This window comes from Spirosoma panaciterrae DSM 21099, assembly GCF_000374025.1.
Classification (GTDB): domain Bacteria; phylum Bacteroidota; class Bacteroidia; order Cytophagales; family Spirosomataceae; genus Spirosoma; species Spirosoma panaciterrae.
The window spans coordinates 230,687-346,029 of sequence record NZ_KB893195.1; the positions used below are offsets into that span (position 1 = coordinate 230,687).

Genomic DNA, 115,343 nt, shown 5'->3' on the forward strand with positions numbered 1-115,343 from the left:
TGCAACTGGTGAGCCACCCGAAAAGCCCCCTGCTCCTGCCGAAGTTGGGCGAGTTGTTGACCAGCATATTTTTCGAAGATCGTTGCCATTTTCTGCTCCGTCGTCTGGAGGTCGGCCGTAGGCATGTCGGGCTTCAGCAACAGAAAGGTATTCAGAAACCCCTCCGACCAGTCACTTTGTGCCCAGGCTTTCTGATCGGGCGAGAGCGACGCTACAAAAGGTCTTAGCAAATCAAAACGGAGGCTCGAATTGGTTGGGGGCGTTTTCACAACGCCCGTAATCCGATAGTTCTCAAAATTTCCGCCAGCATCAATTGCCAGTAGTTTGTTCAGCACATCCGTTGTGCCGAAATACGTGCGGGCCATATCGTCCGTGATGACTACACTTCCCGGATCGTTCAGCAGGGTCCTGGGGTTACCCGCTAGCAGCTTAAAGCTAAACAGGTCGAAAAAAGACGTATCAACGTACATAACCTGGTGATACTCGACATCCTGGTTCTGACGGACCAGCATTTCATACCCTTTTACCCGGCAAAACGCTGTCACCTCTGGCATCCCAGCGGCAAACGCTGGCCCCTGTGGCAGGCCCGTCGCTCCGTTGGCGATTTCGTTACCCTCAGGACTTGTTCCATTCAGTACCACCCGGTACAACCGATCTCCATGCGCATGGAAGCGATCGTACGACACTTCGTCCTGTACGAACAACAGTATGAACATAACCGCTGCAAGACCAATGCTTAGGCCAACGATATTGATGGTGCTGAGGCCGGGGCTACGAAGCAAATTGCGCCAGGCAATTTTGAAATAGTTACGAAACATGGCTGTATGGGTTGGTCCTGGAAAATCGAGTACTGTTTGTCGTTTGATCAGTGATGGTCGCATTAGGCTCACTACATCCCGTATATATCGCCAACGAGCTTTTCTCAACCCTACCTCCCGGACGCGCTGCTGAAACAGTTCATCCAGATCCCCTTCCAGTTCTTCAGCCCGATGGGCAGCAAGGAACCAGTGAAGCAGATAGGTAGCGAAACGGGGTGGTGTAGGTGATGGCATGGGGCAAGGGGTTGAGAGCAAAGGGTTGAGGGCGGGGGCTGGATACTCTTACCCTATGCCCTCAACCCCATGCCCTATGCTATTCCGATCGCAACGATTTCACCGGGTTCATCAACGCGGCTTTGATACTTTGAAAACTTACCGTTAGCAATGTAACCGTCAACACACTTACGCCTGACAAGGCAAACACCCACCACGACAACTCAGTACGATACTGATAGCTCTGAAGCCAGTTCGACAGTAGGTAATACGCCAGCGGAGTAGCCAGGCAAAACGCGAGAACGACTAATATGACGAACTCTTTCGAGAGCAGTTGCCAGACGTTGAATACCGATGCGCCCAGCACTTTGCGGATACCGATTTCTTTGGTACGCTGTTCGGCCATAAACGAGGCTAACCCAAACAGCCCCAGGCAACTGATCAGAATGGCCAGAATGGTAAATCCGCCCGCTAACCGGCCAATGCGTTGTTCAGCCCCAAATTTTCGGTCATATTGCTCATCAGCAAATTTGTAGTCGAATGGAGAATCGGGGCTATAGCGTTTAAAGACCTGTTCTACTTTCGCTAGTGCTTCAGGCGTCGATAGCTGTGGGGCCAGCCGGATATTGATGGTATTGACATTCCCGTATTCGACAACGAAAAATGATGGACTGACCGGCCGAAAGGGATCTTCCTTGATCATGTCCCTAATGACGCCAACAACCTTAAATTGGCGATTAGGCGAGCCCCGACGAACGAATTCTCCAATTGGATTCTTGAATCCCATCAGCCTGACAGCCGCTTCGTTCAGGATGATTGATGCCGTATCGGTTGAATACGCCCTCGAGAAATCCCGTCCTTCCTTGATCTGCCAGCCAACTGTTTTCCCATAATCGTGCGTCACGTAATTCGTCATGACCAGCGGCTTGCTACCGGGCTTTTTTCCCCGCCACGAAATATCCGTGGTGCCACCCGCTTGAAATGTGATCGGGTTCGACGATTCCGACATATCTGCCACGGCACCTGTATTGAGCAGATCGTTACGCAAAGCCGTATAATGCCTATACAGCTCAGGCGCATTCATCCCGATTTCGATCAATCCACTGCGGCTATACCCTACCGGGCGGTCTTTAGCATGTTCGATCTGCCGGAATACGATGATGGTGCCAATAATGAGCGTGACCGAAACAGTGAACTGAAAGCCTACCAGCACCCGACGCGGAATAGTGGCCGAACGGCTGGTCCGCATAATACCTTTGAGTACTTTGACAGGCTGAAACGAAGACAGATACAGCGCCGGATAGCTCCCTGCAATCAGGCCAGTCAGCAAACTAAAACCCAGTCCAGCCAGCCAGAAAATTGGATTCTGCCACAAAATGACCATCTGTTTCTCGGCCACCTGATTAAAGAAAGGAAGCGTAAACTGTACGAACAGAATGGAAACCGCAAACGCCAGAAACGCCATGAGTAGTGATTCGCTGAAAAACTGCGAAATCAACTGGCTCCGTAATGACCCAATGGCTTTCCGAATGCCGACTTCCTTGGCGCGTTTCTCGCTGCGGGCCGTGCTCAGATTCATGAAATTGATGCAGGCCAGCAGCAGCACAATAACGCCAATGCTACCAAACAACCAGACAAACGTGATGAGTCCACCCGTGTTGACACCATCTTTAAAATCAGAATACAGGTGCCATTGGCTCATCGGATGCAGGTAAAATTCGGGTTTATAACCTGGCGGATTATCCCGCTTCATCCGAATATCCTTTATCTTGGCAGAAACAGCCCCAAAATCGGCATCGGGTTTGATCTGGACGAAAATCTGATACGAATTGGAGTCCCACTGATCCCGATCAAGTTTAGCATTTTCATCGTTAGCCGCATAGAATTTCCAGGGAACCAGAAACATAACATCATCGAACGTACTATTGGCTGGGAAATCGGCATAAACACCCGCCACTTTCACCGTCTGTTTATTGTCCAGTTTTATTAGCTTATTGAGTGGGTTCTGGCCGTCGAAAAGAGCTTGCGCCAGCGACTTCGACAGCAGAATCGTATTGACGTCGTTTTTTCCAAACTGCGTTCCCGATACGACGTTCAACGATAGCATATCCATAAACTCGGGCTCAACGTAATTGCCAGTTTTCAGCAGCTTTCGTTCGCCAGCGGCTACAATAACATCCCGCGACTTCGACAGGGCAACCAACTCGAAATCGGGGTAGTTACTTCGAAGTTCCTGTGCCAGCGGAATCGGCATCACATCGTAGGCCGTCTTCTCTACGTCGAATTTCACAAACTGCCAGAGCATAGCCAGCCGATCATGCTTTTTAAACTGGCGGTTGAACGACAGTTCGTCGTACAGCCAAAGGCCAATCAGCATGGCGACGGCCATACCCGACGCCAGTCCAAAAATGTTGATGAAGGAATAGACCTGATTCTTAGCCAGATTCCGAAAAGCGATTTTGAGATAGTTGCGTAACATGGCTGTATGTTTTGGTCTTGCGTATCGATTTGTTTGTCGTTTGATCAGTGATGGTCGCATTAGACTCACTACATCCCGTATATATCGCCAACGGGCTTTTCTCAACCCTACCTCCCGGACGCGCTGCTGAAACAGTTCATCCAGATCCCCTTCCAGTTCTTCGGCCCGGTGCGGGGCCAGGAACCAGCGGAGCAAATGCGTAATGATGCGCGAGAGCTCAGTGTGTTTCATGACCAGGCGGTTTTAGGAATAGCATCCCACATTTGGTTGCGCAGTTGCCGAATTTCTTCTAATGCCCGTTGCCCGTAGGCGGTCACTTTATAAAGTCGTTTCCGTCGTCCACCCCGCTCCGCCGTCATCCCTCCCATTTCGGAGCTAACCAATCCCTTTTCCTGCAAGCGATTCAAAGCTGAATGCACCGCTCCCAGATTGACTGAACGACCCATTTGCTGCTCAATCTCATTGACTACAGCCGCACCATAGGCATCGCCCGCCCGGATGGCGACCGCCAACAACACAACTTCTTCAAATTCGCCTAGATAAGTCCCTTTCATAGCAAAGGATTAGTTGTGTAAATGTATAACAAATGCCTTGCCACATCGTAAAACAGGCCAATTCAGCGCGAATTGGCCTGTTTTACGATAAATCATCCGCATCGAAATGTCCGTTTATGGACAGTTTCTGTACGGACATGGACATACCGAAAAGTGTAAAAAATTTGAGAATCAGCAATAAACCGAAAAATTATTACACAATTTTTCAAGTCGCTTAACAAATCGTCCTCCTCCAGGGTTATATAGCCATGAATCGCTGATAGACGGGGATGCTGTGAAAGGCACCTAATTTTTAATAGTAACCGTCCTACTAAGCGAACCAAAAGCCAGGTGACTTCGCGTCGTCTGGCTTTCTTTTTATCACTTCTGCTGCAAACACGGTATCGACGCTACTCACAACCCACTAATGATGCGGGCGTATACATTGTTTCCCGGATTAATGTCATAAAGCCTGCCCTGATCGTCGGTCACATTCACTGTAATGTTCGACACACTACCCGAGTTGGCCGTTGTACGCGTCAAAGTAAAACCCAATACGCGCTGGCTACCCGCTTCAATGACCTGACCCGAATTGAGCATGATGGTCAATTGCTGTCCCGACAGATCGTTACTGACAGACCAGTTGGCATTATCTACAGGTACCGGATTGCTACTGCCACCCGATACGTTGATCGTAGGCAACGTAGCAGAAAAGGAAAGCATATAACCTGTAGGAACCGAAACCGTAATGGCGATGGGCGTGGGCGCAGTAGGCAGCCAGCCTACTTCCTGCACACTCACGATAAACTGCTTTTGGGCATTACCCACTGGAAAATTAGAATTAGGCAAAATGATGACTGGCGTCAGGTCGGGACCGTTGATGGCCGTTACGCTTACTACTTTGGTCTGACGGCAATCGCCATCACTAACCACTATCGTAAATGATTGCGGGCCGGGTACTGCCAGACTGGCCGACACTATGGCCGAGGTAGCAGGTCCTGTAAAGGAGACACCCGACGGTGCTTTCCAGAGGAAGGACGTACCACCCGTTGCACTTAAACTCAGGACTTGGCCCACATTAATCGTTGTTGCGCTGGGTTGAGCCGTCACCGTCAGGTCGCAGGGTGCCGCATTTACCGTGATGGTAAATCCGGTTGACGCTGTCAATCCTTGCGGATCGGTTGCTGTAATAAGCACCGTACTGATGCCCGTTGTCTGAGGTGTGCCCGCAATGGCCCGGGTCTTCGGATCGAAGGAGAAGCCGTTAGCAGGATTGATACTTGCCGAGTACGATAGCGCCCCTGGGGTTTCGGCATCCGTAAAGGCACTGACCGAATAGTCGAATGGCTGGTTCACGATGGCTATCTGCCCGGCGTTGGTGGCCGAAACAGGAGCGGTATTGGTAAACGAACAGGCCCCCGCACTCGTTGCACAGAATGCACTAAAGTCTCCACCACCCGGCAAACCGACATTTCCACCCAGCTTAACCGAGCCATTACGCGCACAAAAATCCAGAAAGCTGATGGGTATACAGCCGCTTAACTGATTATTATCCAGATACAGGTATTTAAGCTTCGGCAGGCTCGAATAGGATGCAGGAATAGAGCCATTAAGTTGGTTATTTGAGAGATCAACCTGTTCAAGAACAGACGAGCTGAAGTGAGTAGGCAACGTCCCCGTGAACTGATTATAGGATAAACCCAGGTAGATCAGGTTAGAAAAGTTCGATAAACTCGATGGCAAGGGGCCCTTAAGCTGATTGCCGTCGAGTAGTATGACGGATAGCTTGTTCAGCGCCGAGAAGCTGGCTGGCAGCGTTCCGACCATTTGGTTACCCTGCAACAGGATCGATGTGACCCGGTTTTCGCCATCACAATAAACGCCCGCCCATCCACAAGGATTACAGCCCTGCAACCAGCCCGTTTTGTATTTCCAGCCAGGGCCATTCGTTGCAGTATAGAGATCGACCAGCGCATTATAAACGGCCACATCCTGATTAGTCTCAATGGCCACGTTCACCGTTCCGGAAGAAGGTAAGCAATCGGCCCCGAAACTGGCCGTTACGGAATACACCCCACTCTGCTCAAGACTAGTAGACGCAAAACTGGGCGACCGCTCGGTAGAAGTAAAGCCAAGCGGTCCTTTCCATTGAAACGAAGTGCCCCCCGTAGCACTCAGATTGACAGGATTTCCCAAACAGATTAGGGCGGAATTCACGCGAGCAAGGTAAGGATTACTAGCGCAGAACTGACTTAGATCACCATTCAATGGCAAATCTGGATTGCCTCCGAAACCGGCCCGGCCACACAAAATACTATAGCTAGTGGGAAAGCAACCGCTTAGTGTATTGTTAAAAAAGTAAGCTGATTTAAGTTGGGTAAGCGAAGTTAGGCTGGTAGGTAGGGTACCACTCAGTCGATTGCTTGACATATTAATCGCTGTCAGGCTCAGTGGTAAATCAGGAATGCTACCCGTCAGGAAATTATTGTTTAAAAGGAGTGTTGACAGTTGTGGAAGCTTACTAAACCAGTCGGGAATTGGCCCTGTGAAGCGGCTATTGCTCAGATTAAGGGTTTTCAATCCGGTTAAGACCGATAAACCGCTGGGTATTGTAGCCTCTAGCTGGTTATCCGATAAGTCCAGCACCTCTAAGTTGGTGAGTGCCGAAAAGCTTTCGGGAATGACAATCACCGTTTGCGGCCCGTCCATATTACCGAAAATAGTGTTGCTTGTCAGTCGAATACCCGAAACCCGTCCATTGGCGTTGCAGGTGATCCCATCCCACGTGCATAGATCACAGCTTTTAAACCAGGAGTCAATGACTTTCGTGACATTATTGGCTCTGGCAAAATCGTATAGCGCCTGATAGTCAGGATGTGAGCAACCCGCACTAACGGTTATTAAAAAACTAGTCGAGACCGAGGTTCCTTCTGTATTGCTCCCCGTCACAACGACAGTTAAAACCCCTGGGCTAGTGGGTATACCCATAATTGCTCGGCCATAGTTATTATAGACGAGCCCATTGGCAGGTGTTATGGTAACGCTGTAATTTACCTGATTGTACGGAGCAGGATTAGCAAATGCCTTAACTATATACTGAAAATAAATACCCACCGTGGCCGTCTGGTCGGTATTGGGTACGGCTTGGGGAGCCACACAAATACCCGTCCGATTCGTACAGAAGCTAGTAAAATCGCCCCCACCCGGCAACCCTGAATTACCCGAAAAGTCGATAACACGCCCTCCGCCACACAACGCCGTCAGGCTGGCTGGCCAGCAGCCACTCAGCAAGTTTTGACTCATGTTCAGGGTCTGTAGATTGGTCAGCTTGCCTAGTGCTGCCGGCGGGTTTCCACTAACTCCGGTGGCGAACATGTTCAGATTTTTCAGGTTGACTAATTGGCTGATTTCGTCTGGAATACTCGGGATATACGCGTACGATAGATTTAAGCTTTCAAGCGTCGTCAACGATAGTACACCCGTAGGAAACCCATCCTGACCCGTATTCGTCAGATCCAGCACCTTCAGGTTGCGGAGCGTTGACAAACTGGCAATCAAATCACTGTTCACCGATATACTCTCCAATTTCAGCTCGGTCAGGTTGGGCAGGGCCCGAATCAGTTCGGGCGTAGGAGCCGTTACATTGTTTAATGTTAGGTCAAGTACCTGTAGATTGGTCAGTGCGGAAAGGCTAGCGGGGAGGGTTCCGTTGAGCCTATTACGGGGAAAAGACAGTCCCGTAACACGGCCGTTGGTATTACAGGTTACCCCATACCAGCCACAGGGGCTACAACCTGTAAGCCACCCTGTTTTATTTGTCCAGTTTGTCCCACCGGTAGCCGTATACAGATCGACAAGAGCAGGGTAGTCAGGGCTCGACGTTGCAGCCGTTAAAGAAAGGGTTGCCGTAGTGGCAGGACATGCCGTGATGCCGGTCGTTACGGTCACTGAATAAACCCCTGCCTGATCGGCTGCGAATGGCGAGATACCTGGATTCTGGGCGGTCGATGTGAAATTTTTCGGTCCTTTCCATTGATAAGAAGTTCCTTCCTGAACTGTCAGTGTAACAAATTGGCCAATACAAACCGGATTGACACTCGGCGATATAACGTAGGCTGTACAGGCAGCCATGGAAAAGCTCGTACTGGCCGACTGCCCACTCGGATCGGTAGCCGTAATCGTGACACTACTCACTCCCTGTGTTGTTGGCGTACCGGAAATAACGCGAGTCGATGGATTAAAACTTAGCCCATTGGCCGGATTGATCGTTGCGGTGTAGGTCAGGTTATTCGGATTCAGATCATCGCCAAACGCATTCACCGTGTACGAAAAGGGGACCCCGACCGTAGCGATCTGATTGGCATTGGCGCTGGCAACTGGTGGCGCTTCACAGCCTCCCAACACGACCGATGCCGTACCGTTGGCATGGGTCGCCACAATATCGAGCCAGCCGTACGAATTCACATCGGCCGTTGCAAACGCTATAGCCGCCGACCCCATCGTAAACTCGGTTGCTCCTCTCGGATCAAATTCAGCGACCTGATTCCCCAGCCGAACAATGCCTTTCCCCGACGCTGTGCGAACCAGCAGGTCCATCCATTTATTATTATCCAGATCGGCCATACCAGCCAGGGTTCCATTGAGCGTTACAGACGATAATTTCGTAAAACCACCGGCTCCATTGCCACGCCAGATATCCGCCATACCCGTATTAATCACCGTTCCATAGCCTACAGCCACATCCAGTTTTCCATCGCTGTACATATCACCCAGGTAGATCGACCCCGGAAAATCAGGAATAGCCAGATCAGCACCTGCCGTAAACGCTCCCGACGCGCTGCCCATTCGAACGTAGACAAACTGTTGAGACGACGAATTCTGAACCGAAACCGCCAGAAAGTCGAGATAACCATCGTTATTAATATCACCAACCGCTATGTCTTTGGTTGGATTTGCCAGAGTTGGAATCGTCGCATTCTGGCGGCTGACAAAGCCCCCCGCACCCGTTCCGAATAGTAGGGACACGGTTCCGCCCGTACCCGAATTAGCCGTTATTACGTCTAGCTTTCCATCCTGATCCATATCGGCCAGCGCAATTGCTCTTGGGGCAGCCCCCACCGCCACATCGAACCGGGCACTGGTTACGCTGCCCGTTCCGGTCCCTATCCGAACCGACACCGTATTTGCCCCCTGGTTAGCAGTCAATATATCCAGTTTCCCATCGCTGTTCACATCGCCCAGCACTACATCCTGTGGCGACGTGCCAACGGGCACTGAAATTGAGCCCGAGTAGCCTCCATACCCATTCCCCAGCCGGACCGACACCGTATTTTCCGACGCATTGACGGCTACAATATCCAGTTTCCCATCATTATTCATGTCGCCCATGGCTACAGCCGCCGGACTATTTCCTACACTGACTGACGAAGATTCTGTGTAGCCAATGTAAGGCTTGCCCGTACAACCCGCGCCGGTACTAACCGTGAGCGAGAAGGTTTTCTGGATGGTGCTCAACCCAACAATTCCTTTCACCGTAACGGTATAAACCCCAACAGGTTGTGCATTACTTATCCGAACAACACCTGTTGCGGGGTCGGCTGTCAGAACCCCTTTGAAATTAGGCGAAGCAGTTGCTATTAGACCACTCACTCCCACAGGCACGTCGTTAGGTGTAATGGCCAATACACCACCCTGTAGCATGCTTGTGCTGGGATAATCGCCCAGGCTCTGCGCCAGCGTAGGTTCAGCGACTGCCAATAAGAAACTGAGCATTAGAACGAAAGAAAACGTAAATGTGTGTTTCATAAGGTTGATTGATCGATTGGTCAGGAAGGTTTATGGGGTACCGACAGTGAATCGGGCAGTTGCTGAAGCTGCTGGTCGAGCTGCTCCACCTGCTTCGCGTAATAGAGCCATACGCTACCCATCAGCATACAGGCAATCAGCACTAAAATCGCCAGCGAGAGCCACCAGCGACGTTGGGGAGCGGTCGTAAATAGAGAATAGGAAAAGGGCATCGGAAGGCCTGTCGGGGATAGAAACAGACCGATGCAAAACAGGAAGAAACGGGAAGAAATGGCTAATTTTAGCCGTGGACAAAGCGTGGACAAGCTGCGGGACAGGCCGTAGACAGTACCCCCAAACAACTCATTTCCTGTAGATTAACAAAGCACCCTATAACGTTCTGATTAAGCTCTCCAGCGTGGTATCGGGGTCGAGCTGCTCCAATTTTTTGCGGAGTCGGTAACGGGCTTTGCGCACACTCTCCTGCGCCATCCCCAGCATAAAGGCCATGTCTTTGCTGGGTATTCCCAACTTCGACAAAGCCAGAAGCCGGATTTCGGCCGGGGTCAGGTCGGTATAACGGTCCTGCAGGTTTTGAAAAAAATCAGGGTACACCTGCTCAAACAGATGCTTAAACTGCTGCCAGTCGGCCTCGGTCAGAATCACCTGTTGAAGCATACTTTCTATGGGTGCCGGACTGACCACTGTAGCTGGCGGATGCCCTGAGTCAGTTGCCTGATTTAATTCGGCCGACAATTTCTCGATAAGTTCATTTTTTTCTTTCAAATGACTCATGTACTGATCCAGTTGAACGGTTGCATGCGCCAGCAGGTCATCGGCTCGTTTTTGTTGTTCGGCCTGAACCTGTCGTTCGCGCTGGCGTTTGAGCCGATTCTGATTGAGCGCGTAAATCCCCGCCATGGTGAGCAGCACAAGCCCTATGATGATGACATTCCGAATCAGAATTGCATTGGCCTTTTCAGCTTCCAGTTGCTCAAGTCGGCTCACATACCGTTCGGCATTCAGCTTAATGGTCGAATTGGTAACGACCTTACTGCTAAAAACCGCCCGTAGCGAATCTTTCAATACCTGAGTTGAGTCCAGATACAAGGTTGCTTTGGGATAGTTACCTGTTTTTTTGAAGTATTGCGCCTGAACCTGGTAGTACGTAAGCGGGTAATTGGCCCAGTGTTTATTACGGGTTACAATCCGAGCCGACAGGTCGATATACGTTTTTGCTTTTGCCGTACTATCCAGCGCCAGAAGAGCCTCTGCTACGTATAAGGCCGTAACCGCCGATAACTCCGACGCTTCTTTCAGGCAAAGCCTATAGCCGGGATATAAATACGGTAAAGCCTGCTTAGGTTCGTTCTGCACTAATAAGTTATGCCCTAATCCACTGGCAGCGATGCCCACATAGGTTGAATCGCCATAGGTTCTGGCCAGCTTAATGACCTTACGAAACAGTGCATCGGCTTTGGCATAGGCTTTTTGCCGCTGATACACCATCGCTGTGTTATTGTACGTAGCCACTTCATCCCGTCGGGTCAGAAACGGGTAGTGGAAGGCCAATTCCATATACCGAAGAAATGTATCGTAATCTTCGAAAGCATAATAGCGACTGCCAAAATTGGTCAGGTATTTATTGATCTCGGGAATATGCTGATAGCCAATCCGCTCAAATTCATGCTGTGCCCTCAGCAACCACCGAAATCCTTTATCAAATTCACGCTCACCGAAATAATACATGCCCCGCATATGCCAGTACGACGCTTTAACTACCGGAACCGGGCACTGATCCATGTGCGCTTCGGCCTCGTCGAGCACCGTAGAGAATTGGTCCGTAACGTCGACCAGATTATGACGAAACAGGATTTTGTGCAGATCAGCATACCAGTACAGCCGTTCGTCGTCCTGCTCGCTGGCAAATTCCTGAAGCTTATCGAGTTGGGCAAATAGGCGGGTAGTATCCCTGGCTGTATAGTGGGGGCCTTCCCAGATATCTTTCCAGATAGGATGTTGCCAAAGCTTGAAAATCCGCTGGTCGGGGCTGTAGCGAAAAAGCGTATCGACCTGCGCCCGTACCGACACAGCCAGGATAAAAAGTCCACTCAGAAGCAGCAACCGCTTGCTCCACTGAGTTTTCAAGGTTTTCATACGTTGTTTTTCTGAAGGCTACCCAAATCCCCTGTCATCTAGAAGGACACTCAGGCCCACGTATTTATTAGCCTTAGCCTATCGTCTAAATGTCTATGGCAAGATAATGGGAATTCAGGAACAGACACCTGACAGTAAGTACTATTTTCTATTCGGCTTAGACTTCTCATACACAAGGCTTTTCGCGCTCGCCATCCACCAAACGGCGGTACCTCTGGCTTGAAATAGGCCAGAGATACCGCCGTTATTTTTCGTTATTTCTCTTCTACGCTATCTGTTTACTTCCACGTAAGTCAATGTAGGCTGGTGCAGGTATTGTCAGATCGTTTGGGGCCATCACGGTTTCGGGATTTTAAAAATACCAGCCTTCAGTGCATAGCCTTCAGACTGTGGCAATGGATTCAAGTAGTCGGCGGGTAAGCCGTTGGTTTTTACCTCGCTCAGTACAATACTCCCGGATTTTTTCACATTCTGTTCGACCTGATTATTCTCCGTGGCTTCTACAGCCCCTTTGGGGCCAAAAAATCCCATGTAATGTGCATTCCCCGTAATGACCGAATTCCGAAAGGTATATTTGGGCGCGGTGTTTTCGGGGCGAAGCCATACGTATTCACAGTTGGTAATCAGGTTATTACTAAACTGAAAATCTGGATCATTCTGTCCGAACCACACTGCGGCTTCGTAAGAACCGGACACAATCGAGTTCGTTAGCGAAAAATCCTTGATGGCTTTGAACAGCAACAGAGCGTTTTTACAGCCGTAGAAAATGGTGTGATCTACGTGCGTACCGCCCCCATGCGCCCAGATCGCTCCCTGAATGGGTGATGAATTTTTCTCACCAATAAAATAACACTGCGACACAGTCAGTCCAGTCAGACTTTCGTTTTTTCGGGAAATGGGATAGTAATACTTCACAGCCGGATTGGCATTCCCCAAAAACTTGAGCCCTTTGAAGCTCACGTTATTCTGATCTACCAGAAAACCAACGGTATGCGGAAACTGAACCGTTGAATTGTTGGCCGACACGCTTTGGATGACTGGCATTTTGGTAGGTTGCCAGTCGGCGTCATCGGGCAGGGTGATGGCTTCCAGCGTGTATGAACCTGCTTTATCGGGCTGTTGCTTTGTTCTGAGTTCGGCCAGGCTCTGAAGCGTATATAAGCCCGGAGCTAGTTTAATGGTTACGGGTTCGTTTCCCGAAAAATCGTGCGCCAGCGCTACGGCTTTTTCGATACTGGCAACGGGTGAAGTCTGCGCGCCAGACGCGTTGTCTTTGCCATTGACGGCATCGACATACAACGTCTGGGCCTTGAGCTGCGACAGGCTAAAAGCGCTGAGAATAAAAGCATTTCGGACAATCTTATTCATAGTAAGTAGTTTAGAAAGAATCAATCAGATTAGTTTTTGTCATGCTTCCTGCGTCAGCAGGACAAAACCACTCCATTTTCCGGCTAATAAGAAAGTTTAAACAGGTTCAGTTGAATACCCCTGTTCGTCTGCATTTATTTCATCGTCTGAATGCCGACGGTATCATCCAGGCGGGCGATAATGCCCCAGCCGTAGAAATAATTGGCCAGCCCGATCAGGATTTCGTTATTACCCTCTATCAGGGGCAGTCGGATGGTTGTATTGTCAATCGTACAGCGGCCAGCCGGATATTTCTGCTGCGGAGTTCCGAAGTAATTTTTGTCGGCATACAGGAATTGACCGTTCACAAACACCCATACTTCGTCGCTGAAGCCCAGATTTAGCAGCCGTTCCTGGGCTTTACTGGATTGAATGCTAGTTTTGAGCCAGGCCATCAGACGTACTTCACCATCTTTATGGGCATACCGTCCGCTCAGGTTGACCATATTCCGGCTTCCGGCGCTGATGGGCGACCAGCGCGTGGTGCTATCGGGTAGCTCGGCCCGGCTGGTTTTTCCGTAGGTGCTCTGAACGCCAATAACCGGCTCTTTGCCAAACGGAAGTTGGATAGGTTCACTGACCAGCCAGTTTCGCAGGTAGCGCGTATCGTGCGTAACGAGGTTATACCCTGCTTCCGGATTGAGCCCTTCTGTTACATCAGGTTTGATAACCAGATTGGCATAATTGACCGTACCGCTCAGCGATATACCTCCCGACTTTTCGGGGCTTTCCAGTTCAGGCACAATCAGCGCCGGTTTACTCATGTCATTCACATACGCTTTTAGCTGCCGACCCGAAACCACCAGTTTTACATGATTCCAACCCGTCTCGACTAGGGTAGCACCCGTCTGGTATTCGTCTGTCAGATCCCACATGCTCATTCCCTTAATGATCGGTGCATATTGCAGCGTGGTCCGAACGTCGGGGGTTACTTTCCCGAACGAACGGATATAGAAGTTTTCGCCGTTCTGCTGGTCGGCATCCATTCGAAAATTGATCCCGGGAAATCCAGGCCCCGTGAGTTCGACGTCATATTCAATAGTGCCATTGCCGAAGGTTACGTCTTTCAGGACGATGCTTTTGGGGCCTTTGATTATTTTCATAATACCAGCCTCTTTTCCGGGCAGAAACTCAACCTGCCCCGGTGCATAGCTCCACCGTTCGGCGTTCATAGGGATGTGTAGTTCCTGCGGTTTACGAACGGGGGGTTTCTGGGCGTACATTGGCCGCGCCAGCACCAGAAGAAACATCAGCAGAAAAGGGAGTCGATACATACGGAGTGTGATTAAAGGGTTCGGACGGACGAAAACACAGCAAGGGATCGTTTGAAAGGCAATGGGAGGCATCGGAAATGATCGTAAAAACATGTAAACTCGTGCATTGATTAAGAATGTGCCAGCAAACGTACCGAGAAAGTACACCGGCGTATAATCATTTCGAATTCAAGTTTTTTCAAGTTTTATCACACTGACTAACAATGGTTTCTGACTCTACTGATTTGCTACGGTGCAAACAATTGATCGAACAGAAACTCGATTGGGGAGCCGTCGAAACCTGGACCAGCGCTGATTTTGAGAACTTACAGCAACGCATTCTGGACGAAACAGGTGTTTCGCTGAGTGCGAGTACGCTGCGACGCATCTGGGGGCGGGTCGATTACCAGCATTTGCCCAGTGGCACCACGTTGAATACACTGGCTCAGTTTGCGGGTTTTGCCGACTGGCGGCAGTTTGTTCGGTCGCAGGAAGTTCCGGCCGAATCGGTCCCCCAACCTGATCAACCGGATTCATCCCTACTGGCCATCCCCATGAAACCGTCCATCAACTGGCGTCGGGTAGGCTGGATGTCAGGCATAACGCTTGGAATTGTCCTGCTTGTCATAGTGGCGTTTGAACAGAAACACCCGCAGGTCGATTCGACTCAGTACAGCTTTAGCAGCAAACCACTCACCCGCACCCTTCCCAACTCCGTCATTTTCACCTACAATGCGTCGAACTCGCCAACCGATTCGGTCTATATTCAGCAATCCTGGGATCAGACCCGACGCGAGGTGGTGGCTAAAGATGGGCAGACCCATACGTCTATCTATTACGAACCGGGGTTTTACCGGGCCAAGCTGGTTGTGGGGCATGAGATTGTGAAGGAGCATTCATTACTGATTCCTACCAACGGCTGGTTAGGTACCATTACGACCAAATCCATTCCGGTCTATCTGAAACCGACCGAATTTCTGACGTCGGGCATGATGCGATTGCCCATTGCGACCATTCAGCAGAAAAATGTAGCCCTACAACCCGAAGCGCCTTTAATAAAATACTTCAACGTCGGTAATTTCGAACCCGTGCCCATTACGGATTTCGCGTTCGACTGTCGGGTAAAAAATGAATACAGCGAAGGTTCCGCCACTTGCCAGGTATCCTGGATTGTGCTGATGACCAACGACATGCCTATTTCGATACCGCTCTGTACGAAAGGCTGTGTTTCTGATCTGATGCTGATGGATGGAGCCCGAAGTGTATCCGGCAAAAACACGAATCTATCCGGTCTGGGCGTCGATTTTTCGGATTGGGTGCCTGTAGCCTGCCATAGCGATGGGCAGAAAGTCTATTACACGGTCAATGGCAAAGTCGCCTACTCAGCCGCCTTGCCGACGTCGAAAGTAGAAATTGTCGGGATCGTATATGGTTTTCGGGGAACGGGGGCCGTGAAAGATATAACCTTACAGACTGGTGGCAAAACCGTCTTTCAGGCATTTAATCCGCGCTGATCTCATGACGGAGATTTTCGACAACATCCGAAAACTGTACCGATTCTATCTTCCGCAACATGAACTGAAGGCGTACATTGAGTTTGTATGGAGTTAGCTTATAAATCAGTTTCTTTCTCTTTTTGTTGACGTTTAAGTAGGCAATAAGTACATCTGAACACAACTGATGTGACAGTCTGATCTTGTCGCAAATTATTGCTAAATTTACGACGAAACGTATATGTAAAAATGCTAGAAAACACTGAAATACAAATACTTGAAGAAGTATCACGTTCCCGAAGGGGCACAGTGTTTTTTGTTGATAATTTTTTACGTATTGCCACTGCCAAAACGGTAGCCAAAGCCCTGGAGCGATTGGTGCAGGACGGGAAGCTATACCGCGCTGCCACCGGCATGTATGTCAGGCCCGTTGAAGATGAGGTCATTGGCCCGATTCTACCAGACATTGAAACCATTGCGGCTGCCATTGCCAAACGCGATAAAGCCCGGATAGTACCCACCGGCAGTTATGCCCTCTATAAATTAGGTCTTACAACGCAGGTTCCCTTAAACATCGTTTATTATACCGATGCATCTCCGCGCAAGGTAACAGTAGGCAAACAGACAATTACGTTTAAAAAGGCCAGTGCCCGAAGTCTGGCCGCTACCGGCGAAATCAGTAAGCTGGTTATTCAGGCATTGCGTACCCTTGGCAAAGACAAGGTAACGGCCGATGAACTACGACTTATTGGGGAGCGGCTTAAAGACGAAAAACCGTATCATCTCCAGCACGACATTAACGTAGCCCCTGAGTGGATAAGGCAACTTTTGCGCCCACTCATCAATACACGCATGCATGATTGATAAAGTACGTTTGCAAACCTGGTTGCAATTGCCCGGTGCAACCCGGTTGAATATTTTTAATGAAACAGCCCGACGCATGGGGCTACCCGCCGTGGCTATTGAGAAAGATTGGTGGGTGGTGCATACGCTGGCGCTGGTGTTTTCGATGGAATGCGCCCCTGCGCTGATCTTCAAAGGCGGCACATCCTTAAGCAAAGGCTGGGGGTTGATTCAGCGGTTTTCCGAAGATATTGACCTGGCTATCGACCGGGATTACCTTGGCTATCCGGGTGATCTGGACCGGCAAACGATTAAAAAGCTTCGTAAAGCGTCTTACCAGTTCATGACGCAAACGTTTCTGCCAGAACTCAACGCCAAATTCAACGAAGCTGGTTTTACGGGGGTAAACGTAAGCTATCAACATACCGGGCAGTCGGATCAGGACCCGCTTATTGTTGAGATTTATTACCCAAGCCTAACCGAGCAGGAGACATACGTGCAGCCCCGTGTGCTGGTTGAGGTGGGTTGCCGGTCGTTGAGAGAACCCACCACCCACCGCACCTTTACGACGCTGGTTGCGGAGCAGTTTAGCGAACGTCCCTTTGCCGACGCGCCGATAACCATCCCGGTGGTCAATCCCGAACGAACATTTCTGGAAAAAATATTCCTGTTGCATGAAGAATTTCAGAAACCCGCCGACAAAATCCGGGTCGACCGCCTGAGCCGCCACCTGTACGACATTGAAAAGCTAAGCCAATCTGCCTTTGCTGACCTTGCCTTAAAAGACGCCGATTTATACCAAACCATTGTGGACCACCGCAAACGGTTCACGTCTATTACCGGGATCGATTACGCCAACCATAGCCGCGACAAACTGGCCTTTGTGCCACCCACACATTTACTAGCCGACTGGGAGGCCGACTACCGCCAAATGCAGGAAAACATGATTTACGGCGAAACCTGGCCTTTTGTGGAGCTTATTGAAAAATTAACGACCTTACAAAAGTGTATCAACGGCATTACATGGTAGTGGAGCAGAAACATACAGTATTTAAACAACGTAAAATTGGCAAGCTACCGGGAGATTGATGATTTTGAAATAGAATTAATGCAGTTGTTGTACCACTTATTACTAATCGATGACGGAAATTTTCGACAATATCCGAAAGCTGTACCGATTCTATCTTCCGCAAAATGAGCTGAAGGAGTTCATTGAGTTCATTTCCGAATCGTCGGCCGAAGACACCTTTCGGCAGGTAGCCAATAATCCGTTTACCGTCAGGATGTTTCCTAGCTGGACACCGACCTGCTACATCAATCTGGGAGAACCCTACCAGCTAACCGTAGGGGCAAACGTATACCAGATTCAGAAGCAGACCGATGTACTCATTCTGAGAAATACCATCGTGGAGCGTCATAATCTGCCAACCGATCACATTGTTACAGTTAAGTTTTTTCCGGGTGGGCTGGAAGCGATTCTGGGCATCAATCAGGTGCAGTTCAGCGATCAGGTAGTGCCGCTGGAAACCATTTTACCTTCGACGCTCATTCAGCGTGTTAAACAGTCCACCGATTTTGACGAGCGCATCAATCTGCTTGAGTCGTTCCTCCTGAGTCGGTTGAACGGCCGGAATAAACCTGACCATTACCGGACAATCGTGAGCAATACCATTGGCACGTTTGGGAAGAACGGTATGGAACTGCACACGGGTCAACTCGCCGACCGCCTGTTTCTGACCTCCAAAACAATCAATCGCTATTTTCATCGGGTTATTGGCACCCCGCCCAAGCAGTACCTGTCCACCATGCGCACCCGAGCAGCCCTTTCGAATTACGTGGCGCATAAAGATCACTTCTCCCCCTACGACTACGGCTATTACGACATGAGCCATTTCTACAAGGATGTCGTCAAGTTTACGGGTAAAAAATTAAGCGCAGGCAGACGATAAAAACGCCCGTTTTGTACGGCAGCTTAACCCGTCTACCCGTCGCTTTGACGAGAATTAACCCATCCATTCTGTTCAGGAGCGGACATAAACTGTACGCTTTCGGACAGCTAATTGCATTCAACCCCAACACAAAAACCTGATTATCTGTACATTACATATATGGCACTTCATTTGTTTAGCAAATAGTAAGAAAATGGCTTAACTAACAAAATCGTGGCTATGGGCAGAACCTATCTGGGTGAATTTGAAGAACTTGTCCTCCTGACAGTGGCCATTCTGAATGGATCGGCCTACGGACTCAATATTGCGGAAGAGTTAAAGCAACGAACTCATCGCTCCATTAACCTCAGCGGGGTGCATATTGCCCTGTATCGGCTGGAAGAGAAAGGGTTTGTTCAATCGGAGTTGGGCGGGGCAACGGCCGCCCGGGGTGGACGCCGAAAACGACTTTTCTCGATCACGGCCTACGGCAAACGGACGCTGGATGAGTTACGGCAGGTTCGTAATGACCTGTGGGAAGCTATACCCAACCTATCCTTTTTATAAGCCATGCCGCAGCCACCACATCCATTGTTACCACCCGCCTGGGCCGATCGGTTGCTGAAGCTCTTCTGCCCGGAAGCGTTGCAGGAAGAGTTACTGGGCGACCTGCATGAACAATTTGAGCAGCAGGTCGCCGAACTGGGCGAGTCGACTGCCCGACGTTTGTATATCGGGCAGGTCATTCGGTTTTGCCGCCCTTATTTCATCGCCCGCCGACTCCGAACCACGTCTGGAAGCCCTTATTCATCCCCTTTTTTTCTCGCTCCGCTTATGATTCGCAATTACCTCAAGATTGCCCTGCGGATAGTCCGCAAAGACAACACATTCACGCTCATCAATCTGGTGGGTCTGGCAACTGGCCTGGCCGTTGCATTGCTCATTGTCCAGTACGTGCGCTTTGAACTGAGTTATGAGAAGGCCAATCCACTAGCGGATCGGATTGTACGGCTCACCATGGACTATCTGAATGGGGGAACAGTGAATGCTCAGGATGCCGAAACCTATAACCCGATTGGCCCCAAAGCAAAGCGGGAAATGAATGAAGTGGTGAACTACACACGGGCCAAACCCTTCAGTAAACGACTAACCATTCAGCAAGGCGATACCTATTCTGTCGTGGATAAAGCATTGGCCGCCGATTCTTCCTTTTTCTCCATGTTCAGCTACCCGCTTATCCGGGGCACCCGAAATCATATCTTCACCAAACCCAGGCAGGTTGTGCTGACCAAAACAATGGCGTTGACCTATTTCAAAACGCTGGATGTACTTGGCAAAACCCTGAAAATTTTCCGGCCCGAAAACAGCATCCTGCTGGAGGTCGTGGGTGTAATGCCCGATAGCCCGATCAACACGCATCTGAAATTTGATATGGTTTTCTCCTATCCGACACTCCTATCGGATTTTAACCAAAAAGAAGACGACTGGAACGGCAACAATCTGTACACCTATCTGCAACTAGCAGACGGTGTCGACTATGAGAAATTCACTAAATCACTGTCAGCCTTTAGTGATCGATTGCTACAGGAAAAGAAGATAACCAACGAGCGCGTGATCGGCCAGAAAATCGGCGACATCCATCTGTATTCTCACAAAACCTATGAAATTGAACCCAATGGCGAAGCGCAGTCTGTCTACTTCCTGCTGGGCGTAGCGTTTCTGGTACTGCTAAACGCCTTTGTCAACTACGTGAATCTGACCACTGCCAAAGCCCTCGACCGGGCAAAGGAAGTTGGTATGAGAAAGGTGATTGGTTCTACATTAGCCCAGATCAGAACCCAGGTTTTTCTGGAAACGGTTTTGATCAATGGTATCGCCGGGATTCTGGCTGTAGGATTGGTGGCGGCTCTGCAATCGGTGTTCGTCCAGGTAGCGGGTTTGCCCGAAGGGTTTACCGTGTTTGGGGACGTTTTTTTCTGGGAAAGTCTGGTGGCCTTTTTAGTAGTGAGTAGCTGCGTGTCGGGCATTTATCCGGCTTTTGTGTTGTCCTCATTCGAGCCAATTACAGTCCTCAAAGGCAATTTTTCTCGCTCCGCCAAAGGTACGTTTCTGCGCAAGTCGTTAGTTATTTTCCAACTGACCATTACCCTTATTCTACTGGTCCAGACGTTTACGGTGTATCGGCAAGTAGCTTTTCTGCGGAAACAAAACTTAGGTCTTCGCATGGATCATACGCTGGTGGTCAAAGCGCCGATTGGCAACAACAGCAAACAGGCTTATGATGCATTTCGGCAAATGTTACTCAGTCAATCGCAGGTCAAATCGATCGCGTATTCAGGCACCGTACCAGGGCTGGAGTCGTCGCAAATGGGCACAAGCACGGGCGTCAATCTGTCCGACGCCATCAAAAAAACGTACTACAACTACTACCTGACACCAATCGACACCTCGTTTATCGACCTGATGGGTATCCGGCTCCTGGCGGGCAAAAACTTCGATGCTACCACCCGACCGGTCGATTCGGACACCACCGACCGCCAACTCATTGTGAACGAAGAAACGCTGCGACTGTGGGAGATTCCAACACCCCAGGAAGCCATCGGCCGACGAGTCGATTTGTGGGGGCGTCAGGCAACGATTCGGGGCGTTGTCAAAAACTATCACTACGAATCGCCCAAATCCGCTTTTATTCCCATTATCCTGCTGTACTCTCCCCACTTCAGTTCATTTGCCAGTGTGAAGTTTACCGGCGGCAATGCGGAGGAGCATCTGGCTACGCTGAAGCGCGTTTACGAAGCCAATTTCCCCCATTCGCCGTTCAGGTATTTCTTTCTGGATAGTGAGTACGACAAACAATATAAGGCCGATGATCGCTTTCAGCAGGTCTTTGGTGGCCTGACCGTATTTGCCATTTTGATCGCCTGTTTGGGGCTGTTCGGCTTAGCGACGTTTACAGTTTCCAAACGAACCAAGGAAATCGGGATTCGTAAAGTGATCGGAGCCAGTACGACGAACCTGCTCGTTCTACTCTCGAAAGATTTTATACGAACCGTATTGGTATCCATTCTGATCGGCTTGCCGGTTACGTATTTTCTGGTCAACAACTGGCTGGCTAATTATGCTACCCGCATCGAACTGAGCTGGTGGCTTTTTGCAGGTCCTGCGCTACTGGTCTTCTTACTGGTTTTGCTATCCATTGGCGGTAAAACGATTGCCAGCGCGCTGACGAACCCAATAAATTCCTTACGAAGCGAATAAAATGAGTGTTCTGTCAGTAACCAGCGCGGTAATCGGAAGTTTCCAGCTTGCCGCGCTGGAACAAACATGGAATAGAGGTTTTAATCGGTTGTGGGGATTGAGATTGTCCGTTTTTTACTAAAATCTGCGCGAGCAATCCGATTTTTTTGCCGAAAAAAGCAGATACCAATGAACCGATTCTTAACACTTCCCCTACTCATTTCCCTCTTCATTTCATTCTTCACGCCAGCTCGAAGCCAGCCGGGTGTTGTTCGTCAACTGGAAACCTGCCCTTGTCAGGTCAAAATAGACAGCACATTTCGAACCCGTTGTGCCTACCTGATTGTACCCGAAAACCGGAAAAAGAAGAATGGAAAAACCATTAAACTGCCTTTTATTCTCGTAGAAAGTAAAAACCCAGCCAAAAAGAAAGACCCTATCCTATTCACGGGTGGCGGTCCCGGTGCCAGTTCACTGGGGTGGGTGCAGGGAGCGGCTTCGTCGCTCGTTATAAACGACCGCGATTGCATTGCCTTTGAACAACGGGGCACCTATTATGCCGTCCCGAACCTGGATGGCCCTGAGCTAGGGCAGGCCATTCAGGAAGCTTACCGCAAAAACCTGAACAAAGACAGCATGGAAGTGGTCGGGGTGAAACGGTACAAAAAAGCACTGGAAGCCAAAGGGATCGACCTGGCGGGCTATAACACCGACGAAACCGTGTCCGACATGCATGATCTGCTGGCTACGCTCAAGATCGATTCGGTTAACCTGCTGGGTATTTCGTATAGCGGTGGCTTGATGTCGGCTGTTCTTCAGCGCGATCCTACGCGCATCCGGTCGTTAATCCTGGATTCTCCGCTGCCCATCTTTGTACCGATCGACGAAGATGAACCGGCCAATTTTGCCGAAGCCCTCAACATCCTGTTCGATCATGTTGAACGGGACTCGACCGACAAAGCCCGGTATGGCAACTTAAAGGCTCACTTCGAACACTACTTCAACAGCATCGAAGGCAAAACATTTACGTTCCCGTACCTGGAAAAAGGCGCAAAAGACACCCTGCGAGTGCAGTACACGCGGAATGAATTACTCGACTATCTGGTCAATGTGATGTATAATGCCTCCAGAATCAAGCACATTCCCTATATCATTACAGAGATGATACAAGGCAATCACCACTATGTTAAAGAGGTTTTAGACAGCAAATTAAGTGGTTACAGTGGTCCTTCGGGCATGCGCCTTTCCGTCTATTGTGCCGATCAGACAGCCTATCACAGCGAACAGGTAAAACAGCAACTCTACGATGCCTATCCGTACCTGCGTGGGTATCACATCAATGATGTTTACCAACCCCTGTGCGACTGCTGGAAGGTGCCGCCGATTAATCCGAATACCAAAAGGCCTTTTTACTCCAACAAACCCGCCTTGCTGGTCGATGGCGAACTGGACAACGCCTGTCGGCCACTTTACATTGATCGAATCCATCATTACATGCCCAATAGCCAGCGAGTCCTGTTCAAACTCCGCTCGCATGGCGTCGGCGGCCCCGACTGGGCTCGTCTGTTTCAGGCGTTCCTGACCAACCCGTATCAGAAACTAAAGTCGGACAAACCGGAGATTGTGGTGTATTGATTGGCGTAGGGCATGGGGGTAAGGGCAAAGGTAGGAAACCCTAAGCCCTACGCCCTACACCCTCTGCCCTTACCCCTCTGCCCGGCGCTATCCTATTTTCACAAATTCAACCCGTCGATTTTCGGTTTTGCCTTCCGCTGTTTTGTTATCGCCAATGGGCCTGGTTTCGCCGTACCCTTTGGTCATCAATCGACTGGCATCAATCCCCATCGATACCAATTGAGTCTTCACGGCATTGGCCCGCGCTTCCGATAGTTTTAGGTTGCTGGCATCATCGCCATCCGAATCGGTATGACCACCGATTTCCATTTTCAGGGCCGGATTCTGTTTCAGAATGTTGGCTATGGCATTGATTTCGCCCATCGAAGCCGGTTTGATTACCGCCTTGTTCACATCGAAGTTGATACCGTGTGAGATGTATTTGCCATCGGTAAAGGCTTTGCCAATCAGGTTTTGATCACCACCTGCCGCCAGTTTAAAGTTCTTAAAGGCAATCGCCTTTCCCTCGCTGGCATCACCACTGACCAATAACGTTGTGGCCTTAAACGTTACTTCCGGTACGCTTAGCACCCGATACTGGTTGACGTACACTTTTAGCTGGTTACCTTTTACAGCAATCGCATAGTGAATCCATTTGTTGAAATAATTCTCCGCCCGGACCTCTTCGGGATTGTCGCTGTTTAGTTTGCCTTCGGGGCCAAAAAAAGTAGTGTAGTCACGATTTGTCTCAATCGTAATGGGTGCGTCCTCACCATTCATCAATTTAATCCGAATGCCCGGATTCGAATCGTAACTGGCATCCAGGTAAGCGTCAAACTCGATGGTAAAATCTTTAGGCAAATAGGCGGGTGTTTTTACGCGGGGAGCCAGACTGGTGTAGTACTTCGTAATAAAAAAAGCTTTCTCGTCGCCCGATTTATTCACAACAGCCTGCCCTTCTTTCAGTTTCCAATGGGTTCCAAATTCACCCACCTGACTATCCTGAAAATCATCGCTAAAAATGATTTTGTCGCCCGCTACAAAATCATAATTCTGGTAGGCTTTCATGTCCTGAGCCATCAGTGTCTTGCCCGCGAACAGCACAATCCCCAACAAAAAGTATTTCTTCATAATTTGTTTTTACGTGTTTGTGAATGGTTAATAAGTTAGAATCGATCGGCCTTCCGGCGTACTTTGAATCGGCCCGTAATGTGGGCGTTAGGGCGCTTTCGAAGCCGCTGCCCATACACGGGCCTATAAGTGCCAACGTATATAAGTAGGCTGGCCAGCACTAGTTTCATAGTCAGTAGTGAAAGGATTGGGGAACGGGTCAAAAGTAAGGCGTTGGCAGTTGTTTCATTTCCCCTAAAAGGGGGAATTTTTATTGCTGAAAAAGTACTTTTTTTGGATTTCCATTCCGACACTTACTTTCAAACCATGAAGCTGATTGCCAGAAGCTTGCTTATCGCTTTGTTTACATGGACCGTCTGTGGCTATTGTACGGAGATTCTGGCACAAACGGGCGAATTGGCGGCTTTGCAGAAAAAACTGTCGGCATCGCAACCGGATACCAATCGGGTTAAGTTACTGAACAAAATTGGCGACGAGTATGCGTATAACGACATCAAAACCGCCCGACGTTACTACCACGATGGCCATGTACTGAGCCAGCAACTGGGGTTTGTACGGGGCATCATCCGATACTATTCGAGCGAAGGTGAGCTACTGAATCTGGAAGGTAAATACGACCAGTGTATGACCCTACTCCGGCAGGGCGTGGCGCTGAGTCGGGCCCGGAAAGACCCCATGCGCGAAGGCATCATGTACGAAAACATGGGCAATACCTTTGGGCTGATGCAGCGGCTCGACTCGGCCACAGTATATTACTTCAAATCATTGCCCATTTTCGAGTCGTTTCAGGATAGCGTCAAACTGGCCAATGTCTACAACAACCTGAGTTCGGTGTTTATGCAAACCGACAAGCCCGAAACCGCCCTGACCTACATCGACCAGGCCATTGCTATCAGCCGGGCATCTGAGGATGGGTTTTACTTAAGCCATCTGGTCAATAAAGAAGCCATTCTCTGGAAGCTGCGCCGACGCACTGAAGCCAACCAAACAAATCAGCAGATCATTACGCTTGCCCGAAAGCTGAACGATACCGTAGCCCTGGCCGATGCCCTGCAAAACGAGTGTCAGCATGATCTGGAAACAGGCCATTTTCAAACCATTCTCGCCCACGCACAGGCATTGAACCAGTTGAGTCCGGGGCTGCAATCGCCCGACCGAACGGCCTGGGGACACTATTGGCTTTCGGTAGGGTATTACTACCAAAACCAGTTTACCCCTGCCCTATTCCATATCGAAAAGGCCTTATCTGAATCCCGTGGGTTGGGCAACAGCCAACATTTACAAGCCTATTATTCCCAGTATGCCCGCCTTTTACTGGCCGCTAAAAACGACCTACAGCAAGCTGCTCACTACGAACAACTAGCCGACTCGTTGCGGGATGTGAGACTAAACAACACCATCGTAAAAACCACCCGTGAACTGGCCACGAAGTACGAAACCGAGAAGAAAGAAACGGCTATCCAGCAACTCTCGCTCGAAAATCAGAATCGCAAACGGCTGGTGAGCCTGCTGGTTTTTTCGGTGATTGTGCTGGCGGGGGCGCTACTCTTTTTTGGACTCTGGATGCGAAACAGGGCGCGGGTTCAGCAGCAGGAAAAAGCCTTATACGAACAGACCCTCAGGCAACTGGAAAATGAAAAGCAGTTACTGGCCAGCCATGCGCTTGTAAAAGGGCAGGAAGACGAACGGAGCCGCCTGGCCAAAGACCTGCACGACGGACTCGGTGGCATTTTGTCCAGTGTTAAATATTCCTTTCAAGCCATGAAACAAACCTTCGTACTGTCGGAAGAAAACGCGCTGGCGTTCGAGAAAAGCATGAATCTGCTGGATGCTTCGCTGGCCGAACTACGCCGGGTGTCGCACAATATGATGCCCGAAGCCTTGGTCAGGCTCAGTCTCGAAGAAGCCCTCCGCGATTACATCCAGACCTTAACCGATAACACTGACCTTAATTTTACCTACCAAACCTTCGGGCTGGACACCGTTGACCTCGACAACCTCTACAAAACCACCATTTACCGGGTGGTGCAGGAGCTAACGACCAATATTGTCCGTCATGCCCAAGCAACCGAAGTGCTGATACAGATCATGGCCAAAGCAGGTCAAATTAACCTGACCATTGAAGATAACGGTAAAGGGTTTGACCCAAAGCAGGTAAATAAAAGCCGAAGCATGGGCATTCAGAATCTATACCACCGGATTACCTATCTTAAGGGCACCATCGACCTCCAGACCGAACCTGGCAAGGGGTGTTCGTACTACATCGAAATCCCGCTAAACCATGATTAACCTATTGGTTGTAGAAGATCATCCCCTGGTGTCGGAAGGTCTGAAAGCCATATTCGAGCGAGAACCGGCTCTAAATTGTCTGGGAATTATGGCTACGGGCAAAGACCTTCTGATGAAGCTTCAGCATCAGCACCCGGACGTGATCGTGATGGACATCAACCTTCCCGACACCAATGGCCTGGACTTGTGCAAGCAGGTCAAAGACCTATACCCGACCATTCACATTCTGGCCCTTAGCATCAACAACGAAAAAGCGATTATCAAAAAGATCATCGAAAACGGGGCCAGTGGCTATATCCTTAAAGATGCCGCTCAGTATGAAATTGTTGACGCCATCAAGACGGTTGTCCAGCACAAACCCTATTACAGCCTGTCGGCGTCCCTAACCCTCAACAAACCAGACCCAATGAGCTTACCGGTACTGACCCGCCGGGAGCGCGAGATTCTGGTTAAAATAGCCGACGGCCTTACCAATCAGCAAATTGCCGACCAGTTGTTTGTGGATGTCAGTACCGTCAACAGCCACCGAAAAAACATGCTGGCCAAATACGACGTACAGAACACCGCCCAGTTGATTAAGCTAGCGATAACGAATAAGCTAATCTAAAGAGTGAAAGAGCGCAAGAGTGAAAGCCTGCCGGATGGATCACTCTTTCACTCTTTAATCATTCCGACCGCAACGATTTGGCGGGGTTCATCAACGCGGCTTTTACACTCTGGAAACTAACCGTCAATAGCGCCACAGTCACCGACAGCAGGCCCGCCAGGGCAAACATCCACCATTCGATATCGACCCGGTAAGCGAAATCCTGAAGCCAGCGGTTCATGGCGTACCAGGCCATTGGACAGGCTAAAACGATAGCCACGAAGACCAGTTTCAGAAAGTCCTTACTAAGCAGCGTTACAATACTGGCTACACTGGCCCCCAGCACTTTCCGAACCCCAATCTCTTTGGTGCGTTGCTCGGCCGTGAAAGCCGCCAGCCCAAACAAACCCAGGCAGGAAACGAATATCGACAGGATCGAAAAATACAGGATGATGCGCCCAGTGCGTTGCTCGACTCGATACTGGGCATCCAGATCCTGATCGACAAAGCCGTACTGGAATGAACTAACAGGCTCGAACTTTTTGTAAGCAACCGACAAACCAGCAATCACTCGCTCGGACGAAGCGCCCGGTGCGGTTTTCACCAACATATTGAAATACGGATTGTCGGGACGAAATCGGAACAGAAAAGGTTCGATGGAAACACGCAGGGGCCGGAAATGAAAATCTTTCAGTACGCCCACTACCCGGCCCAACGGGCCCCAGAATCGAATACGTTTACCGATAGCCTGTTCGGGCGTCCAGCCCATGCGTTTAGCGGCCGTTTCGTTAATTAAAAATGCGCCCATCGTTGCCGACGTATCCGACGGGATTCGCCAGGAAAAATTGCGGCCAGCCGCCAGTTGCATACCCGTTGTTGATACAAAATCGGCATCGACGTTCATATTCGTGATCAGAAAGGCATCGTTCGGTTGTTGACCTTCCCACTCAATATTGGATGAGTTGGTGATGTCGACCAGATCACTTGTTGTAGCCGATACGCGGGCTACGCCAGGAAGCTTTTCGACCTCGCGCTTGAGCCGTAAAGCGTTGAATCGTAGGTCACCTTTCATCCGAACATACAGCAGCTTCGACTGATCGAAACCCAGCTTCTTATCCTGAATAAAGGCTAGTTGCCGATAAATCACGACGCTACCAATAGCCAGTGCAATAGCCAGCGAGAACTGCCCCACCACCAGCGACTGCCGGAATCGGCGACCCGATTTCACCGATAACCCCAGCGAGTTCACGGTGCCTTTCAACACCTGCACAGGCCGAAACGACGACAGGAAGAAGGCCGGGTAAAGTCCCGTCAGTAAACTAACCACCAAGGTAAGTCCGAACAGAGCCAGCCAGAACATGGGCTCATGAAGAGGCAGTTCCAGGCTTTTGCCCGACAGGTCGTTGAAAAGTGGCATGCTGGTCTGTAACAGCACGAGAGAAATCGCAACGGCCAGACTTGTCATCAGCAGCGATTCGCCCAGGAACTGAATGACAATTCCTGACCGTTTCGCCCCGACTGTTTTCCGCACGCCCACCTCTCGTGCACGCTGTGAAGCCCGCGCCGTCGCTAGATTTATGAAGTTGACAATAGCGATCAACAGCACAATAAAGCCCACTGCCAGAAATATGCGCACGTAGAGAATGTCGCTTCGCTGGCCCCAATCGGTCTGGAAATCAAAAACCGACCGGAGGTAAATGTCGCGCAACGGCTGCAAATACAATGTATTCTCGGTGTCGCTCTGGTAGTGTTTGAGCTGTCCGCTCAGTTTAGCCTCAAAACGAGCCAGGTCTGCTGACGCATCGGCTAGAGCAGGTTTTAGCAGAATATAGGTATGGTAGCTGTTGCTGTTCCATTTCTGACTCCATTCGTCAGTTTTCTCCAGCCATTTGTAGGGCAACAACACATCGAACTGAAGGTGCGAACGTACAGGCGGATTCTTCGCTACGCCCGCCAACGTGAAATGGTCGTCTTTCGTAAAATCAATGGATTGGCCAATAATAGGCTGCTGCGCCCAGTTTGGGCCAAACAGCCGCTCGGCCATCCTCTCGCTAATGACTATCTCATTAGGGCTCGACAGCGCTTTTTGGGCATTACCAGCCACCAGCGAAAAATCGAACACCCGAAAAAATGAAGGATCGACAATCAACATTTCGGTCGCTTCGGCAACGGTCTGTTTATAACCAACTGTCCCCGACCAGCGGCCAATCCGGACGGTCTGTTCCACCTCCGGGAAATCGTTAGTGAGCGTAGGAGCCAACGGACCGGGAGTCACCGCCACATTGTGCATCCCATCAGCTTGCTTCTGGTGCTCAACTACCCGATAGATTCGGTTGAAGTTGGCATGAAAACGGTCATACTGCCATTCGTCGAAGACATACAGACCAATGGCCATACAGCAGGCGATACCCAGCGCCAGTCCGATGCTATTAATCGCCGAATAGCCCTTGTTTTTCAGTAGCGTCCGAAACGCAATGGTTAGATAACTCCGTAACATACTTGTCATTGCAGGATTAGCGTATTCAGAAGGTTTTCGTTTAATAAACTCAGGTCGTACATAGGCCAGTACGTCCAGCCAATAGCGCCCGTTCGCCCTGGTTTCGCCCAGTCGTTTGACACGGAGGGCGTATCGTTCGTGTAAATCGCCCAGTACGTCTTCACGCAGGTGCGGAGCGCAGAACCAGGTTAGTAGGCGGTCGGCGAGACGGGGTGGTATATGAGGCATAGGGCATGGGGTTAGGGCATGGGGAGGAGCAGGAACCCTATGCCCCTAACCCCATACCCTATGCTATTCATTCAGATCGCAACGATTTTACGGGATTCACCAAGGCGGCTCTAATGCTCTGGAAACTGACGGTCAGGAGCGTGATGAACAGGGCTCCGGCACCCGAAACAGCAAATATCCACCACGAGGCTTCGGTTCGGTAGGTGTATTTCTGAAGCCAGTTGCTCAGAAAATACCAGGCGATGGGTGTGGCAATCACAAAGGCAATGGCAACCAGCATCACAAACTCTTTGGATAACAATCCCCAAAGGTTGAGCACAGTAGCGCCAAGCACTTTGCGTACACCAAGCTCTTTGGTACGCTGTTCGGCCATAAACGAAGCTAGTCCAAACAGCCCTAAGCAGGAGATAAAAATGGCCAGTATGGTAAATACAAAGGCCAGTTTCCCAACACGCTCTTCGGCAGCAAATTTTAGGGCGTACTCCTGATCGGCAAATTTATATTCGAAGGGAGCCGAAGGAATTATCTTTTTAAAGACGGCTTCGATCTTCGGCAGCGCTTCGCTCACGCTAACGTTCGGCTTGATTTTAATGTGCATCCAGTTAGGGAGGCCATGTGCTCGAATCATAAAAACCGTTGGAACGATTGGCTCATAAGGCGATTCCATCACCACATCTTTAATAACCCCTAAAATTCTGAAATTCAGAATGGGCTGATCCTGAAATTTCCAGCTAACCCGTTCGCCAATCGGCTGTTTCAATCCCATGTACTTAACAGCCGCTTCGTTGATAACGATACCCGACGAATCGGCTTTAAATTCTCTGGAAAAATCGCGTCCCTTTACAAGCTGCCAGCCCACCGTTTTACCATACTCCGGCGTTACGACCAGTGTTCCAAAACTATCGTCCAATGACGGATTTTTACCTTTCCAGTTAAATCCACCATTGCCCGACCAAACCTCGGTAACTTTCCCCATCGATTCAGCCATTTCCTCAACGGCACCTGTACGCTGAAGCTCGGCCCGGAGCAGTTCATGTTTGCCATAAAAATCGCCCGATTTCATTTCTACCATCAACAGCCCATCACGGGTGTAGCCCACCGGCCGATTCTTGGCAAACTGAATCTGACGAAACACGATGATCGTACCGATAATCAACGTGACTGATACCGTAAACTGTGTTACGACCAGCACTTTGCGGGGTATGGATGCAAAACGGCCTACCCGGAAGGTTCCCTTTAGTACTTTAACAGGCTGGAACGAAGACAGATACAAGGCAGGATAGCTACCCGCCACGAAGCCTGTAAAGCAAATGAAGAGTAGACTTGCGATCCAAAACCATTGATTTGCCCAGGGAATGGTCATTTGTTTGGCCGCTACGTCGTTGAAGGAGGGCAGAGAAACCGAAGTCAGTAAAAGGGCCAGCCCAAAAGCCAGGCCAACCACTAAAAACGACTCGCTAAAAAATTGATTCACCAACTGCTTTCGTACCGAACCAACGGCTTTCCGAATACCCACTTCTTTAGCTCGTTTTTCGGAACGGGCCGTTGACAGATTCATGAAATTGATACAGGCCAGCAGCAAAACAAAGGCTCCGATAATGCTGATAAGCCATACCATTTGCATTGGCCCCTCGTCGATAACACCACGTTTGTAATTGTGTAGACGCCAGTCACGCATAGGCAGCAGAAAAACCTCTGGAGACAGTTTGGCCTGTTCCGGAAAATTGGCCAGATTTTTTATTTCAGCCTTTTTGATAGCTGCTGAGACGGTTTCGAAATCGGTATTTGGGTTGATTTCAGCATAAACCTTCAGAAAATGGTTCTGCCAGTCGGTCATGGCCTTCTCTTTGATCCAGGCATTATCGGATACCCACAAGTCGAATGGGGCCAGAAATTTCACTTCATTAAACTGCGTGTTCAGCGGCAAATCTTCATATACCCCCGTCACTTTTACGTCAAGCTTGTTGTTGATTTTCATCAATTGATTCACGGGGTCAACATCGCCAAATAATGCCCTGGCCGTAGACTCGGAAAGTAAAATGGAATGCGGATCGTTCAGGCCAGCCCTAGAACCATAAATCATCTTGAGCGTGAGCATTTCAGGGGCTGCGGGTTCCATAAAAAGCCCTTTTCGGGAGACTTTCGTGTCTCCCGCCGACAGCACATTGTCGACATTCCACGATGCCATAACAAGGTGCTTAAAATAGGCTTTGTAATTGGTTTTGAGCTCCGTTCCCAACGGATACTGTACCGAGTTGTTCGTGCCTACACCCTGTTCACCATATTCACGGCTCTGCACCTGAGCAATTCGGTCGTAATGTTCGTGGTAGGTGTTGAAGGAAAATTCATCATAGACCCAAAGGCCGATGAGCATAGCCACGGCCATACCAACGGCCAGCCCACCAATGTTGATGGCCGACGAAACCTTATTGCGAGCCAGGTTTCGAAACGCAATTTTCAGATAATTCCGTAGCATAGTTGTATTGGTTGGTTGAGGGTATTGTTCAGGTTGTCTTCGAATAAATTCCGGCCGTACATAGGCCAGCACATCCAGCCAGTAACGCCTGTTCGCGCTGACTTCTCCCCGTCGTTTGACGCGTAAGGCGTAGCGTTCGTGCAAATCGCCCAGTACTTCTTCGTGCAGGTGAGGGGCACAGAACCAGGTCAAAAGGCGGTCAGCGAAGCGGGGTGGGTGGTTTGGCATTGGGCATAGGGGTTGGGGCATAAGGGTTAGGGACGGGGGGCGGCTACTTTCACCCTATGCCCTTACCCCTATGCCCTAAGCTACTCGGATCGCAACGATTTTACGGGATTCATCAACGCGGCTTTGATGGCCTGAAAACTGACGGTTAGGGTTACAATTAGAATGGCCGATGCCAGGGTTACCAGAAATATACCCCCACCAATCCCTATTCGATAGCTATAGTCCTGTAGCCACTTCTCCATGAGATACCAGCCGATGGGGGCTCCAATGACAAATGCCATTCCGATTAACTGAATGAATTCTTTGGTAAGAAGCCCCACGATGCTGGTTACCGTGGCTCCCAGTACTTTACGGACACCAATTTCTTTCGTACGTTGCTGAGCGGTGTAAGCCGCTAGTCCAAATAGCCCCAGGCAGGCGATGATAATGGTTAAGCCCATAAACAGACTGATCAGTGAACCCGTCCGCTGTTCGTCGGCAAACTTCGCCTTGTACGACTCATCGGCAAAGATGTATTCGAATGGGTAGCCCGGATTATATTTCTTGGCGAGTGTTTCAGCCATCGCCAGATTTTGGGCAGTGGTATTGGCAGGATTCAGCCGAACACTAACCCAGGAAAGCGGTAGTGAACCAGCAGGTCCATGAACAACGACGGGGTTAATCGGATCGTACGGTGAGGCAAAGATGAAATCCTTCACAATCCCAACAACATGCCAATCGTGCGAATCGAAGTGGATAGTCGTTCCGATCGGGTTTTCCAGATGCATGGTTTTTACGGCCGTTTCGTTCAGCAAAACAGCCGTTGAATCTGTTGGATAGTTCTGAACGTCGATATCCCGTCCTGCAATCAATTTGGTACCAGTGGTTTTAAGGAAATCTTTATCAGCCCCAAATCGATCAAACTCCACATCTTTGTCAGCTTTCGTACTGCCCGGCCACGAAAGCCCCCATTGTCGGGAGTTAAGATTCGTAATCGAACCGATTGATTTACCCACCGATACAGCCGCGCCAGCCTGAATCAGCTCCTGCTGAAATGAACCATAGTGATTTGCCAAATCTCCTCGCATGTAGATAAACAGGAGGTTGTTTTGGTCATAGCCATTGTCCCGACTTTGTGCGTATTGGATTTGGTCTTTAATAACCAACGTCCCTATAATCAGCACAATAGCAAAGCTAAACTGGGCAATGACCAAGCCTTTTCGTAACGAGAAAACCGAATTTACTGAATGCCGCACACCCTTCATCACCTTGCCCGGCTGAAAATTAGCCAGAACAAAAGCCGGATAACTACCCGCCAGCAAGCCCGTAAACAGAACGAACGCCAGAGCAGCCAGCCAGAAACCAATCGACCCCAATGCTAAAGACAGTTGCTTATCGATCAGGTCGTTGAACGTCGGAATAAACAGGACTACGATGAGCAAAGCCAGCAATCCCGCCAAAAAAGCAAGCAGTAACGATTCGCTGATAAATTGAAAAACTAATGACTGTTTCTGAGCACCTACCACTTTGCGGATGCCGACTTCTTTAGCCCGTTTTTCGCTTCGGGCAGTCGTTAAATTAATAAAGTTGACAGCCGCAACCAGCAGAATTAAACCCGCAACAAGGCCAAATAAGCGTACATTGACGATCTTTCCATCAACCAGTTGGCCATTCTCTTCTCTAGAATACAAATGCCATTTACTGGCTGGATGCAGGAAAATCTGTCGGTGCGATACATCATCAATCACGCCTTTAAGCTTTTCTGCCGTAACGTGTTTGATCTTCTCATTAACGGCGATCGAATTCACTTTCTCTTTCAGCAGAACATACGTATAATTATTGTTCGAACCCCACCCATCGGAGTCCCAGCCCGGTGGCACAAAATAGGTCCAGGGAAGCAGAAAGGATAGCTTGTTAAACTGGGTATTGTCCGGCAGATCATCCAGAACCCCCGATACAGAAAAGCTATCCTTATGGTCAATCTGAAGGGTTTTGCCAACGGCATCACTGGTTCCAAACAGCTTTTCGGCTAAGGACTTTGTGATGACGATTCCATTGGCCCCAGCGAGTACCTTTTCCCGATTACCCGAAAGGAGAGCGAAATCAAATATATTCAGAAAGGTGGGGTCGGCATAAGCACCATCCACATTGAGCTTCCTATCGTCGGCGGTCAGCAGCAGGGTGGTGGGGCGATACCGGATAGCCTCTTCTACATCGGGGTAATTTTGTTTTAAGGTGGGGGCTAACGGCAAGGGCGTCGTTCCCCAAACGGCTGGATTCCCGCCAAACACATCCTGATTGTACACCTGAAACAGTCGATCTGTTTTGCTGTAAAAGCGATCGAAGGTAAGCTCGCTTTGAATCCAGAGAAAAATAAGCGTAGAAGCTGCCATACCCACCGCCAGTCCGGCCATGTTGAGCGATGCATAGCCCTTTTCTCGGATCAGGTTTCGCCAGGCGATTTTCAAGTAATTCCGTAGCATAGTCGTATTTGTTGGTTTAGGGTACTCTTGGGGTTGTCGTCGAATAAATTCAGGTCGTATATAGGCCAGCACGTCCAGCCAGTAGTGTCGTCGGGCACGAACTTCCCCCCGTTGCTGCACCCTCAGTATGTAGCGCTCATGTAAATCGCCCAGCACCTCTTCCCGCAAATGCGGAGCGCAGAACCAGGTCAGCAGCCGGTCGGCGAGGGGCGGAGGGTTGTTTGGCATAGGGTTAGGGGGTTGGGGCATAGGGTTAGGGGCGGGCTGTAGGTACTATTACCCTACGCCCTTCCTCCCATGCCCTATGCTACTTATTCGGATCGTAATGATTTTATGGGGTTCACCAACGCGGCTTTGATGCTCTGAAAACTGACCGTCAGCAAGGCAATGGTGAGAGCAAACAGACCCGAAAGGGCAAACATCCACCACTCGACCTCGATGCGATAGGCAAAATCCTGCAACCAGTGATGCATGGCATACCAGGCAATCGGTGAGGCAATCACAACCGAAATCAGCACCAGTTGGACAAAATCTTTGACCAGCAATTGCACAATACCCGGCACCGACGCCCCCATTACTTTCCGGATGCCGATTTCTTTGGTACGCTGCTCGATCACAAACGCCGACAGGGCAAACAATCCAAGACTGGCGATGATAACAGCCAGCAGCGCAAAAGCCGAAAACAACTGCTGGGTGCGCTGCTCACTAGCGTAGAAGGTGGCGAACTGATCATCCAGAAAATGATATTCCAGTGGCCCATTGGGGTTGAAGGATTCCCATTGCTGCTTCAGATCATCCAGAAAACCAGCCACATCCGTCGTTTTGATTTTCAGCACGATACCGCCCGCATTTCGGCCCATCAACAGCATGAGGGGGGCCACTTTCTGCTTGACCGACACGTAGTTGAAATCTTTAACCACACCAATAACTTTAAATTCGTGATTGCCGGATCGAACGATAGACCGACCGATCGGGTTGGTGCCTTTCCAGCCTAGCTCATGAACGGCGGATTCGTTGATGAGCACCCCCGAAATGGAATCAGTCGGAAAGTCGCGGGAGAAATTGCGGCCTTGCACCACCTGTATCCCTAACGTGCGCAGGTAATCATAATCGATGTGAAAAATATTGGTGTGAATCTCGGCTCCGTTCCCGGTTTCATTTTTTGGATAAATCTGCGTCCCATCCATCATGATTCCTCCGGGTGTATATCTCGACAGGCTGGCTGCAACGACGTGCGCGTTCTGCGCCAGTTGCTCTTTAAAGGCGAGTTGTTTGTCGCCCAGTAAACGGGTATCGGGCAGGGCGATCACCTGATCTTTATCGTAACCCAGCTTTTTAGTCTGCATATACTGTAGCTGCTTATACACCACGATGGTGGCAATCAGCAGGATGGTCGAAATAGAAAACTGGAACACAATCAACCCACTGTGCAGGGATTTCTTCTGTGAGCTTTTCCCAAAAAACGCCCCTTTCAAGGTCCTGATGATGCTGAACGACGACAGGAAAAAAGCCGGGTAAGCCCCCGCCAACATACCCGATAAGAGGCTCACCAGAAAGAGGGTTAGAATAGCCTGGTAGTTCAGGAAAAAGGAATAGCTGATCTGTTTGTTGGCCACCTGATTGAAGTAGGGCAAGAGCAGGAATAGCAGACCGTAGGCACAGACCATCGCCAGAAGAGTCAGCAAAACCGATTCCGTCAGAAACTGGAATACGATCTGTTTTTTTATTGACCCCATCACCTTCCGAATGCCTACTTCCCGGGATCGTTTTGCGGCCTGGGCTGTCGATAAATTGGTGAAGTTGATACAAGCCAGTAACAGAATAAACAGAGCTAAGGCCGAGAAGATATAGACGTACTTAATGTCGCCATTCGGTTCCAGTTCATACTTAGTGTTCGAGTACAAATGGATGTCGGTGAGCGGCTGCAATGAAAAACGAAATGTTTCGACCGACTTCTGGGCTTCGGCCAGACTAACCCCCATATCGCGCTGCACTTCCGGCACCACATACTTTGCCACCAGTTGCGGAAATTTCGCTTCCAGTTTTTTCGGATCGGCTTTGTCGGCTAATTCCAGATAGGTATACGTACCGACGTTGCTCCAGGTCGGATGCTCTATATGATGGGTCGATAAACTTAAAAACGCATCGGTATGAAAGTGCGAATTGTCGGGTACTTTATCGATAATGCCCGTTACGGTAAACGCTGACCGTTGCGTACCCACCGCCAGCGCTTTGCCGATTGGGTCTTCATCCCCAAAATATTTCCGGGCAAACTCCTTAGATATCACAATGCTGTTGGGTGCTATTAGTGCTGTAGCCGCATTGCCTTTGATGAAAGGAATTGAAAACAGTTGCAGGAAATTAGAATCAGCAAAAGCCAGGTGCGCTTCCTTAAACTGATTGGCTTTATACTGAATATAATCGCTGACGGGCCTAAACCGTGTCGACGCTTTCACTTCAGGAAACGTCCGTTGAATGCCCTCGCCCACCGCCACATCGACGTTCGGATAAACGGCCACATCGCCATTGCCAGCCACGGAAAGTTGAACCCGGTAGATGTTTTTAGCCTTGGTGGGGTATTGATCGTAACTCAGTTCGTTGAATACGAACACGGCAATGAGCATAAAACTAGTCAGTCCAATGGCTAGCCCCAGCATATTGATGGCAGTAAATGCTTTATTCAGCATCAAATTCCGCCAGGCAATTTTGACATAGTTCCGTAGCATATCAGTAATTTTTGGATTTGAATAGGGTTGAGGTTGTCGTTTAATAAATTCAGGTCGTATATAGGCTACCACATCCAGCCAGTAGCGTTGTCGGGCGCGAGCCTCCCCTACCCGCTTTGCTCGGATGGCGTACCGTTCATGCAAATCGCCCAGTACCTCCTCCCGCAAGTGCGGAGCGCAGAACCAGGTCAGCAGCCGGTCGGCAAAGCGCGGGCCGACGGGTTGGGGTGGTGTGTTTGGCATAGAGCAAGGGGGTTGGGGCATAAGGTCAAGGGCGGGTTGCGGGCACTATTATCCTATGTCCCTAACCCCATACCCCATGCTTTTTATTCTAACTCCATTCCAATCGAATATTTGGAATAATGCGGTCCCATAGGCGATTTCGAACCGCACGTACCTCGCTCAGCACCCGTCCGCCGAGGGCTGTAACGGTGAACAGCCGTTTACGTCGTCCCCCCCGTTCGGCGGTTGCCTCACCCAGTTCTGAACGTAAGTAGCCTTTTTGCTCCAGCCGTTGTAGGGCCGCATGAACGGCACCTGTACTGACCGAGTTGCCCGTTTCACGTTCAAGTTCTTCCGCAATTAGCACGGAGTAGGCTCCCGGCGACAGGGCGGCTACTGCCAGCAGCACTACCTCTTCGAACTCGCCTAAATCACTTCGTCGCATATCGTAATGGTTAATCTCCCGACAGAGTCCTATTTCATCTATTTCTGTATGTCAAATGCTGGACCAAATAAAAAAAAAGCCCTCATCTGTTCGAAATGGGCTTTTTATTCGTAAACCATGAAGATTGATTGTCCGTTTTTGGACAGCTATTGTACGCTTATGGACAGGCTGGGGTTAAAAAGCGGATTAAAATGGAATAATTTATGTTGATACATGAGTAAGAAGAAGCCTTCCAGGGCCTTTAACAAAAAAGCATAGCAGAACCTCTGCTATGCTTTCCAAACCAACCTAATCTGAACTACGGCGTCTCCCTTCCCATTGGGAGGGGGGTTAGCCGGTTCAAGTTCTTTCCGATCCCAATTTCTTCTTTCTGGCATCGGCGCTGTTTGTAGCGTGTATTCGTAAGGTTTTGTACAGAGTTTAGTAATAGTCAGGCAATCACTGCGCCAATATAGCTATTAATCAAATCTATACAAGAAAAATCCAATATTATTAATAATTTGATGACAATTCGTTTACATCTGGCCGCATTGCTCATTAGCCTTATTGCTAAAAACGTGCCTTACATTTAATTATTCTTTACATTTTTATCAGAAGTATGGCATCAAACAAAGTCGTTCTAATTTTGTCTTACTGAAAGGCCGCTCAAACAACGGCTCAATACGTGTTTTATTAACCACTTAACATCAAGTCAGTATGCCCATTAAACGGAATGCTTCTGCACACTGGGAAGGCTCAGGCAAAGAAGGCAAAGGCACGGTATCAACCGCCAGCACTGTACTCAACCAAACTCAATATTCATTCAACACGCGCTTTGCCGATGGTGTAGGTACAAATCCTGAAGAATTGGTGGCCGCTGCTCACGCAAGCTGCTTCTCCATGAAGTTAGCCTTTAATCTTCAGGAAGCCGGCTTCACGGCCGATTCCATTGATACCCAATGCACCATAACGCTTGATCCGGCAGTTGGCGGTATCACCGAATCCCACCTGGTTGTAAAAGCCAGTGTGCCCGGCATCGACAGTGAGAAGTTTCAGGCGGCTATTGACGATGCCGAGAAGAATTGCCCGATTTCTAAACTATTCAATACCAAAATTACGGTTGATGCATCATTGGCCTAAGTTCGTCGCCAATCATCCGTGTATTCTTAACTTCCCGAAAGCTTTGATCTTTCGGGAAGTTCCGTTTTTAATCAGGCTGAAATTTCCGCTTTTTTGCTGTTAACGCACTTTGACCATGCCCACAGGATACTTACTCCCCGGCGCAAAACCTGGCTTCCGGCGGTTCATCTACTCTTTTTGGGGAGGTATTTTAGTTCGTGAATGCACGTGTTCTTCACCAAGTATTTCCATATTCTGGCAAAAAATTCGTTTTGAGAACGTTCCCGGCAACGATTGTATAAAAAAAGCACTCGTATTACTTTCTCACAACCTGTTTACCTTCAATTTTAACGCTGTCTTTGGGGAATTCAACCTAGTTTTCATACCGACAACATTTTTAGCGATCCATCCTGAGGCCAGGTAAAAAGACAATTTCCTACCATCTCCGTCGACACGCGCGTATCAACCCGTAGCTCACGCACGTTATTCAACCTATATGGCCCAACGTTCATCAAATCATGACCCGACCTTATCTCTTTAGCCTGTGCCTCTGGTTTCTGTTCTTGTTCTCCACCCCATCCAGTACCTGGGCACAAACGTCGTTTTCCAAAGCACTTGCCTTTCCGGGAGCAGAAGGATTCGGACGCTATACAACGGGCGGACGAGGAGGTAAGGTGCTGATTGTTCGCAATCTGAACGACAGCGGGCCCGGTAGCCTGCGTGAAGCCATCGAAACCCGAGGGCCACGCATCATTGTCTTTGCCGTATCGGGTACCATCGCGCTCCAATCCAAATTGCTCATTCGACAGGGCAATCTGACCCTTGCAGGACAATCGGCACCGGGCGACGGCATCTGTCTGAAAAATTATAACCTGAGCATCGAAGCCAATAACGTGATCATTCGCTATATGCGCTTCCGGCTGGGCGACGAAGCTCGCCAACAGGACGACGCCCTAACGGGACTTCGGCAAAAAAAGATTATAATTGATCACTGTTCCATGAGTTGGGCCACTGACGAATGTGCCTCCTTTTACGACAATGAAAATTTTACGATGCAGTGGTGCATCCTATCCGAAAGCCTGAACCATTCAGTGCATGAGAAAGGTGAGCATGGCTACGGCGGAATCTGGGGTGGGTTAGGCGCTTCGTTTCATCACAATCTGCTCGCTCATCAGCACAGCCGAAACCCCCGTTTTTGCGGTGCCCGGTACCATAATCAGCCATCGCGGGAGATTGTCGATTTTCGCAACAACGTGATTTACAACTGGGGGATCAACAGTGCTTATGGTGGCGAACGCGGTAATCATAACCTGGTCAATAACTATTATAAGCCTGGTCCGGCCACACCCGATAAACTCCGCAATCGAATTATCAATCCCTCGAAGCCCTACGGCAAATTTTACGTAACGGGCAATATCGTAGCTGGCGATGAGGCACTTAGCTTAAACAACCTCGCTGGGGGCGTACAATGCGACCAGCCTGATTCAGCCATCGCACCCCAACCATTCCTGGTCGAAAGTATTGCCGAACAAAGCGCCCGGCAGGCGTATGAACAGGTGTTGGCCAAAGCAGGGGCCAGTTTGCACCGCGACGCTGTAGACACCCGGATCGTTGCCGATGTGCGTAAGGGAACAGCTTCAGCCGGTAAAGACAAAAAAGGAATCATCGACTCTCAAACCGATGTGGGTGGCTGGCCTATCTTAACGTCTACCCTCCCTCCCGTCGATACCGACGCCGATGGTATGCCCGATAGCTGGGAGGCAGCTACGGGGCTGAACCCCAAAGATCCAGCCGATGCCAGCCAGTTTAAGCTAAGCGATCAGTATACCAATATCGAAGTGTATCTTAACCTACTCGTTCCCTAACCGTCAACCAGGCAATCACTTATACCGCGCTGGACCCTAGTTCTGCTTCTAGGCATGAGCTTTACAGAGGCAACTATCGGCCGAGGAAGCAGCCGCCTACAAACCGGATAGCCTTCTGGCGGGCAGCGATCATTGGGAGCCCGGCAGAGCGGACTAAAGTGGTCCTCTTGCGGCTGAGGGCCACTTTTCCTGAAAACCTATTTTGCTTAGTTTCGCGGCCGATTACCTTTCACCTGATTGAGTAAGCGTCAGCCCACTGGCGCTTTTAATCCAGGATTGCCTGACCATTAACCGCCCATGATTCACTATACCCACCCAAATCGCATCCTGGTTGCCCTGGACTGTATCATCTTCGGCTTCGATGGGGAAGAGATTAAATTGCTGCTGATTAAACGCAATTTCGAGCCAGAACAGGGTAAATGGTCACTCATGGGAGGGTTCCTGAACGAAGGCGAAGACCTCGAAGTAGCCGCCAATCGGATTCTGTATACGCTTACCGGGCTAACCAACAATTATCTTGAACAATTACAGACCTTTGGGGCCGTTAACCGCGATCCCGTAGAGCGAACCATATCGGTCGTGTATTACGCTCTGGTAACCATTCAGGATCAGGACGTGGCCGCTATCCGGGCGCATAATGCCTCATGGATCGGCCTGAATGTAAAGCCGAAATTGATTTTCGACCATGATAAGATGGTGGAACAGGCACTCCGTCAGCTTCGGTATAAAGCCGCTTTACACGCCATCGGCTTTGAGCTACTGCCCGAAAAGTTTACGATTCCACAGCTTCAGAAACTGTACGAAGCCATCTATAACCGCCAGCTCGACCGCCGAAACTTCAGCCGGAAAATTCTATCAACGGATTTATTAGTAGCTACCGGAGAGAAAGATACAACCTCTGCAACCAAAAAAGGGCAATTGTTTCGCTTAAATACCGAGAAGTATCAGCAATACCTGACCGATTACGTTAGCTTTTTCCCGGAATTGACTTTATCGTAAAGTTCATCCCGTCAGAACGTAACGGAAAAATAATTTCTATTTTTCATGGAAATAACACAAAGGCGTTCTAATATTGTGTCACATATACACGATTCAAAAAGAGGTCCTCTTTTTCGGTATATACAGCTATTTTCTTTATGACGAATCAATACGTTATCGGAGTCGATTTTGGTAGCGATTCCGTACGGGCGTTAGTGGTTAACGCGCACTCGGGGCAGGCCGTTGGCACCCACGTTCATGAATACACGCGCTGGAAACAGGGGCTCTACTGTGACCCCGCCACTTCCCAGTTCCGCCAGCATCCGCTCGACTATCTTGAAGGACTGGAAATCACGATCAACGAAGCCCTGGCCCAGGCCCCTGCCGATGTTCGGCAGCAAGTTGTTGGTATTTCAATTGATACCACGGGGTCAACGCCCTGCGCAGTAGATGAAACGGGGCTTCCCCTGGCCTTGCGCCCCGACTTTGCCGAGAATCCCAACGGGATGTTTATTCTCTGGAAAGATCATACCGCCAATGCCGAAGCCGACGAAATCAACGACCTGGCTCACCATTGGGATATTGACTATACCAAATACGTCGGTGGTATTTATTCGTCCGAATGGTTCTGGGCCAAGCTATTACGAACCCTTCGGGTCGATGAAGCCGTCCGGCAACACGCCTTTTCGTGGATCGAACATTGTGACTGGATGTCGGCTGTTCTGACGGGCAACACCAATCCACTCACCCTAAAGCGGTCACGCTGCGCAGCCGGCCACAAAGCGCTCTGGCACAGCGAATTTCATGGCCTCCCCTCCGACGAGTTCCTGACCAAACTCGATCCCCTGCTGAGTGGCCTCCGTGATCGACTTTTCACCGACACCTACACCGCCGATCAGTCGATGGGTACACTCTCTGCCGAATGGGCGGAGAAACTGGGCTTATCGACCGATGTAGTCATTGGCGTGGGCGCGTTCGACGCCCATATGGGAGCCATTGGAGCCGAGATTGAGCCGTATGCCTTTGTCCGCATTATTGGCACCTCTACCTGCGATATTCTCATGGCACCCAATGAAGAGATCGGCCATCGGCTCATCCGGGGTATTTGCGGGCAGGTCGATGGGTCGGTAGCGCCGGGAATGCTCGGTCTGGAAGCGGGCCAGTCGGCCTTTGGGGATGTGTATGCCTGGTTTGCCCGCTTAATTACAACACCAGTGCGTGAATTACTGGGCGATGAAGCCGCTGATATGCTGGGCCGTAAACTGATTCCGCATCTGTCTGAACAAGCGGCCAAACTGCCCGTCACCGAATCGGACGTAGTGGCGCTGGACTGGATCAACGGACGCCGGACACCCGACGCCAACCATACGTTGAAAGCCGCCCTATCGGGTCTGAATCTGGGCACCGATGCCGCCAAGGTATTCAAATCTCTAGTCGAAGCCACGGCCTTTGGCTCCCGAAGTATTGTTGAGCGATTTATTCAGGAAGGAGTACCCATCCGGAAAGTCATCGCCATTGGTGGAGTAGCTAAAAAATCGCCTTTCGTGATGCAAACGCTGGCCGATGTACTCAACAAACCGATTCAGGTAGCCAGTGCCGATCAGGCTTGTGCCTTAGGGGCCGCTATGTGTGCGGCTGTAGCTGCTGGTGTTCATCCGACAATGGAAGCGGCCCAACACGCGATGGGCTCCGGCTTCGATGCTGAATATCAGCCACGCCCGCAACTCGTTCCAGTTTACGAAAAACTGTATCAGAAATACCTCAAACTCGGTGCGTTTATCGAAGGTCGGTAAAAACAGATTTTCATCGCCAGGGCGCTAGGTCGCAGAGAACCAGATGCTCCTATATTCTCCTGTTCTTCGTGCCCTCGCGGTGACATTTTAACTACTAATACAATGCTGAATTTAAAGCAATTTGAAGTCTGGTTCATTACGGGTAGCCAGCACCTTTACGGAGAAGAAACCCTCAAACAGGTTGACGAGCACTCGCAGATCATTGCCGACTTTCTGAATCAGGCATCGCCCATTCCGGTGCGGGTGATCTTTAAACCCGTCGTGAAAACGCCCGACGAAATTTACGCCATCTGCCAGGAAGCCAATGTAGCGCCTAACTGTGTTGGCATTATTAGTTGGATGCACACGTTTTCGCCCGCCAAAATGTGGATTCGGGGGCTGACGGTCCTGAAAAAACCGATGCTTCACCTGCATACGCAATTCAACCGGGATATTCCCTGGGGCAGCATCGACATGGACTTTATGAACCTTAACCAGTCGGCTCACGGCGACCGCGAATTTGGATTCATTATGTCAAGAATGCGGTTGAACCGGAAGGTAGTGGTTGGGTTCTGGCAGGATCAGGCGGTAATCGACAAAATTGCGGCCTGGACGCGCGTAGCCGTAGCCGCTTACGAGCTAAAAACCATGAAAGTCGTTCGTTTTGGCGACAACATGCGTCAGGTAGCCGTAACGGATGGCGATAAAGTAGCCGCCGAAATGACCTTTGGCATGTCGGTCAATACACACGGCATTGGCGATCTGGTAGCGGTTATCAATCAAATCTCGGATGCCGAAGTTGACCGGCTCGTAACTGAATACGCCGATAGCTACACATTGATGGAGTCGCTGTTGAAAGGTGGTTCACAACATAGCTCATTGCGCGACGCAGCTAAAATTGAACTGGGGCTTCGGGCATTCCTGAAAGACGGCAATTTCTCGGCCTATACCGATACATTTGAAGACCTGCATGGCATGACCCAACTGCCGGGTATTGCCTCTCAGCGCCTGATGGCCGATGGCTACGGGTTTGGGGGCGAAGGCGACTGGAAAACCTCGGCTATGGTACGAACGCTGAAAGTGATGGCGGCCGGATTGCCCGGTGGGAACTCGTTCATGGAAGATTACACCTACCATTTCGACCCGTCAAACCCGTTGGTTCTCGGTTCGCACATGCTCGAAATCTGCCCTTCGATTGCCGCCGGAAAACCTACCTGCGAAATTCATCCCTTGGGCATTGGGGGTAAAGCCGACCCGGTTCGTCTGGTATTCAACGCGCCCGCTGGCCCCGCCATCAACGTGTCACTCATCGACATGGGCAATCGGTTCCGGCTGCTGGTCAACGAAGTCGAAGCGGTCGAAGTACCCGAAGCTTTGCCCAAACTGCCCGTTGCCCGCGCCATCTGGAAGCCCATGCCCGACATGCAAACGGGTTGTGCCGCCTGGATTCTGGCCGGTGGAGCGCACCACACCGTCTACAGCCAAAACCTGACCACCGAACACATCGACGATTTTGCCGACATGTTTGGTGTCGAACTGGTTGTCATCGACCGCAATACCAACCTGCGACAACTCAAAAACGAACTTCGCTGGAGCGAAGCCGTCTATCGACAATTTTAAAGAGCGAAAGAGTGAAAGAGCGATTTTCTCCACTCATTCACTCTTTCGCTCTTTCGCTCATTAAAAATTGTAAACCCCTATGAAAAAACAATTCCTAACCTTTCTGTTTGCCGGAAACAGCCTGCTGGCTTTTTCTCAGGCCAGTGTGACCATCAATGGCAGCGAAGGCAAACACATCATCAGCCGTCATATCTATGGCCATTTTGCCGAACATCTTGGACGCAGTATCTACGACGGTTTTTACGTCGGTGAATCCAACACAAAAATTCCGAACAAGGCCGGGGTTCGATTGGATGTGGTCGATGCGCTGAAAAAATTAAAGATTCCGAATCTACGCTGGCCGGGTGGTTGCTTTGCCGATACCTATCACTGGAAAGATGGTATTGGCCCCAAAGCCAAACGTCCGAAAATTGTCAATACATGGTGGGGGGGCGTAACCGAAGACAACAGCTTTGGTACGCACGACTTCCTGAACATGTGCGAGTTGATCGGCACTGAGCCCTATCTGGCGGGCAACGTGGGCAGTGGCACCGTACAGGAGCTATCTGACTGGGTGCAGTACGTCAATTTCGAGAAAAACAGCCCCATGTCGAACCTGCGGCAGCAAAATGGCCGCCAGGCTCCCTGGAATGTACGCTATTGGGGCGTTGCCAACGAAGCCTGGGGTTGCGGTGGCAACATGAAGCCCGATTATTATGCCAACCTGTACCGGCAGTATAGCACCTTCATGAACACCCGAGTGGGCAATGGCAAGATTTTTCGCATTGCCTCAGGAGCCAGCGATAACGATTACAACTGGACTGAAACGCTCATGAAGAATATTCCGGGTTCGCTGATGGAAGGCATCGCCATGCACCACTACTCGGTATTGTCGTGGGGGGAGGGCAAGAAAAGTTCGGCCACTGAGTTTACCGATCAGGAGTATTTCAAAACGATGCAACAGGCGTTGTTGATGGACGAACTGATCGAAAAGCATTCGGCCGTCATGGACAAGTACGATCCGGAGAAGAAAATTGCGCTGATCGTGGATGAATGGGGAGGCTGGTACAATGTGGAGCCAGGTACGAATCCGGGCTTCCTCTATCAGCAAAACACCATGCGCGATGCCGTACTGGCCGGAGCTACGCTCAACATTTTTCATAAACACTGCGAGCGCGTTCGGATGGCCAATCTGGCGCAGGCCATCAACGTCCTGCAATCCGTTATCCTGACCAAAGGCGACAAGATCATTCTGACGCCAACGTATCACGTCCTGGAAATGTACAACGTTCACCAGGATGCCACCATGCTTCCTATCGACATCAAAACGGCTGATTTTTCGACCAGCGAGGGTAAGCTCCCCGCCGTATCGGTATCGGCCTCCCGCGATAAAGCGGGTAAAGTGCATATCTCTCTGGTCAACATCGACCTGGGTAAAGCGCAGGAAATTTCTGTGGACCTGAAAGGCATCAGCGGCACTAACGTTTCTGGGCGTATCCTGCATTCGGCCAGTGTTCGCGACCATAACACCTTCGAGAATTTAACCAAAATCAAACCGGCTGCTTTCACCGGCGCCAAACTGTCTGGCGATAAACTAACCGTCACCCTGCCGCCCGTTTCGGTGGTGGTCCTCGAAATTTAATGATTGAATGATTGAATTGTTGAATGATTGAATTAAAGCCATTCACCAATTCAATCATTCAACAATTCAATCATTAACCATGTATACATCCTTAAAAGAAGAATGCTATGAGGCCAATATGCAGCTTCCAAAACTGGGGCTGGTGTTGTTCACATTCGGCAATGTAAGTGCCGTCGATCGCGACCGGGCGGTGTTTGCCATCAAGCCCAGTGGCGTTGCGTATGACGAACTGACACCTTACGACATCGTCATCTGCGATTACGAAGGCAATGTGGTTGAAGGTACCATGCGCCCCTCATCAGATACCAAAACGCATGCGCTGCTCTACAAAACCTGGGATAAAATCGGGGGCATTTCACATACGCATAGCACCCATGCAGTAGCCTGGGCACAGGCGGGTATGGACATTCCTATTTTTGGTACTACCCACGCCGACCATACGCACCAGGACATCCCCTGTGCTCCGGCTCTGACCGATGAGATGATCCAGGGGGATTACGAACACGAAACGGGCAACCAGATTTTCGACGTATTCGCTCAAAAGGGGCTGTCGTACAGCGAAATGGAAATGGTACTCCTGCAAAATCATGGGCCGTTTACCTGGGGTAAAACAGCCGCTAAAGCCGTATACAACTCAGCCGTACTGGAAGAAGTGGCGCGGATGGCGTACCTAACCTTACAAATCAACCCCAACACCCCCCGCATTAAAGACACGCTCCGGCTCAAGCATTATGAGCGGAAGCACGGTAAAAATGCATACTACGGACAAGGTTGTTAAAGGGATAAAAACCGATCTATTCTCCTTTAAAGGTCACCGCAAAGACGCGAAGGCGCAAGGAAGACAAACGATTTTATTCGTTGCGCCCTCGCGCCCTTGCGGTGAAAAACAAATGACAGAAGAATAGAATCAGCGCCCAAATCGCTTTACTCACTAATCGGTTTAACTCACCTTATCAATTCATGAAATTATTCACTCAATTCCTATCCCTGGCTCTCGTAACGGGCTTAATGACTATGAATGCGTGCACGTCTAAAAAAGAAAAAGAAGCCGACGAGCAAAAACCAGGCATTGAAAAAACAACGTACGGCCAACTGCCCAACGGACAAACCGCCGATCTCTATACGCTGCACAATGCGTCGGGCATGACAGCTAAGATTACTACCTATGGTGGTATTGTCGTGGGCTTAACGGCTCCCGACAAAGAGGGTAAGTTTGAAGACGTTACCCTCGGTTTCGATTCGCTCTCTTCCTACGTTAAAAACAACCCATTTTTTGGGGCGCTGGTGGGTCGGTACGGCAACCGCATTGCCAAAGGGAAATTTACCCTCGATGGTAAAAACTACACGCTGGTAACCAACAACTTCGGCAATCACCTGCATGGCGGCACCGTTGGCTTCGATAAAGTTCTCTGGACAGCGACACCCGTTGAAGGTGACGAGCCAGCCCTGAAGCTGACCTACACCTCGAAAGATGGCGAAGAAGGCTATCCTGGCAATCTGTCGGTTGAGGTGACGTACACGCTCCAGAAAGATAACGCCCTCAAAATTGATTATCAGGCAACTACCGATAAACCGACGGTCGTTAACCTGACGAATCACACCTATTTTAATCTGACGGGTGGCGCCAAACGTGATGTTATGGATCATGAACTTACCCTGAATGCCGACCGCTTTTTACCCGTCGACAAAACCCTGATTCCGACTGGCGTCTTACAGCCTGTAGCCGGTACACCGTTCGACTTCACTAAGGCTACCGTCATTGGCAAACGGATCAACGATTCAAGTGATGTACAGATCAAATACGGTCTGGGTTACGACCATGCCTGGATACTCAATGGTTCGGGCGATTCGCTGAAACTGGCGGCTACGGTATACGAGCCAACCAGCGGCCGGGTGATGGAAGTACGCACCACCGAACCCGCTATCCAGTTTTATACCGGCAATTTCCTCGATGGCTCCGTAACGGGTCGGGAAGGGTTCCCATACAAAAAACGCTTTGCGCTCTGTCTGGAAACCGAACATTATCCCGATTCGCCAAACCATCCGGCCTTCCCAAGTACTGTGCTGCGTCCGGGCCAAACGTATAAAACCACCACGATTTACCAGTTTTCGACAAAGTAGAGACGTGACACCTCGCGTCTCTTGACCGGATGATCCTTATACCGGATGATTCCTGGTTAGAACATCGTAGAGACAGGGCAGGCCCTGTCTCTACATTTATAATAATCCCATCCAATGGCCGAACAACCCCTCTCTAATCGGGCTACAATGCCCAAAGCGTATAATCCGGTACTGGAACGACGAACGGTTGAAAACGCCAACCGGAATCTGTTGAAATACCTGAAACCGGGGTTATCGGTACTGGATATGGGGTGTGGTTCAGGAGCTATAACCCGAAGCATTGCCGAGAAGACCGGGCCAACCGGCCGTGTTTTAGGTATCGACCCGAGTGAAACCCTGATCGCGCAGGCTCGTCAGAACGTCGGCGATTTACCCGGAATTACGTTTGAGCAGGGCGATGTGTACACTTTTGAAACAACCGAACGTTTCGATCTGGTCACCTGCGCCCGTACGTTGCAATGGCTTGCCCAGCCCGAAACAGCGCTGGCCAATATGCAGCGGCTTGTTAAGCCCGGCGGCCACCTGGCAATTCTGGATTATAATCACGAAAAAATCCTTTGGGAACCCGCACCACCAGCCTCCATGCAGACCTTCTACAATGCTTTCCTACAATGGCGGCAGGATGCTGGTTTCGATAATGCGATTGCCGATCACCTGAGTGGCCTGATGCACCAACTGGGATTTTCCGACGTACGCATCGAACCTCGATTTGAACTTTCCAAACGAAGTGACACGGATTTTGCCCAAACGAGTCGGCTCTGGTCGGAAGTAGCCGAATTACGGGGTCCACAACTCGTTCAGGCAGGCTATATCACCGAAGATCAACGCCTGGAAGCCATTGCTGACTACGACAACTGGATTGCCACCGTCGGCGAATCTATGACGGTTTATCTGCTGGCTGTCGAAGGTCAGCAGCTTTAATAGCACACAGATTTTTAGGATGATTATGATTAATTAAGATCTGTGTAAATCATAACGATCCTAAAAATCTGCGTGCTATTTAATTCCAAATCCTGCGCAGAAATCGCAACCAATTGCCGTGCATTACCTTGGTTATATCTTCTTCTGCATAGCCACGCTGGCGCAATAAATCAGGGATTTTTTGCAGATCGGCAATGGTTTCAAGATCGTAAGGGCACTGTTCTTTTCCGAAAGCACCGTCCAGATCTGAACCGATGCCGATATGGTTGGCGTTTCCGGCGAGCTGACAGATGTGGTCCAGGTGGTCGATCATCTTAGCCAGATTGCAGTTCGTTCCTTCAGGCGTTGACTGGCCACGTACCCAACCCGGCACCATCATCCAGGCATCCAGTGCTCCCCCAATGACGGCATCGCGGGCGATGAGTTCCTTGATCTGTTCATCACTAAACTGTCGATTATGATTCACCAGCGCCCGACAGTTGTTGTGACTCGCCCAAACCGGGCCTTCGAAATAATCGAGGGCCTCCCAAAAGCTATCGTCGCAGAGGTGAGTAGCATCCAGAATGATGTTGAACCGTTGCATCTCGCGGAGTAGTTCACGTCCGGCAAGGCCGATGAAGCCCGTGGCATCCGTTCCCTGCGCATACCGCCCCGGGCCATAGTGGGCCGGTCCGATGGCACGAAGTCCATATTGATACGCTCGCTCTACATAGGCTGGTGTAATGATGGAATCGGCCCCTTCCAGGCTCAGGATATACCCAACTGGTTTCTTATCATTGGGCGTACCGTCATGCCAGAGCGCAAGATGGGTTTCCAGACCAGCCAGATCTTTAATTTGCACCATCTCGCCCGCTTCTTCCATCGTTTTGTACCAGATCTGCTGCGCCTGGGTTTGCGCCCAGGCCTGTTCGGGCGATTGCCATCCGGGCAATGGATTACCGGGAGCCACAAATCGGGCAATTTGCGTGGCAACCACCAAGCCAATATTCCCCTGACGAAGTGCAGGCAGCGAAACCGTAGCTTTCCCCCGATCCGGCTTATCGGTCATTCCGGTTTCGCGTTCGCGGAGCCGCTCCACCGATTGGCGAAGATCACGGTTCCACTCCATCGCATTCATACTCAGATCAAGGTGGGCATCTATGGTAAACATGTAGCTTGTTTCAGGTTTGACACGGGAGACTATTTTATACAGCAATCGTACGATCTCGGGCAATGGTCCGCCATTCGCCGGTAATCGTACCGTCTTCGATGGTGTAGGCTCGTTCGTATAAGGCCACGGTTGGGCAGATGTGGTTAGGAAGACCATAGAGCACGTCGCCCACCTTATAAGAATGGCCTTCGCCTGCTTCCAATACCAGATGTTCTTCACTTTGACCCGCGGCTTTCAATTCGGGGGCATTCAGGAACGTTACCCGTTGAACTAAATCCCCTTCGGCCGCTACGGACTTGTGCCCCAGATCGACGCAAATTCTGGAGGATGTTGGCAAAGAGATGACCCGGGCAACGACCAGAGCGGCTGGCAGGAATGCCTGTTCTGGCAGAATAGTCTGGTAGCCTTTATCCCAGTAGATAAATGTACCCGGACTACATTCTACCTCCGGACGTTTGGCATGAATCGGGAACGACGGGCTCCCTCCGGCCACAATGATTGGTTTTCCATGCCCTTTGGCGGCCAGCGTTTCGCTCAACAACTGCACCGGCCAGAAACCAGCATCACACTCGGCCGTTCGGGCAGCAATGTCGGGGTTTCGCAATTGACCATCGTAGGCGTGTAAGCCAACGGGCTGCACACCCGGCCATTTTTCCAGCTCGGCATAAAGGGTCAATACAGCCTCTCCGGGAGCAATACCCGTACGGTTCATCCCTACATTCAGATCGATATATACCGGCACGACCAACCCAGCCGCCACCGCCTGGTCCGATAGGGCTTGCGCTGTATCCTGATTATCGACCAGACACGAAAAACGAGTTTCCGGGTAGGTTTTAATCAGGTCGATCAGTCGGTGAATCTTGGTGGTATTGGGCTGATAGGCCAGCAACACATCGGGCGCACCAATCATCGCCAGCATTTCGGCTTCGGCAATCGTGGCACATTTAAATTTCTGAATTCCCGCTTCGAGCAACAGGTGGGCAGCTTCCCGCGATTTGCTCGTTTTTACATGTGGCCGCAATCGGCTAATATCGCCGACGGTGCTGATGAGCCGGGCAATGTTCTGTTTTACCCGATCTGGGTACACCACCAACGCGGGCGTGTCCAGACGCGATAGGTCGTCAATAGAATACCAGGGTACCTGCTCCATGGCTAAACCAGTTCAAATAAAACTTCTACCTCAACCGGAATATTATCGGGCAACGAACCCATACCCACTGCCGAGCGTACACCAATACCATTTTCGGTGCCCCAGACGGATGCAAACAGTTCGCTACACCCATTGATTACATACGGATGACGACCGAAATCGGCAGTGCAGTTGACCATGCCCAGCACCTTAATGACTCGCTTCACCCGGTCAAGGCTACCCAGGTGAGTTCGGATGGTCGATAAGATAGTCAGACCAACCTGACGAGCGGCCAGCTTACCCTGTTCGATGTCCATATCTTCGCCAATGCGGCCGATAATCAGGCTTTTATCGTCCTGAACGGGGCCATGACCCGACACATAGAGGTACTTGCCGTCGATTAAATAAGGTTTATACACCCCCAATGGCTGAGGGGCTGGCGGTAGAGAAAGACCCGTTTGGGCAAAGGCTGCTTCAGGAGATAAGATTTCCGCTTGCATGAGGCTGGTTTAGAGTTTTTAGTTCCTGCAAACTTAATCGAAAGCGGGCGTCTGGTTGCTATCTTGCCGCATATTTCAAAAACTATGAAGCAACGAATCGCTCACATTGCTCTGGTTGTCGATGAGTATGATGAGGCCATCCAGTTCTACACCGAAAAACTGGCGTTTACCCTCCTTGAAGATACCCCACTCGGCGACGACAAACGGTGGGTACTGGTGGCGCCACCCGGAGCCAACGAATGCAGTTTACTGTTAGCTAAAGCCACGAATGCCGATCAGCGAAGCCGAGTCGGAAACCAGACGGGCGGGCGCGTTTTTCTATTTCTGTTTACCGACGATTTCTGGCGGGATTATCACCGCATGCTTGCCAAGGGGGTCCAGTTTGTTCGTGAGCCCGTTGACGAAGCCTATGGTACGGTAGCCGTCTTTGCCGATCTATATGGTAATCTGTGGGACCTGCTTCAGCCCAACGAAACCAACAAGGGCTGATTGACGAGAAAACCGCTGGTTTCCTTTTTTGGGTTATCAACAGAAAATGAGCATATGCGATTAATTGCTTAACTCTGTAGTACTTAGTAGTCCCTATTTCACAAATTCATTTAAATTTGCCTATCGACCGTTCCTCTCCCGAACAACACTCCATGCGCTGGTCCACACTCGTTCTTATTGCGTCCTTATTGCTCTCCACCAACCTGTCTGGGCAATCCGTCAAGGCAGATAGCGTATTCATCCAAAGTGCCAAAAATCAAGCTATTCGTCTATACGAACGCGCTATTTATCGGCAGGAGCACGTATACGAAGGCAACGAGTATATTCCGCACGATCACCGGATCAAAATTCACCCCTTCTACCCTGTCGATACCCTACAGCGTGGAACGATCGCGTATAACGGTACCGATTACCACAATGTGCCGATGCTTTACGACATTGTGCGGGATGAATTGTCTATCCAGCCTCCCGAAGGCGGCTACCGGATTCGGCTTCACACCAATAAGGTCAGCGCCTTTTCGATGGGCCCGTATCGCTTTGTAAAGATCCTGGGCGACAGCGCGTTGGGGGTACGTACTGGTTTTTACCAACTGCTGCATAATGGCGCGGTGAAGGTGCTGGTTCAGCGGGTAAAAACCATTCACGAGGATATTTCGAGTGGTACCTATAAAGCCGATTACATTCCTCAGGACCGATTCTTTATCCTGAAAGATGGGGTTTACCATTCGGTCAAAACCAAAGGCTCGGTGCTGAACGTGTTCGCCGATAAAAGTAAGGAGTTGAAAAAATTCATCCGGTCTAACCAACTCAAATTCAAAGACCTTCAGCGGGAAGAAACGATCAGCCGGGTGACCCAGCAGTATGAAGAACTAACGCACCAATTATGACCCCTCTTTACCGGATTACACTTCTGTGGCTGCTACTGATCGGGTCTGGCGGAGCGGCCCTATCCCAGACCTTAGCCGACAAACCCATTAGCGGTGATTTTTCAAACCTCCGCTTCGACACGTTTGTGGAGCGCATCGAAGCACAGACCCCCTATCGGTTTTTCTACAATCCTGCCGAAGTCGACAGCTTCCTGGTGGATATGCGTGTTGAGAATAAGCCGGTTCGGACGGTGTTGCAGCAGTTGTTCAATGGCTCCAAATACAACTACGCCATCGACGCGCAGCAACGGGTCTACATCACGGCCAACCGGGTTATTCGTACCGATTTACCCATTGGTTTTTTTCGGGGTGGAGCACCGTCCGGGCCCGACACCACACTGAACGCCTATCTGACGCAGGGTAGCCGAAAAGTACAGGCAGAGCCAGAAGCCAAAACCTACGAAATTGGCAAACGAACCAATCCGATCCGGCCGGGCCGTTCGACACTGGCGGGTTTTGTCCGCAATGTAGCTTCCGGTGAGCCCGTCGTAGGCGCGGCTGTTTATATCGAAAATCCCCGTCAGGGCACCGTCAGCGATCAGTTTGGCTACTACTCCATCACCCTGCCCCGTGGGCGGCACGATCTCAAAATCCGCAGCATTGGTATGAAAGATACCCGACGACGGATTATCCTGTACAGTGATGGGAAGCTCGATATTGACATGGAAGATGACGTGATAGCCCTGAAAGAAGTGGTCATCGAAGCCGAAAAGGACAAGAATATTTCGGGGCTTCAGATGGGACAGGAACGGATCGATATCAAGAGCATCAAGCAGGTACCAACGGCTTTGGGCGAAGCGGATCTGTTGCGGGTGATTCAGACCCTGCCAGGGGTAAAAACCGTTGGCGAAAGTTCTACGGGCCTCAACGTACGCGGTGGGGCCACCGACCAGAACCTGATTCTGTATAACGACGCTACGATTTACAACTCATCGCACCTGTTCGGTTTCTTCTCGGCTTTCAACCCCGACATGATCAAAAGTGCGGAATTGTATAAAAGTGCGATTCCATCCCGATTTGGTGGGCGGCTGGCGTCGGTGCTGGATGTGCAAACCCGCGATGGCAACAAAAAGAAATTTGTCGGCTCGGGCGGGATTGGTTTGTTAACGGGTCGGCTAACGCTGGAGGGACCTATTTTTAAAGACAAAACCTCGTTTATTGCCGGGGTGCGCTCTACCTACTCCGACTGGCTGCTGCGTCAATTACAAAGTGCTTCGTTTCAGAACAGCAAAGCTTCGTTTTACGACCTGAACCTGCACGTCACGCATGAGGCCAACGAAAAAAACACGGTGTATTTCACGGGCTATCTGAGCAATGATAAGTTCCGGCTCAACAGCGATACGTCGTACCAGTATCAGAACAAAACAGCCACGCTGAAATGGAAACACATTTTCAATAATAAGCTCTACAGTGTTTTCACGGGCAGTTACAGCGGCTACACCTACCATGTGTCGAGCGATAAAAATCCCGTCAATGCCTACGATCTGACCTTCGGCATCAACCAATCGCAGGTAAAGGCCGATTTTAACTTTTTCCCGACCAATCAGCATACCGTCGATTTTGGCATTAGCAGTACGTACTACAAACTCTCGCCCGGTAATTTCCAACCTAAGGGCGAAAAGTCGCTGATTGTACCGGACGTGGTACCCGATGAACAGGGACTCGAAAGTGCGATTTATCTGGGTGATCGCTTCGATATTAGCCCCAAGCTGTCGATCAGTGCCGGACTGCGGTATTCGTTCTACAACTACCTGGGCCCTCATGCCGTATACCAATATGCACCAGGCGTACCCAAATCCGAAAACACCATCCTCGATACGCTGAACTACGGCTCCGGCAAATCGATCACCAGTTATCATGGCCCCGAATACCGGATTGCGCTTCGGTATGGACTGTCGTCGACGGCTTCGATCAAACTGAGCTTCAACCGGACCCGCCAGTACATTCAGATGCTGTCGAACACGACCGTCATTTCACCTACCGACATCTGGAAACTGAGTGATCCACATATCAAGCCGCAGGTAGGCGATCAGTATGCCATCGGCCTGTATAAAAACAACCGGATCAATACCATCGAAATGTCGGTAGAAGCCTATTACAAAACCATGCAGAACCGACTGGACTACCGAAGTGGGGCCGAACTGATTCTGAATCACCATATTGAAACCGACGTGGTCAATGCGGAAGGGAAAGCCTACGGTATTGAATTTCTGGTCAAAAAACTGACGGGGAAACTGAACGGCTGGCTGAGCTACACCTATGCCCGTACCCTGCTGCGGACTGCCGACGCTACCAACAATGAAATTATCAACAAAGGAAGCTGGTATCCAAGCAATTACGACAAACCGCACGATGTAACCCTGGTGGGGAATTATAAAATCAACCGTCGGTTCAGCCTATCGCTCAACTTTACCTACAGCACAGGCCGTCCGATAACCTTACCCGTTTCGAAGTATGTGCTCGATGGTGTACCGCGTCTGCTCTATTCCGAACGGAATCAGTACCGCATCCCTGATTATTACCGCACCGATTTTGCCATGAATATTGAAGGGAATCACAAGGTTAAAAAACTGGCGCATAGCTCCTGGACCATTGCAGTCTATAACCTGCTGGGCCGACATAATCCCTACTCGGTTTACTTCAAAACAGAAGGTTACCGGATCAATGGGTATCAGCTATCCATTTTCGGGCAACCCATTCCGTCTGTCACTTATAATTTCCGGTTTTGATATGACAAGCCGATTCTATACAAAACTGGTTGGCTGGGCGCTCCTTTTACTGGTTAGTAGCTGTATTGACCCCTATCGACCGCCCGAAATTACCTCACCCGATAGCTATCTGGTGGTGAGTGGTTTTTTTAACAGTGCTCCCGGCACCACCACAACCATTCAATTGTCGCGTACACAAAACCTGTCCGACAACAAAGCCCCTACGGCCGAAGCAAAGGCGTTGGTCACCATCGAAAGCCAGAGCAAAGCGGTCTATACGCTCAGGGAAAGTACCGCCGGGTCGTATACCCTTACCGGCGTAACCCCACAGGTGGGCGAAACCTACCGACTGCACATCAAGACAGCCAAAGGTACCGACTACTACTCCGATTACGTACCTGTTGTGACAACGCCCCCCATCGATAGTGTAAGCTGGCGGGTCGAAAACGATGGGGTACAAATCAGTGCGAATACCCACGATCCGAAAAATAATACCCACTACTACCGCTGGGAATACGATGCAACCTGGGAGTATTATTCATCCTATACCTCTACGCATGAGATAAAAAATAACCAGATTGTTCCGCGTCAGGAGGATGTGTATACGTGCTGGGGAAGCGAAAGCTCCACCAACATCATGACCTTCTCCACCGTCCGGCTCAGTCAGGACGTGGTCAGCCGGTTTCCGCTCACCTTCATTCCGGGTACATCGTTAAAGATCGGTGTCCGCTATAGTATGCTGGTCAGGCAGTTTGCCCTGACGCAGGAAGCATTCACGTATTACGACCAGTTGGGCAAAATCACGCAGAATATTGGCTCCATTTTCGATCCGCAACCTACCCAGCTTGTTGGTAATATCCATTCGCTGACCAATTCCAGCGATCTGGTGATGGGCTTCTTCCGGGTCGGCACGATAGAAAGCAAACGGATTTTCATTTCGAAATCACAGCTTCCCAACTGGTACACAAACAACGGATTGGGAAGCTGTGATACGGATACGTTAAGTACGGCCGACGTCCGAATGAATCAACCCGGTATCGTTAGTCCCTACACAAGTGCCAGTTATATAACCACTAGCCAACCCTGCGTCGATTGCCGATTACGGGGTGGTGTTATTCAACGACCGAGTTTTTGGTAAATGAGGGTTTTCATATGCGCAACACCCCACATACATACTGGCTTAGCTGGGCTTTGCTCCTGCTTGTAAGCGGGTGTATTGATCCCTATCGGCCACCGGAGGTTGCTGCGCCCGCCAGTTATCTGGTTGTCAATGGGTTTTTCGATAGCGCACCGGGGGCTACGACCACCATCCAACTTTCGCACACCCAGAACCTGACGGATACGAAATCGCCAACGGCCGAAACAAAGGCGCTGGTCACGATCGAAAGCCAGAATAAGGCGGTCTATACACTCAAAGAAGGAACCAGTGGTGCCTATTCGCTATCGGGCGTTACACCATTGGCTGGAGAAACCTATCGGCTGCATATCAAAACCAGCAAAGGGACCGACTACTACTCAGACTATGTACCTGTGCTTACTACGCCCGCTATCGACAGCGTTAGCTGGCATACCGAAGCCAACAACGTTCTGTTCAGCGTAAACACCCACGATCCCAAAAATAACACCCATTACTACCGTTGGGAATTTGAAGAAACCTGGGAGTTTACGGCACCCTATTACTCCCAACTGGAGATCAGGAACAATACGATTGTCGACCGATCAGAAAACATCAACCGCTGCTGGAATACCACCTACTCGACCAATATTATGCTCACGTCGACCGAGCGGCTGAGCCAGGATATTGTCAGTCAGTTTCCGCTAACCTCAGTGCCGGGTACGTCGGGTAAACTGGGCATCAAATACAGTATGCTGGTGAAATCTTACGCGCTGACCCAGGCAGGGTTTGCCTACTACGATCAACTGGCTAAGATCACCCAAAACCTCGGCTCTATTTTCGACCCGCAACCTTCCCAGATTACCGGAAACATGCGAGCCAGTAACAATCCGGGCGATCTGGTGCTGGGCTTTTTCCGGGTCGGCACGGTGGCAGCCAAACGTATTTTTATCCGGCGCGATCAGCTACCGAATATCAACACCTATGCGGGCGATCCGGGCTGTGTGGTCGATACGTTTTCAGTATCGAAAGTATTAAAGGAACAACCAGCCATTATCAGCCTTTTTGGCGAAAATCAATATTTAGTAACCTCGTTTCCCTGTGTCGATTGTCGGTACAAAGGGGTAAATAAACGGCCATCATTCTGGGAATAAGACATCACATGAACCACCTGACCTTAGCTCAAATCCTCACCCTCCCGAAGCGAACGACCCGTTTGTCCGTCTTCTCGCTCCTGTTCATGAGTTGGCTGGCCTTCAGTGCATTACCGGGCTTTGGGCAGCCCTCCGGCTCGACTGCCTCGCTGACCCAATCATTTGACCAGTATCGGCAACAGGCGCTCCAGGAGAAGATTTTCGTACATACCGATCAGGGCTTTTACCTGACGGGCGAGACGATGTGGTTCAAGATTTATTACGTCGATGGCAGCTTTCACAAACCACTGGATCTGAGCAAGGTAGCCTACGTTGAGCTACTGGACAAAGAGCAGAAATCAGTACTCCAAACCAAAATAGCCCTTGCCACCAACGGCGGAGACGGTACACTATTCCTGCCTTCGTCGCTCAATTCGGGGACGTATCTGATGCGGGCCTATACCAACTGGATGAAAAACTTCCCGGCCAGCTACTTCTTCGAAAAGGCGATTACGATTGTCAATCCGTTCAAGCCGATGACTCTCTCTCCAACGGCCGGTGTAGCCGATCTGGACATTCAGTTTTTTCCAGAAGGGGGGAACCTCGTGGATGGCCTTTCCAGTAAGGTCGCGTTTCGGGCGGTCAATGCGTCAGGAACGGGGCAGGCAGTTCGGGGCTGGGTACTCAACAACCGAAACGATACGCTAACTACCTTTTCGTCGCATAAATTTGGCCTCGGCACCTTTACATTTACCCCAGCCAGCCCCACTACCTACCGGGTACTTCTCCGCGATGAAACAGGGCGGCAGTTTACCCGTTCCCTACCGACGATTCAGCCACAGGGCTATGTGATGACACTGGATGATAGTAACCCCAATCGGCTTACGGTCACTGTTGCAACCAACGTGGGTAGTCCTTCGACGGTCTATCTGTTCGCCCATACCCGACAGGCCATCAAACTGGCCGAGGCCCATCCCATTGACCGACAAACCACGTTTCAGATCGACAAAAAAGCCCTGGGTGATGGCATTTCGCACCTGACGCTATTCGATGCCCAGCAAAAACCCGTTTGTGAACGATTGTATTTCAAACGTCCGGATCAACCACTCCATATCGCCCTCAAAACAGACCAGTCTCAGTATGCATCCCGCAGCAAAGTAACCCTGGAAGCCTCCGTTCAGGCGCTGGCTTCTCAGGCAACGCAAACGGCTTTGTCAGTGGCGGTGTACCGGCTCGATTCCCTGAGTGCGCCCGCTACCGACAACATTCTGAGCTATTTACTAATGACCTCTGATTTGCAGGGCGGCATTGAATCGCCAGAATATTATAGCCAACCCGAAACCCCGGAAATAGCCCAGGCCACGGACAACCTGATGCTGACCCACGGCTGGCGACGTTTCCGCTGGAGCGATGTGTTACGTCCTGCGGCACGCGCTTCGTTTCCGTTCATTCCTGAATACAGTGGCCCAACCGTCAGTGGAACGCTTACCGACCCGGCAACCGGAAAGCCCGTACCAAGAAAGCTAACCTATCTGTCAACCCTCGGAAAGCCCATTCGTCTGTATGTCTCGCTAAGCGATACGGCCGGGCGGGTTCTGTATGAAGTGCAGGATTTTTATGGGCCGAAAAGCCTGATTGCCCAGACCAGTCCGCAGGATAGCCTCGCCAAACTGACAATTAACAGTCCGTTTAGCGAAATGCCATCGACATACAAATGGGCCGATCAACTTCCCAACGAATCCCAGGCAGCTTCGCTGACCAGTCGAAGCGTAGCTATGCAGGTGCAATCGACCTACTGGGGCGACCGATCTATTCAATACAAATACCCCGCTGTCGACAGTGCCGCGTTTTATGCAAAGCCGAAAGAGTCGTACCTGCTCGATGCCTACACCCGTTTTCCGCGCATGGAGGAAGTGTTGCGTGAATATGTACTGGGTGTGATGCCCCGCAAACGTCAGGGGCATTTTGTTCTGAACGTACTCAACGAACCTTACCGGGCCATCTTCGAGAATCCGGCGTTGGTCCTGATCGATGGAATACCCGTGTTCGATATGGACAAAGTGATTGAGTTCAGCCCCTTAAAAGTGAAGCAGTTGGACGTTGTTACCAACTTCTACCTGATGAGTCCGGCTATATTCAGCGGCATCATCAGCTTTATGACCTACAAAGGCGATCTGGCCGGATTCCCGCTCGATAACCGGCTGGTACGACTCGACTACGACGGTCTTCAACTGCAACGGGAGTTTTTCGCCCCCCGCTACGACCGCCCTGCCAGTGCCTCCGCCAAACAACTGTCCGGTCGGCTACCAGACGGACGAACGCTACTCTACTGGAATCCAAACTGGAAAGTCAACGCTCAGGGCAAAGCCCAGGCTGACTTTTACACCTCCGACCAAACCGGCACTTATCTGGTTGACGTGAATGGCCTAACCCGAGAAGGTCAGGCCGGTTTTCAACGATTTACGTTCGACGTAAAAAATAATCCGAAGTAGATTTTGCCTCGCTCAGGGGGAACATGAACGCGAAACTAGGTGAGTACAGTACGGTAACCCGGCTTCTGTTTAGTACTTTGTCAGTTCAGATTCTGACCTTTCATGAAAAACGTATGTATAGCCCTAACGGCTCTTTTGCTGTGGGCCCGGTTTACCCCTGCCTTCGCCCAGCCATCCTCCCCCAAAAAACCACAGATAGCAATCGGCAACACAACGAAGCCATGGACCTATTGGTGGTGGATGGGCAATGCCGTCAACGAATCCGACATCACCACCCAACTCAAACAGTTTGCCGAAGCCGGGCTGGGTGGGGTTCACATCATCCCGATTTATGGAGTTAAAGGGTTTGAAAAGCAGTTTATCCCTTTCCTGAGCGACCGCTGGCTGGCGGTGTTCGCCCATACCGTTCGGGAAGGGAAACGGCTGGGCATCGGAGTCGACCTGACAACCGGAACAGGCTGGCCATTCGGTGGGCCAGGCGTATCGAACGATATAGCCGCCAAAGAATGGAAACTGACGAATGAAAAGCTGATTGCCGTACCGACCAAACAACAGGTAAAACGCCCGGCTCCTGGTGGTCAGGGACTGGTCATCGACTATTTCAATTCGGCGGCTGTTCAGTACTACCTCAAACGATTCGACTCCACACTTACCCGTTTGCCCGAACGACCGCGAGCCGTCTATAACGACTCCTACGAAGTATTTGGGGCCAACTGGACCGATCGTTTCCTGACCGAATTTAAAGCCCGTCGTGGGTACGATCTGCACACACAGCTCGCGGCTTTTCTGGATACCACCCAATCGGAAGCCAGTATTCTCGTTCATCAGGATTATCACCAGACCCTATCCGAACTGTTGCTCGATGGTTTTGCCAAGCCCTGGGGAGGCTGGGCAACGAAGGCAGGGTATTTATCCCGCAATCAGGCTCATGGTTCCCCCGGCAATCTGATCGATCTGTACGCCAGAGCCGACATTCCCGAAACGGAGTCGTTCGGGTCGAGCCGATTTCCAATTCCGGGCCTGCGCGTCGATGCCAACTATGAGGTAGATCGGTTCGGAACCCCGAATCCGCTGGCGATGAAATTTGCCTCGTCGGCGGCTCATCTGCTGGGCAAACCGCTGGTCAGCTCCGAAACGACGACCTGGCTCGCCAATCATTTTCAGGTGTCGCTGTCGCAGATCAAACCGCAGGTCGATGAACTGCTGGCGGCTGGCATTAACCATATTTTTTATCACGGCACTCCTTATTCGCCCCCATCGGAAGGCTGGCCCCAGGTGGATTCGCCCGGCTGGCTGTTTTATGCGTCGACCAACTACGGCCCAAGCTCCCATTTCTGGCCTCATTTGCCCCTGCTCAATCGCTATATCGAACGCTGCCAGACCCGTCTGCAAGCGAGTAAGCCCGATAATGATCTATTGATTTATTTCCCGATTCATGATCTGTGGAGCACGCGGGCAAAATCGGCAGGTGGTATCCATCAACTGGAAGTGCACCATGTGGAGCGATGGCTGCTTCCTCAGCCCTTCGGTCGCTTGTGCGAACAGTTGAGCCAGCGCGGCTACGCGTTCGATTACCTATCCGACGAACTCCTAAAAAGCCTGACGATCAACAAACAGGGTATTCATACGCCCGGTGGGGCAACTTATCAGGCCATCCTGATTCCCCGCACAACGTACCTGCCCGAATCCTCGCTCCGACTGCTTGACCGCCTGGCTCGGCAGGGTGCCCGGATTCTTTTTGATAGCCAGTTGCCCCAGCAGGCCCCGGGCTTTTATAACCACCAGAGCCGATCAGCCGAGGTTCAGCAAATCGGCAAGGCGCTGCGCCAGCAAAAGACCGTCACAATAAGTCAGGATATTTTCAAAACGCTGACCCAGACAGGCATACGGGTCGAATCGTGGGCGGCAGAAGGGCTTTCATTCATCCGCAAACACCGGGGCGACACCACCCAGTATTTTATCACCAATCTTGGCAACCAGTTCCGCCAGAATTGGGTAAAATTTTCAGCACAGGGACGTGTCTTTCGCTACGACCCACTGACCGACCAAACCCAGACGTTGCCAGCTCGTAAAGAATCAAATGGCCGAACCGAGGTATTTCTGGCCCTGGAACCGGGTCAGTCTTGCTTTATCAACGTGGTTCCTGGTCATCCCACCCTGATGAGTTCAGCCGAGCAAAACCAAGTAGTTAACCGCGCATCGACAAAGCCTATTCCGCTCTCCAATCCCTGGCAGGTGCAGTTTCTCAAAGGTCGCCCCGCCCTTACCCTTGAAGCCGCCTTACCTGCTCTGACTTCCTGGACAACCCTTTCCGACTCGGCCGGTTATTTCTGGGGTACAGCCCGATACACCACCACCTTCGATTTGCCCACAAATGCCAACGCGTCGACCTATCAACTTGACCTGGGCGATGTGCGGGAAGTAGCCGATGTGCGGCTGAACGGGCAGCCAGTTGGTACGGCCTGGTGTATTCCGTTCCGCCTAACGTTTCCCGCATCACTCCTGAAACCGACTGGCAACAAACTGGAAATCGACGTAACGAACTTATCAGCCAACTACATGCGACGCTACGACCGGCTGAATCCGGGCTGGAAGAAGTTCTACGACATCAACATCGTCGACATTCGTTACCGTCCTTTCGATGCTACCCGGTGGGATGCCCAACCGTCTGGCTTGCTGGGGCCAATAATGCTAACCCCCATTGGTTCGTTATGAATTGGGATTCGGTTTTCCGTAAACACCAAAATAACTATGATGACTCGACGAAATTTTCTGACCGGATTAACTATCCTCCCATTCACGCAGGCCGTTGCGGATGAATTGGGATTATGGGCTTTCGATGATAATCGCGCCGACTTCAATAAGCATCTCAAACCCGTTGGTCGAACACTGGAATCGCCTGACTGGTATGCATCGGCCAATAGCCCAATCTATGGTCCCAACGGTAGTGTCCACCTGTTCTACTCTCGCTGGCCTGCCGACCAAAAAGCAGACGGCTGGATCAACGGTTCAGAAATAGCCCATGCCGTTGCCAAAACGCCCGAATCGCCATTTGAATATGTCGAAACCATCCTGGCACCTCGTCCGGGCCATTGGGATGCCACAGCCTGTCACACCCCTCATATTCAACATGTCGATGGCAAATATTGCCTGTTTTATACGGGCAATGCCAACGGCCAGACAGACACCCAACGCATTGGTGTAGCCACGGCCAAATCCCTGAAAGGCCCCTGGAAACGGGCCGACACCCCGTTGCTTAGCCCTGGCCCTACGGGTGCCTGGGATGACCATTGCACCACGAATCCGGCCTTCATCCAACATCCTAATGGCCAATATTGGCTCTATTACCAGTCGTGGAAAACGGCTAGCTCTGCCAGCTCTGGAAATCAGATGTATGGGCTGGCCACTGCCGATTCGCTCCTGGGCCCCTACCGACGCTATAGAAAAAAGCCCATTATCGACTTTTCGGCCAAGGGCAAAAACGCACAGACTGAAGATGTTTTCATCTGGTTGCAGCGGGGTCGATTCAATATGCTTACCTGCGACAGGGGCGTTCATCGTACCGATGCAGGGCTCTATCTGGATTCGCAGGATGGTATTCACTGGGAGGAACCCAGCGTTGCGTTCGGACCCGTCAGCGACTACGTAAAAGAGGCTGCCGCGCCTAATCAGGGAAGTCAACACGGGCGGCTGGAGCACCCCCAACTGCTTTTGCAGCATGGTCGGCCACGTTATCTGTTTGCCGCAGCCAAGGGCGGTAAATACATGACCTCATCGCCTTTTATCTTCAAAATGATATAATGGCGAAATCGGACCGCCGAAGCGGAGCGAAAGAGTGAATGAGCGAAAAAAAGCTTGCGTCAGCATTTTCACTCTTTCGCTCCGCTTCGGCGGTCCGATTTCGCCATTCTCTGCCTATGAAACGTATTTACCTTCCGCTCACTTTTGCAGCGATTACTGTATTCGGAGTAGCCGCCTTACGATCCTCGGTTGAGCCACCCAGTTCTGGGGATGACTGGGCGGAGTATCTGGGGGGGCCTGACCGCAGCCATTATTCAACCCTTACTCAGATTGACACCAGTAATGTGAGCCAACTAAAGATGGTCTGGCAATATCATACACTGGATTCGGGGCAGGTTCAGTGCAATCCGATTGTCAAGAATGGGGTTTTGTATGGCATGACCGCCACCACACAGCCGTTTGCCATTGATGCCGCTACAGGCGAAAAACGCTGGACCTGGCAGGATACCACCGGACTGAAAGGTTCTGTCCGTTCGCAGAGTACTAGTCGAGGGGTTGTTTATTGGGAAAGTGGATCGGATCGACGGATTCTGTTCACACGGGGTTCCTGGCTGTATGCCATTGACGCTACTACGGGCAAACCGGTTTTATCCTTTGGGGAGCAGGGGCGAACAAGCCTGAAAGCAGGACTGGGCCCAACGGCAGCCGATAAATTTGTTATCTCCAACACGCCTGGCACCGTTTATGGTGATCTGATCATTATGCCGATGCGCCTGTCGGAAGGAGCCGATGCCGCTTTAGGGAATATCCAGGCGTTTAATATTCGGACGGGTCAGTTGACCTGGGTATTTCATACGATTCCGCATCCGGGCGAATTTGGATACGACACCTGGCCGAAAGATACCTACAAAAATACCGACGTAGGGGCCGCCAACAACTGGTCGGGTATGGCGATCGACCGACAACGGGGGATTGTCTTTGTGCCCACGGGCTCGGCTGCGTTTGACTTTTACGGAGGTAACCGACTCGGCCAGAATTTATTTGCCAACTGTCTGCTTGCGCTCGAGGCCAAAACGGGCAAACGACTCTGGCATTTTCAGTTTGTTCACCACGACATTCTCGACCGCGATGCCCCTGCCCCGCCCAACCTCTTGACAGTCACTCACAACGGGAAGAAAATTGATGCCGTAGCACAGGCCACCAAGCAGGGATATATTTTTCTGTTTGACCGGGTAACGGGCAAGCCGCTGTTTCCTATCAACGAAGTACCCGTACCAGCTTCGGATGTTGAGGGCGAAAAAGCCTGGCCAACCCAGCCCATTCCAACCAAACCAGCCCCGTATGCCCGACAAACCTTCTCCGAAACCGATGTTAACCCGCTAGCCACCAATCGGCAGGAGTTGGTCGAAAGCCTCCGCCGAAGCCGGAACGAAGGGCCCTTCACTCCCCTCAGCAAGCGGGGCACCATCATTTACCCTGGGCTCGATGGTGGAGCAGAGTATGGCGGAGCCGGTGTAGATCCTGACGGCATTATGTACCTCAACAGCAACGAGATGGCCTGGTTGATTTCGCTCGACAAAAAGATGTCGAACGACCAGCTTGCGCAGTTGAGTCCGGGCCAGCGGGTATATACAACGACCTGTGCGTCCTGTCATGGTGCCGAACGAAAAGGCAATCCAGCCAGTGGGTTCCCTTCACTGGTCGACATTCATAAACGACGGAGCCGGGCCTATGTTGATAATATCGTATCAACGGGTAAAGGCATGATGCCTGCCTTTGCCGGTTTGTCGAATATGCAAAAGCAGGCACTGCTGGCCTTTTTGTTTGGCGAAGAAAAGCAGGAAGTCGGCATGACGAATTCGTCGGAATCCAGAAAAGCAGCTGAAACGCAACCGAAAGCATCGTACCAGATTTCGGGGTACAGTAAGTTTCTGGACAAGAACGGCTACCCGGCCATGAAACAACCCTGGGGAACCCTGAATGCCATCAATCTGAATACGGGCGAATACGTCTGGAAAACCGTATTAGGCAACTACCCCGAACTCAATACGAAAGAACCAACCGGATCGGAAAGTTACGGTGGCCCGGTTGTTACCGCCGGTGGGCTGGTGATTATTGCCGGAACCAAAGATACCATGCTGCGGGTTTTTGCCCGGAAAACCGGGAAGCTCCTTTGGCAAACGAAGCTCCCGGCTGCCTCGTTTGCTACGCCCTGTACCTACTCGGTCAACGGAAAACAGTATATTGCCCTGGCTTGTGGCGGCACCAAACTCGGTGCGCCCAAAGGCGACAGTTACGTAGCGTTTGCTCTTCCTTAATTTGTGTCTATGAACCAATCGATTGGTATTGATCTGGGCGGTACGCGCATCAAAGGTGTGCTGATGGATAGGCATACGGGCGAGGTGCTGGAGCGACGCATTGTACCCACCAATGATAGTGAAACAGGGAGTTGGAAGGCCGTTGTTCAGCAGATTGTGCAGGAATTAAAAGCGGCAACGCCCCACCCAGTTCAGGGAGTTGGGCTGGCAGCACCCGGCTTACCCACCGTCGATAATTCGGCCATTGCGTGTATGCCTGGCCGATTGCCGGGTCTGGAAGGTTTCAACTGGGGAAGTTTTCTCCACGAACGGGTGCGGGTACTCAATGATGCTCATGCCGCCATAATGGCCGAAGCGCGTTTTGGGGCCGCCCGAAACATCACCAATGCCGCGCTCATTACCCTCGGTACGGGTGTGGGCGGTGGCCTTCTGGTTGGCGGGCAGTTGTATCAGGGCTTTTATCAGATGGCCGGGCACATTGGCCACATAACCGTAGATGCCGACAGCGACGCTCTGGATGTCACTCAGCTACCTGGTAGTCTGGAAGAAGCGATTGGCAACGCAACCGTCAGCCGTCGTTCGTATGGTCGCTATCAGACGACGCATGAACTGGTAGCGGGGTACGCTGCCCGTGAACCGCTGGCAACGCTCGTCTGGCTCACCTCGGTCCGTCGGCTAGCGGTCGCTCTTGCCTCCATCGCTAATCTGTTTTCGCCCGAAGTAGTCATTTTAGGCGGGGGAATCACCCAGGCCAATGAGGCTTTATTCACTCCGTTGGAAACGTTTATGGAGCTATTCGAATGGCGACCCGCCGGGAAGAAAACCACTATTTGCAAAGCTCATTTCGAAGATTGGGCCGGAGCCATCGGCGCTGCGGCTTGCTTTAATTAGCATGGAGCAGAGGGGATGGGGCATAGGGTTTCTATTCTCCTCTTCCCTCCACCCCATGCCCTTACCCCTTACCCCTTATGTCTCTCACCTCCCAATACATTCAAAAAGCCAGAGCTATTCTGGATGTTGCCGAACAACAGACCGAAGCCATTCAGCAGGCGGCACAGTGGTTTAGCCAAACGATTCTGGCGGGCCGGATGGTGCATCTGTTTGGCAGTGGGCATAGTCGTATTATGGTCGAAGAGATGTGGCCCCGATACGGATCATTTCCGGGCTTCAACCCAATCGTCGAACTATCACTTTCGTTTCATAACCTGGTTGTGGGGGCCAACGGGCAACGGCAGGCCATGTTTCTCGAAAATGTACCGGGCCTGGCCGACCGTATTCTTCGCAACTATGATCTATCCGAACAGGATTCGGCCCTGGTTATCTCGTCAAGCGGTTGCAATGTGGTGCCTATCGAGATGGCCGAAATCTTTCAGCAACGGGGTGTAAAGGTCGTAGCACTGATTACCCGACAACATGCTGAAAAAAGTACCAGCAAACGACAGGATGGCAAAAAACTGACCGACTTTGCGGATCTGGTGCTGGATACCGGCGCTCCTGTAGGCGATGCCATGATTGACGTTCCCGACCTCGATACGCCCGTTTCGCCCGGCTCGACTGTGGGGGGAGCCGTGATTGTCAACTGCATAAAAGCCGAGGTAGCCGGATTGCTCACGCAGGCAGGTCATCCACCCAGGGTCTTATCGGCCGCCAATGTCGTCGGAACCGACCGAGCCGTAACCCTATTCGAAAGCGCCTATGACGAGCACGCGCACCGACTGGCTAAACTCTATGAACACGTGGGTTTTCCATCGTACGTTAGTGAACGAACAGATTGGTAAGTGATCTCATTTTAGTGAAAGGCAAGATTACTCCTGATAAGGTACAGCCTTAATTAACCGAAGGTTATTCAACTCAGGAATAGATAGTATATTCTCTTGCGGAATAACTCCTCTTCGAATCCAATTGCTGATCACCATAGTCGTTTTCAGGTTAAATCGCTTTACGTATTCAGTGGGTGTAATCCATTCATCAAGTGAATACGTTTGGCCATTTTTCTGAATAATCAATCGTTCTGCCTGGGCAATTAATTCGTTACCTTTGGCTAACAGTTGATTAATTTCTTCGGATACAGTTTTGATTTGAGTTTCCATTCGTTCAAGAGGAATTTAGGTCTTTTTCTCAAGTTCAGTAAGCAGACTGGTAAGTTTAATGATTTGATCAAGAATTAGATTTTTTTCTTCTTCTGTCATTTCGGATGATCTATCTCGAAGCAATTGCCTTAAAGCTGCTAGTTGCATTCGAATATTAAAAATTAACTGCTCTTTCACAACAGTCAGCGGGCGTACAAGTTCACAAATAAAACTTAAATATATATATTGTTATATTACAAAACAAGAATAGCTTACTGATTTTATCTAAGCCATTCTTCCTATACTGTCAATTAATTTTTACCGACAACACACAAAAGAGTGGCGATCATATGTCCCATAGAATAGAACCAAAGGAAGAATATATTTCAATTAATGGATTATTAGAAATATTATTTGCCCCTGACAGTATTCCATAAAATACTATAAGTTAAATTGAACTCAGATTTTTTCTATTTCTCATCACCACTCCACGGATTGTATTACCTGCTACCTGGCAACTTCTAAACTACGTATACATAACCCAATCAATTCCTCAACAAATGCGTTCTTCTTTTTACTTAGTACTTGTACTGCTAACCGCTGGTTTACGCACAGCCTTAGCCCAAGCCCTCCCTTCGCCCAAAGAGCATTTTGGCTTTAACATCGGCGACGATTACCAACTGGCTACCTATACCCAAACCGAAGCCTATGTAAAAAAACTGGCGGCTGGTTCGGATCGGACAAAGTTGGTCGACATTGGCCTCACCGAAGAAGGCCGTCATCAGTTTATGCTCATCGTTTCGTCGCCCGAAAACCTTAAAAAGCTGGATCGCTACAAGGAGATTTCGACGAAAATGGCTCGTGCCGAGGGCATTTCCGATGAGCAAGCCCGTGCCTTAGCCAATGAGGGCAAAGCCGTTGTCTGGATCGATGGGGGTCTGCACGCTACGGAGGTAGTCGGTACACACCAGTTGATCGAAACCATCTGGCAACTGGTGAGCCGCAAAGACCCCGAAACACTGCGGATTCTGGACAATTGCATTATCCTGCTCACCCACGCCAATCCCGACGGGCAGGAACTGGTGACGAACTGGTACATGCGTGATCCCAAACCCGAAAAACGGTCGCTGGAAAACCTGCCCCGCCTGTACGAAAAATACGCCGGTCACGACAACAACCGGGATTTCTTCATGCTCAACCTGAAAGAAACCCAAAATATTGGCCGTCAGCTATTTATTGAGTGGCTTCCTCAGATCATGTACAATCACCACCAGCGCGGTCCGGCCGGATCGGTACTGGCAGGCCCACCCTACCGTGATCCATTCAACTACGTGTTCGATCCATTGATGGTGACGGGTATCGATGCCCTGGGCGCTGCGATGATCAACCGACTCAATACGGAAAACAAACCAGGGTATACGCGCCTGGGCGGTTCGGTTTTCTCGACCTGGTATAATGGCGGTTTGCGGACAACGACCCACTTCCACAACATGATTGGCCTGCTGACCGAAATCATCGGTGGCCCAACACCCGAAGATGTGCCCCTCGTACCGAGCCGACTGATTCCAAATGGCAACACCCCCCTGCCCGTTCGGCCACAGAAATGGCATTTCAAACAATCCATCGATTACTCGGTATCGCTGAACTATGCCGTACTGGATTACGCTACCCGCCACCGCGATGAGTTGCTGTTCAACATCTACCGGATGGGCAAAAACTCCATCGAGCGGGGGAATCAGGATACCTGGAGTTTATCGCCCAAGAAGATCGACGCCATCAATGCCGCTTTTCAGGCTGACCCCAAAAAGCCAGCCACGACATCGGCGAATCAATATGGTTTGATGCCACGCGGAGGGGGTATGCCGATGAAGTACTACGATACCATCATGACCAACCAGACGCTCCGTGATCCGCGTGGGTTTATCATTCCGGCCAACCAGCCTGATTTTTCAACCGCTGTTAAGTTCGTCAACGCCCTGATTCGGACGGGCATTCAGATTCAGCAGGCTACGGCCGACTTTACAGTGGCCGGTAAGAAATACCCTGCCGGTTCGTATGTAGTGAAGGCCGATCAGTCGTTCCGTCCACACCTGCTGGATATGTTTGAACCCCAGGATCACCCCAACGATTTCCAGTATCCTGGTGGCCCTCCGGTTCGCCCTTACGATGCCGCTGGCTGGACACCCGCTTACCTGATGAACGTAAAGTTCGACCGGATTCTGGATAGTTTCGATGGTCCTTTCAAAAAACTGCCTTATGGTGAATTGCAGTCGCCCGAAGGCCACGTTGCCGGAGGAGGCAGTGCAGGTTATTTGCTGAGTGCCAAAACGAACAATTCGTTCATTGCGGTCAACGACCTATTGGCGTCGGGTATCGATGTGTATCGCCTGCCCAATGGTACAGGTGGCAAACCTACCGTAGAGGCTGGTACGTTCTTCGTTCCTGCATCGGCAAAGGCGAAATCGATCATCGACAAATCGGCTAAAGAACTGAGCCTCGACGTAACGGGTGTGAGCAAAAAACCAACGGCTTCGATGATCAAAGTGTCGCCTATGCGGATTGCGCTCTGGGATACATATGGTGGCTCGATGCCCTCGGGCTGGATTCGCTGGATGATGGAACAGTACCACTTCCCAATGAAAGTGATCTACCCGCAGGACATTGATGCGGGCGATCTACGCAAGAAATTTGATGTGATCGTTTTCGTAACGCGGGCAATTCCAGCCCTTCGTGGTGGCGAAAATGACCCATTCAGTGGGTTCGAGCGTGAGCCGAAAGAAGAGAATACCCCGGCTGAATATCGTCCGTGGCTGGGTAAAATTACGGCGACTAAATCCATCCCTCAGCTCAAAGCGTTTCTGGAAGCAGGCGGCAACATCGTTACTATCGGATCAAGTACCAATCTGGCTTATCACCTCGGCCTCCCCGTCAAAAACGCCCTGACGGAAATGACAACCTCAGGTCAGGAACGGCCCCTTCCCGGTGAAAAATACTACATTCCCGGTAGTGTGCTGCAAGTAACGGTCGATTCTACCCAGCAGGCGACCTATGGCTTATCGACGCTGACCGATGTGTATTTCGATGCCAGTCCTGTTTTCAAGCTGGCTCCTGAAGCCATTGCCAAAGGGACGGTAACCCCTCTGGCCTGGTTTGCTACCAACAAGCCTTTACGCAGTGGCTGGGCGTGGGGTCAGGCGTATCTGCAGGACGGGGTAGCCGCTTTCATGGCTCCTGTGGGTGCTGGTAAACTCTACGCGTTCGGTCCTGAAATTACCTTCCGGGCACAGTCGCATGGCACCTTCAAACTACTGTTCAACCAACTGTACGGCTCTGGCAAAAGCGGCTCACAGAGCAGCGATGTCGTCAGTGAACATTAACCTCAAACTGTTCTAGTCAGTCAATAGAACGCGGATGGTTATGATCGTTATGATTTAGTGTAATCTATGCAAATCATAATAATCATAACCATCCGTGTTCTATTTAATACCTTATCTATGAATCGATTGATAAAAGTTGCTTTCATTTCCACCCTGTTGATGGGTGGCACCACCCATTATCTCTTTGCTCAGGAAGAAGCGGATGATGAAGAATCGAAGAAGGTGGTACCCATCGATAAGAAGTACGAAACCGAAGTCAGTACCCTCGCAAAGAAATCGGCCGTCCAATCAGCATTCAAACTGTTCACCGAGTGGGAACCGCAAACCAAAAAAACGCTGGTTACCCTGACCGAAATTCCATCGCCCCCTTTCAAGGAAACGGAACGAGCGAAAGCCTTTGCCGCTCTGATGAAAGAAGCGGGGGCCGATTCGGTATGGATCGATGAGGTCGGCAATGTGCTGGCCACCCGCAAAGGGCGGTCAGGCAAGAAAACGGTCGTCGTAGAAGCCCATCTGGACACCGTTTTTCCGGCTGGAACGGATGTGAAGGTGAAACAAAAAGGCGATACACTCTACGCACCCGGTGTAGGCGATGATACGCGGGGCCTCACCGCCGTCATAACTGTTTTAAAAGCCCTCAAACAGACGAATATCCAGACAGATGCCAATATTCTGTTTGTCGGAGCCGTTGGCGAAGAAGGTCTGGGCGATCTGCGGGGCGTAAAGCACCTGCTCCGACCTGGCGGTCCAAAAATCGACGCCTATATTGCCGTTGATGGTGACGGCTACACAAACATCACCCACCGGGGGTTAGGCTCACACCGCTACCGGATCACCTTCAAAGGACCAGGCGGCCATTCATACGGTGCTTTCGGAATTGTTAATCCACACGGTGCCTTGGGCAAAGCCATTTACCACTTCACCACCGAAGCCGACAAGTTCACCAAAGAAGGGGTAAAAACGACCTACAGCGTAAGCGTCATTGGCGGAGGAACTTCGGTGAATGCCATTCCGTATGAATCATGGATGGAAGTCGATATGCGTTCTGAAAGCCCGGAGAAACTGAAAGGTATCGATGCACTGCTCCAGGACGCTGTTCAACGAGCCCTCAAAGAAGAAAATGCCATGAAACGCCGGGGGCCTGATCTCACGGTCGATGTTAAGCTGGTTGGCGACCGTCCATCGGGTCGTACCGAACCAACCATGCCCATCGTACAACGGGCTATGGCTGCGTCAAAATACCTTCAGGGCGAGCCCAGGCTAAGTGCCAGTTCGACCAACGCCAACGGCCCATTTTCGAAAGGAATTCCAGCCATTACGATCGGCAGTGGGGGTACAGGTAATGGAGCACACTCGCTGAACGAGTGGTGGTTGAACGATAAGGGCGTATTAGGTCTGCAACGAATCTTACTGGTTTTGCTGGCCGAAGCGGGTATAGCGAATTAGGTATACGGTAATGTAATGGTAAATACTGAGCCTTCTCCCTCTTTAGAGTCTACTTCCAGTATCCCGCCATGCCCCTTCGTCACAATATCATAGCTCAATGACAGCCCCAACCCAGTTCCCTGCCCTGTGGGTTTGGTGGTAAAAAACGGTTGAAAGACTTTTGTGCGTATGGCTTCTGGGATACCCGTCCCATTGTCAGTCACTCGAATAATCGATGCGTTATCCATCTTCTGCGTCTTGATACAGACTGTCGGTTCATAATCCATTCCGACGGTCTGTTTTTGTTTCTGCTGAACGGCATAAAACGCGTTATTCAGGACATTCAATACCACTCGGCCGATATCCTGAGAAATCAGATTGATCTTTCTAATGTTCGAATCAAAATCGGTCTGGATCGTAACGTTGAACGATTGGTCTTTGGCACGTAAGCCATGATAACTGAGTCGGATGTATTCGTTGATCAGGACATTGATGTCAGTGGGTTCCTTACGACCACTACTGATCCGACTGTGCTGCAACATACCTTTCACAATGGAATCAGCCCGTTTGCCATGGTGGTTTATTTTGCCCAGGTTTTGCTTAATATCCTCCACAATGGCTTTTACTTCCTCATAATTGCCCATAGCCATTTCCTGGTTGAGTTCATCCAACATTTCTATGCTTACCTCCGAGAAGTTATTGACGAAGTTGAGCGGATTCTGAATTTCGTGGGCAATACCAGCTGTCAACTCCCCCAAACTGGCCATTTTTTCAGCCTGGATAAGTTGTTTTTGTGTAGATTTCAATTCGGTCAGCGCGTCTTCCGCTCGTTTTTTGGCTGTTTTCAAAGCAATCAGGTCAAGCTCCGCCTGAACAGCATGGGCTTCTGCTAGTTGCAGGTCATTGAAGCGCGTATAGGTAAGATTAAAAACGGCAGCAAACCGTTCGAGCAACGCCAAAGTCGATGCCGGTTGTTCGTCCGGAGCTGCTATACCAATTAACCCCTGGCCAAAATAGGCAATGTATTGTACCCGGCGTTTCTGTTGCAATCCCCCTTTAAACGGCACCCGAAGCACCTCACCCAGGTAATGCAGGTAGTCCTCCAGTTCTTTCCCCTGCATGTCGATGATTATGGATTTTTTCTGTTGCTGCCAACCTGCATACATTTTCTGTACGGAGCTGTTTCTCGACACCTTCAGCACAAACGATGTCTCCACTTTGCTGCCATCTTCGTTGGTTGCCCAGGCTTCCATATCGCCACTTTCGCCGTTTATAATGCCTATAAACAGCCGGTTAGGAGCAATGCCTAGGTCGATCAATTGCTTAAAAAGTACGGCAGCCGTTTCGGCCAGCTCCGTACTTTTTTGCATGGCCAGCGTGCGACTTCGTACCCGCTCCAAAGCCGCTTCAATCTGCGCTTCCCGCGCTTGGGCTTCGGCTTGTTTCAAATCATTGAAACGTGTATACGTAAGGTCGAAAACGTTAGCGAATCGTTCAAAAATGGGATGAAAAGCAGGGCAAGGCTCCTCCGTGATGAACAGCAAATACCCGCTTGAAAAAAAAGCTATGTTGTGTACCTGTCGTTCCGGCGTTTTGATGCCGGCTGCTTCTGATTTCCGAAAGGCTTCGTCCAGGAGGGGAAACGACCATAAAAATTGATAATGTTTCTTAAGTGCTTCGCCTGTCAGGTCATCTTCGAGAAAAGATTTTTTGGATGCCCAGGCTTCATAAATACGTTGGTGCTGTTCGTACGTATGGATAGGCTTTTCAAAAGGAGGGTTAATTTCCCCAGTTGGGTTACACATGAATGAGACCACATGCTGATGGTCTTTATCCCATATATTAAAGCCACTCGCATAGGTCAGCACGCCTAACTGTTTTATTTGCTCAAACAAGAGCACGGCCACTCCTCCAAATTCATCACTACTGTGCATAGCCATCGTTCGGGCCCGTACACGCTCCAATGCCGCTTCAATCGTTGCCTCTCTGGCCTGCGCTTCGGCTAAGGCAATATCCAGATACCGCCGATACGTCAATTGAAATACATTCCTGAACCGTTTTATCAAACCAATTTCCTGCTCACTCAGCGGGTTATACGTCGAAATACCCAGTGCAACCGGCCCCAAGGAATACCAGTAGTAGTTTAATGAAGAGGCTTCGGCAAGGTAGGTGTCGACAAACTGGTTCGTTGTTTTCTGATGCTCAAACCAGTCTTTCAGTTCATTTCCTGTCAGGCTGCGAAAAAAAAACTCCTCCGGACCACCCAGCATCTGCGTCACAAATGCCTTTGTCATGGGATGGAGTCGGTAATCGACTTCGGTAATTAACGTCTTGTCATGCTTCGTATAAAATTCGTAGTTTACATACGTTCCTTTATTTTCATAGATGATCGCTGTCTGCACATTCCGAATATCCTGTAGGTTCAGTAAGGCTAATTGCGCCGAAATGGTCCGGCATACTGTCAGCATATCCTCAGCCTTACTGATCGCCATAGCCACGGTTCTGACCCGCTCCAGAGCGGCCTCAATTTCCAGCTCCCGATTTTTAGCAACCAGATCGGCAGTTCGTTCGACCACCAGTTTTTCCAGCTCGTTGGCTTTTTGCTTCCATTCCTCAATGCCAAACGTATCGACATCACTTTGCACGTTTTCGGGCTTTGAAGCGTGCCAGTGTATTGCTTTCCATTGCCCGGCACTCCATGCGTAGGTAATCGTAAACCGCAACAATAAGGGCACCACCATATCGCCAACGGTCAGCGTCAACTGTAAATCATCTGCATAAGCAGCCGCCTTGCCATCGGCAAAAACCCGACGTAACACAGGTATATAAGAGTACGACAACTGCATACCAGCGGACTGTTCCTGTTGCCGGGCAATGAGTTCACGTAATCCATTGAGGGAGGTTATCTTTTCATCAATTGTAGTCCCGTAGCCCATGATGTCGGGTACGGCGACTTCATCGATCAATTCGGGAGACTCCACACCCAGCCCCATGGCGAGAAATCGCTGGTGGATTTCATTCAAACGTTCTTCCCGGTTCATGGTAATTTATTGGCCGAAATAGACATATGCTAACTGCTCCGTAAGTTATAAAAAACGAAGGATTTCGACCAACGTTTGTACCCCACGAAGCCGCCTGAATTTCAACACCTTAGGCTTAAGGACAACTACCGCTGGTTTGTTGTTCACATTAGCTACTATCGAACGGCAAACCTCAAACCGAAAGCTTATTTTCGCAACGACGATCCCCGTACCATAAGCTGGGTTTCCATAACTTTGGTTTCTTTCGGCACATTCTCATCAACCGCATCAAGCTCGCGGAGCAGCAGCCGCACGGTCTCGGTTCCCATCTCCTGAATAGGCTGGTTTACACTAGTTAAAGTCGGTGAAAACAGGGCCGATACAGGTTCGTTGTTGAAACTCACAATCGCCACATCGTCGGGAATGCGAATGCCCTTTTGGTTCATGGCATACATGGCCGAAAAAGCCATCCGGTCACTGATAATGACTACACCATCGGGAGGATGAGGAAGGCTCATCATGGCCAGTGTTTGCATGATCGCACTTTCGGTTGTGTAATCGCAGTGAAATACATACGTATCGCCAACCTGCAGATCATGCTTTTCCAGGGCAGCCTTATAACCTGCTATCCGCTGATTACTCAGAACCAGTTGCGTAGGTCCGGCCAGAAAGCCAATCCGACGGCACCCATTCTCGATCAGGTGTTCGGTTGCTTTGAAGGCCGCAGCATGATTATCGACAATCACTTTCGAGACATTGATACTTTCGGCATAACGATCAAACAATACCAGCGGAATGTTCTTCCGAACCAGCCGCTCTACATGCTCATAATTGTCGGTATCGCGGGATAGCGAAATAATAAACCCTTCGACCTGACTTCGCATCAGGTTCTGAATATTGGTGATTTCGCGCAGATACGATTCGTTGGTCTGACAGACCAGTACGCTATACCCCGCCTGCAAAGCCGCTTCTTCGATGCTGTTCAGCATGGCCGAGAAGTAATAATAGCTCAGGTTCGGGACAATCACGCCAATCGTTTTGGTTCGGCTTTTTGCCAGATTTTTGGCTAATTGATTGGGTTGATAATCCAACTCTTCGGCCAGTTTCAAGACCGCGTTTCGCGTGTCGGGATGGATTTCGGGCATACCACGCAACGCCCGCGAAACGGTCGAAATCGAGATATTCAGCGAACGGGCAATATCTTTTATCGTGACAGGGGTGTTTTTCATGCCGACCAGAAACCAATTACCAATTATAACTTTTAGAAGAAAGTCTTCCCAAGATACTTCAAACCGACTAAAATGCCAGTAAAACTCATGTGCAATTTAGTTTAAAAAAATTTAAACATTTCAAGTCAGTGTTATTTTATGCAAACGTTTGCGGTAGCGTTTGCGGAATCGATTGCATAAAACAAAGTGATTTCAGGCGCCAAAACGCCTTGACAAGTTGTACTAAGAAAGTATATTAGTATATAATACCCAGAAAAACAGCCATACGTATCCTTTATCAGGCTTGGAACTGATCTGGCCCCTTAAAGCCAGGAATTGTACTTTACCCTGAAAAGACATCAACTGTATTTTCGCCATATAGTTGCTGCGCTGGCGTAACCTGTTTGACACGGTATGACTTGTATACTCTTTTCCTGACATACGATTATGGCTAGGTTAGCCTTGGTTCCTACTGATGAAGTCCTACTTGCTCAACTCTGGCTACGGTTCAAAGCGGGCGATGGGCAGGCGTTTAATCAATTAATCCAGAAACGTTACCGGGTACTGTTTACCTATGCTACTCGTTTTACCCAAGACCGCGAATTAATCAAAGACTGCCTTCAGGAACTGTTTCTGGAGCTTTGGTATCGACGAACGAACCTGGTCGACACATCCTACGTGACCATTTACCTCATCAAAGCCCTGCGAAACAACCTGTTTCGGCTCCTTAAAAAAGAAACAGGCCGGGAAATGCTGCTCGATGACTGGGAGGCAACTGGCGCCTTTCTGACCGATGGCCGGACTCACGAAAATGATTTGATCATTGACGAATTCTGTTCGGAAAAGGAAGTCCGCCTGCGGCAGCTCATCGACCAGCTTCCAGCGCGGCAACAGGAGGTCATCTTCCTCAAATTTTACAAAGGTCTGTCGAACGAAACCATCGCCCAGATGATGGATGTGGAGCGCCAGACCGTCGCCAATTTTCTGTACCGAGCCCTGGGAACCATGAAATCAACCCTACGAACTCAGGCGTTTGCATAAATTATTGAGTGATTGAGCGATTGAATGGTTGAGTGAAGGAAGACGCACCACTCAACCATTCAATCATTCAATCATTCAATCATTCATTCACTCAACAACTCATTCGCTCAATCATCCACGTCGGATTTGTGTAAAACAACCTCTTATTTGTGCATTTATCTTCGCTGAATAAAATCCTATTTTTGCTCTCGATTAGTCAATATAATAGTCGGTAACTACCTGCAGCTTTTGACCGTTATTTCGCGGATTGGCTGCCGATAGCTACTTAGTCGGGAGCCTATGCAACGAATATCGCGCTTATCGTTTATCCATCCCTACCCCTTACTGCTGGCCAGCCTGATCGGTTTTTGCGCTGTCGGTTTCCTGCAAAGCTGTAGTCATGTCGACAAGCCCGTCGCTATTTTGCAGTTGGCCGATAAGCTTCCCGAAACCGTCGATTACAACCTGCATGTCAAACCCATTCTTTCCGACAAATGCTTTTTCTGCCACGGTCCCGACAAGAACAGCCAGAAAGCTGGCCTGGAACTGGCCACTCGTGAAGGCGCCCTGGCCGCGCTAAAAAAAGCGAAAGGCAAACACGCCATCGTTCCCGGCGATCTGGCGAATAGTGAAGTCTACCACCGAATCGTCACCACCGACGAGCAGGAGATGATGCCTCCCAAAGCTTCCAACCGGGTTTTGTCGGATTATGAAAAAGCGATTCTCGTAAAATGGATTGAACAGGGAGCCGAATACAAACCCCACTGGGCACTCATCAAACCTCAGCAATCGGAGCTACCAGGCGTGTCCAACACAGGCTGGGTCAAAAACCCAATCGATCAGTTCATCCTGCACAAACTGGACGAAAAAGGGCTAAAACCGTCGCCCGAGGCCGATCGGGAAACGTTGCTTCGCCGGGTAAGCCTCGACCTGACCGGACTGCCTCCTACCCTCAGCGAAATTGACGCATTCCTGGCCGACAACTCCCCCAATGCCTACGAAAAAGTAGTGGATCGGTTGCTGCAATCGCCCCACTATGGCGAGAAAATGGCCGTCGACTGGCTGGATCTGGCCCGCTATGCCGATACACATGGCTACACCGTCGACCGCTACCGACCCATGTGGCCCTGGCGCGACTGGGTTATTCAGGCATTCAATCGAAATCAGCCATTCAGCCAATTCCTTACCTGGCAACTGGCCGGAGATTTACTTCCCCGCCGTACCGGCGACCCGGCCACCCGCGAACAACGGCTGGCAACGGCCTTCAACCGGAACCATTCGCAGAACATGGAAGGAGGCATTATCAATGAAGAGTTTCGGGTCGAATACGTTGCCGACCGTACCAACACGCTGGGTACGGCCATGCTGGGTCTTACTGTAGAATGTGCCCGTTGCCACGACCATAAGTTCGATCCCATTTCGCAGAAAGATTATTACAGTCTTTTCGCCTTTTTCAACAATGTGGACGAAATCGGGCAAATCTCCTGGGACGATGCCATGCCCGTTCCGACCATGCTCCTCTCCGACAAAAAACAGGATAGCCTGCTGACCTTCATCGACACCCATATCAAAACCGATGAACAGGCACTAGCGAAAACCATATCCGCTGAACAACAGAACTTTACTCAGTGGAAAACCAATACCCATAACACCATCACCTTCGACCCAAAGAAGGGGTTACAGGCTCGGTTTACCTTCGACAAGCTAGTCAATGGCCAGTTTATCAGCGAGGTATCCCCTGCCGATAAAGGCACCGTTGTTGATCCGGTACTAACAAAAGGGAAGTTCGGGCAGGCGTTCCAATCCAATGGCGATGATATTTTGAGTTTAGGCCAGGTTGGTATCTTTCACCGGGCGCAACCCTTTTCCATCGGCGTCTGGGTCAACATCCCGAATGGGCTAAACAAAGGGGTGATTCTGCACAAAGGGCAGGGTGATATTCTCTATAATTTCCGGGGGTATTTCCTGAACATCCGCGATGGGAAAGCCGAACTTCGGATGGCGCATACCTGGCCGTATAACAGCCTCAATCGGGTGAGTCAGCAACCGCTTCCCAAACAAAAATGGATTCACCTGACCATGACCTACGACGGCTCCAGCAAAGCCAGCGGCTTAAAGCTGTACCTGGATGGTCGGGAAATGGCCATGACGACGGAACGGGACAATCTGTACAAAGACATTATTTTCTCCCGATCTCTGAGCAAAGATCAACCGGGCTTGCAGGTAGGTGCCGACATGCGGGGAACAGGTATCAAAAACGGATTGGTCGATGAGCTGGTCGTCTATAACCGGGAACTGACGGCTCCTGAAGTCACTTTACTGGCGCAATCGTCGGGAAGCACCGCGCCCTTATCGACTACGCTAGCTGACCCCAACGCGTTGCTGACATACTATCTGGCGAATGTATCGGTTCCGTATCAGCGCCAGCGTGCCGCCCTTCAACAGCTTCGTACCGATCGCAACTGCGAGGCCGAAGCGATTCCTGAATTGATGGTGATGGAGGAAATGAAGACCCCACGCCCGACCTACATCCTTAAACGGGGGGTGTACGATGCCCACGGCGAGCGCGTTCGACCCGATGTTCCGGCCAGTATTCTGCCCTTTCCGGCCAGCTTTCCGCGCAATCGGCTTGGGCTGGCTCAGTGGTTGCTGCACCCCGACAACCCCCTGACGGCCCGTGTGGTGGTCAATCGCTATTGGCAAACGTATTTTGGGACAGGTATTCAAAAATCGTCCAACAATTTTGGTAATCAGGGCGGGCTTCCCTCCCATCCCGAACTTCTCGACTGGCTGGCGATTCATTTCCGGGAGTCCAAATGGAATATGAAGGCCATGCAAAAGCTGATTGTCATGTCGGCCACCTACCGGCAGTCGTCACGCGCCACAAAGGAAAGCCTACATCAAGATCCGGAAAATAGCTGGTTGTCGCGAGGCCCCATGTCGCGTCTGACAGCCGAGATGGTCCGGGATAACGCCTTAGCCGCCAGCGGTCTGCTTTCCGGAAAAATTGGTGGCCCCAGCGTAAAACCCTACCAGCCCGAAGGTTTATGGGCGGTCAACAACACGACGTATGAGCAGGACAAAGGCGAAAATCTGTACCGACGGAGTTTATACACGTTCTGGCGTCGGACCAATCCGCCCCCGTCGATGAACACCTTCGATGCGCCTTCGCGTAGCTATTGCGTGGTACAGCGGCAGAAAACCAGTACACCCCTGCAAGCGCTGGTGTTGCTCAACGACCCACAGTTTGTCGAAGCCGCCAAAGTGATCTCCGAGCGATCACTGGCGCGTTACCCAACCCGTTCTGAGCAGCTTACCAATCTGTTCCGGCTATTGACGAGCCGTAAACCGATCCCGAAAGAAATGGCGATCCTGACCCGGTTGTATGAACAGGAATACCAGAAATTCAGGACCAATCCAGCCAAAATGAACGGCTGGCTACAGGCTGGTGACTATAAACTGCCAACCGGAATCGATAAACCCGCTCTGGCGGCCGGAGCTGTTGTGGCCAGTACGGTTATGAATTCAGAAGCATTTATTACCAAACATTAATGACATTGTCATGGATGGTCATGAATGACTACGAATGACAAACAATGACCCCGACAGGACCATGAAGGACAAAATCACACAAAGTCTGGCCGATACTTTTAACCGACGGTCGTTTCTGACTAAGGCTACGGTTGGCCTGGGTTCGCTGGCATTAGGGTCTTTACTACCCGGAAATCTGTTTTCGACCCCATCGCCAACGTCGGCAACTCCGCTTGTTCCGCACCGGGCACCCAAAGCCAAACGAATTGTGTATCTGTGTCAAAGCGGTGGCCCATCCCAGCTCGAACTGTTCGATTACAAACCCTTTCTGGAAAAGATGCACGGCAAAGATCTGCCCGAATCCGTCCGAAAAGGACAGCGGCTGACGAGTATGAGCGCCCAGCAGGCTTCATTACCGCTGGTTCGTTCGCCCTATGCCTTTGCCCAGCACGGCCAAAGTGGAGCCTGGATAAGTGAGTTGATGCCTCACACCAGCCGGGTAGCCGACGACCTGTGTTTCGTCAAGTCGATGTTTACCGAGCAGATCAACCACGACCCGGCACTGACATTCTTCCAGACGGGCAATCAACTGGCGGGCCGGCCCAGTATCGGGTCATGGATCAGTTATGGACTGGGGTCAGCGAATGAAAACCTGCCCGCGTTCATCGTGCTGGTATCGAAAAACGCCCCTCAGGACCAACCCCTGTATGCCCGACTCTGGGGAAATGGCTTTTTGCCGTCCAAACACCAGGGCGTACAATTCCGATCCGGTGCCGACCCCGTGCTGTATCTGAACAATCCGTCGGGTTATACCACCGCCGACCGACGCTATATGCTCGACGCGCTCAAAGACCTGAATCAGGTTCAGGAAGAGCTGTATGGCGACCCGGAAGTAGCCAACCACATTGCCCAGTACGAAATGGCGTTCCGAATGCAAACATCTGTTCCCGAAGTAAACGACCTGTCTGACGAGCCCGACTGGGTGTTCGATCTGTACGGCCCTGAAGCCCGGAATCCGGGAACGTTTGCCGCTAACTGCCTCATGGCCCGTCGGTTGCTGGAACGCGATGTCAAGTTTGTGCAACTGTATCACCAGGGCTGGGATCAACACGGAGACTTGCCCAAAGGCATTAGCCGTCAGTGTCAGGCAACCGACCAGCCTTCAGCCGCATTGGTTCAGGATTTGAAACAACGGGGGCTGCTCGATGATACCATCGTCATTTGGGGTGGTGAATTTGGTCGCACCAACTACTCACAGGGGAAACTGACGAAAGATAATTACGGTCGCGATCACCATCCCCGCTGTTTTACGATCTGGATGGCGGGCGGTGGTGTAAAGCCGGGAATCACCTATGGCGAAACCGATGAATTCGGCTACAACGTTGCCCACAACCCCGTGCATGTGCATGATTTTCAAGCCACATTGCTCTATCTGATGGGTATCGACCACGAAAAGCTAACGTATGAATTTCAGGGCCGACGCTTCCGGCTGACGGATGTGGAAGGTAAAGTCGTAAAAGGAATTTTAGCCTAATCAATCAGTAACCTTACCCGTATTTTGACCAATGAATCAGCCCCAAACCCGCCGAACCTTTCTTAAACAGTCAACAGCCGCTGTGGCCAGTTCGCTGGCCGTTAACCTCATTGGCTACGCCCGAAATCCTGAACAGGATGTGATTGGTCATGGTGCCTATCGGTATCGGGTCAATAAAGAATGGGGTATACTCGACCCAGCCAAAACGCCCGTGTTCAACTGTCATGAGATGGTCAAAGACGCGAAAGGTCGGCTGATTATGATCAACGACGAGGTTAAAAACAACATCCTGGTCTACGACAAATCGGGTAAGTTGCTCGATTCGTGGGGCACCCGCTACCCCGGCGGACATGGGCTGACACTGGCCAGTGAAGGGGGCGACGATTTTCTGTTCATTACGGACTGTGGTTATTTTTTCGGCCGCGACAATAAATGGCACGCCCAATCGGGCGGCATTTTCAAAACCACCCTGGATGGCAGCCTGATTTTCAGCATCGGCCATCCATCCACCATTGGCGTTTATAAGCCCGACCAGAAATTCATGCCGACCGAAGTAGCCGTAGCCCCCAACGGTGATTTTTATGTGGCCGATGGGTATGGCTCCGACTACATCATCCAGTACAATCATCAGGGACAGTACATCCGGCATTTTGGAGGCCATAACAATGCCAACCCCGATCATAACCTCAACAATGCTCACGGTGTAGCGGTCGATCTGCGACAACCCAACAGCCCTAAACTCATCTGTACCTCGCGGGAAGACAATGCCTTCAAATTCTTCACCCTCGACGGAAACTACCTCGAAACGGTTCAACTGCCGGGGGCTTATGTTTGTCGGCCCGTAATCAATGGCGAGAACATTTACGCGGGCGTATGCTGGTCGAAATCGCGGGAAACGGGCAAACGGTTCGATAATTCTGGTTTTGTAACGATTCTGGACAAGAACAACCGGGTAATCTCCAATCCGGGCGGCACACAGCCCGAATACAAAAACGGAGTGCTCCAGCAACTCTTTCAGGACGGCAACACGTTCTACCACGGCCACGACGTATGTGTTGACGAAGACCATAATCTATACGTCTGTCAATGGAATGCCAATCGTACGTATCCGATCAAACTGGAGCGGGTGTAGCGGTCGAAATTTGAGCAAAAACAGGAATCGGCTTGAGGTAGGTCATGTCCTGAATGGGTAGGTTAGTTGACCTTTGACTCAATCAAAACAAATCCATTCATGAAGCACAGAGAGCCTGTTTCGAACATTATGACCCGTACGGTATTCACCGTCAACCTTAGCGATGATCTTCACCAGGTTATCGACCTCATCAATCACCATAAAATCAGACATGTGCCTGTCGTCGATGCCCATGAAATAGTCGGTATGATCAGCAAAACGGACGTCAACCGACTGACTTTCAGCTCGCTGTTTGAAGGGCAGGAAGATGCCGACGAGGCTGTTTTACAGATACTCACCATTGAGCAGGTCATGACCCATAAACCCCGGACCATTCCGGTCAGCTTCACCATCCGGGAAGTAGCCGAAGTGTTTGCCGAAGAGGAGTTCCACGCCCTGCCGGTTGTCGACGAAGAGAACAAACTGGTTGGTATCGTTACCACCACCGATGTAATCAATTACTTACTCGATCAATATTAATCCAATCGGTTCCTGTGGTTGCGGTGTCGGTTCCTGTGAACCGACACCGCAACCATCATCAGGTAAACCTTACAGGAATACAGAAAAATACCCTTGCTTTCCTTGCTGAGTGCCCATAAAGAGCAGCCGTTCATTACCAAGCCAACGGGGTGCATAATCGGCCGATGGAATCAGACCGGGTAACAGGTTGATCTGGCGCACTTTGCCCGTTGCCAAATCCCGAACCCACAGACTATAGACAGTAGCCGACGGGCTTGTTCGCGTACTTAGAAACGCAAGCAATTTACCATCAGGCGAAAACGACGGCGCTGTATCGACCCAGCCGGGTTGCGCATCAAAAAATTTCACTTCGCCCCCTCCATCGGGCGAATACAAGGAAATAACACCCCGCCACTGTTGGCTATTCCCTTCGCTCCGGCCGCGCGACACGGCAATGAACTGACCGTCCGGCGACCAGTCTATGTCGGTTTGTCGAATGTAATTTGCGTCCTTAATGAGTAAACTAGCTGTCAGCGGAATGGCAGATCCACCCGATGACGCTATTTTCCAAAGGCGGGATTCTTTGTTGGAAACCGTGGAGAACGCCAGCCACTTACCATCCGGCGACCAATCTATACCCTGTATCCAGTCGGCATCGGCCACGGGCAGAATGCGCGTTTGTTCAGAGGTAATGTCGTAGAGGATGATTCCCTTTTCTGTTCGGGACGGATACGCCAACTGCTGCCCATCTGGCGAAAACGAGGCTAGCCCTCCCAGTCGGGTTACCAGTTTTGTCGAAACTTGCTGTTCGTTTTGCAGGCTGGCTACATACAATGGACTTATATACTGACCTGGCCCTTCTTCAACCAGCAACGAATACGTAGCCTTTTTGCCATCCACCGTCACATCTCCTCCCGTAACAGTGGTTAAACTTCCAAATCCGGGATAGTAAAGCGACTGCGATAGAAGTCCGTTTGTTACCATAACCACATTGGAGTTCACCGGAGGGGCAGTTTTGTTGTTCGATACAATCCGGGCAACCAGTTGCTCACCAACCGAAGCCACTGGAATACGAATTGATTTTTGGTCAGCGCTTAGGGTCTGATACGTGCGAAACGGCCCTAACTCACCGGAGGCAATCTGTACGTCATAGGTTTCGGCTTCGACATCCGCAATATCGGGGCAGGGTGCCGTAATGCAAATGAGCCGTATTTCCTGCCAACTGAGTGTATAATCAGTGCCACTTACCGCAATCTGCAGGCTAACGGGTCTTACTCGTTTAGTCGGATCAACCGCAACCTCCTCACCCTCCCGGCATGAAATCAGACACGTAAACACAATCGACCAGAGAAGGAAACGCTTCATCATAAGACCAGTAGCCCATTTTACGCCCTGAAGACCCCAATCCATGCTAAAAGGTTGGGATACTACGTATCTAATAATCAGGAAGCTCACCAACCTGGTGGTCTCTGGCCACCGCCCTGCCTTCCGAAACGCCAGGGCAGAATCATACCCTTTGCTCGTTCCATCGGTGCCCCCTTCAAATCCTGTATTTTTCCGGCTATGATTTTGCCAGACTTCCTTAGAGATACTCTGTCATGTTCTGCCTAAACCAGTACCCGTCAGCCGCATAAACCATTAAAATCAAAAGCAACCATAAGGAGCCTAAAAATCCGTACTCTAACCTGATTAGTAAATCTACGATAGCGGCTTTTTTGTCGGAATCCGACTTTGCATTTTCGATACCGTATGTTCGATGCGATCAAAAGCCTGCGACTGAGTTTATTACACATGGGGTTTATCCAACTCGATTCGCGCTGGCAGTACGACCAGGTGATCAGTCCGTTTTCGCGTCTGTACCTGATTACGGATGGTGAAGGCTGGGTATGGCATAACGGGCAGAAATTTACGTTAAAACCCGGCCACCTTTACCTGATTCCGAGCTTTACCTACAGCCGCTACCACTGCGACCAGTTTCTGGAACAGTACTACATCAGTTTTTTCGACGAGATGCGTGAGGGGCTATCCATTTACGACCTCAAATCGATGCGCTATGAAGTCGAAGCCCAACCGCTCGATTATAGCCTGATGGCGCGTCTTTTAGCGCAGAATCCCGGCCGAACCATCCAGCAACCCAATCCGAAAGAGTATGATAACCGCCCCGAAGTGCTCAGTTTTAATCAGCCCCGACCCAACCAGTCGATGAGTCAGTTTGTGGAAACGAACGGGATTCTGCTACAGCTTTTTTCCCGTTTTCTGGGGGTTGAAAACGAGGACGACCAGCAGCGGGCCAAAGGGTTGCACCAACTGGCGTCGGTACTTCAGTACATTGATGGTCATTTGCACGATAAACTGACGGTCGAACAACTGGCAGCCAAGGTCCACCTGCACGTCGATTATTTTTCCCGGCTCTTCTTGAGCATTGTGGGTGTTCGCCCGATAGACTATATCATCAACAAACGGCTGGAACGCGCCCAGTTGCTGATCATGACCTCCCCAATGGCGCTGAAAGAAATAGCCGAATCGGTAGGTATTCCCAGCATTTATTATTTCTCCCGACTTTTCAAACGTCGATTCGGCATCCCTCCAGGTCAGTACCGCGAAACAGCCTGGTCTATGTAACTTTTTAGCGATTCCCCTGCTACCAGCGTCGAGCTGCAACACGGCTAAGTAACTAACTGGCTTTCTTAACCTTACTGCAAACCTCCTTGCCCAGCCCCCGTATCCGGTCAGTAGCGCTCTGGTAGAATTTGCGGTTGAGTCATCAGGCAGTTTTTAACCATACGCGGTATTTATGGTTAATTAGGTAATGAAACAATCAACTCAACAGCGATGAAACAACTTATTACAACGACAACGCTGCTTGTGGCCTTTACACTGGCCGTTCAGGCTCAGAGCAGGTCCGACTCAACAGGCAGGCAGAAACCCATTCTGTCGGAGGAGACCCGGCAGAACATTAATCAGAAAAGTACGCAGGCGGCTGAAAAATTTGAGGAAACGCTGGATCAATCGATCTCCTATCAGCAACGCAATCAGCTTAGCTGGTTTCAGCCAGGCAATCTGTTTTTGGGCGGTGGGCTCGGAATGGGTGCCGCCAACGGGCAGGCCTATCTGGCCCTGAATACCCGCATTGGTTATTTCTTTCAGCCGGGCTTCACGGCTGGCCTCCGCTTCGATACCGACCGGCTGGTTGGCAACAAATATAACTCCCGGCAAATCGGTGCGTTTGCCCGTTATTATCCGTTCCGTACTCGTATTAGCAGTTTTCTGGGCGCAAGCCTGAACAGTGGTCGCGAATTTTCGGAAAACTTGCCCCCTGAGGCCAAAGCAAGATATACCAGTGTTGGACTGGAGGTGGGGGTGATGGCCTGGATTCTGCATCGACTGGGTGCCGAACTTTCGTATGAAAGTAATTTTTACAATAAGCTCGATCCAACCGTCAGTCGGGGCAAGGGCAATCGAATCAAACTGGGGGTAAATTATTATTTCGGACAGATCAGCAATCGGGGGGTAAAACTAACCCGATAACCCCGAAAAGGCCAACTGGAGAACGCCCATTCAGCGCCATTGGCACACAAAAACATGATTTTTTAGCCACTCTTGTCTACGCGTCTATTGGTTAGCTAACGGCCATTAAGACTGGCATTATCCATAATTTAAACAATACACAACAACGTTATGAAAAGGAACATACTAACCGTAGCAGCTATGCTGGCTGCTGTAGTGGGTTTATCATCCTGTGCCGCCACAGAGCGCTGGGTTTACGGTAATTCGAGTAATAGTCGGCAGGACATCGCCCCCCAACGCTCAACGAGTACCATGCGAGACCGCCAGTCGGACCGGGACCGGGATCGCGACGAATCCATATTTAGCAGCCGTCGTAACAGGAACGATCGCCGGATGAACGATGATGACTACAACGATCAGTACACAGGCACGTATCGCAACCCCTATCGTTCAGGTAACGACCGCTATGATCGGTCGGACCGAAGATCCGATAACCGCAGCTATATGAATTCTTACCGGGATTATGATGATCGCGACTACGACGATCGGAACTATAGCCGCCGGGATGATGCCAACCGGGATTCGTACAACGATCGGTCCTATAACCGACGGGACGATTCGTACGCCCGACGATCGGACGACCGGGACTCCTACAATAGTCGGTCCGACTACGACCGCAACCGCAACCGGAATGATGCCTACGACAATCGATCCGATTCGTACCGGGACCGGGATCGACGCGACAACTCGAACAACGATAACGACCGTCGATACGATGACCGCAACGCATCGGACAATCGGATGCGGAACAATGACCGCTATAGCGATAATGATCGATACAACACCGACCGCGACCGTCAGTATGATGACCGCCGAAGCGATAACGGCAACCGGGATTCGTATTCGATGAATGACAATCGTCGGAATATGGACCGGAATACCAATGATGACCGGAACGACAACCAAACGATGAATTCGTCGCCTGATCGGCAGCGTTCTGACGACATGGCGTATCGGAGAAATGGGGAGAATCGCAATACGGATTCGGACATGAATCGATCAAGCAATATGAGTGGTAGCCGTACGTCTGATTCCATGCGCGACCGCCCGATGAACCGGGATCAGCGCGATTTACTGGATCGTATGGCTGAGCAGATGGACAAACTTGATCAGAAAATCGACGAAACGAAAGCCGATGTCAAAAATGAAAGCCGAAAAGAACGTAATAAGCGAGAGGATCGGGTACGCGACCTGGAAGAAAAGCGCAGCCAATTGTCCTATGCGTACTACAAAGTGCAACGGTCGAGTGAAGATGCATTCGATAAGCTAAAGAAAGAGACCAATAAGCTTGTCGATGATGTAACCGACGCGCTTGACGACAAAAAATAACGCTTAGTCGGCTAGTATAGAAAAGGGGGACAGCAACACAACGTTACTGCCCCCTTTTCTATTGGTTTATGAGATCTATCCAGCAAAGCGATTCTGATTACTTTGTGTCATCCCGTGCTACCCCTTAAAATTTAACCCCAAGGTTTACGCCCAATATTCGGCGTTGACTGTTACCACTGCTCAACACATCGGCAAAGCCATGGTGGTATACAAAGCTCAACATGATGGGACCCGCATCGAAGCCAAGATTCACCAGGCCGTTGATGGTAGCAGCCTGAAAATCGGCATTGCCCAGGTTGAAATCATTTTTATCGGTACTCAGTGGGGTAGCATATTCAGCGCCAACTGCCAGACGGACCGCCGATACCCCCCGATCCGACTGGGCCAGTTTGACCCCAATGTAAGCTGGTACATGCAGATAGCGCTGATCGATATTGGCCGTAATATCACTCACACTGCCCACCTGTCCATCACCGGCCCGGTAAAACTCAGAACTTGATGTCAGGTACTCAGCACCGATCTGACCATACACTCGACCACCACCACGTACAAAAAAGCCTAGCTGATAGCCCAGCCGTCCGGTCAATTTTTTATTATCCACATTTTCACCTTCGAAACGGGTCGAGTTAGCTCCTGCGTAAATGCCAAACGTAAAATGTTTGTACTTCTCCCGGCGCTCCTGACGCTCAGTCACTTCCTGATTGCGCATGCCATCTTCAAACCCTTCGTCGTACGCTTTACTCAAATCCTCCTCGCTAAATCGTCGATTATCGTCGTAGCGATCTTCATATCGGTTATCATACCGGGGGTTTTCGTCGTTTCGGCGATTGTATTCTCTGCGTTCATCAAGCACCCGTTCGCGGTCTCGGTCACTTTGTCGATCATACCGACGCTGATCCCGCATACGATCCGAACGGTCGTTGTACCGATCGTCGTATGAATTGTACTGCTGGCCCAAAGCCAGTGTTGCGCTACAAAGGCCAGCTAAAACTAAACCTGTTTTTGAAAAAGTTTTCATAAAAATTAGCGTTGAGTATATACAGTACAACACTGAGTTACTCGTAATGTTTGGCCTGTTGAGCAGATAAGAACCCAATGAAGTAGCCTATATACCCGGTTCAGGCTACCTATTTTTCGCCAAGTTCGGTTCGATAGCTAGCCACAGCTGGCCAGACGGTTGTTCTCTGTTTTTTTACGGTATCACCTAAATGCCTCATTTTCGCGGCATTGTCTAATTGCTTAAATTGTATATTATATTTTTATTATATAACATACAACTATATTAGTCAATCTCGTATTTTTGCCCCTGATAATCCCTGCCAGTTTACAACAATACAATGATCTTCGATAGGGTTTCAACGGGAAAACGGCTACCTGGTTAGTACATCACCCATTGAAACCCTATTTTTTTCGGAAGACTTTGCGGGAGCCTTACCACACGTTTCAACCCAGGCTCGCTTACCCGATTGGTTTCCGTCGTATCTTTGCTCCATGAAATCGGTTACGTCTCTCTTTCTGGGCATCCTGCTCTTGGCTGGCAGTCTGTTTCCGCAAACGGACGTAGAAGAAGTATTTAAAATTCCGGGGTTGCTGGCGCATTACCAATTGCATAAAAAGACCGCCGGAAATGGTTTCAACTTCTGGCAATTTCTGGACATGCATTACAACGCATCGTCCAAACATGCCAAAACCCCTCACCAGGGGGTAAAAATCCCGCTTTTCAATCACCTGTCTATGGGGTTCGTCTTTACCTTGACGCAACCCCAGGTATTAGCGGTCAGGCAGTTTACCGTATTCTTACTGCCTAAGGTTCTGTATTCGTATCAGAATCTGTATTCCTACCAGAACACTTCATTTCTGTTTCAGCCTCCACAACGCGGGTAACTCACCGTTTAAGGCTCTACATACCGACTATATGTTCTCAGACAGGTAGTCGGGTAGCGGCTATTTATTTCTCAACGAGTTACTCACATTATGCTGCAAAAAATCATTCAGTTCAGCATCCGCCAAAAGCTGATGGTGGGGCTGGGCGTGGTGGCGTTGATTGCCTGGGGAACCTATGCCCTCCGGCAATTACCCATCGACGCTATTCCTGATATTACCAATAATCAGGTTCAGGTCATTACGCAGGTGCCCTCGCTGGCGGCTCAGGAAACCGAACAGTTTATTACTTTTCCGCTCGAAACCACCCTCCGGAATGTACCGGGCGTTACCGAAATCCGGTCCATCTCCCGGTTTGGTCTGTCGGTCATCACAGTGGTATTTGACGAAGCCACCCCCACCTTTCAGGCCCGTCAGTTGGTAACAGAACAGCTCAAAGCCGCAGAGTCGAGCCTGACCGCCGGATCACCGCAACTGGCTCCGATCACAACCGGCCTGGGCGAAATTTATCAATACGTCGTTCGGCCCAAAGAGGGTTTCGAGCATCGCTATTCGGCTACGGATCTACGAACTGTGCAGGATTGGCTGGTCAAGCGCCAACTGGCGGGTGTGCCCGGTGTAGTCGACATCAGTAGCCTGGGCGGGTATCTGAAAGAATACGAGGTTCGGATCAATCCCGAGCGACTACACGGCATGGGCACCAGCCTCACCGAAGTGATGGACGCGCTCACGGCCAACAACGCCAACACGGGCGGCAGCTATATCGAAAAAGGGCCGGAAGCCTTTTTTATCCGGGGCGAAGGCATGGTCAAAACCCCCGAAGAAATTGGGCAGATCGTCGTGAAAAATGTAGGTTCCACCCCCGTTCTGGTTCGGGATGTGGCGCAGGTCGATTATGGCCATGCGGTTCGGTACGGCGCTATGACCCGCAACGGCCGGGGCGAGGTAGTCGGCGGTATAGTCCTGATGCTCAAAGGAGCATCGTCCGAAAAGACCATCGAAGGGGTTAAGCAACGCATTGCCGACGTACAGAAAAGTTTGCCAACGGGGCTGGTGATCGAACCGTTTCTGGATCGGAAAGTACTCATCGACAAAGCCATTCATACGGTTACCAAAAATCTGCTGGAGGGTGGGCTGATCGTAATGAGCGTACTGCTGCTCCTGCTGGGCAACTGGCGGGCGGGTGTGGTCGTAGCTTCGGTCATTCCGCTCTGTATGCTATTTGCTCTCGGTCTGATGCACGTCTTTGGGGTATCAGCGAACCTGATGAGCCTGGGGGCTATTGATTTTGGACTGCTGGTCGATGGGGCCGTTATCATCGTCGAGAGTATGATTTTCAGTATCGTTCATTCCCAGGCGACCCGGATGCAGTCGATGGACGAGATTGCGCTGGATTCCGCCAGTCGGCTGATGCGCTCGGCCCTGTTTGGGCAGTTGATTATCCTGATCGTGTACGTACCGATTCTTTCGCTCACAGGCATTGAGGGGAAAATGTTCCGCCCAATGGCCTTAACGGTCGGTTTTGCCATTATGGGTGCCATGCTACTCTGCGTGACCTACGTGCCGATGATGGCGGCCCTATTCCTTCGCAAGGATATTCAGGAAGAAGGCACCCTGGCCGACCGCATCATGAAAACCCTCTACCGGGGCTATTCGCCCTTACTAACCGGAGCCTTGCGCTGGCGTAAAGCCGTTTTAGCGGTGTCGGTCCTAGGGCTGGCAGGGGCATTGTGGCTCTTTGGCCGAATGGGTGGCGAATTTATCCCGAATCTCGACGAAGGCGACATTGCCATCAGCCTGACCCTCAAACCGGGGTCGTCGCTCCGACAAACCATCGAAACCACCGGGCGTATGGAAACGATTCTGAAAAATGGTTTCCCGGAAGTACGTGATGTGATATCCAAAATTGGCACGGCCGAGATTCCAACCGACCCCATGCCCATCGAAGCCGCCGACGTGATGGTGTTGCTGAACGAACCCAGCGAATGGACCTCGGCATCGACCAAAGATGAATTGATCCAGAAAATGGAACGGGCACTAAGCGTATTGCCGGGCCTGACCATCGAGTTTACCCAGCCTATCCAGCTTCGGTTCAATGAGTTGATGACGGGGGTTAAATCCGACATTGCGGTGAAGATTTATGGCGAAGACCTACCTACCCTTTTTACCAAAGCCAATCAGGCGGCCGCCAAAATCCGATCCATTCCGGGCGTTGGCGATTTGAAGGTCGAGCAGATCAGTGGCTTACCGCAAATGCTGGTGTCTTACAATCGGGCGCGACTGGCCCAGTATGGCGTTTCGGTCGCCAACCTGAACCGGATTCTGAAAGCGGCCTTTGCGGGCGAAGTGGCCGGAGCAGTTTTTGAAGGCGAAAAACGCTTCGATCTGGTGGTTCGTCTGGACAGTACCTATCGGCAGGACATCGATAACATTCGTCAACTGTACGTCGACCTGCCTAATGGTCAGCAGGTACCGCTGGCAGAACTGGCCACCATCCGGTATGAAAATGCCCCCATGCAGATTTCGCGGGATAATGCCCGGCGACGCATTACCATTGGGATTAACGTACGGGGTCGGGATGTCGAAAGTCTGGTGGGCGAGATGAAAACGGTCCTGGAAAAAGAGGTGCCTCTACCAGCCGGGTACAGCTACACGTTTGGCGGTCAGTTCGAGAATCTAGTCAAGGCGAAGGAGCGACTGACCATAGCGGTTCCGCTGGCGCTGGTCATGATCGGGCTGCTACTCTACTTTACCTTTGGTTCGGGGGTTCAGGCCCTGCTCATTTTTAGCGCGATTCCGCTCTCGGCCATTGGTGGCGTACTGGCGCTATGGCTGCGGGGGATGCCTTTCAGTATCTCGGCGGGAGTTGGATTCATAGCCCTGTTCGGCATTGCGGTACTCAATGGCATCGTGCTCATCAGCTATTTCAACCAACTCGAACAGGAAGGTGTATCGGACGTAATGGACCGGGTAAAGCAAGGCACTTCCGTCCGGTTCCGACCCGTGGTGATGACAGCGGCAGTCGCGTCGCTGGGGTTTCTGCCCATGGCCCTATCGACCTCTGCCGGAGCCGAAGTCCAAAAACCCCTCGCTACGGTCGTCATTGGCGGGCTGGTATCCGCCACCTTACTCACGCTGATCGTGCTTCCGGTACTGTATAGTCTGGTTAGGTCGGGCCGTAAGCAGGAGCCAATGGCTGATTTGCCTGCGCAAGTGTATAACGATCCAGAAAATCTGTGCTAGTTAATTCACAAACCAATGAAAAAGAGCCAAAATAATACGTGGTACGTCATTCCCTGCCTTTGTGTCCTGTTGGGTGGCTGTACCCATTCTGAAGAAAACAATACAGCAACCACTAAAAAACCGGATTCGCAAAAGCCCAACACCATCTCGATCAGCAGGGCCCAATTTCAGGAAACGGGCATTCAACTGGGAGGCCCGGATACCTTAACCCTGGGCGAGCAAATTCAGGCAACGGGTAAGCTCGAAGCGCCACCCGATCAATGGGCAACGGTTCATGCACCCATGGGCGGCTTTGTTCGCTCAACCCGATTGGTGGAAGGCGATTTTGTCAAAAAAGGGCACGTACTGGCCATGCTCGAACACCCCGACTACATCAAGCTCCAGCAGGAGTATTTGCAGGCTATGGCCAAAAGTCGGTTCGAAAAACAGGAACTTGACCGGCAAACCGAACTCAACCGCGAGGAAGTAGGTGCCCGACGGAAACTTCAGCAATCGACCGCCGATTATGAAACCACCCGCGCCTTACTTACCTCCCTGGAAGCTCAGTTGGCCCAATTACACATCCCGCTGGAAACGCTGCGTACCGGGACCATCACCCGAACCATTCCGCTGCTTGCCCCCATTAGCGGCTATGTCGATAACGTAAATCTGCGACTTGGGCAGTATGTGGGTACGAGCGACGAACTGGTTGAGATCGTGGGCAAAGAACACCTTTATCTTGAACTCCGTGTGTTTGAAAACGACATTCGAAAGGTGAAAGAAGGGCAAACCGTTCGGTTTACCGTGCCCCAGCAGCAAACGGGAGAGATGCAGGCGGTGGTGTACCGGGTAGGTCAGGCCTTCGATCCGCAGACGAAAACCGTTCTGGTACACGCCAATCTGTTCCGTAAAGACTATGGCCGTTTGTTTGCGGGGTCATACGTTCGGGCGGTTATCCTGTCGGACCCTCGCCAGGTGATCGCCCTGCCCGACGATGCACTGATCCGTGAAGGGAATCGCTCATTCATCTACGTCCGCCAGGCTACCGATTCAACCAACGCGTATCGGTTTCAGCTAGTGCCCATACGAACGGGGGTTACCCAAAACCACCAGACCGAAGTGGAGTTACCCAAATCCGTCAATCCGTCGGCTATTGTGCGCCAGGGCGCTTATTTCATCAGCGCCGAGCGAGCCAAGCTAGCCGGGTAAACCAAACGGGTTTAAACATTTTTTAACAGCCATTCGGGAATAAAACTAGTTAATCAACCAAACGCACACTAACTACCGAATCGCTTCACCACCAAGCGTATACCTCATGGAACAACCAGTCAAACCCCACCAGGCGGAGCGGGGACAGAAAACAACACTCATTGGCATTGCTGTCAGCATCGTTTTGCTGGTAATAAAAGGGACGGCCGGATGGCTGGGGCATTCCTATGCCCTCATTGCTGATGCCATCGAATCGGGAACGGATGTTATTACCTCCACCTTTGTCTGGTTTGGGCTACGGGTTGCCGCCCGGAAACCCGACGAAAACCACCCGTATGGTCACGGAAAAGCTGAGCCCCTGGCGGCTATTGTGGTGTCGATGGCCCTGCTGGGTGCGGCCATCTTTATTGCGGTCGAAAGTATTCATAATATCCAGGTGCCGCACGAAGTTCCGGCTCCGTTTACGCTGGCCGTACTGGCGGGGGTTGTTATTGTCAAAGAAGTGCTGTTCCGGCGCATCGTTCAGGTCGGTACCGAAACCGAAAGCAGTGCGGTAAAAGCCGATGCCTGGCACCACCGCAGCGACGCCATTACGTCGCTGACCGCCTTTGTGGGCATCAGTATTGCGCTAATCGGCGGGCCCGGTTATGAAAGCGCCGACGACTGGGCGGCTTTGCTGGCATCAGGCTTCATTGTTTTCAACGCCTACCACATTTTCCGACCGTCGTTTGGCGAAATCATGGACGAATCCCCCGCTGGCGACTGGAAGGCCGAAATCGAAGCCATCGCCCTGACGGTTCCGAATGTAAAACGGGTGGAGAAATGTATTGTCCGAAAAACAGGCTTTGAGTACTTCGTGGATATGCATGTACAGGTTCCGGCCCATCTGACCGTAAAGCAGGGACACGATATTGCCCATGCCGTAAAACGGGCCATTATGGCCGAAAAACCCGCTGTGTACGATGTATTGATTCACATCGAGCCCCATTGACCAGCCGTCAGAGGGGCTCGATCCGAATTAGTCGAGTAACTGGATCCGGTTCAGCCCGCCCTCAATAACCCGTAGCTTACAGATTGCTTCATTGAGCAGGGATTTGATCGCTTCGTAGTCGGGGTTAATGGCTTCGTTAATCAGTTCGACAACGGTCTGGTGGAGTTGCAGCACTTCGGGTCTTACTTCGTCGCGGGCAATGGCAGCAATCTGTTCCAGCTCGCCATTCCGCTGCTCCAGCAGTTCTTTCACCGTACTGAGCGCCTTGTTGGACCGTCGAAGTTCCATCAAATTGACCACCTGTTTTCCCAGTGCTTTCAGCGCGTTGAGCTGAGAGTCGTTCAACTGCTTCGGGGCATTATCGATCACACACAATGATCCCAGCGGATAGCCGTCCTTATTTACCAGAGGTACCCCGGCATAGAACACCACATGCGGATCGCCCGTCACCAGTGGATTATCGAAAAATCGGTCATCCTGCCGCGAATCCGGTACAATGAATACGTCTGTGGGGTTCAGAATGCTGTGGGCACAAAAAGAAAACTCACGGGGTGTTTCGCGGGTATCCAGCCCATGATTGGATTTAAACCACTGCCGCTTGTCATCGACGAGGCTAATCAGAGCAATGGGCGTCTGACAGATTTCAGACGCTAATGTTGTGATGGCATCGTAGTCCGATTCGGGCAGGGTATCAAGAATATCATAACTTTTTAACGCTTCAATTCGATTCGACTCATCAGTGGGTACGGCTGCACTTTGCATTCGTTCGTTGATTCAGATTAGTTCAGAGAACAAAGCTAAAACCAAAGCCCCTTTTTAGATACAAAAAAAGGCATTCAAGTATCCATTATTTACTACACGCAACGATTTTATCTTTTCAAGACCCACTTTGATACCAAAATTCAATTATAAGATACAAATATCAGCCAGTGGCTAACTGGCCTGCGTGGTCGGACTGGCGTGTTCCTTCGGTTTATACGCATGAGCCGCTTCCAGCAGGCGCTTCTGGATGGAACGACGCAGACGCTCGGGCTCAAGGACAATCATCCCTTCGCCAAAGCCCAGAATTTCTTTTTCCAGTTCGAAATTATGCTGCACACAGAGCCGGATTACGATTCCTTCGGGGGTGCGTTCGAGCACTTCCTGCGAGTGATGAAACGGCTTGGTTTCTACGTAAGGAGCATGTCGATGCGTAACAAACAGTTTCACTTTGATCGGCCGCATCGTTTCACTGACCGATACGCCAATCACATCCCGATAGTACAGTTCCGGGTCAATGTGAGTGCCAACATAATCCACGTCTGGGGCGGGGACCACTGCGTGCATACGGTCCAGCGCCAGGTTCATGATCTGCCCTTTCCCGTCGCGCACGCCCACCGCAAACCAGCGATTTTTAAACTCCTTCAGCCACCAAACGTGGAAGATAAACGTTTGTGGCAGCCGCGCCGAAAAGGACTGGTACTCAAGACGAACTGCCTGTTTCTGAATAACTGCCTGATAGAGCACATCTAGAAAATGAAGCCCTTTCAGCCCATCGTTTTTCTCGAAATCGATCACCGGAACGGATTTTTGGGCCGTTGAGTATACATAATCTTCCAGTTTCTGCACCACTTCGTTCAGAGCCGTAAAGTGCGAAAATCCCTTAAACTGCTTCAACACCTCCACGGCCTCATTCATCCTGACCAGATCCCCATCCGACAGCGGAATGTTGGTGATGCTGTAGGCCGGGTCGTCGTAGGTATAGTATTTTTTGTCGACAACAATGATCGGTGCAAAATAGCCCAGCTTATCGCTTCGCATCATCTGCAGATCGGCCTGAATGGTCCGTCGGCTGATGCCTTTGTCGATGCCTTCGTATTCATACAGGGCTTCCGATACTTTTTCGATCAACGCTTCCAGGGTCCATCTACGCTGCCGATTGCGCAGGCAGGCATCCAGGGTTTTATAACGAATCAGGGCATTGCGGTTGGCGGGCATCGTGATTAGTGTTGGTTATTGGCTATTTTTTTGAGAAAAATGAAAAAAATTTCTCAACTGCGCAAAAAGACTGCGCAGTTACCTCGAATCTTTGCAACGATGGAAACATCAATACCCAAACCGGATGCGGGTTTCTGTATAGCCCCATAGTATCGCAGCCCCTGGCTGATACCGATATGCTGTTGGTTATGGATGCGTTCTGTCTCTATGTGTTGGAGGTTCGAGTCCTCCCTTTGTTTTGGCAAAGTAGCTTAAGGGTAGAGCAATAGGAAAATGCAGGTTCGAATCCTGCTATCAACTCTAAAGGTTGATCCATTGGTTGGGAAGACGGCCACTTCTAAAAAGGTCTCCAGGATCCATAATCAGCAAGGAGCTATCGGGTTGCTCGATCGGTTCGCCGGGTGAGTGACAGTTTAGCCAGGGCCAGCAGGCCGATACCGCGTTTGTCGGTGTACACTGCTTTGCCGGATGCAAATGGGTCGATTTGTCGACGGATACCGTGTTACGGCACTCTCCTGAAAACACCTCGCCCCTACTCGTTCGTCGAACCTGTGTACCAACGCACTCGCCAACCGGCTTCCGCACAGGCTAAATCGATAGCTCCAGACTGGTTATTCATTCATAACCATTTACAAACACCAAAAAAACAATGAAAACTGTACGCATCCAGGCCTGGCAAATCGGGCTCGTGTTCAAACAGGGCGGGTATACTAAACTGCTTTCGGAAGGAGCTTACTGGCTTTGGCCGAGCGAAACCGTGCATGTCTACAACCGGGGAGAGCGGCTACAGAATCCACCCTGCGATCTGGACGTCTTACTGTCGTATCCAGACGTAGCTGCCGTACTCGATGTGGTTGAAGTGAACGATCATGAAATTGCCCTGCAATACGAAAAGGGGCTTTTCCAATCCATCCTGACCAAAGGTCGCTGGGCTTATTGGAAAGGTGTCAAGCAGTACAACTACCTGAAAGCGGATTTGCGTCAGCTCGACATTCCGGCTACGATTGATCTGGCGTCACTGATGCCAACACCTTTGTCGGCTTATGTGCGCACGACCACCGTAGAAGCGCATGAGCAGGGGGTGCTATTCATCGACTGGACATTCGAGCGGATACTCAAACCGGGTGTTTATTACTGGTGGAAAAACAACACGCCCGTTCATGTGCAGAAAGTAGATACGCGCCAGCAACAGATGGAAGTGTCGGGCCAGGAGATTCTGACCAAAGACAAAGCCTCTCTGCGTCTGAGCTTCTACATTCAGTATCAGGTGCAGGATGTAATCAAAGCGCTGGTCGAGAACAAGGACTACGATAAGCAGTTGTACGTGGCGATTCAGTTGGCCCTACGGGAATACATCGGCGGTCTGACGCTCGATGAATTGCTGGATAAAAAAGGCGAACTTGCTCCATTTGTGCTGGCATCCACGGCCGGTAAAGCAGCCGAATTGGGGGTCGACCTGCGAAACGGTGGGGTACGCGACATTATCCTGCCGGGCGACATGCGCGACATCATGAACCAGGTGCTGATGGCCGAAAAGAAAGCCCAGGCTAACAGCATCATGCGCCGGGAAGAAACCGCTTCGACCCGTAGCCTGCTGAACACGGCCAAACTGATGGAGGACAACGAAATGCTCTGGAAATTGAAAGAGATGGAATACGTCGAGAAGATTGCGGATAAGATCAGTTCAATTTCCGTATCCAACGACGGATCGATGGTCGATCAATTGAAACAGCTATTTATACGGCCAAAGTAACGCGGGTGGAAGCCCATGCTGTTTAAATCGCTATAAATCGCGGGTTTCTACCCGCATTACACTATGGAAACACTAATTTCAATCGACGATATCTTAACGCTTGGGCCTATTCCGGAGTCGTTGCATACGCCCTTTCTGCGGGTAGCCAACGGTCTGACTCAACGGGCCGAATACCCTAAGGAAAAAGTAATGGGGTTGCTGGCGCAGATGCTCCAGAACCCCAAAAAATTCGCTTACTCGAAAAACAAGGTAACCAACCTCGCCCGAGCCATTTATGACCTGAACAAGCAGGGTATTGCCATCCCCTTGAGCGAAACAGGAGCCACGTTCCTGCCACCCGAACCAACGCCGTTTACGCTGAATGCCAGCGGGAGCCAGTCCGAGCAAACCTACGATCTGCGTACCGGGCCCTTGCCGTATGCCGTGTTTGGGCGGGAAAACATTGAAGAAGGGGCGCTGAAACAGATGGAAACAGCCGCCAGCCTGCCCATTTCGGTAGCGGGTGCGCTCATGCCCGATGCCCACCAGGGCTACGGACTACCCATTGGGGGAGTACTGGCGACGGATGCCAACACCGTGATTCCGTTTGCCGTTGGGGTCGACATTGCCTGTCGGATGTGCCTGTCCATCTTCGATTTGCCGCCTGCGTTTTTGAAACGGGAACCACACCTGCTGAAAAAATCGCTGGTGGAGCAAACCAAATTTGGGATCGGTGGCGAAACACGGACGAAGTTCGACGAGTCGGTGATGGACCTGCCCGAATGGACAGCCACCAAAGTGATCCGCGATCTGAAAGACAAAGCCTACCGCCAACTCGGAAGCTCAGGAACAGGCAACCATTTTGTGGAGTGGGGAATCGTGGAAATCTACGCGCAAACGGATGCCGAAACAACCGGTCTCAACTTGCCTCCGGGTGAGTATCTGGCGTTGTTGTCGCACTCCGGTTCGCGGGGGTTTGGGGGAAATGTGGCGACCTATTATTCCAAACTCGCCATGCTGAAAACCAAACTACCCAAACAGGCCGCGCATCTGGCCTGGCTCGACCTGAACACCGAAGAAGGGCAGGAATACTGGATTGCGATGAATCTGGCGGGAGAATACGCATCGGCCAACCACCACGAGATTCATAACAAGCTGGCGAAAGCACTGGGTGAAAAACCGCTGGTGATGATCGAAAACCACCACAATTTTGCCTGGAAAGAGCAGATGCCGGATGGCCGCGAGGTGATTGTCCACCGCAAAGGGGCCACCCCCGCCGGACCGGATGTGCTGGGCATTATTCCCGGCTCAATGACCCAACCCGGCTTTGTGGTACGTGGACGCGGTGACACTAACTCGCTCAACTCGGCCTCGCACGGTGCGGGACGACTGATGTCGCGGACGCAGGCGTTCAACACCGTCACGAACGCGCAGTTGAAGAAAGCCCTACAGGAAGCCGATGTGCAGTTGATTGGGGGAGACCTCGACGAAGCCCCGATGGTGTACAAAAACATCGAAACCGTGATCGACGCCCAACGCGACCTGGTATCCGTTCTGGCAAAGTTCACCCCGAAAATCGTCCGCATGGCCGATGCCAATCGAAAAGAAGGCCGCGAGGACTGAAGTTCATTTTTACCTTCCCGAAAGTTTCGTGCTTTCGGGAAGGCTTTGAGCCAATTACTTTCAGCAATTTCCCCAAATACATTTTTCTTGCCAGTGTATTTGGGTAATAGGATGATTAGTACTTTCGTAGGTCTATAAATTAGCGGTAAGGCCAGGTCGACAATCAACTATTTACAAACAAACAATTTTATAAATGACTTTACGGGAGATTTGTTTTACAGTATTCTTATCAGCATTTGTACTATCAGGTTGTAATGGCCAAGACAATCGAATTTCTGAATTACCTTTTACACTAGACAAAAGACTACTGGTTTTCAAAGGGCAACTAAACGGAGTTGAAACAAATTTTGCTTTTGACACAGGCGCTGCCGAAGGCATTGCCACATCCAATGAAGAAAATACGAAAGGAATTGAAAGAAAGACTTCGACACAACGTATATTAGATGGAAATGGCAAAATTGCTTATTTACAGACAGGGATAACAAAAGAACTTTCAATTGGAGATTTTAAGTTTAAAAATGTAAAGGCCACTATAACTGATATGCAATACTTACAATGTATGAACTTGTATTTATTAGGGGCCGATGTAATCAGACAACTAAACTGGGAAATTGATTTTGAAAAAATGACTCTAAAAGTTTCTAAAAATACACTTGAAACTACGGTAGATATGCCAATAATTCCGATAAATTATGAATACAACACAATCGTAACAAAACTAAAGATAAACTCAATGGACTTTAAAAATGTCTTAATTGATTTCGGATACACAGGAGTTATGGAAATACCTACGGGAAATGGCACTATCAAACAGTTTATAGACTATAAAAAAAGTAAAAACTTAGTGGCTACAACAGTTTCATCAACATATGCAGCTATAGGAATATCAAAACCGACTTTTGTAGAAAAGGTAACCCTTGATAGTCTAACCATTAATGGAAAACAATTCTATAACATTCCAGCAGAGTTTAAAGCAAATATCAATATCAAGCTAGGACTTAGTTTTTTTAGTTCAACCTGTAAAAAATTAATCATCAACAATAACGACAAAAAAATCTATTTACAATTAAAAGATAACTATGATTTCAAGAGTTCTTTTCCTGTTGCAGTGGTAATGAAAAATGGGAGCCTAAAAATAGCAGCAACTTCAATTAGTGATCAACTTATTGCAAACAGTTTTGTTATTGATGAAGAGATAAAAACTATTAACGGAAAGTCAGGAAGCGATTTTAAAAGTGAGTGTGAGTTTTTAAATTGGTATTACTTAACAGCCTGGGATAAGCTAATCATTAAGAAAATAAACGGACAAGAAATAGAAGTCAGAAGAATCCCTAACCGCTAACATTGACTTTAGCAAAATGGCGCTGGCAATTATAAAGTCAATTATGTGCTACTATCAGCTTCTTTCCAAGCCCGACATTATAAATTAAGCTACAGAATTAGTCATTGCCATTACACGATTCGCATCACATTAAAAAAAGACAACAAATATCTGTATATACAATAGCAATCAATGCAAACAGACGCCTTCACACTAACGATTCATATGGTATCGAGCCTGGATGGCATGATCGCCAAAACGGACAATAGCGTTTCCTGGTTTGAGACCGCCGACCACTACGAAAAAGGCGTCGACCTGACCGAAGAGGCTACGCAGGCGTTTTTGAAAACCATTGATTGCTATGTGATGGGTGCCCGCACCTACGAGCACGCGCTGGAACTGTCGAAATCGTATGGCTGGGCCTATGGCGATGTACCAACAATTGTGGTTACGAATCGGGAGTTGCCCATCGAAAGGCCTAACATCGAACGCTATTCGGGCGATTTGAGCGTGCTGGTGAACGAACGATTGAAACCCGCTTACAAAACCGTTTGGGTAGTTGGGGGAGCCGAGCTTGCCAACGAGTTTATCCGGTTGATGCTGGCCGACGAAATCCGTTTGTCCATTCTGCCCATTATTCTGGGGGATGGGCTGCGTTTTTTTGAGCAGTTCGGGCAGGAACAGGCCCTGCACCTACTCGATGTGCGTGCCTACAAAAGCGGCATGGTCGAACTAGTCTACGAACTCAAAAAATAGCGACTACCTGCTGAATGGGACCGAGTTACTTTTCTGTTTACCCCTCCCCTATTCAGCAGGCAGCCGCTATTCGCTACTGCCGACGGCGCTCCCGCATGGCATTCCGCATTTCGTCGCGCAGATCTTCATATTGCCTGTACTGCTCTTTGTTCAGTACCTCTTTCATCTCTTTATCCTTGCTGTTCATGATGGCTTTGGCGTCGCGCATTGTTTTGAGGTTACGTCCGCCCGTTTCCATCAGCGACTGAATCTGTTTGGCATATTTCAAATTGATGTCGGCAACTGTCGGCTCCTGCTCTGGCGACAGTTTCAGAACTTCCTTCATGCGGGCCGTTTGTCGGCTGGCGCGTTCTTCGGGCGTTCCAACAGGTCGTTGCTGGGCAAATGATCCAAACGAAAACAGGATCATAACAAACGATAACAGGGTAATTAACAGGTTGTTTTTCATACGAATTCAGGTTTACTAGTTGAAAGAATGGGCCACTTTACGGAAGCGACCGGGTTTTGAAAAAACGCCAGATAAGGTCATTATTGACAAACGCCTGAGAGGGCATATCACTGGCGAAGCGGGTTTGTATTCCACCTGGCCAGGAATGTCCGCCATCGTTTGTTAAATAGTACTGAATGTCGGCCCCTTTCTGGCATGCTAGCCATTGGTAATGAACATAGCTGTCGGTCGATTGAACACTTTGTTTTTGAGCACTACAGCCCGCCAGATTAGCAAATACCGCAAGCGTGCTATCGACGGATGGATTCCAGTGACCACTTATCCCTTTGGTACCGACCCCTCCCCGATAAGGCACGTTCTGGTCCTGTTTCGAATGGATATGCAGGATCGGCATTACCCGCTCCGGGTTGCAGGGTGTTTGTACCTGCATGGTGCCTGCGTTGGGCGCAATAGCAGCCACTTTATCCGACAGTTCGCAGGCCAGTCGGTAGCACAACATGGCTCCATTCGAATGCCCCGTTGCATAGACGCGTCTGGCATCGATTCGGTACTGAGTCACTAGTTTATCAATCAACTTTCGGATAAATCCAACATCATCCGTATGCTGTACCGACGCAATTTGTCCGCAGCAACCGCCTGCGTTCCAGGTACGAAGGCCCAGCACACCGGGGTTTTGCCACCCATCGGGATATACGACCATAAACCCCTCCCGGTCCGCTTTTTCACTCCATTTCGACTGAGTAGCAAATTGCTGACCGCTCCCTCCTCCTCCGTGCAGAGCAATGACTAAAGGCAGGACCTTCGTTGAATCCAACAGGCCAGCAGGTACGTGCAGCCGATACGTTCGGGTCTGGCCATTCTGGTGTAGCGTATCCCGAATGTCGGTCGAGGCTGATCGCTGCCCTCTCCCTTCCTTTGTCGCCAGCAGAGCACAGGCCAGCAGCATACCCAAAATCAGTTTATCCATATAGATTTTTATTCCCGTGTAATGAACAGGTCAGTCGATTTCATTCTGCTTAATTCATCGACTGGCCGATGATGCAAACCTACTTACTATTGAAAACAACGGGATAAAAACTCAGGTGAAGGCGACAGATTGGCTGGTCAACCGACCGTAAGACCAGTCGAACACTCGTTCCGATCATAAACCTCTCGTTACGCAGGGGTGGTGCCCTGTTTTCTGATCGCGCTGGTACATGCGACAGGCAGCATACAAGCAGGCACTTCAGGAGATTCACTACAGGTTATCCAATCCATTTACAGCCTCATTCCCTGCTTTGTACCCATGCTGGCTTTATCTCAGGAATAAGGGTGGGTTAAACCTATAGCATACGTACGGGCTACTCAATAAAATAATTACCGTTCACACATATGTAATACTTTCAATATCAATAGTTTAGTAGTATTAGGGAGTACCACAATCTTCATATACTTAAACACTCCTGATATGTTTACACGTACTACGACTCGGGCACTCGGTTGGTTAATTGGATGGTTGTTGTTTGGCTGCTGGCATGCACAGGCCGAGGGTTTGCCTGCTTTCACAAAGACCGATTCTATTCAGTCTACTTCGTCTTTCATTGAGCGCAGTGGTGCTATCGATCCTACCCCCATCAGTCTGACCGCCACGGCTGGAGTTCCGTTTAAATACGAGATACCCGTACTGCTGTCTGAAAATAATGCGAGTTACTCGTCGCCCCAGTTACCCGGCAATGGATTGCGCTTATCTTACGACACCTATCCCCCTTCTATCGTTGGTGCGCCAAATGCCACAGGGGTTATGAACCTAACCATCAATGCTCACAGTGTTGTAAACAATCAGGAGGAATCGGCCTGGGTACCCATTACCATTACGGTCAACGCTCCCACGCCCATTAGTTTGACCGCCACGGCTGGGCTACCCTTTACATACCAGTTACCCGTACTCCTGTCCAGCATCAGTACAGCTTATACCTCGACAGAACTTCCTGGCAATGGCTTGCGATTGTCTTATGAAACGATCCCTGCTTCTATCGTCGGCACACCCAATGCCACAGGGGTTATGAACCTGACTATCAACGCCCATAGTAATGTAAATAATCAGGAAGAATCGGCCTGGGTGCCCATCGCCATCACGGTCAATCCGCCTACCCCCATTAGTTTGACGGCCACCGTTGGGGTACCATTTAATTACCAGGTCCCGTACCTGTTACCCTACCCCGGCGGAACGTACACCGCATCGGGCCTGCCCGCCAATGGGCTGGAGTTTGCGTTTCCAGACTTCCCCCCTTCCATCGTCGGCACACCCACCTCAACGGGCGTAATGAAGCTGACTATTAACGCAACCATTACGGTGAATAGCCAGCAGGAAACGACCTGGGTACCCATCATCCTGACCGTTAACCCTTCACCTACTACCTTCGCCATTACGACCGTCAACCTGATCAGTTGTCAACCAACTGGTAATGACCAGCGGTTAATTAAAGTTAACCCCGTCTATAGTGGTCTGACCGGTGAGAAGATTGTTTTGGCCATTGCCTACGATAACTTCATCACCGATCAGCCAGGGCCTTATACACTTCAGGTGCCTACCAGTCAGCTTATTTTAACCTTTATCGCCCAACAGGGTAGCAAAACAGCTACTTACAACTACCGCTGGCTGGACGCCTGTACGGTGAGCCCATCCAATAGGCCGCCAACCACGGCCGGTATTCCTACTCAGACGACTCAGGTCGGACAATCTTTTCAGCTTAGTCTGGCAAACTACTTTACCGATCCGGATGGAAACCACTTAACGTTTAAGGCATCCGGTCTTCCCCCGAACCTGAGTTTAACCGGAGCTATCCTAAGCGGTACATCCTCCAGTACGGGTAGTTTTCCAATTAGTGTAACGGCGGTCGATCCAGGAGGCCTGTTTGTCTCGACGACTTTCCAACTCAACGTTTATGGCATCACTCCGCCGACTCAGTCCTTTGCGCTGGTGGGTGTAAACACGATGGGTTGCCAGAATTTAGGAGGTAATCAGCGCCGAGTGACGTTTACGCCAGAGTACGTAGGTCTGACGGGCGAGCAGATTGTGCTGGCTATGACCAATGGCTATATTACTACGCAGGCTGGACCTTATACCCAGACCTTATCGACCGACCAGCCGCTGTTGACCCTGATTGCTCAGCAGCATGGCACTACATCCTCGTTCAATTACAACTGGCTCTCAGCCTGTGGCAGTGGGGCGCGTGGAGCGGCTGGGGAGCCCTCCCAATCCTTGCAGGTGAACGTATTAGGCAATCCGGTGCAGGGCGAGCAGGTGGAGCTAGAGATTCGGGGGGTGGTAGGAAGTTGGGTGGAGGTAGCCGTGCTGGATGCCCAGGGGCGCTCTGATTATCAGCAACGGTTGACCTGGTCAACGGATGGAAAGCGCGTCAGTGTGCCTCTGGGTCCGGGACTGGGAGTACAACTGGTCAAGGTTCAGACGGAGCGTCAATCCCAAACGCTGAAAGTGATCAGAAGCCACTAAGAAAGGCGTTTTAGGCTCATTCCCCGAACCCGAATGCTTCATCTTTCAAGGTCGGGGAATGAGCCTATTTCAGGTTTAACAGCAGGCTCAAAACGCTTCCATCCATTTCTTGAACAGACTCACCCGATCTTTGCTGATGAGCACCTGAACGCTGGATTCGGGATGCAGCCGAAGCTGGAGCCGCCCGTTGAAATACAGTTCAGCTTCCCGAATGCTGTTGCGAGCTACAATGAACTGCCGATTGGCGCGAAAAAACTGTTGCGGATCAAGTTGGGTTTCCAGATCTTCCAGAGTCAGGTCCATTACGTAGCTAATCGGTCGATCCGACAGTCGGCGTTCAGTGGTCCGATCATGAAGCGTTGCCGAAACCACACCGCCCTCAATACCGAAATAAGCTACGTCGGCCACTTTGACAGGCATCAGCTTATCCCGGAACTGTAGTAAAAAACTCTGCCGATAGGTTTGGGGCAGAAAGGCTCGCCCACTCAGTAAGGTCTGCATTTGCCGAATCAGCTCATGGGTTGCTGGCTGGGCCAGTGATCGATATTTTTGCAGCCCACCTTCAAGCGACTCCCGGTCAATCGGTTTCAGCAGATAATCGATGCTGTTGTGCCTGAACGCCCGAATGGCGTATTCGTCGTAAGCCGTTGTGAAAATGATCGGGCAGGCAACCGGCACGGTTTCGAGCAACGAAAACGACAATCCATCGGCCAGTTGAATATCCGAGAAGATCAGATCGGGTGTAGGCAGAGTTGGCCATTGTACCCGTCCATCTTCTACGCTATCGATCACCCCAATTACGTGCAGTTCCGGCTCAATTTCCCGAAGTAGGGCTATGATGTGGCTGGCTGCCGTTTGCTCATCTTCAATAATCAACACACGCATGACAGATCATTGCTTTCGGTTTACAGAAGTTGGTTTACAGGCTGTTCGGACGTTAGCGGTATAATCGGCAACTGCACGCTAAACTCGTTGTCTGTTCGGAGAACCTGAATCGATCTGCCAGTCAGTAACCGATATCGACTATCCAGGTTCGACAAACCGCTCCCTATGCCGTCGGTCGGCTCCGATTTGGGCTGGCGGGCATTCCGAACAACAATCCATTCATGTACCGCATCCGTGCTTAGATGGATGGTGAGAGGTCGGGCGTTTGAGACAACGTTATGCTTGACCGCATTTTCGATCAGCAGTTGCAACGACATCGGCGGAATCAGCCAGGGAGCCTGTGTCGGCAACGCATTTTCGATGCACAGATTCGTACCAAACCGGATCGACAGCAGATACGAGTAGGCGGAGGTAAACTGCATTTCGTCGGCAAATGCGACCAGCGTCTGTTGCTGGGTTTGTAAGGAGTACCGTAATACCTGCGACAACTTCGCCAGATATTGCTGGCTCCTCGGCCCGCCCTCCCGAATGAGCGAACTGAGGGCATTGAGCGAATTGAACAGAAAGTGTGGGTTAAGCTGTGCCCGGAGGGTGTCGAGCTGAGCTTGCAGGCTTTGTTGTTTTAACTGCTCATTCTCGGCCTGTATAGCCCGGTTCTCCTGGAGAACGGTCAGAAAATAACCAATTGGCAGGGCGGTTACCCAAACAAAAAAACTGCGAAAGTAGGATGTTATAACCACCAGAATGGGTCGATCGGGATACCAGAATACGAGCAATGCCGCAAATGTGCCCGTTAAAACCACATACAGTACGAAATTGACCCCGTACCAACCCACCAGACCAAACCGCGTACGGTATAGCTTTCGACCGAGAACATATCGGTTGAGTTCGATAATGAAGAAGGCAAAGAGGACGTGAAAAATCAGACGGCTTACCGCCAGCCCCGGCCCCACGTCGGGCGCTCCTGGCAAAAAGGCCAGCCGCGCCCGAGCCGTCAATCGCAACAAGGGCAGGTTCACCAGGACGCCAATAATCAGCGAGGCCACTCCGGCGATCTGCCGCCATGACAAACGAACATTCATACCCGAAGATACGCAGGTCCCAACGTTTTACAGGCGGTAAGCTAGTGAAGCTGACAAAGTAGGGGTTCAGGCTGACAATTTGAGGGTTAGCTTTTATGCCTTTGCGAGTTCAGTTCCGTCTATGTAGAGACGTGAGGTATCACGTCTCCTGTGCGTCAGCAATACAGTTGCCACAACCATAACCTCAAAATAAGGAGATAAAAACCATCCGAACATGAGACGCGGGGTATTGTTACACCGGCACACCGATTTCTACCAAATCCGACGCAAAAGGGTATTTTACACCCACCCGATACTTTTTCAGAACGAAAACGCATCTTCATGTCAAAATTGGGATTCATCCCATTGGCAAAACCTATTAATTAACCGACTCTCATGCAGGCAACATCCCTGGCGGACAAATCGAAACCGGCCGCTTTTACCGAAAACAAATACCTCGTTACCCTTGTGTTCGTCACCTCCCTGTTCATGTTGTGGGGCATTGCCATTACGATGGGCGATGTATTGAACCGACATTTTCAGAACGTATTGCATGTATCGAAGGCCGAGTCGGGGCTGGTGCAGTTTTCCATTTTTGGGGCCTATGCCGTCATGGGTATACCAGCGGGCCTGTTCATGAAACGCTTTGGATACAAAAACGGCGTTCTGCTTGGGCTGGGGCTGTATGCGATCGGGGCTTTTTTGTTCGTTCCGGCGGCCAATGCTGAGTCCTTTGGTTTTTTTCGGGGGGCTTTGTTCATCCTGGCCTGTGGACTGGCTACGCTGGAAACCGTTGCCCACCCCTTTGTGGCTGGCCTGGGCGATCAACGGACCAGCGATCAGCGTATCAATTTCGCGCAATCGTTCAATGGGTTAGGCGCTGTAATTGGGCCGCTGCTGGGTGGGTATTTCATCCTGCGAGGTGGTCAGGAACATTCCAACGACCTCGAATCCGTCAAGATGCTGTATGTTATTATTGGCGGGGTCATTCTGAGCATTGCCATTGCGTTTTCCTTCGTTAAGGTTCCTCCTGTTCAGGACGCTCATTCGCTCGAAGCCGAAGCCGATGCCTATGCCGTTCCAACCGAACCGGCTGATTTAAAAGCGCCTAAAACCCTGTTTCAGCATCCTCATTTTATCTGGGCAGCCATTGCGCAGTTGTTCAATGTGGCCGCGCAAGGTGGAACCTGGGCGTTCTTTATCAACTACGGCGTCGAAAAAATGGGCTTCCCCGCCGAAAAAGCATCGTATTACTTCTCATTCAGCATGGTCATGATGATGATCGGGCGGTTTGTGGGAACGTATCTGATGCGATTCATTGCGCCGAATAAACTACTGGCGGGTTTCGCTCTGGGCAGTATCACCATGTGCCTGCTGATTGCGCAAAGCTGGGGCTGGACGTCGTTTATTGCTCTCATCATGCTCAACTTCTTCTTCAGCATCATGTTTCCCACCATTTTCAGTCTGGGTCTGAAGGGCTTAGGCAAGCATACGCAGCAGGCTTCGTCCTATATTGTCATGGGTGTGGTTGGGGGTGCGCTCTTCCCGCCACTTATGGGCCAGATTGCCGATAAAGATATTGCTTCGGCCTACTACCTACCCATCATCTGTTACGCCGTTATTTTCTTATTTGGCGCTAAGTTTTCTAAAGTCAGGTAGCGATGTGTGCGTAACGGCTGGCGTGCAGCGTTTGAATGAATTGGTCTACTACCGATCATCCTACGGACACCAAACCAAAAATATTCGACCAAAAAGGGAGTATTACAGGCCGCCTGACGACTATTTTAGTATACGTCCGGAATAACTCTACTCAATAGATAACTATTCTCCGCCAGGTTTACCTTATACGCCTAAACGCCTGCCAACAACAGGCAACCCTAATATGCAAACTGAATTGACCACAGTGGCCGATAAACGGGCAGAACAGACCGTTACGTTTGAAAGTCGGTACGCTTCCTCGCCCAATGAAGTGAAAGGCATGAATACCGAGCAGCTTCGGCAGAATTTCCTCATCGAAACCTTATTCGTTGCCGACCAATTCCGCTGGGTGTTATCGTTTTTCGACCGCTACCTGACGGGTGGGATTATGCCCGTAGCCGGAACCCTTACACTGGAAGCTCCCGACCAACTCAAGGCCGCTTATTTCCTCGAGCGTCGGGAACTAGGGATTATCAACGTTGGTGGACCAGGGCGGGTGATTGCGGGTGGTGTCGCTTACGATTTGGAATACAAAGAAGCCCTTTACGTTGGTCAGGGAATCCAGGATGTACAGTTTCTGTCGCACGACGA

Annotated in this window: 81 protein-coding genes (2 of these 81 running past the window's edge); 50 read left to right on the forward strand and 31 right to left on the reverse strand. The window is 50.6% G+C overall.

Annotated features, from left to right (window positions below; translation table 11 throughout):
• The 8 genes from B153_RS0121805 to B153_RS0121840 form a co-directional block, all read right to left on the reverse strand.
• Positions 1-1,052 carry the beginning of an ABC transporter permease gene (locus B153_RS0121805; protein WP_020598870.1) on the reverse strand. The gene continues 1,600 nt to the left of window position 1, outside the view, so the window shows 1,052 of its 2,652 coding nt (coding positions 1-1,052); it begins with the start codon at positions 1,050-1,052; its stop codon lies beyond the left edge, outside the window.
• Positions 1,053-1,131: 79 nt separating this feature from the next.
• Entirely contained in the window at positions 1,132-3,741 is a 2,610-nt protein-coding gene (locus B153_RS0121810) for an ABC transporter permease (protein WP_020598871.1), read from the reverse strand.
• On the reverse strand, positions 3,738-4,064 hold the full coding sequence (locus B153_RS0121815; RefSeq protein ID WP_020598872.1) for a PadR family transcriptional regulator: 327 nt from the start codon (positions 4,062-4,064) through the stop codon (positions 3,738-3,740). The genes B153_RS0121810 and B153_RS0121815 overlap by 4 nt, the downstream gene beginning before the upstream one ends.
• A 393-nt stretch (positions 4,065-4,457) precedes the next feature.
• The gene (locus tag B153_RS0121820) at positions 4,458-9,848 is read right to left on the reverse strand and encodes an FG-GAP-like repeat-containing protein (protein ID WP_083928233.1); all 5,391 of its coding nucleotides are present in this window, start codon (positions 9,846-9,848) and stop codon (positions 4,458-4,460) included.
• Positions 9,849-9,868: 20 nt separating this feature from the next.
• On the reverse strand, positions 9,869-10,060 hold the full coding sequence (locus B153_RS0121825) for a hypothetical protein (protein WP_020598874.1): 192 nt from the start codon (positions 10,058-10,060) through the stop codon (positions 9,869-9,871).
• A gap of 157 nt (positions 10,061-10,217) precedes the next feature.
• The gene (locus B153_RS0121830) at positions 10,218-11,984 is read right to left on the reverse strand and encodes a transcriptional regulator (RefSeq protein WP_020598875.1); all 1,767 of its coding nucleotides are present in this window, start codon (positions 11,982-11,984) and stop codon (positions 10,218-10,220) included.
• Between the two features lie 336 nt (positions 11,985-12,320).
• A complete protein-coding gene (locus tag B153_RS0121835) occupies positions 12,321-13,352 on the reverse strand; it encodes a right-handed parallel beta-helix repeat-containing protein (RefSeq protein ID WP_020598876.1) in 1,032 nt (343 codons plus the stop codon).
• 134 nt (positions 13,353-13,486) lie between these two features.
• Positions 13,487-14,665 carry a hypothetical protein gene (locus B153_RS0121840; RefSeq protein ID WP_020598877.1) on the reverse strand — a complete coding sequence of 393 codons (1,179 nt, stop codon included), beginning with the start codon at positions 14,663-14,665 and terminating at the stop codon, positions 13,487-13,489.
• Positions 14,666-14,868: 203 nt separating this feature from the next.
• On the opposite strand from B153_RS0121840, the gene B153_RS35635 reads away from it, so the two are divergent.
• The 7 genes from B153_RS35635 to B153_RS0121880 all read left to right on the forward strand — a co-directional run bounded on the left by B153_RS35635 (position 14,869) and on the right by B153_RS0121880 (position 23,780).
• On the forward strand, positions 14,869-16,158 hold the full coding sequence (locus B153_RS35635; protein WP_211221700.1) for a hypothetical protein: 1,290 nt from the start codon (positions 14,869-14,871) through the stop codon (positions 16,156-16,158).
• 228 nt (positions 16,159-16,386) lie between these two features.
• The gene (locus B153_RS0121855) at positions 16,387-17,001 is read left to right on the forward strand and encodes a DUF6088 family protein (protein WP_026262352.1); all 615 of its coding nucleotides are present in this window, start codon (positions 16,387-16,389) and stop codon (positions 16,999-17,001) included.
• Positions 16,994-18,010 (forward strand): nucleotidyl transferase AbiEii/AbiGii toxin family protein, encoded by a 1,017-nt coding sequence (locus B153_RS0121860; RefSeq protein WP_020598881.1) that lies wholly within the window; start codon positions 16,994-16,996, stop codon positions 18,008-18,010. The genes B153_RS0121855 and B153_RS0121860 overlap by 8 nt, the downstream gene beginning before the upstream one ends.
• 109 nt (positions 18,011-18,119) lie before the next feature.
• Positions 18,120-18,929 (forward strand): helix-turn-helix domain-containing protein, encoded by an 810-nt coding sequence (locus B153_RS0121865; protein ID WP_020598882.1) that lies wholly within the window; start codon positions 18,120-18,122, stop codon positions 18,927-18,929.
• 219 nt (positions 18,930-19,148) lie between these two features.
• Positions 19,149-19,475 carry a PadR family transcriptional regulator gene (locus B153_RS0121870; protein WP_020598883.1) on the forward strand — a complete coding sequence of 109 codons (327 nt, stop codon included), beginning with the start codon at positions 19,149-19,151 and terminating at the stop codon, positions 19,473-19,475.
• Between the two features lie 3 nt (positions 19,476-19,478).
• Positions 19,479-22,166: a permease prefix domain 2-containing transporter gene (locus B153_RS0121875; RefSeq protein WP_020598884.1), complete on the forward strand. Its 2,688-nt coding sequence runs from the start codon at positions 19,479-19,481 to the stop codon at positions 22,164-22,166.
• Between the two features lie 168 nt (positions 22,167-22,334).
• Positions 22,335-23,780, forward strand: coding sequence for an alpha/beta fold hydrolase (locus B153_RS0121880; RefSeq protein ID WP_020598885.1), 1,446 nt, complete (start codon positions 22,335-22,337; stop codon positions 23,778-23,780).
• Positions 23,781-23,867: 87 nt separating this feature from the next.
• On the opposite strand, the gene B153_RS35640 is transcribed toward B153_RS0121880, so the two are convergent.
• Positions 23,868-24,890, reverse strand: a complete 1,023-nt coding sequence (locus B153_RS35640; protein ID WP_020598886.1) for an OmpA family protein — start codon at positions 24,888-24,890, stop codon at positions 23,868-23,870.
• Between the two features lie 35 nt (positions 24,891-24,925).
• Complete coding sequence (locus tag B153_RS38710) at positions 24,926-25,060, reverse strand: hypothetical protein (RefSeq protein ID WP_281167747.1); 135 nt, start codon at positions 25,058-25,060, stop codon at positions 24,926-24,928.
• A 136-nt stretch (positions 25,061-25,196) separates the two neighbouring features.
• Here B153_RS38710 and B153_RS0121890 point away from each other — a divergent pair, with 136 nt between their 5' ends.
• Positions 25,197-27,179: a tetratricopeptide repeat-containing sensor histidine kinase gene (locus B153_RS0121890; RefSeq protein WP_157634781.1), complete on the forward strand. Its 1,983-nt coding sequence runs from the start codon at positions 25,197-25,199 to the stop codon at positions 27,177-27,179.
• The gene (locus B153_RS0121895) at positions 27,172-27,786 is read left to right on the forward strand and encodes a response regulator (RefSeq protein WP_020598888.1); all 615 of its coding nucleotides are present in this window, start codon (positions 27,172-27,174) and stop codon (positions 27,784-27,786) included. The genes B153_RS0121890 and B153_RS0121895 overlap by 8 nt, the downstream gene beginning before the upstream one ends.
• A 58-nt stretch (positions 27,787-27,844) precedes the next feature.
• On the opposite strand, the gene B153_RS0121900 is transcribed toward B153_RS0121895, so the two are convergent.
• The 5 genes from B153_RS0121900 to B153_RS0121920 form a co-directional block, all read right to left on the reverse strand.
• On the reverse strand, positions 27,845-30,490 hold the full coding sequence (locus B153_RS0121900; protein ID WP_020598889.1) for an ABC transporter permease: 2,646 nt from the start codon (positions 30,488-30,490) through the stop codon (positions 27,845-27,847).
• A 67-nt stretch (positions 30,491-30,557) separates the two neighbouring features.
• On the reverse strand, positions 30,558-33,194 hold the full coding sequence (locus B153_RS0121905; protein WP_020598890.1) for an ABC transporter permease: 2,637 nt from the start codon (positions 33,192-33,194) through the stop codon (positions 30,558-30,560).
• Positions 33,195-33,274: 80 nt separating this feature from the next.
• Positions 33,275-35,884 carry an ABC transporter permease gene (locus tag B153_RS0121910; RefSeq protein WP_020598891.1) on the reverse strand — a complete coding sequence of 870 codons (2,610 nt, stop codon included), beginning with the start codon at positions 35,882-35,884 and terminating at the stop codon, positions 33,275-33,277.
• Between the two features lie 83 nt (positions 35,885-35,967).
• Positions 35,968-38,625, reverse strand: a complete 2,658-nt coding sequence (locus B153_RS0121915) for an ABC transporter permease (protein ID WP_020598892.1) — start codon at positions 38,623-38,625, stop codon at positions 35,968-35,970.
• An 88-nt stretch (positions 38,626-38,713) separates the two neighbouring features.
• Positions 38,714-39,049, reverse strand: coding sequence for a PadR family transcriptional regulator (locus B153_RS0121920; RefSeq protein WP_020598893.1), 336 nt, complete (start codon positions 39,047-39,049; stop codon positions 38,714-38,716).
• A gap of 696 nt (positions 39,050-39,745) precedes the next feature.
• On the opposite strand from B153_RS0121920, the gene B153_RS0121925 reads away from it, so the two are divergent.
• The 9 genes from B153_RS0121925 to B153_RS0121965 all read left to right on the forward strand — a co-directional run bounded on the left by B153_RS0121925 (position 39,746) and on the right by B153_RS0121965 (position 51,045).
• On the forward strand, positions 39,746-40,168 hold the full coding sequence (locus B153_RS0121925) for an OsmC family protein (RefSeq protein ID WP_020598894.1): 423 nt from the start codon (positions 39,746-39,748) through the stop codon (positions 40,166-40,168).
• A gap of 497 nt (positions 40,169-40,665) precedes the next feature.
• The gene (locus B153_RS0121930; RefSeq protein ID WP_020598895.1) at positions 40,666-42,012 is read left to right on the forward strand and encodes a pectate lyase family protein; all 1,347 of its coding nucleotides are present in this window, start codon (positions 40,666-40,668) and stop codon (positions 42,010-42,012) included.
• Between the two features lie 297 nt (positions 42,013-42,309).
• A complete protein-coding gene (locus B153_RS0121935) occupies positions 42,310-43,011 on the forward strand; it encodes an NUDIX hydrolase (protein WP_020598896.1) in 702 nt (233 codons plus the stop codon).
• A 137-nt stretch (positions 43,012-43,148) separates the two neighbouring features.
• Positions 43,149-44,783: a ribulokinase gene (locus B153_RS0121940; protein ID WP_020598897.1), complete on the forward strand. Its 1,635-nt coding sequence runs from the start codon at positions 43,149-43,151 to the stop codon at positions 44,781-44,783.
• Between the two features lie 102 nt (positions 44,784-44,885).
• Positions 44,886-46,382, forward strand: a complete 1,497-nt coding sequence (gene araA / locus B153_RS0121945) for an L-arabinose isomerase (RefSeq protein WP_020598898.1) — start codon at positions 44,886-44,888, stop codon at positions 46,380-46,382.
• Positions 46,383-46,461: 79 nt separating this feature from the next.
• Positions 46,462-48,003, forward strand: a complete 1,542-nt coding sequence (locus B153_RS0121950; protein ID WP_020598899.1) for an alpha-N-arabinofuranosidase — start codon at positions 46,462-46,464, stop codon at positions 48,001-48,003.
• Between the two features lie 79 nt (positions 48,004-48,082).
• Positions 48,083-48,781, forward strand: a complete 699-nt coding sequence (locus tag B153_RS0121955) for an L-ribulose-5-phosphate 4-epimerase (RefSeq protein ID WP_020598900.1) — start codon at positions 48,083-48,085, stop codon at positions 48,779-48,781.
• A gap of 182 nt (positions 48,782-48,963) precedes the next feature.
• Positions 48,964-50,124, forward strand: coding sequence for an aldose epimerase family protein (locus B153_RS0121960; protein ID WP_020598901.1), 1,161 nt, complete (start codon positions 48,964-48,966; stop codon positions 50,122-50,124).
• A gap of 114 nt (positions 50,125-50,238) precedes the next feature.
• The gene (locus tag B153_RS0121965; RefSeq protein WP_020598902.1) at positions 50,239-51,045 is read left to right on the forward strand and encodes a methyltransferase domain-containing protein; all 807 of its coding nucleotides are present in this window, start codon (positions 50,239-50,241) and stop codon (positions 51,043-51,045) included.
• Between the two features lie 79 nt (positions 51,046-51,124).
• On the opposite strand, the gene B153_RS0121970 is transcribed toward B153_RS0121965, so the two are convergent.
• The 3 genes from B153_RS0121970 to B153_RS0121980 are packed head-to-tail and all read right to left on the reverse strand — an operon-like array spanning position 51,125 to position 53,824.
• Complete coding sequence (locus tag B153_RS0121970; protein WP_020598903.1) at positions 51,125-52,195, reverse strand: dipeptidase; 1,071 nt, start codon at positions 52,193-52,195, stop codon at positions 51,125-51,127.
• 34 nt (positions 52,196-52,229) lie between these two features.
• Positions 52,230-53,345: a D-TA family PLP-dependent enzyme gene (locus B153_RS0121975; RefSeq protein WP_020598904.1), complete on the reverse strand. Its 1,116-nt coding sequence runs from the start codon at positions 53,343-53,345 to the stop codon at positions 52,230-52,232.
• Positions 53,346-53,347: 2 nt separating this feature from the next.
• Positions 53,348-53,824, reverse strand: a complete 477-nt coding sequence (locus B153_RS0121980; protein ID WP_020598905.1) for a RidA family protein — start codon at positions 53,822-53,824, stop codon at positions 53,348-53,350.
• Positions 53,825-53,908: 84 nt separating this feature from the next.
• Here B153_RS0121980 and B153_RS0121985 point away from each other — a divergent pair, with 84 nt between their 5' ends.
• From B153_RS0121985 to B153_RS0122035, 11 genes are all read left to right on the forward strand, one after another.
• Complete coding sequence (locus B153_RS0121985; protein WP_020598906.1) at positions 53,909-54,313, forward strand: VOC family protein; 405 nt, start codon at positions 53,909-53,911, stop codon at positions 54,311-54,313.
• 152 nt (positions 54,314-54,465) lie between these two features.
• The gene (locus B153_RS0121990; RefSeq protein WP_020598907.1) at positions 54,466-55,200 is read left to right on the forward strand and encodes a hypothetical protein; all 735 of its coding nucleotides are present in this window, start codon (positions 54,466-54,468) and stop codon (positions 55,198-55,200) included.
• Positions 55,197-57,968: a TonB-dependent receptor gene (locus tag B153_RS0121995; RefSeq protein WP_020598908.1), complete on the forward strand. Its 2,772-nt coding sequence runs from the start codon at positions 55,197-55,199 to the stop codon at positions 57,966-57,968. Before B153_RS0121990 ends, B153_RS0121995 begins: the two co-directional genes overlap by 4 nt.
• 1 nt (position 57,969) lies before the next feature.
• Positions 57,970-59,085, forward strand: a complete 1,116-nt coding sequence (locus tag B153_RS0122000; protein ID WP_020598909.1) for a DUF4249 domain-containing protein — start codon at positions 57,970-57,972, stop codon at positions 59,083-59,085.
• A gap of 14 nt (positions 59,086-59,099) precedes the next feature.
• A complete protein-coding gene (locus B153_RS0122005; RefSeq protein WP_020598910.1) occupies positions 59,100-60,215 on the forward strand; it encodes a DUF4249 domain-containing protein in 1,116 nt (371 codons plus the stop codon).
• Between the two features lie 8 nt (positions 60,216-60,223).
• Positions 60,224-62,686 carry a hypothetical protein gene (locus B153_RS0122010; protein ID WP_020598911.1) on the forward strand — a complete coding sequence of 821 codons (2,463 nt, stop codon included), beginning with the start codon at positions 60,224-60,226 and terminating at the stop codon, positions 62,684-62,686.
• Positions 62,687-62,926: 240 nt separating this feature from the next.
• Positions 62,927-65,401, forward strand: a complete 2,475-nt coding sequence (locus B153_RS0122015; RefSeq protein WP_020598912.1) for a glycosyl hydrolase — start codon at positions 62,927-62,929, stop codon at positions 65,399-65,401.
• 36 nt (positions 65,402-65,437) lie between these two features.
• Positions 65,438-66,487, forward strand: a complete 1,050-nt coding sequence (locus tag B153_RS0122020; RefSeq protein WP_020598913.1) for a glycoside hydrolase family protein — start codon at positions 65,438-65,440, stop codon at positions 66,485-66,487.
• Between the two features lie 116 nt (positions 66,488-66,603).
• Positions 66,604-68,745, forward strand: coding sequence for an outer membrane protein assembly factor BamB family protein (locus B153_RS0122025; RefSeq protein WP_026262359.1), 2,142 nt, complete (start codon positions 66,604-66,606; stop codon positions 68,743-68,745).
• Positions 68,746-68,754: 9 nt separating this feature from the next.
• Positions 68,755-69,636 carry an ROK family protein gene (locus tag B153_RS0122030; RefSeq protein WP_020598915.1) on the forward strand — a complete coding sequence of 294 codons (882 nt, stop codon included), beginning with the start codon at positions 68,755-68,757 and terminating at the stop codon, positions 69,634-69,636.
• Positions 69,637-69,713: 77 nt separating this feature from the next.
• A complete protein-coding gene (locus B153_RS0122035; RefSeq protein WP_020598916.1) occupies positions 69,714-70,523 on the forward strand; it encodes a sugar isomerase domain-containing protein in 810 nt (269 codons plus the stop codon).
• A 27-nt stretch (positions 70,524-70,550) separates the two neighbouring features.
• Here the strand turns inward: B153_RS0122035 and B153_RS0122040 are convergent, their stop codons facing one another.
• Both B153_RS0122040 and B153_RS38295 read right to left on the reverse strand, forming a co-directional pair.
• Positions 70,551-70,835 (reverse strand): hypothetical protein, encoded by a 285-nt coding sequence (locus B153_RS0122040; RefSeq protein ID WP_020598917.1) that lies wholly within the window; start codon positions 70,833-70,835, stop codon positions 70,551-70,553.
• Between the two features lie 15 nt (positions 70,836-70,850).
• On the reverse strand, positions 70,851-71,012 hold the full coding sequence (locus B153_RS38295) for a hypothetical protein (protein WP_211221701.1): 162 nt from the start codon (positions 71,010-71,012) through the stop codon (positions 70,851-70,853).
• 362 nt (positions 71,013-71,374) lie between these two features.
• On the opposite strand from B153_RS38295, the gene B153_RS0122050 reads away from it, so the two are divergent.
• Together B153_RS0122050 and B153_RS0122055 are read left to right on the forward strand one after the other, a co-directional pair.
• Positions 71,375-74,191, forward strand: a complete 2,817-nt coding sequence (locus tag B153_RS0122050) for a M14 family metallopeptidase (RefSeq protein WP_020598919.1) — start codon at positions 71,375-71,377, stop codon at positions 74,189-74,191.
• Positions 74,192-74,308: 117 nt separating this feature from the next.
• A complete protein-coding gene (locus tag B153_RS0122055) occupies positions 74,309-75,637 on the forward strand; it encodes a M20/M25/M40 family metallo-hydrolase (RefSeq protein ID WP_020598920.1) in 1,329 nt (442 codons plus the stop codon).
• Here the strand turns inward: B153_RS0122055 and B153_RS38045 are convergent.
• Both B153_RS38045 and B153_RS0122065 read right to left on the reverse strand, forming a co-directional pair.
• Positions 75,634-78,657 carry an ATP-binding protein gene (locus tag B153_RS38045; protein WP_020598921.1) on the reverse strand — a complete coding sequence of 1,008 codons (3,024 nt, stop codon included), beginning with the start codon at positions 78,655-78,657 and terminating at the stop codon, positions 75,634-75,636. The genes B153_RS0122055 and B153_RS38045 overlap by 4 nt on opposite strands.
• A gap of 185 nt (positions 78,658-78,842) precedes the next feature.
• Positions 78,843-79,865, reverse strand: a complete 1,023-nt coding sequence (locus B153_RS0122065) for a LacI family DNA-binding transcriptional regulator (RefSeq protein WP_020598922.1) — start codon at positions 79,863-79,865, stop codon at positions 78,843-78,845.
• A 426-nt stretch (positions 79,866-80,291) separates the two neighbouring features.
• Between B153_RS0122065 and B153_RS0122075 the strand changes: the two genes are divergently transcribed.
• The 5 genes from B153_RS0122075 to B153_RS0122095 all read left to right on the forward strand — a co-directional run bounded on the left by B153_RS0122075 (position 80,292) and on the right by B153_RS0122095 (position 87,580).
• Entirely contained in the window at positions 80,292-80,885 is a 594-nt protein-coding gene (locus B153_RS0122075) for an RNA polymerase sigma factor (protein ID WP_020598924.1), read from the forward strand.
• Between the two features lie 279 nt (positions 80,886-81,164).
• Positions 81,165-84,416: a DUF1553 domain-containing protein gene (locus B153_RS0122080; RefSeq protein WP_020598925.1), complete on the forward strand. Its 3,252-nt coding sequence runs from the start codon at positions 81,165-81,167 to the stop codon at positions 84,414-84,416.
• Between the two features lie 61 nt (positions 84,417-84,477).
• On the forward strand, positions 84,478-85,929 hold the full coding sequence (locus tag B153_RS0122085; RefSeq protein ID WP_020598926.1) for a DUF1501 domain-containing protein: 1,452 nt from the start codon (positions 84,478-84,480) through the stop codon (positions 85,927-85,929).
• Between the two features lie 31 nt (positions 85,930-85,960).
• On the forward strand, positions 85,961-87,061 hold the full coding sequence (locus B153_RS0122090) for an NHL repeat-containing protein (protein WP_020598927.1): 1,101 nt from the start codon (positions 85,961-85,963) through the stop codon (positions 87,059-87,061).
• Between the two features lie 99 nt (positions 87,062-87,160).
• A complete protein-coding gene (locus tag B153_RS0122095) occupies positions 87,161-87,580 on the forward strand; it encodes a CBS domain-containing protein (RefSeq protein ID WP_026262360.1) in 420 nt (139 codons plus the stop codon).
• A gap of 69 nt (positions 87,581-87,649) precedes the next feature.
• On the opposite strand, the gene B153_RS0122100 is transcribed toward B153_RS0122095, so the two are convergent.
• Complete coding sequence (locus B153_RS0122100) at positions 87,650-88,969, reverse strand: PD40 domain-containing protein (protein WP_020598929.1); 1,320 nt, start codon at positions 88,967-88,969, stop codon at positions 87,650-87,652.
• A gap of 321 nt (positions 88,970-89,290) precedes the next feature.
• Here B153_RS0122100 and B153_RS0122105 point away from each other — a divergent pair, with 321 nt between their 5' ends.
• The 3 genes from B153_RS0122105 (at position 89,291) to B153_RS0122115 (ending at position 92,455) form a co-directional block, all read left to right on the forward strand.
• Positions 89,291-90,181, forward strand: coding sequence for an AraC family transcriptional regulator (locus B153_RS0122105; RefSeq protein ID WP_245564924.1), 891 nt, complete (start codon positions 89,291-89,293; stop codon positions 90,179-90,181).
• Between the two features lie 210 nt (positions 90,182-90,391).
• Positions 90,392-91,087 carry a hypothetical protein gene (locus tag B153_RS0122110; RefSeq protein ID WP_020598931.1) on the forward strand — a complete coding sequence of 232 codons (696 nt, stop codon included), beginning with the start codon at positions 90,392-90,394 and terminating at the stop codon, positions 91,085-91,087.
• 150 nt (positions 91,088-91,237) lie between these two features.
• A complete protein-coding gene (locus B153_RS0122115; protein WP_026262361.1) occupies positions 91,238-92,455 on the forward strand; it encodes a sll1863 family stress response protein in 1,218 nt (405 codons plus the stop codon).
• 124 nt (positions 92,456-92,579) lie between these two features.
• On the opposite strand, the gene B153_RS0122120 is transcribed toward B153_RS0122115, so the two are convergent.
• Positions 92,580-93,473 carry a hypothetical protein gene (locus B153_RS0122120; protein ID WP_020598933.1) on the reverse strand — a complete coding sequence of 298 codons (894 nt, stop codon included), beginning with the start codon at positions 93,471-93,473 and terminating at the stop codon, positions 92,580-92,582.
• 473 nt (positions 93,474-93,946) lie between these two features.
• Between B153_RS0122120 and B153_RS0122125 the strand changes: the two genes are divergently transcribed.
• The 4 genes from B153_RS0122125 (at position 93,947) to B153_RS0122140 (ending at position 99,758) form a co-directional block, all read left to right on the forward strand.
• Positions 93,947-94,339: a hypothetical protein gene (locus B153_RS0122125; protein ID WP_020598934.1), complete on the forward strand. Its 393-nt coding sequence runs from the start codon at positions 93,947-93,949 to the stop codon at positions 94,337-94,339.
• A gap of 90 nt (positions 94,340-94,429) precedes the next feature.
• Positions 94,430-97,579, forward strand: coding sequence for an efflux RND transporter permease subunit (locus B153_RS35650; protein WP_020598935.1), 3,150 nt, complete (start codon positions 94,430-94,432; stop codon positions 97,577-97,579).
• A gap of 15 nt (positions 97,580-97,594) precedes the next feature.
• A complete protein-coding gene (locus tag B153_RS0122135) occupies positions 97,595-98,767 on the forward strand; it encodes an efflux RND transporter periplasmic adaptor subunit (RefSeq protein ID WP_020598936.1) in 1,173 nt (390 codons plus the stop codon).
• Between the two features lie 106 nt (positions 98,768-98,873).
• Positions 98,874-99,758, forward strand: coding sequence for a cation diffusion facilitator family transporter (locus B153_RS0122140; RefSeq protein WP_020598937.1), 885 nt, complete (start codon positions 98,874-98,876; stop codon positions 99,756-99,758).
• A gap of 27 nt (positions 99,759-99,785) precedes the next feature.
• On the opposite strand, the gene B153_RS35655 is transcribed toward B153_RS0122140, so the two are convergent.
• The 3 genes from B153_RS35655 to B153_RS38300 form a co-directional block, all read right to left on the reverse strand.
• Positions 99,786-100,520 carry a GAF domain-containing protein gene (locus tag B153_RS35655; RefSeq protein ID WP_020598938.1) on the reverse strand — a complete coding sequence of 245 codons (735 nt, stop codon included), beginning with the start codon at positions 100,518-100,520 and terminating at the stop codon, positions 99,786-99,788.
• A 171-nt stretch (positions 100,521-100,691) separates the two neighbouring features.
• Positions 100,692-101,735: a helix-turn-helix transcriptional regulator gene (locus B153_RS0122150; protein WP_020598939.1), complete on the reverse strand. Its 1,044-nt coding sequence runs from the start codon at positions 101,733-101,735 to the stop codon at positions 100,692-100,694.
• A 300-nt stretch (positions 101,736-102,035) separates the two neighbouring features.
• Positions 102,036-102,320 (reverse strand): hypothetical protein, encoded by a 285-nt coding sequence (locus B153_RS38300; protein ID WP_211221702.1) that lies wholly within the window; start codon positions 102,318-102,320, stop codon positions 102,036-102,038.
• 64 nt (positions 102,321-102,384) lie between these two features.
• On the opposite strand from B153_RS38300, the gene B153_RS0122165 reads away from it, so the two are divergent.
• The 4 genes from B153_RS0122165 to B153_RS0122180 all read left to right on the forward strand — a co-directional run bounded on the left by B153_RS0122165 (position 102,385) and on the right by B153_RS0122180 (position 107,167).
• Entirely contained in the window at positions 102,385-103,488 is a 1,104-nt protein-coding gene (locus B153_RS0122165) for a slipin family protein (protein WP_020598941.1), read from the forward strand.
• Positions 103,489-103,551: 63 nt separating this feature from the next.
• Positions 103,552-105,090, forward strand: a complete 1,539-nt coding sequence (locus tag B153_RS0122170) for an RtcB family protein (protein WP_020598942.1) — start codon at positions 103,552-103,554, stop codon at positions 105,088-105,090.
• A 193-nt stretch (positions 105,091-105,283) separates the two neighbouring features.
• Positions 105,284-106,432: a retropepsin-like aspartic protease gene (locus tag B153_RS0122175; protein WP_020598943.1), complete on the forward strand. Its 1,149-nt coding sequence runs from the start codon at positions 105,284-105,286 to the stop codon at positions 106,430-106,432.
• Positions 106,433-106,603: 171 nt separating this feature from the next.
• Complete coding sequence (locus B153_RS0122180; protein ID WP_026262362.1) at positions 106,604-107,167, forward strand: dihydrofolate reductase family protein; 564 nt, start codon at positions 106,604-106,606, stop codon at positions 107,165-107,167.
• Between the two features lie 73 nt (positions 107,168-107,240).
• On the opposite strand, the gene B153_RS0122185 is transcribed toward B153_RS0122180, so the two are convergent.
• Together B153_RS0122185 and B153_RS0122190 are read right to left on the reverse strand one after the other, a co-directional pair.
• The gene (locus tag B153_RS0122185; protein ID WP_020598945.1) at positions 107,241-107,615 is read right to left on the reverse strand and encodes a hypothetical protein; all 375 of its coding nucleotides are present in this window, start codon (positions 107,613-107,615) and stop codon (positions 107,241-107,243) included.
• A gap of 37 nt (positions 107,616-107,652) precedes the next feature.
• Entirely contained in the window at positions 107,653-108,582 is a 930-nt protein-coding gene (locus B153_RS0122190) for an extracellular catalytic domain type 1 short-chain-length polyhydroxyalkanoate depolymerase (protein WP_020598946.1), read from the reverse strand.
• A gap of 480 nt (positions 108,583-109,062) precedes the next feature.
• Here B153_RS0122190 and B153_RS0122195 point away from each other — a divergent pair, with 480 nt between their 5' ends.
• A complete protein-coding gene (locus B153_RS0122195) occupies positions 109,063-111,108 on the forward strand; it encodes a hypothetical protein (protein WP_020598947.1) in 2,046 nt (681 codons plus the stop codon).
• Between the two features lie 87 nt (positions 111,109-111,195).
• Here the strand turns inward: B153_RS0122195 and B153_RS0122200 are convergent, their stop codons facing one another.
• Together B153_RS0122200 and B153_RS36840 are read right to left on the reverse strand one after the other, a co-directional pair.
• Positions 111,196-111,993: a LytR/AlgR family response regulator transcription factor gene (locus B153_RS0122200; RefSeq protein WP_020598948.1), complete on the reverse strand. Its 798-nt coding sequence runs from the start codon at positions 111,991-111,993 to the stop codon at positions 111,196-111,198.
• A gap of 20 nt (positions 111,994-112,013) precedes the next feature.
• Positions 112,014-113,075: a sensor histidine kinase gene (locus B153_RS36840; protein ID WP_020598949.1), complete on the reverse strand. Its 1,062-nt coding sequence runs from the start codon at positions 113,073-113,075 to the stop codon at positions 112,014-112,016.
• Between the two features lie 375 nt (positions 113,076-113,450).
• On the opposite strand from B153_RS36840, the gene fucP reads away from it, so the two are divergent.
• Positions 113,451-114,713: an L-fucose:H+ symporter permease gene (gene fucP, locus B153_RS0122210; RefSeq protein WP_020598950.1), complete on the forward strand. Its 1,263-nt coding sequence runs from the start codon at positions 113,451-113,453 to the stop codon at positions 114,711-114,713.
• A 223-nt stretch (positions 114,714-114,936) separates the two neighbouring features.
• On the forward strand, positions 114,937-115,343 hold the beginning of the coding sequence (gene kduI, locus B153_RS0122215) for a 5-dehydro-4-deoxy-D-glucuronate isomerase (protein WP_020598951.1). The gene runs 478 nt beyond the window's last position; only the first 407 of its 885 coding nucleotides appear in the window; the start codon lies at positions 114,937-114,939; its stop codon lies beyond the right edge, outside the window.

Bases quoted from the DNA above. Each gene is read 5' to 3' on its own strand.
- B153_RS0121810 (WP_020598871.1), bottom strand. From the start codon at position 3,741: ATGAAACACACTGAGCTCTCGCGCATCATTACGCATTTGCTCCGCTGG.
- B153_RS0121815 (WP_020598872.1), bottom strand. From the start codon at position 4,064: ATGAAAGGGACTTATCTAGGCGAATTTGAAGAAGTTGTGTTGTTGGCG.
- B153_RS0121820 (WP_083928233.1), bottom strand. From the start codon at position 9,848: ATGAAACACACATTTACGTTTTCTTTCGTTCTAATGCTCAGTTTCTTA.
- B153_RS0121825 (WP_020598874.1), bottom strand. From the start codon at position 10,060: ATGCCCTTTTCCTATTCTCTATTTACGACCGCTCCCCAACGTCGCTGG.
- B153_RS0121830 (WP_020598875.1), bottom strand. From the start codon at position 11,984: ATGAAAACCTTGAAAACTCAGTGGAGCAAGCGGTTGCTGCTTCTGAGT.
- B153_RS0121835 (WP_020598876.1), bottom strand. From the start codon at position 13,352: ATGAATAAGATTGTCCGAAATGCTTTTATTCTCAGCGCTTTTAGCCTG.
- B153_RS0121840 (WP_020598877.1), bottom strand. From the start codon at position 14,665: ATGTATCGACTCCCTTTTCTGCTGATGTTTCTTCTGGTGCTGGCGCGG.
- B153_RS35635 (WP_211221700.1), top strand. From the start codon at position 14,869: ATGGTTTCTGACTCTACTGATTTGCTACGGTGCAAACAATTGATCGAA.
- B153_RS0121855 (WP_026262352.1), top strand. From the start codon at position 16,387: ATGCTAGAAAACACTGAAATACAAATACTTGAAGAAGTATCACGTTCC.
- B153_RS0121860 (WP_020598881.1), top strand. From the start codon at position 16,994: ATGATTGATAAAGTACGTTTGCAAACCTGGTTGCAATTGCCCGGTGCA.
- B153_RS0121865 (WP_020598882.1), top strand. From the start codon at position 18,120: ATGACGGAAATTTTCGACAATATCCGAAAGCTGTACCGATTCTATCTT.
- B153_RS0121870 (WP_020598883.1), top strand. From the start codon at position 19,149: ATGGGCAGAACCTATCTGGGTGAATTTGAAGAACTTGTCCTCCTGACA.
- B153_RS0121875 (WP_020598884.1), top strand. From the start codon at position 19,479: ATGCCGCAGCCACCACATCCATTGTTACCACCCGCCTGGGCCGATCGG.
- B153_RS0121880 (WP_020598885.1), top strand. From the start codon at position 22,335: ATGAACCGATTCTTAACACTTCCCCTACTCATTTCCCTCTTCATTTCA.
- B153_RS35640 (WP_020598886.1), bottom strand. From the start codon at position 24,890: ATGAAGAAATACTTTTTGTTGGGGATTGTGCTGTTCGCGGGCAAGACA.
- B153_RS38710 (WP_281167747.1), bottom strand. From the start codon at position 25,060: ATGAAACTAGTGCTGGCCAGCCTACTTATATACGTTGGCACTTATAGG.
- B153_RS0121890 (WP_157634781.1), top strand. From the start codon at position 25,197: ATGAAGCTGATTGCCAGAAGCTTGCTTATCGCTTTGTTTACATGGACC.
- B153_RS0121895 (WP_020598888.1), top strand. From the start codon at position 27,172: ATGATTAACCTATTGGTTGTAGAAGATCATCCCCTGGTGTCGGAAGGT.
- B153_RS0121900 (WP_020598889.1), bottom strand. From the start codon at position 30,490: ATGCCTCATATACCACCCCGTCTCGCCGACCGCCTACTAACCTGGTTC.
- B153_RS0121905 (WP_020598890.1), bottom strand. From the start codon at position 33,194: ATGCCAAACCACCCACCCCGCTTCGCTGACCGCCTTTTGACCTGGTTC.
- B153_RS0121910 (WP_020598891.1), bottom strand. From the start codon at position 35,884: ATGCCAAACAACCCTCCGCCCCTCGCCGACCGGCTGCTGACCTGGTTC.
- B153_RS0121915 (WP_020598892.1), bottom strand. From the start codon at position 38,625: ATGCCAAACACACCACCCCAACCCGTCGGCCCGCGCTTTGCCGACCGG.
- B153_RS0121920 (WP_020598893.1), bottom strand. From the start codon at position 39,049: ATGCGACGAAGTGATTTAGGCGAGTTCGAAGAGGTAGTGCTGCTGGCA.
- B153_RS0121925 (WP_020598894.1), top strand. From the start codon at position 39,746: ATGCCCATTAAACGGAATGCTTCTGCACACTGGGAAGGCTCAGGCAAA.
- B153_RS0121930 (WP_020598895.1), top strand. From the start codon at position 40,666: ATGACCCGACCTTATCTCTTTAGCCTGTGCCTCTGGTTTCTGTTCTTG.
- B153_RS0121935 (WP_020598896.1), top strand. From the start codon at position 42,310: ATGATTCACTATACCCACCCAAATCGCATCCTGGTTGCCCTGGACTGT.
- B153_RS0121940 (WP_020598897.1), top strand. From the start codon at position 43,149: ATGACGAATCAATACGTTATCGGAGTCGATTTTGGTAGCGATTCCGTA.
- araA (WP_020598898.1), top strand. From the start codon at position 44,886: ATGCTGAATTTAAAGCAATTTGAAGTCTGGTTCATTACGGGTAGCCAG.
- B153_RS0121950 (WP_020598899.1), top strand. From the start codon at position 46,462: ATGAAAAAACAATTCCTAACCTTTCTGTTTGCCGGAAACAGCCTGCTG.
- B153_RS0121955 (WP_020598900.1), top strand. From the start codon at position 48,083: ATGTATACATCCTTAAAAGAAGAATGCTATGAGGCCAATATGCAGCTT.
- B153_RS0121960 (WP_020598901.1), top strand. From the start codon at position 48,964: ATGAAATTATTCACTCAATTCCTATCCCTGGCTCTCGTAACGGGCTTA.
- B153_RS0121965 (WP_020598902.1), top strand. From the start codon at position 50,239: ATGGCCGAACAACCCCTCTCTAATCGGGCTACAATGCCCAAAGCGTAT.
- B153_RS0121970 (WP_020598903.1), bottom strand. From the start codon at position 52,195: ATGTTTACCATAGATGCCCACCTTGATCTGAGTATGAATGCGATGGAG.
- B153_RS0121975 (WP_020598904.1), bottom strand. From the start codon at position 53,345: ATGGAGCAGGTACCCTGGTATTCTATTGACGACCTATCGCGTCTGGAC.
- B153_RS0121980 (WP_020598905.1), bottom strand. From the start codon at position 53,824: ATGCAAGCGGAAATCTTATCTCCTGAAGCAGCCTTTGCCCAAACGGGT.
- B153_RS0121985 (WP_020598906.1), top strand. From the start codon at position 53,909: ATGAAGCAACGAATCGCTCACATTGCTCTGGTTGTCGATGAGTATGAT.
- B153_RS0121990 (WP_020598907.1), top strand. From the start codon at position 54,466: ATGCGCTGGTCCACACTCGTTCTTATTGCGTCCTTATTGCTCTCCACC.
- B153_RS0121995 (WP_020598908.1), top strand. From the start codon at position 55,197: ATGACCCCTCTTTACCGGATTACACTTCTGTGGCTGCTACTGATCGGG.
- B153_RS0122000 (WP_020598909.1), top strand. From the start codon at position 57,970: ATGACAAGCCGATTCTATACAAAACTGGTTGGCTGGGCGCTCCTTTTA.
- B153_RS0122005 (WP_020598910.1), top strand. From the start codon at position 59,100: ATGCGCAACACCCCACATACATACTGGCTTAGCTGGGCTTTGCTCCTG.
- B153_RS0122010 (WP_020598911.1), top strand. From the start codon at position 60,224: ATGAACCACCTGACCTTAGCTCAAATCCTCACCCTCCCGAAGCGAACG.
- B153_RS0122015 (WP_020598912.1), top strand. From the start codon at position 62,927: ATGGGCAATGCCGTCAACGAATCCGACATCACCACCCAACTCAAACAG.
- B153_RS0122020 (WP_020598913.1), top strand. From the start codon at position 65,438: ATGATGACTCGACGAAATTTTCTGACCGGATTAACTATCCTCCCATTC.
- B153_RS0122025 (WP_026262359.1), top strand. From the start codon at position 66,604: ATGAAACGTATTTACCTTCCGCTCACTTTTGCAGCGATTACTGTATTC.
- B153_RS0122030 (WP_020598915.1), top strand. From the start codon at position 68,755: ATGAACCAATCGATTGGTATTGATCTGGGCGGTACGCGCATCAAAGGT.
- B153_RS0122035 (WP_020598916.1), top strand. From the start codon at position 69,714: ATGTCTCTCACCTCCCAATACATTCAAAAAGCCAGAGCTATTCTGGAT.
- B153_RS0122040 (WP_020598917.1), bottom strand. From the start codon at position 70,835: ATGGAAACTCAAATCAAAACTGTATCCGAAGAAATTAATCAACTGTTA.
- B153_RS0122050 (WP_020598919.1), top strand. From the start codon at position 71,375: ATGCGTTCTTCTTTTTACTTAGTACTTGTACTGCTAACCGCTGGTTTA.
- B153_RS0122055 (WP_020598920.1), top strand. From the start codon at position 74,309: ATGAATCGATTGATAAAAGTTGCTTTCATTTCCACCCTGTTGATGGGT.
- B153_RS38045 (WP_020598921.1), bottom strand. From the start codon at position 78,657: ATGAACCGGGAAGAACGTTTGAATGAAATCCACCAGCGATTTCTCGCC.
- B153_RS0122065 (WP_020598922.1), bottom strand. From the start codon at position 79,865: ATGAAAAACACCCCTGTCACGATAAAAGATATTGCCCGTTCGCTGAAT.
- B153_RS0122075 (WP_020598924.1), top strand. From the start codon at position 80,292: ATGGCTAGGTTAGCCTTGGTTCCTACTGATGAAGTCCTACTTGCTCAA.
- B153_RS0122080 (WP_020598925.1), top strand. From the start codon at position 81,165: ATGCAACGAATATCGCGCTTATCGTTTATCCATCCCTACCCCTTACTG.
- B153_RS0122085 (WP_020598926.1), top strand. From the start codon at position 84,478: ATGAAGGACAAAATCACACAAAGTCTGGCCGATACTTTTAACCGACGG.
- B153_RS0122090 (WP_020598927.1), top strand. From the start codon at position 85,961: ATGAATCAGCCCCAAACCCGCCGAACCTTTCTTAAACAGTCAACAGCC.
- B153_RS0122095 (WP_026262360.1), top strand. From the start codon at position 87,161: ATGAAGCACAGAGAGCCTGTTTCGAACATTATGACCCGTACGGTATTC.
- B153_RS0122100 (WP_020598929.1), bottom strand. From the start codon at position 88,969: ATGGATTGGGGTCTTCAGGGCGTAAAATGGGCTACTGGTCTTATGATG.
- B153_RS0122110 (WP_020598931.1), top strand. From the start codon at position 90,392: ATGAAACAACTTATTACAACGACAACGCTGCTTGTGGCCTTTACACTG.
- B153_RS0122115 (WP_026262361.1), top strand. From the start codon at position 91,238: ATGAAAAGGAACATACTAACCGTAGCAGCTATGCTGGCTGCTGTAGTG.
- B153_RS0122120 (WP_020598933.1), bottom strand. From the start codon at position 93,473: ATGAAAACTTTTTCAAAAACAGGTTTAGTTTTAGCTGGCCTTTGTAGC.
- B153_RS0122125 (WP_020598934.1), top strand. From the start codon at position 93,947: ATGAAATCGGTTACGTCTCTCTTTCTGGGCATCCTGCTCTTGGCTGGC.
- B153_RS35650 (WP_020598935.1), top strand. From the start codon at position 94,430: ATGCTGCAAAAAATCATTCAGTTCAGCATCCGCCAAAAGCTGATGGTG.
- B153_RS0122135 (WP_020598936.1), top strand. From the start codon at position 97,595: ATGAAAAAGAGCCAAAATAATACGTGGTACGTCATTCCCTGCCTTTGT.
- B153_RS0122140 (WP_020598937.1), top strand. From the start codon at position 98,874: ATGGAACAACCAGTCAAACCCCACCAGGCGGAGCGGGGACAGAAAACA.
- B153_RS35655 (WP_020598938.1), bottom strand. From the start codon at position 100,520: ATGCAAAGTGCAGCCGTACCCACTGATGAGTCGAATCGAATTGAAGCG.
- B153_RS0122150 (WP_020598939.1), bottom strand. From the start codon at position 101,735: ATGCCCGCCAACCGCAATGCCCTGATTCGTTATAAAACCCTGGATGCC.
- B153_RS0122165 (WP_020598941.1), top strand. From the start codon at position 102,385: ATGAAAACTGTACGCATCCAGGCCTGGCAAATCGGGCTCGTGTTCAAA.
- B153_RS0122170 (WP_020598942.1), top strand. From the start codon at position 103,552: ATGGAAACACTAATTTCAATCGACGATATCTTAACGCTTGGGCCTATT.
- B153_RS0122175 (WP_020598943.1), top strand. From the start codon at position 105,284: ATGACTTTACGGGAGATTTGTTTTACAGTATTCTTATCAGCATTTGTA.
- B153_RS0122180 (WP_026262362.1), top strand. From the start codon at position 106,604: ATGCAAACAGACGCCTTCACACTAACGATTCATATGGTATCGAGCCTG.
- B153_RS0122185 (WP_020598945.1), bottom strand. From the start codon at position 107,615: ATGAAAAACAACCTGTTAATTACCCTGTTATCGTTTGTTATGATCCTG.
- B153_RS0122190 (WP_020598946.1), bottom strand. From the start codon at position 108,582: ATGGATAAACTGATTTTGGGTATGCTGCTGGCCTGTGCTCTGCTGGCG.
- B153_RS0122195 (WP_020598947.1), top strand. From the start codon at position 109,063: ATGTTTACACGTACTACGACTCGGGCACTCGGTTGGTTAATTGGATGG.
- B153_RS0122200 (WP_020598948.1), bottom strand. From the start codon at position 111,993: ATGCGTGTGTTGATTATTGAAGATGAGCAAACGGCAGCCAGCCACATC.
- B153_RS36840 (WP_020598949.1), bottom strand. From the start codon at position 113,075: ATGAATGTTCGTTTGTCATGGCGGCAGATCGCCGGAGTGGCCTCGCTG.
- fucP (WP_020598950.1), top strand. From the start codon at position 113,451: ATGCAGGCAACATCCCTGGCGGACAAATCGAAACCGGCCGCTTTTACC.